The sequence below is a fragment of the Asaia lannensis NBRC 102526 genome, from assembly GCF_024054035.1.
Lineage (GTDB): Bacteria > Pseudomonadota > Alphaproteobacteria > Acetobacterales > Acetobacteraceae > Asaia > Asaia lannensis.
Window position 1 is genome coordinate 115,344 of the sequence record NZ_JAMXQU010000001.1, and the last position, 115,343, is coordinate 230,686.

Annotated in this window: 101 protein-coding genes, 5 tRNA genes, 1 pseudogene and 1 riboswitch (2 of these 108 cut by a window edge); of the genes and pseudogenes, 63 read left to right on the forward strand and 44 right to left on the reverse strand. The window is 59.5% G+C overall.

Annotated elements, in window-relative coordinates; all coding sequences use genetic code 11:
* A protein-coding gene (locus tag NF685_RS00480) for an AraC family transcriptional regulator (RefSeq protein WP_031240908.1) crosses the window boundary here: on the forward strand, window positions 1–777 show its 3' portion. It extends 72 nt beyond the left edge of the window; 777 of the gene's 849 nt are visible here — the last part of the coding sequence; its start codon lies off the left edge, out of view; it ends in the stop codon at window positions 775–777.
* A gap of 133 nt (window positions 778–910) precedes the next feature.
* Here NF685_RS00480 and NF685_RS00485 read toward each other — a convergent pair whose 3' ends face one another.
* The 3 genes from NF685_RS00485 to NF685_RS00495 form a co-directional block, all read right to left on the reverse strand.
* A complete protein-coding gene (locus NF685_RS00485; RefSeq protein ID WP_252848464.1) occupies window positions 911–1,993 on the reverse strand; it encodes an IS5 family transposase in 1,083 nt (360 codons plus the stop codon).
* A gap of 667 nt (window positions 1,994–2,660) precedes the next feature.
* The gene (locus NF685_RS00490; protein ID WP_031240907.1) at window positions 2,661–3,968 is read right to left on the reverse strand and encodes an aminotransferase class V-fold PLP-dependent enzyme; all 1,308 of its coding nucleotides are present in this window, start codon (window positions 3,966–3,968) and stop codon (window positions 2,661–2,663) included.
* Window positions 3,969–4,357: 389 nt separating this feature from the next.
* Window positions 4,358–5,170, reverse strand: a complete 813-nt coding sequence (locus NF685_RS00495; RefSeq protein ID WP_031240906.1) for a HoxN/HupN/NixA family nickel/cobalt transporter — start codon at window positions 5,168–5,170, stop codon at window positions 4,358–4,360.
* Window positions 5,171–5,705: 535 nt separating this feature from the next.
* Between NF685_RS00495 and NF685_RS00500 the strand changes: the two genes are divergently transcribed.
* Together NF685_RS00500 and NF685_RS00505 are read left to right on the forward strand one after the other, a co-directional pair.
* Window positions 5,706–7,787, forward strand: a complete 2,082-nt coding sequence (locus tag NF685_RS00500) for a TonB-dependent receptor (RefSeq protein ID WP_235075466.1) — start codon at window positions 5,706–5,708, stop codon at window positions 7,785–7,787.
* 1 nt (window position 7,788) lies between these two features.
* Window positions 7,789–9,375: a PepSY domain-containing protein gene (locus NF685_RS00505; RefSeq protein WP_023978896.1), complete on the forward strand. Its 1,587-nt coding sequence runs from the start codon at window positions 7,789–7,791 to the stop codon at window positions 9,373–9,375.
* Window positions 9,376–9,665: 290 nt separating this feature from the next.
* Here the strand turns inward: NF685_RS00505 and NF685_RS00510 are convergent.
* Together NF685_RS00510 and NF685_RS00515 are read right to left on the reverse strand one after the other, a co-directional pair.
* Window positions 9,666–9,779, reverse strand: a pseudogene (locus tag NF685_RS00510) (IS6 family transposase); the annotation flags it as partial.
* Window positions 9,780–10,056: 277 nt separating this feature from the next.
* Window positions 10,057–10,731, reverse strand: coding sequence for a TetR/AcrR family transcriptional regulator (locus tag NF685_RS00515; protein ID WP_023978895.1), 675 nt, complete (start codon window positions 10,729–10,731; stop codon window positions 10,057–10,059).
* Between the two features lie 72 nt (window positions 10,732–10,803).
* On the opposite strand from NF685_RS00515, the gene NF685_RS00520 reads away from it, so the two are divergent.
* Both NF685_RS00520 and NF685_RS00525 read left to right on the forward strand, forming a co-directional pair.
* Window positions 10,804–11,694 carry an NmrA family NAD(P)-binding protein gene (locus NF685_RS00520; protein ID WP_222546378.1) on the forward strand — a complete coding sequence of 297 codons (891 nt, stop codon included), beginning with the start codon at window positions 10,804–10,806 and terminating at the stop codon, window positions 11,692–11,694.
* A gap of 21 nt (window positions 11,695–11,715) precedes the next feature.
* Window positions 11,716–12,870, forward strand: a complete 1,155-nt coding sequence (locus NF685_RS00525) for an epoxide hydrolase family protein (protein ID WP_023978893.1) — start codon at window positions 11,716–11,718, stop codon at window positions 12,868–12,870.
* A 154-nt stretch (window positions 12,871–13,024) separates the two neighbouring features.
* Here NF685_RS00525 and NF685_RS00530 read toward each other — a convergent pair whose 3' ends face one another.
* The 7 genes from NF685_RS00530 to NF685_RS00560 form a co-directional block, all read right to left on the reverse strand.
* Entirely contained in the window at window positions 13,025–13,411 is a 387-nt protein-coding gene (locus tag NF685_RS00530; RefSeq protein WP_023978892.1) for a type II toxin-antitoxin system VapC family toxin, read from the reverse strand.
* Entirely contained in the window at window positions 13,408–13,671 is a 264-nt protein-coding gene (locus tag NF685_RS00535) for a type II toxin-antitoxin system Phd/YefM family antitoxin (protein WP_023978891.1), read from the reverse strand. The genes NF685_RS00530 and NF685_RS00535 overlap by 4 nt, the downstream gene beginning before the upstream one ends.
* 67 nt (window positions 13,672–13,738) lie before the next feature.
* Entirely contained in the window at window positions 13,739–14,515 is a 777-nt protein-coding gene (locus NF685_RS00540) for a tyrosine-type recombinase/integrase (protein WP_252848187.1), read from the reverse strand.
* A 425-nt stretch (window positions 14,516–14,940) separates the two neighbouring features.
* The gene (locus NF685_RS00545; RefSeq protein WP_023978889.1) at window positions 14,941–15,852 is read right to left on the reverse strand and encodes an alpha/beta hydrolase; all 912 of its coding nucleotides are present in this window, start codon (window positions 15,850–15,852) and stop codon (window positions 14,941–14,943) included.
* Entirely contained in the window at window positions 15,852–17,846 is a 1,995-nt protein-coding gene (locus tag NF685_RS00550; protein ID WP_161630843.1) for a TonB-dependent siderophore receptor, read from the reverse strand. Before NF685_RS00550 ends, NF685_RS00545 begins: the two co-directional genes overlap by 1 nt.
* A gap of 293 nt (window positions 17,847–18,139) precedes the next feature.
* The gene (locus NF685_RS00555; protein WP_023978887.1) at window positions 18,140–18,484 is read right to left on the reverse strand and encodes a DUF2946 family protein; all 345 of its coding nucleotides are present in this window, start codon (window positions 18,482–18,484) and stop codon (window positions 18,140–18,142) included.
* 467 nt (window positions 18,485–18,951) lie between these two features.
* Entirely contained in the window at window positions 18,952–19,797 is an 846-nt protein-coding gene (locus tag NF685_RS00560; RefSeq protein WP_035443861.1) for an NmrA/HSCARG family protein, read from the reverse strand.
* A gap of 98 nt (window positions 19,798–19,895) precedes the next feature.
* On the opposite strand from NF685_RS00560, the gene NF685_RS00565 reads away from it, so the two are divergent.
* The gene (locus tag NF685_RS00565) at window positions 19,896–20,777 is read left to right on the forward strand and encodes a LysR family transcriptional regulator (RefSeq protein WP_252848188.1); all 882 of its coding nucleotides are present in this window, start codon (window positions 19,896–19,898) and stop codon (window positions 20,775–20,777) included.
* Window positions 20,778–20,904: 127 nt separating this feature from the next.
* Entirely contained in the window at window positions 20,905–22,281 is a 1,377-nt protein-coding gene (locus NF685_RS00570) for a S41 family peptidase (RefSeq protein WP_252848189.1), read from the forward strand.
* Window positions 22,282–22,425: 144 nt separating this feature from the next.
* On the opposite strand, the gene NF685_RS00575 is transcribed toward NF685_RS00570, so the two are convergent.
* From NF685_RS00575 to NF685_RS00605, 7 genes are all read right to left on the reverse strand, one after another.
* A complete protein-coding gene (locus NF685_RS00575) occupies window positions 22,426–23,553 on the reverse strand; it encodes a tyrosine-type recombinase/integrase (RefSeq protein WP_051757680.1) in 1,128 nt (375 codons plus the stop codon).
* A 129-nt stretch (window positions 23,554–23,682) separates the two neighbouring features.
* Window positions 23,683–23,758: transfer RNA gene (locus NF685_RS00580), tRNA-Glu, on the reverse strand.
* Window positions 23,759–23,805: 47 nt separating this feature from the next.
* Window positions 23,806–25,614, reverse strand: coding sequence for a single-stranded-DNA-specific exonuclease RecJ (gene recJ / locus NF685_RS00585; protein ID WP_373317835.1), 1,809 nt, complete (start codon window positions 25,612–25,614; stop codon window positions 23,806–23,808).
* Between the two features lie 21 nt (window positions 25,615–25,635).
* Entirely contained in the window at window positions 25,636–26,628 is a 993-nt protein-coding gene (gene glpX, locus NF685_RS00590; protein WP_222546383.1) for a class II fructose-bisphosphatase, read from the reverse strand.
* A gap of 84 nt (window positions 26,629–26,712) precedes the next feature.
* Complete coding sequence (locus NF685_RS00595; RefSeq protein WP_252848190.1) at window positions 26,713–28,026, reverse strand: homoserine dehydrogenase; 1,314 nt, start codon at window positions 28,024–28,026, stop codon at window positions 26,713–26,715.
* Window positions 28,023–29,228 carry an LL-diaminopimelate aminotransferase gene (locus tag NF685_RS00600; protein ID WP_062163717.1) on the reverse strand — a complete coding sequence of 402 codons (1,206 nt, stop codon included), beginning with the start codon at window positions 29,226–29,228 and terminating at the stop codon, window positions 28,023–28,025. Before NF685_RS00600 ends, NF685_RS00595 begins: the two co-directional genes overlap by 4 nt.
* Before the next feature lie 98 nt (window positions 29,229–29,326).
* Window positions 29,327–30,286, reverse strand: coding sequence for a hypothetical protein (locus NF685_RS00605; RefSeq protein WP_252848191.1), 960 nt, complete (start codon window positions 30,284–30,286; stop codon window positions 29,327–29,329).
* Between the two features lie 219 nt (window positions 30,287–30,505).
* On the opposite strand from NF685_RS00605, the gene NF685_RS00610 reads away from it, so the two are divergent.
* The 3 genes from NF685_RS00610 to NF685_RS00620 are packed head-to-tail and all read left to right on the forward strand — an operon-like array spanning window position 30,506 to window position 33,048.
* A complete protein-coding gene (locus tag NF685_RS00610) occupies window positions 30,506–31,174 on the forward strand; it encodes an ATP-dependent Clp protease proteolytic subunit (protein ID WP_222546386.1) in 669 nt (222 codons plus the stop codon).
* Window positions 31,175–31,192: 18 nt separating this feature from the next.
* Window positions 31,193–32,200 (forward strand): ferritin family protein, encoded by a 1,008-nt coding sequence (locus NF685_RS00615; RefSeq protein ID WP_252848192.1) that lies wholly within the window; start codon window positions 31,193–31,195, stop codon window positions 32,198–32,200.
* Window positions 32,197–33,048, forward strand: coding sequence for a ferritin family protein (locus NF685_RS00620; RefSeq protein ID WP_252848193.1), 852 nt, complete (start codon window positions 32,197–32,199; stop codon window positions 33,046–33,048). Before NF685_RS00615 ends, NF685_RS00620 begins: the two co-directional genes overlap by 4 nt.
* Before the next feature lie 168 nt (window positions 33,049–33,216).
* Here the strand turns inward: NF685_RS00620 and NF685_RS00625 are convergent, their stop codons facing one another.
* The 3 genes from NF685_RS00625 to NF685_RS00635 all read right to left on the reverse strand — a co-directional run bounded on the left by NF685_RS00625 (window position 33,217) and on the right by NF685_RS00635 (window position 37,999).
* A complete protein-coding gene (locus NF685_RS00625) occupies window positions 33,217–34,254 on the reverse strand; it encodes an Ldh family oxidoreductase (protein ID WP_252848194.1) in 1,038 nt (345 codons plus the stop codon).
* Between the two features lie 12 nt (window positions 34,255–34,266).
* Window positions 34,267–35,556 carry a cation:dicarboxylate symporter family transporter gene (locus NF685_RS00630; protein ID WP_264813741.1) on the reverse strand — a complete coding sequence of 430 codons (1,290 nt, stop codon included), beginning with the start codon at window positions 35,554–35,556 and terminating at the stop codon, window positions 34,267–34,269.
* 67 nt (window positions 35,557–35,623) lie between these two features.
* A complete protein-coding gene (locus tag NF685_RS00635; RefSeq protein WP_252848195.1) occupies window positions 35,624–37,999 on the reverse strand; it encodes a TonB-dependent receptor in 2,376 nt (791 codons plus the stop codon).
* Between the two features lie 190 nt (window positions 38,000–38,189).
* Between NF685_RS00635 and NF685_RS00640 the strand changes: the two genes are divergently transcribed.
* From NF685_RS00640 to NF685_RS00670, 7 genes are all read left to right on the forward strand, one after another.
* Window positions 38,190–38,918, forward strand: coding sequence for a GntR family transcriptional regulator (locus NF685_RS00640; RefSeq protein WP_252848196.1), 729 nt, complete (start codon window positions 38,190–38,192; stop codon window positions 38,916–38,918).
* Window positions 38,919–39,171: 253 nt separating this feature from the next.
* Complete coding sequence (hemC, locus tag NF685_RS00645; RefSeq protein ID WP_252848197.1) at window positions 39,172–40,224, forward strand: hydroxymethylbilane synthase; 1,053 nt, start codon at window positions 39,172–39,174, stop codon at window positions 40,222–40,224.
* Window positions 40,225–40,517: 293 nt separating this feature from the next.
* Window positions 40,518–40,937, forward strand: a complete 420-nt coding sequence (locus NF685_RS00650; RefSeq protein ID WP_252848198.1) for a hypothetical protein — start codon at window positions 40,518–40,520, stop codon at window positions 40,935–40,937.
* A 536-nt stretch (window positions 40,938–41,473) separates the two neighbouring features.
* Window positions 41,474–43,669, forward strand: coding sequence for a catalase/peroxidase HPI (katG, locus tag NF685_RS00655; protein WP_252848467.1), 2,196 nt, complete (start codon window positions 41,474–41,476; stop codon window positions 43,667–43,669).
* Between the two features lie 81 nt (window positions 43,670–43,750).
* A complete protein-coding gene (locus NF685_RS00660) occupies window positions 43,751–44,236 on the forward strand; it encodes a pseudoazurin (protein WP_252848199.1) in 486 nt (161 codons plus the stop codon).
* 4 nt (window positions 44,237–44,240) lie between these two features.
* A complete protein-coding gene (locus NF685_RS00665; RefSeq protein ID WP_222546394.1) occupies window positions 44,241–44,825 on the forward strand; it encodes a cytochrome b in 585 nt (194 codons plus the stop codon).
* Between the two features lie 161 nt (window positions 44,826–44,986).
* Window positions 44,987–47,293 (forward strand): TonB-dependent receptor, encoded by a 2,307-nt coding sequence (locus tag NF685_RS00670; protein ID WP_252848200.1) that lies wholly within the window; start codon window positions 44,987–44,989, stop codon window positions 47,291–47,293.
* 87 nt (window positions 47,294–47,380) lie between these two features.
* Here the strand turns inward: NF685_RS00670 and NF685_RS00675 are convergent, their stop codons facing one another.
* Window positions 47,381–48,778 (reverse strand): alpha/beta hydrolase family protein, encoded by a 1,398-nt coding sequence (locus tag NF685_RS00675; protein WP_252848201.1) that lies wholly within the window; start codon window positions 48,776–48,778, stop codon window positions 47,381–47,383.
* A gap of 262 nt (window positions 48,779–49,040) precedes the next feature.
* Window positions 49,041–50,687 carry a phosphoglucomutase (alpha-D-glucose-1,6-bisphosphate-dependent) gene (pgm, locus tag NF685_RS00680; RefSeq protein ID WP_252848202.1) on the reverse strand — a complete coding sequence of 549 codons (1,647 nt, stop codon included), beginning with the start codon at window positions 50,685–50,687 and terminating at the stop codon, window positions 49,041–49,043.
* A gap of 260 nt (window positions 50,688–50,947) precedes the next feature.
* Between pgm and NF685_RS00685 the strand changes: the two genes are divergently transcribed.
* From NF685_RS00685 to NF685_RS00760, 16 genes are all read left to right on the forward strand, one after another.
* Window positions 50,948–52,123 (forward strand): SMP-30/gluconolactonase/LRE family protein, encoded by a 1,176-nt coding sequence (locus NF685_RS00685; protein ID WP_252848203.1) that lies wholly within the window; start codon window positions 50,948–50,950, stop codon window positions 52,121–52,123.
* 555 nt (window positions 52,124–52,678) lie between these two features.
* Window positions 52,679–53,374 (forward strand): Crp/Fnr family transcriptional regulator, encoded by a 696-nt coding sequence (locus NF685_RS00690; protein ID WP_252848204.1) that lies wholly within the window; start codon window positions 52,679–52,681, stop codon window positions 53,372–53,374.
* A 135-nt stretch (window positions 53,375–53,509) separates the two neighbouring features.
* Complete coding sequence (locus NF685_RS00695) at window positions 53,510–54,394, forward strand: aldo/keto reductase (protein ID WP_252848205.1); 885 nt, start codon at window positions 53,510–53,512, stop codon at window positions 54,392–54,394.
* Between the two features lie 155 nt (window positions 54,395–54,549).
* On the forward strand, window positions 54,550–57,192 hold the full coding sequence (locus tag NF685_RS00700; protein ID WP_252848468.1) for a penicillin-binding protein 1A: 2,643 nt from the start codon (window positions 54,550–54,552) through the stop codon (window positions 57,190–57,192).
* A 29-nt stretch (window positions 57,193–57,221) separates the two neighbouring features.
* A protein-coding gene (prfB, locus tag NF685_RS00705; RefSeq protein WP_222546401.1) for a peptide chain release factor 2 occupies window positions 57,222–58,353 on the forward strand; the annotation gives its coding sequence in 2 pieces (ribosomal slippage) (window positions 57,222–57,290 and window positions 57,292–58,353; 1,131 coding nt in all).
* Window positions 58,354–58,740: 387 nt separating this feature from the next.
* Window positions 58,741–59,397, forward strand: a complete 657-nt coding sequence (locus NF685_RS00710; RefSeq protein WP_222546402.1) for an energy transducer TonB — start codon at window positions 58,741–58,743, stop codon at window positions 59,395–59,397.
* 205 nt (window positions 59,398–59,602) lie between these two features.
* Window positions 59,603–60,640, forward strand: coding sequence for a MotA/TolQ/ExbB proton channel family protein (locus tag NF685_RS00715; RefSeq protein ID WP_222546403.1), 1,038 nt, complete (start codon window positions 59,603–59,605; stop codon window positions 60,638–60,640).
* 2 nt (window positions 60,641–60,642) lie between these two features.
* A complete protein-coding gene (locus NF685_RS00720) occupies window positions 60,643–61,065 on the forward strand; it encodes an ExbD/TolR family protein (RefSeq protein WP_222546404.1) in 423 nt (140 codons plus the stop codon).
* Between the two features lie 121 nt (window positions 61,066–61,186).
* On the forward strand, window positions 61,187–61,621 hold the full coding sequence (locus NF685_RS00725; RefSeq protein WP_127103116.1) for an ExbD/TolR family protein: 435 nt from the start codon (window positions 61,187–61,189) through the stop codon (window positions 61,619–61,621).
* Window positions 61,622–62,878 (forward strand): hypothetical protein, encoded by a 1,257-nt coding sequence (locus NF685_RS00730; RefSeq protein WP_252848206.1) that lies wholly within the window; start codon window positions 61,622–61,624, stop codon window positions 62,876–62,878.
* A gap of 99 nt (window positions 62,879–62,977) precedes the next feature.
* Window positions 62,978–63,754, forward strand: a complete 777-nt coding sequence (locus NF685_RS00735) for a response regulator (RefSeq protein ID WP_222546405.1) — start codon at window positions 62,978–62,980, stop codon at window positions 63,752–63,754.
* A 6-nt stretch (window positions 63,755–63,760) separates the two neighbouring features.
* On the forward strand, window positions 63,761–65,122 hold the full coding sequence (locus NF685_RS00740) for an ATP-binding protein (protein ID WP_222546406.1): 1,362 nt from the start codon (window positions 63,761–63,763) through the stop codon (window positions 65,120–65,122).
* 76 nt (window positions 65,123–65,198) lie between these two features.
* Window positions 65,199–65,762 (forward strand): NifU family protein, encoded by a 564-nt coding sequence (locus tag NF685_RS00745; RefSeq protein WP_252848207.1) that lies wholly within the window; start codon window positions 65,199–65,201, stop codon window positions 65,760–65,762.
* A 106-nt stretch (window positions 65,763–65,868) separates the two neighbouring features.
* Entirely contained in the window at window positions 65,869–66,501 is a 633-nt protein-coding gene (locus NF685_RS00750) for a malonic semialdehyde reductase (RefSeq protein WP_373317836.1), read from the forward strand.
* The gene (locus tag NF685_RS00755; RefSeq protein WP_252848470.1) at window positions 66,501–67,154 is read left to right on the forward strand and encodes a tRNA threonylcarbamoyladenosine biosynthesis protein TsaB; all 654 of its coding nucleotides are present in this window, start codon (window positions 66,501–66,503) and stop codon (window positions 67,152–67,154) included. Before NF685_RS00750 ends, NF685_RS00755 begins: the two co-directional genes overlap by 1 nt.
* Window positions 67,151–67,615: a GNAT family N-acetyltransferase gene (locus NF685_RS00760; protein ID WP_222546410.1), complete on the forward strand. Its 465-nt coding sequence runs from the start codon at window positions 67,151–67,153 to the stop codon at window positions 67,613–67,615. Before NF685_RS00755 ends, NF685_RS00760 begins: the two co-directional genes overlap by 4 nt.
* Here NF685_RS00760 and NF685_RS00765 read toward each other — a convergent pair.
* Window positions 67,588–67,824, reverse strand: coding sequence for a sulfurtransferase TusA family protein (locus tag NF685_RS00765; protein ID WP_261390221.1), 237 nt, complete (start codon window positions 67,822–67,824; stop codon window positions 67,588–67,590). The genes NF685_RS00760 and NF685_RS00765 overlap by 28 nt on opposite strands.
* A 95-nt stretch (window positions 67,825–67,919) precedes the next feature.
* On the opposite strand from NF685_RS00765, the gene NF685_RS00770 reads away from it, so the two are divergent.
* The 5 genes from NF685_RS00770 (at window position 67,920) to NF685_RS00790 (ending at window position 71,889) form a co-directional block, all read left to right on the forward strand.
* Complete coding sequence (locus NF685_RS00770) at window positions 67,920–68,318, forward strand: MucR family transcriptional regulator (RefSeq protein WP_222546412.1); 399 nt, start codon at window positions 67,920–67,922, stop codon at window positions 68,316–68,318.
* 66 nt (window positions 68,319–68,384) lie between these two features.
* Complete coding sequence (locus NF685_RS00775) at window positions 68,385–68,882, forward strand: Fur family transcriptional regulator (RefSeq protein ID WP_252848208.1); 498 nt, start codon at window positions 68,385–68,387, stop codon at window positions 68,880–68,882.
* The gene (locus tag NF685_RS00780; RefSeq protein ID WP_222546414.1) at window positions 68,879–69,778 is read left to right on the forward strand and encodes a GNAT family N-acetyltransferase; all 900 of its coding nucleotides are present in this window, start codon (window positions 68,879–68,881) and stop codon (window positions 69,776–69,778) included. Before NF685_RS00775 ends, NF685_RS00780 begins: the two co-directional genes overlap by 4 nt.
* Window positions 69,779–69,855: 77 nt before the next feature.
* The gene (lnt, locus tag NF685_RS00785; protein WP_252848209.1) at window positions 69,856–71,334 is read left to right on the forward strand and encodes an apolipoprotein N-acyltransferase; all 1,479 of its coding nucleotides are present in this window, start codon (window positions 69,856–69,858) and stop codon (window positions 71,332–71,334) included.
* A gap of 63 nt (window positions 71,335–71,397) precedes the next feature.
* Window positions 71,398–71,889, forward strand: a complete 492-nt coding sequence (locus tag NF685_RS00790; protein ID WP_222546416.1) for a helix-turn-helix domain-containing protein — start codon at window positions 71,398–71,400, stop codon at window positions 71,887–71,889.
* Between the two features lie 4 nt (window positions 71,890–71,893).
* Here the strand turns inward: NF685_RS00790 and NF685_RS00795 are convergent, their stop codons facing one another.
* Complete coding sequence (locus NF685_RS00795) at window positions 71,894–72,556, reverse strand: tyrosine-protein phosphatase (protein ID WP_252848210.1); 663 nt, start codon at window positions 72,554–72,556, stop codon at window positions 71,894–71,896.
* Window positions 72,557–72,647: 91 nt separating this feature from the next.
* Between NF685_RS00795 and NF685_RS00800 the strand changes: the two genes are divergently transcribed.
* Entirely contained in the window at window positions 72,648–72,959 is a 312-nt protein-coding gene (locus tag NF685_RS00800; RefSeq protein ID WP_222546418.1) for a hypothetical protein, read from the forward strand.
* Window positions 72,952–73,698 (forward strand): class I SAM-dependent methyltransferase, encoded by a 747-nt coding sequence (locus tag NF685_RS00805; RefSeq protein ID WP_252848211.1) that lies wholly within the window; start codon window positions 72,952–72,954, stop codon window positions 73,696–73,698. Before NF685_RS00800 ends, NF685_RS00805 begins: the two co-directional genes overlap by 8 nt.
* Window positions 73,699–73,759: 61 nt before the next feature.
* On the opposite strand, the gene NF685_RS00810 is transcribed toward NF685_RS00805, so the two are convergent.
* The gene (locus tag NF685_RS00810) at window positions 73,760–73,939 is read right to left on the reverse strand and encodes a Trm112 family protein (RefSeq protein WP_222546420.1); all 180 of its coding nucleotides are present in this window, start codon (window positions 73,937–73,939) and stop codon (window positions 73,760–73,762) included.
* 69 nt (window positions 73,940–74,008) lie between these two features.
* Complete coding sequence (locus NF685_RS00815) at window positions 74,009–74,977, reverse strand: tetratricopeptide repeat protein (protein ID WP_252848212.1); 969 nt, start codon at window positions 74,975–74,977, stop codon at window positions 74,009–74,011.
* Between the two features lie 217 nt (window positions 74,978–75,194).
* On the opposite strand from NF685_RS00815, the gene NF685_RS00820 reads away from it, so the two are divergent.
* From NF685_RS00820 to NF685_RS00830, 3 genes are all read left to right on the forward strand, one after another.
* A tRNA-Gly gene (locus tag NF685_RS00820) sits at window positions 75,195–75,269 on the forward strand.
* Between the two features lie 264 nt (window positions 75,270–75,533).
* On the forward strand, window positions 75,534–76,520 hold the full coding sequence (locus tag NF685_RS00825) for a hypothetical protein (RefSeq protein ID WP_252848213.1): 987 nt from the start codon (window positions 75,534–75,536) through the stop codon (window positions 76,518–76,520).
* 103 nt (window positions 76,521–76,623) lie between these two features.
* Window positions 76,624–78,063, forward strand: a complete 1,440-nt coding sequence (locus NF685_RS00830) for an APC family permease (protein WP_252848214.1) — start codon at window positions 76,624–76,626, stop codon at window positions 78,061–78,063.
* 104 nt (window positions 78,064–78,167) lie between these two features.
* Here NF685_RS00830 and NF685_RS00835 read toward each other — a convergent pair.
* Window positions 78,168–78,242: transfer RNA gene (locus NF685_RS00835), tRNA-Thr, on the reverse strand.
* A 92-nt stretch (window positions 78,243–78,334) separates the two neighbouring features.
* On the opposite strand from NF685_RS00835, the gene NF685_RS00840 reads away from it, so the two are divergent.
* The 3 genes from NF685_RS00840 to NF685_RS00850 are packed head-to-tail and all read left to right on the forward strand — an operon-like array spanning window position 78,335 to window position 82,129.
* Window positions 78,335–79,810 (forward strand): paraquat-inducible protein A, encoded by a 1,476-nt coding sequence (locus NF685_RS00840; protein ID WP_222546423.1) that lies wholly within the window; start codon window positions 78,335–78,337, stop codon window positions 79,808–79,810.
* The gene (locus NF685_RS00845) at window positions 79,807–81,492 is read left to right on the forward strand and encodes a PqiB family protein (RefSeq protein ID WP_252848215.1); all 1,686 of its coding nucleotides are present in this window, start codon (window positions 79,807–79,809) and stop codon (window positions 81,490–81,492) included. Before NF685_RS00840 ends, NF685_RS00845 begins: the two co-directional genes overlap by 4 nt.
* A gap of 7 nt (window positions 81,493–81,499) precedes the next feature.
* Window positions 81,500–82,129 carry a PqiC family protein gene (locus tag NF685_RS00850; RefSeq protein ID WP_252848471.1) on the forward strand — a complete coding sequence of 210 codons (630 nt, stop codon included), beginning with the start codon at window positions 81,500–81,502 and terminating at the stop codon, window positions 82,127–82,129.
* A gap of 202 nt (window positions 82,130–82,331) precedes the next feature.
* Here the strand turns inward: NF685_RS00850 and nusG are convergent, their stop codons facing one another.
* The 3 genes from nusG to NF685_RS00865 all read right to left on the reverse strand — a co-directional run bounded on the left by nusG (window position 82,332) and on the right by NF685_RS00865 (window position 83,332).
* Window positions 82,332–82,862 carry a transcription termination/antitermination protein NusG gene (nusG, locus tag NF685_RS00855; protein ID WP_023979810.1) on the reverse strand — a complete coding sequence of 177 codons (531 nt, stop codon included), beginning with the start codon at window positions 82,860–82,862 and terminating at the stop codon, window positions 82,332–82,334.
* A gap of 11 nt (window positions 82,863–82,873) precedes the next feature.
* Window positions 82,874–83,170: a preprotein translocase subunit SecE gene (gene secE, locus NF685_RS00860; protein ID WP_222546424.1), complete on the reverse strand. Its 297-nt coding sequence runs from the start codon at window positions 83,168–83,170 to the stop codon at window positions 82,874–82,876.
* Between the two features lie 85 nt (window positions 83,171–83,255).
* A tRNA-Trp gene (locus tag NF685_RS00865) sits at window positions 83,256–83,332 on the reverse strand.
* A gap of 184 nt (window positions 83,333–83,516) precedes the next feature.
* Here NF685_RS00865 and NF685_RS00870 point away from each other — a divergent pair.
* A tRNA-Gly gene (locus NF685_RS00870) sits at window positions 83,517–83,590 on the forward strand.
* Between the two features lie 221 nt (window positions 83,591–83,811).
* Here NF685_RS00870 and NF685_RS00875 read toward each other — a convergent pair.
* Complete coding sequence (locus tag NF685_RS00875; RefSeq protein WP_252848216.1) at window positions 83,812–84,438, reverse strand: cupin domain-containing protein; 627 nt, start codon at window positions 84,436–84,438, stop codon at window positions 83,812–83,814.
* A gap of 381 nt (window positions 84,439–84,819) precedes the next feature.
* Here NF685_RS00875 and atpH point away from each other — a divergent pair, with 381 nt between their 5' ends.
* Genes atpH through atpC form a run of 5 tightly spaced genes read left to right on the forward strand, consistent with a single transcriptional unit; the run spans window position 84,820 to window position 89,693 of the window.
* Window positions 84,820–85,368 (forward strand): ATP synthase F1 subunit delta, encoded by a 549-nt coding sequence (atpH, locus tag NF685_RS00880; protein WP_252848472.1) that lies wholly within the window; start codon window positions 84,820–84,822, stop codon window positions 85,366–85,368.
* On the forward strand, window positions 85,368–86,903 hold the full coding sequence (atpA, locus tag NF685_RS00885) for a F0F1 ATP synthase subunit alpha (RefSeq protein ID WP_222546426.1): 1,536 nt from the start codon (window positions 85,368–85,370) through the stop codon (window positions 86,901–86,903). Before atpH ends, atpA begins: the two co-directional genes overlap by 1 nt.
* Window positions 86,904–86,912: 9 nt before the next feature.
* Complete coding sequence (locus NF685_RS00890; RefSeq protein ID WP_222546427.1) at window positions 86,913–87,788, forward strand: F0F1 ATP synthase subunit gamma; 876 nt, start codon at window positions 86,913–86,915, stop codon at window positions 87,786–87,788.
* 26 nt (window positions 87,789–87,814) lie between these two features.
* On the forward strand, window positions 87,815–89,269 hold the full coding sequence (gene atpD / locus NF685_RS00895; protein ID WP_222546428.1) for a F0F1 ATP synthase subunit beta: 1,455 nt from the start codon (window positions 87,815–87,817) through the stop codon (window positions 89,267–89,269).
* A 4-nt stretch (window positions 89,270–89,273) separates the two neighbouring features.
* The gene (gene atpC, locus NF685_RS00900; protein ID WP_222546429.1) at window positions 89,274–89,693 is read left to right on the forward strand and encodes an ATP synthase F1 subunit epsilon; all 420 of its coding nucleotides are present in this window, start codon (window positions 89,274–89,276) and stop codon (window positions 89,691–89,693) included.
* 153 nt (window positions 89,694–89,846) lie between these two features.
* Here the strand turns inward: atpC and queF are convergent, their stop codons facing one another.
* Window positions 89,847–90,317: a preQ(1) synthase gene (gene queF / locus NF685_RS00905; protein ID WP_252848217.1), complete on the reverse strand. Its 471-nt coding sequence runs from the start codon at window positions 90,315–90,317 to the stop codon at window positions 89,847–89,849.
* A 29-nt stretch (window positions 90,318–90,346) separates the two neighbouring features.
* On the opposite strand from queF, the gene rnd reads away from it, so the two are divergent.
* Together rnd and NF685_RS00915 are read left to right on the forward strand one after the other, a co-directional pair.
* Window positions 90,347–91,531, forward strand: a complete 1,185-nt coding sequence (gene rnd, locus NF685_RS00910; protein ID WP_252848218.1) for a ribonuclease D — start codon at window positions 90,347–90,349, stop codon at window positions 91,529–91,531.
* A gap of 221 nt (window positions 91,532–91,752) precedes the next feature.
* Window positions 91,753–92,481: a GcrA family cell cycle regulator gene (locus NF685_RS00915; RefSeq protein ID WP_252848219.1), complete on the forward strand. Its 729-nt coding sequence runs from the start codon at window positions 91,753–91,755 to the stop codon at window positions 92,479–92,481.
* 92 nt (window positions 92,482–92,573) lie between these two features.
* Here NF685_RS00915 and NF685_RS00920 read toward each other — a convergent pair whose 3' ends face one another.
* Window positions 92,574–93,080, reverse strand: coding sequence for a bactofilin family protein (locus NF685_RS00920; protein WP_306414247.1), 507 nt, complete (start codon window positions 93,078–93,080; stop codon window positions 92,574–92,576).
* Between the two features lie 471 nt (window positions 93,081–93,551).
* Here NF685_RS00920 and NF685_RS00925 point away from each other — a divergent pair, with 471 nt between their 5' ends.
* From NF685_RS00925 to NF685_RS00935, 3 genes are all read left to right on the forward strand, one after another.
* A complete protein-coding gene (locus NF685_RS00925; protein WP_252848221.1) occupies window positions 93,552–94,529 on the forward strand; it encodes an adenosine kinase in 978 nt (325 codons plus the stop codon).
* Between the two features lie 199 nt (window positions 94,530–94,728).
* Complete coding sequence (gene typA, locus NF685_RS00930; RefSeq protein WP_222546435.1) at window positions 94,729–96,552, forward strand: translational GTPase TypA; 1,824 nt, start codon at window positions 94,729–94,731, stop codon at window positions 96,550–96,552.
* Window positions 96,553–96,861: 309 nt separating this feature from the next.
* Window positions 96,862–97,155 carry a hypothetical protein gene (locus NF685_RS00935; RefSeq protein ID WP_252848222.1) on the forward strand — a complete coding sequence of 98 codons (294 nt, stop codon included), beginning with the start codon at window positions 96,862–96,864 and terminating at the stop codon, window positions 97,153–97,155.
* Window positions 97,156–97,363: 208 nt separating this feature from the next.
* Here NF685_RS00935 and NF685_RS00940 read toward each other — a convergent pair whose 3' ends face one another.
* The 4 genes from NF685_RS00940 to NF685_RS00955 form a co-directional block, all read right to left on the reverse strand.
* Window positions 97,364–97,645: a hypothetical protein gene (locus NF685_RS00940; RefSeq protein ID WP_252848223.1), complete on the reverse strand. Its 282-nt coding sequence runs from the start codon at window positions 97,643–97,645 to the stop codon at window positions 97,364–97,366.
* Between the two features lie 65 nt (window positions 97,646–97,710).
* On the reverse strand, window positions 97,711–98,970 hold the full coding sequence (locus tag NF685_RS00945) for a D-amino acid dehydrogenase (RefSeq protein ID WP_252848224.1): 1,260 nt from the start codon (window positions 98,968–98,970) through the stop codon (window positions 97,711–97,713).
* Complete coding sequence (gene alr, locus NF685_RS00950) at window positions 98,967–100,136, reverse strand: alanine racemase (protein WP_252848225.1); 1,170 nt, start codon at window positions 100,134–100,136, stop codon at window positions 98,967–98,969. Before alr ends, NF685_RS00945 begins: the two co-directional genes overlap by 4 nt.
* A gap of 35 nt (window positions 100,137–100,171) precedes the next feature.
* Window positions 100,172–101,194: an NAD(P)/FAD-dependent oxidoreductase gene (locus NF685_RS00955; protein ID WP_252848226.1), complete on the reverse strand. Its 1,023-nt coding sequence runs from the start codon at window positions 101,192–101,194 to the stop codon at window positions 100,172–100,174.
* Between the two features lie 174 nt (window positions 101,195–101,368).
* Window positions 101,369–101,480: riboswitch (SAM-I-IV-variant riboswitch) on the forward strand.
* Here NF685_RS00955 and NF685_RS00960 point away from each other — a divergent pair.
* The 5 genes from NF685_RS00960 (at window position 101,476) to addA (ending at window position 110,234) form a co-directional block, all read left to right on the forward strand.
* The gene (locus tag NF685_RS00960; RefSeq protein WP_373317830.1) at window positions 101,476–102,564 is read left to right on the forward strand and encodes a threonine aldolase family protein; all 1,089 of its coding nucleotides are present in this window, start codon (window positions 101,476–101,478) and stop codon (window positions 102,562–102,564) included. It overlaps the preceding riboswitch by 5 nt.
* On the forward strand, window positions 102,561–103,199 hold the full coding sequence (locus tag NF685_RS00965; protein WP_252848227.1) for a trimeric intracellular cation channel family protein: 639 nt from the start codon (window positions 102,561–102,563) through the stop codon (window positions 103,197–103,199). Before NF685_RS00960 ends, NF685_RS00965 begins: the two co-directional genes overlap by 4 nt.
* 74 nt (window positions 103,200–103,273) lie before the next feature.
* Complete coding sequence (gene tsaE / locus NF685_RS00970) at window positions 103,274–103,708, forward strand: tRNA (adenosine(37)-N6)-threonylcarbamoyltransferase complex ATPase subunit type 1 TsaE (RefSeq protein WP_252848228.1); 435 nt, start codon at window positions 103,274–103,276, stop codon at window positions 103,706–103,708.
* Window positions 103,705–106,686 (forward strand): double-strand break repair protein AddB, encoded by a 2,982-nt coding sequence (gene addB / locus NF685_RS00975; protein WP_252848229.1) that lies wholly within the window; start codon window positions 103,705–103,707, stop codon window positions 106,684–106,686. Before tsaE ends, addB begins: the two co-directional genes overlap by 4 nt.
* Window positions 106,683–110,234 carry a double-strand break repair helicase AddA gene (gene addA / locus NF685_RS00980; protein WP_252848230.1) on the forward strand — a complete coding sequence of 1,184 codons (3,552 nt, stop codon included), beginning with the start codon at window positions 106,683–106,685 and terminating at the stop codon, window positions 110,232–110,234. The genes addB and addA overlap by 4 nt, the downstream gene beginning before the upstream one ends.
* A 108-nt stretch (window positions 110,235–110,342) precedes the next feature.
* Here the strand turns inward: addA and NF685_RS00985 are convergent, their stop codons facing one another.
* Both NF685_RS00985 and NF685_RS00990 read right to left on the reverse strand, forming a co-directional pair.
* Window positions 110,343–110,639 (reverse strand): hypothetical protein, encoded by a 297-nt coding sequence (locus tag NF685_RS00985; protein ID WP_222546443.1) that lies wholly within the window; start codon window positions 110,637–110,639, stop codon window positions 110,343–110,345.
* The gene (locus NF685_RS00990) at window positions 110,636–111,568 is read right to left on the reverse strand and encodes a VOC family protein (RefSeq protein ID WP_252848231.1); all 933 of its coding nucleotides are present in this window, start codon (window positions 111,566–111,568) and stop codon (window positions 110,636–110,638) included. Before NF685_RS00990 ends, NF685_RS00985 begins: the two co-directional genes overlap by 4 nt.
* A gap of 190 nt (window positions 111,569–111,758) precedes the next feature.
* Here NF685_RS00990 and trxA point away from each other — a divergent pair, with 190 nt between their 5' ends.
* A complete protein-coding gene (gene trxA / locus NF685_RS00995; protein WP_222546445.1) occupies window positions 111,759–112,085 on the forward strand; it encodes a thioredoxin TrxA in 327 nt (108 codons plus the stop codon).
* A 135-nt stretch (window positions 112,086–112,220) separates the two neighbouring features.
* Here the strand turns inward: trxA and hpnK are convergent, their stop codons facing one another.
* The 3 genes from hpnK to hpnI form a co-directional block, all read right to left on the reverse strand.
* Complete coding sequence (gene hpnK / locus NF685_RS01000) at window positions 112,221–113,078, reverse strand: hopanoid biosynthesis-associated protein HpnK (protein WP_252848232.1); 858 nt, start codon at window positions 113,076–113,078, stop codon at window positions 112,221–112,223.
* A 23-nt stretch (window positions 113,079–113,101) separates the two neighbouring features.
* Window positions 113,102–114,526: a hopanoid biosynthesis associated radical SAM protein HpnJ gene (gene hpnJ / locus NF685_RS01005; RefSeq protein WP_222546447.1), complete on the reverse strand. Its 1,425-nt coding sequence runs from the start codon at window positions 114,524–114,526 to the stop codon at window positions 113,102–113,104.
* Window positions 114,527–114,638: 112 nt separating this feature from the next.
* Window positions 114,639–115,343, reverse strand: partial view of a bacteriohopanetetrol glucosamine biosynthesis glycosyltransferase HpnI gene (hpnI, locus tag NF685_RS01010; protein WP_252848233.1) — the 3' portion only. It continues 483 nt past the right edge of the window; the window shows 705 of its 1,188 coding nt (coding positions 484–1,188); its start codon lies beyond the right edge, outside the window; its stop codon occupies window positions 114,639–114,641.

The following is a 115,343-nucleotide window of genomic DNA, read 5'->3' on the forward strand; positions in this document are numbered from 1 at the left end:
CTAGACTTTACTGATCAGGCGTCCGAAGTCCCGACGCATAGGCATAGCAAGGGGCAACTGATTGTAGCCTCCTACGGCGCGGTTACCTGCACCGCTGCTGGTGATGTGTGGATCGTTCCACCAAATTGCGGGATCTGGATTCCAAGCGGGGTGATGCACAGCGCGAGAGCAACCGAGAACGCTCGGGTCGATTATCTGTTTGTTGCAAGGGATGCCAGCCGTCTTCCTGACCATTGCTGCGCATTAGAGATAACGCCGATGATCCGAACGATGATCGATCGTTTGGCCGCCGAACGGGACGAGTATTCCCCTGACAGCCACGCCGCACGAATAGCGCGAGTGATGCTTGACGAACTCGCTACGATGCCACAACAGCGGCTCAATTTGCCCGTTTCAGACCACATAAAAATCCGCGCGATCGCCGACGCTTTGACGGCGAACCCGGCAGATCGGAGTACTTTGGCCGAATGGGCTGGGCGTATCGCGATGAGCGAACGATCGCTGGCAAGGCTGATGATCCGTGAGACCGGACTAACATTCGGTCGGTGGCGTCAACAACTGCACTTGGTTGTCGCACTCCGTGAATTGGTGAGCGGCACAAGTGTGCAGCGCGTATCTATCGCGCTTGGCTATGAGTCAGTAAATGCTTTCATCACAATGTTCCGCAAATCGGTCGGCTACACGCCCTCCCGTTACCTGCCCAACCTGCAGGATCGATCACGACCGGACACATGCAAAGTCTCCGGAACGTCGGACAAGCGTATGCGCATGGAATAGGTGGAGGGATCGAAGAACCGTTGGTTGATGGAGCTGGCTGGTGATTTAGGGCTTTGTCATTCTGACTGACGGTTTCCGGGGTGACTTTTGGTCTGCGCTTTGGGCAGATCGGGCGCTGTTTCCTCCGGGATGGCTACGCGCTCGCGTTCAGTCTTTCGAGGAAGAGGAAGCGGCGCATGTTGTAGACGATATTGGCCAGACCGATCCTCATGGTGGCCCGGGTGATGCCCATGGTCCGGACGAACAGACCCGTCTGCGATTTCTGATCGGCAAAGACATGCTCGACACGCGACCGGATCACCGACTTCCCTGCGTTGGACCGCTGGATGTGGCGGGGCATGGGCTTGAGATGCGGCTTTTTCCTGTGAACCTTCGAGACGAAGCCCTCCTTGTCCATGAAGGCCTCATTGGCTTTGGAGCGATACGTCGTGTCTGCCCAGACGCCTGAGGCCGTATTGGTTTTATCCAACAGCCCCTCTCTTAATCGCGCGCCATCACTGGCGGCGGCATCCGTCGCTTTCCATTTTCGGATGAACCGGAACTTCCGGTCGATGGAGACGTGGGATTTGTAGCCAAAGAATGGGATGGCGAGATCACTCGACGGCATGGTTCCATCGTCCTGCCGCTTCGCTTTCGTGAACTTCAGCGTCCAGCGCGCATGCCTGTCCTTATGGGACAGCTTTGCCGGCTTGTCTTCCCAGCCTTCGGGGATCCGCCCTGCCCGAAAATCGGCCTTCTCCGCATTGGTATTGCGCTGCCTGAGCGCTGCCGCCAGCGTGGCATCCAGGATCTGGCCGGACATCGGCAAATACCCAGCGTTGCGCAGGGTAGCATCAAACCGGTCAAACAGTGTTTGGATGGCGCCCGCCTCGGTCAGATGCTCGCGAAACAGCCAGATTGTTTTGGCATCGGGTACCCGATCCGATAACGCCAGACCCAGGAAACGCATGAAGGACAGACGGTCGTTGATCAGATACTTCGTCCGTTCATCGGAGAGATTGTTCAGTGTCTGGATAACCAGTATTTTGAACATCAGCACCGGATCGAACGGCGGACGCCCGCCCTTGCTCCCGTCCGAGTAAGCCAGAGCCTTCTTCAGATCAGGGCGGAACGCCTCGAAATCCACAGTCCGGGAAAGCGCTTCGAGCTGGTCACCAAGCCCGCTCAACCGCGCAAGCCGCTCCTCAACATCAAAGAAACCCGGCTGCTTCATCAGCCACCCCCCCAACATCACAGCTGGGATAGAATCACACCAGCAGCCCCAGACCACAGGGGTTTTTCGAACCCTCCACTGGGTTTCTTCTGCCGCCTAAACGCAGGCATTGGGCCGAACAACGTACGTGACATGTCCTGCTGAGAACCCTGGTAGAAACAGGGCCGACCGACCACTGGCAGCATCGCAATCCTGATATTCGCGGGGCACGGGGGCAAACAGGAAGGCTCACAGGACAGATTTTTGCTAAAACCTGATTTGGGTTTACTAAAAATGTCATTCCAAATACGTAATCTGGGGTCGTCCTTTCGGCTTTGTACCTGCTGGCGGGTATGTCTCGGACTATAAAGCCGTGAGTGCCCCAGTGTTCCCTTTAGATCTCAACTCGTAGTGTATGCGGGCTGGCAGATGCTATGGGAGCCACAGCGTCTGCCTGAACCTACTGATCCAGGGGATACCCCCGGTCACTCCATAACGCAAAGGCCGTAGAAGCGCTTCTGCAAACAGGCTTGCAACGCTACGGGACCGAAATCGTATTGGGCGGATGTACGTGGGTCCCAAGCAACTGCCCCGTATCGCGATTTGCTACGACATGTCCGCCTAGTCCTTGAAACGTTTCCGCAATATCGCCGCCGTAAGGCTTTGGATCAACTCTTTCTATGAGCAAGGCCTAGACAAATAGAGAGTGTTCAGCCTGTAGCGCTTTTACCAACGCGTCTATGTCAGACGGGCTGCTATAAAGCCCGGGAGTCACGCGAATCACGGGTCCCTTGGCAATGCCGCCGCGCCAGACTGTATGAACGTTGTGTTTCTGCAGCAGTACGCGCTGCAAATGTAGTGCATCGGCCTCTGTCGTCATGCCTTTGAGACGAAAGCTAGTGATTGTGCAATAGCGGGCGGGATCTGCGGGTACACATATTTCGACATTTCGAAGGTCTGCCACAGCATCGACCCATCCATCACGTAGTGCTCGCAAATGTGCTTCCTTCGCCGCAGCTCCTACAGCAAAATGGAAATCAACTGCCTTGGGGATCGTCAGTATGGCCGCAAAATTGATCGTCCCTGCAGGCACACGTGCCTGTATTTTGCTAACTGGAATATGATGGTTGTCGTAAGCAACGTCTATGTCCTCAAGTCGGCTAGAACGGATATACATCGCTCCTGTCCCTAAGGGCGCTGACGTCCATTTGTGCACGGACCATCCAGCAAAATCGGCGCCAATATCCTCAATCTTGAAATCAAGGCAGGCGATGCCGTGCGCTACGTCCACCACGGTATCCACGCCACGTTCCCGTGCCATGGCTACAATTTCCTTGACCGGCGTCACCAAGCCTGTCCGGTTAGAAACCTGTGTCACAAGCAGAAGCTTCGCATTGGGTGTGCGTTCTAGCACATCATGATAAGCTTGCAGTATATTGGCTGTCGTCGCGGGTTCCGGCATTGCAAAGCGCACGACCTTTGCACCACGATGCGTACCGAGCCAGTTCATCGCATCGATCATCGCATCGTAATCCAGGTCACAATAGATCACAGCTTCACCAGCTTTTAGCAGGCGATAATTAACTATGAGCAATTGTAAAGCGTCTGACCCACTGCGTGTGACGGCGATTTCTTCGGGTGAGCAGCCAACCTGTCTCGCGATTGCCGCCTGAGCTTCCTGTCCGCCTCCTGCCAGGCACGAGCCGCTTGGAAGCACGTTGCGTGCCCATATAGAGTTATCGCGGTTCACCATAGTGATCTGTCGTGAGTATTCCGCAGCTATCGTACGCGGCATAACTCCCCAATAGCCATTCTCCAGATTATGGATGTCCCGGTTCACGTCGTAATGAAACGGAAGCTGCGAAACAGGGATCGAGCCAGGCACAAGGGCGGCCTCTTGCGGATGGTACGGAGCTGCAACGGAGCTTGATGCCAGCAACGCTGGAGCACCTGTAGCGAAGGATTTAAGCAGGAAACGACGGTTGGGAGAGGTAGTCATGACGTTGTCCCTAGGTAAAATTAAAGAGTAAAAAAGAAACTAGTGCTGATTTTATAAATATAACTTATGATCTATCTATCTATAATATTACGATTTTCCATTCGAAGATTTGATATATTCAATTATAAATATGATACGGGTATCAAAAACAGAATATGGTTCTTTCTCATGTCTTGTATCTCAGCTGCTGGGCCGGCGGTCTGCATTCGCTCACATTTGTATAGGTCAGATCATCATCCAAATCCGGGTTTGAGCACTTATAATCCGAGTTCTCAACAGAAGCATCCGAATGGATTTGAAGGTAAGAGGCGAAACCTTTTTCGCAAGTTATATCCTCGACTGTATCAGAAATAACTCCCACCTACGATTACTTTTGATGTGATATTAGTTCATTTTTTATTTTCGGACAGGCTTATCCTTCGACTGACCCAGCGCGCCCAGATGAGCATTAGGACGACTGACAGCGCAGCAGTCAAACCAACTGCCGTGAAGCCAATATCTCCAATCTCTATCTGAACGCCAAGGGCTTCTAGTAACGCGAATAGTGCCATCCCGTATGATAAAGTCACAATAAGCCAACCTACAATCTGACGGTAGCGTTGGACTCCGGCTCCCCCATCGCGTGTCGTCCTGAGTAATTGGCTGACGATTTGACTATCGCATGTATCGGCGAGCAACATACCAAACGTAAATGCGAGGGTGATTGAAGCCGTTGCGAGGATTCCTCCATGTGTAGTCGCGGCTGCACCCCATGCAGCAGCTTGGGTTGCCGTGTCGAAGACCAATCCAAAGATAACTCCAATCAACATTACGGCGGCCGGATGGGTGCTGCTACGCAGCGGAGCTGGTAACAACCGTGAGCGCCAGCCGACTGGAACGTACTCTCTGCGACGCAGGAGCGCGACAACATTGAGTGTGCCGACCAAAGTCAGAAGCGCGATCACCATGGCGTCGATGACGCCCCCTATCCAGCTTGGTAACGCGATCCAAACCGACAGGACCGAAACACCCAATACGACGGCTGCAACGGCGAGGCCGTGCCCGAACGCAAACAGAGTTCCAGCCCATCCGGACAGGCGCGGACGTATCTCGACCATGCGAAACACTATATTATCGATCACGGCGACATGATCAGGGTCGAGCCCATGCCGTACACCTAGCACGAACATCAGGCTCAGTGCTGGCAGCGTGGTGTCGATCAAAGAGCGATCTCCGGCACGAGGTTGCATTGCGCTCGGGAGATGAGACAAAGCTGCATGTTCATTTGTATCGGCATCGCCCCTGCGATCACCGGTGAAACGACGACTAAGATCGCACCGGTAGCGGGCACTTGAACCCATAATCGTTATGTTATAACGTAACATTAGTTCCTTCCATCGCTAAGGTCAATCGCCTGGCAGGCCAGCCGGCTGACGCTGTGATTGCGCATCACGAAAGACCAAAATCTTGTATCGACGAGGCAATGAAGCAGCAGTGCTGATTAAGCCCAAATTCCCCCACTTGTTTGTAAGGTATGGCGTGAAAGCGAGGAGATTGATTGCCAGTACCGGTCTTTCTCTGGCATCGCTGAGCATCGCGACAGCAGCGGCGCAGCCTTTGCGACCTGCAAACATGTCACTATCTCACAGACGACCTGCCACCGCTCGCCCGGTTTCTGTAGCACGGGATGCGCAATCGTTAGCTCCCCCTTCGCCTGCTCAGGACGAGACAATCGAGACAGTGGGGCGTCATCAGCGTTTGCGCGCCACGGTGGCTGTAGGTGGTCGCCTCGGGCTGTCGCTGCAGCACAGCCCGGCAACGATAGACATCATCCAGCGCTCGGTGATGCTCGAGCGCGGCTACACCCACGCGGAAGATGCGGCAGACAGCGCGCCTGGCGTCAGTTCGGGAGGATCTCCAGGTAATCCGGCGCAGCTTCTGATGCGCGGCTTCACCGGCGATCAGATCCTGATGCTGCGCGACGGCATCTACTACGGCCCGACGACGACGGTGAACCGCCCCCAGAACACGTTCAACCTTGAGAGCCTTCAGATCATCAAGGGGCCATCCTCGGTCATCTACGGCCAGGGGGCGGTCGGCGGCACGGTGGACATGACGACGCGCGATCCAGCGCTGGATGCAGCGCACGCAAACGCCCTGGTGTCCTACGGCAGCTTCAACACCTGGAACGCCGGCATCGGTGGCTCGCTGCCGCTGACGAAGACGCTGGCGATCCGCGCCGATTTCAGCCGCACGTCGTCGGACGGTTACGTCAAGGGTGCCGACCCCCATAGCAACGACCTGACGGTTGCCCTGCTCTGGAAGCCGAGCAATACATTCACCGCGCGCCTAGGCATGGACTACCTGACCGATCAGCTCTCAACCTATTACGGCACGCCGCTGGTGCCGACGGCACAGACGGGGCCCCCGGCGCACGGATTGCTGCAGTCCACGCAGGGGCTGGGAGTCGCAAGAGCCTCTCTGTGGCGTTACTACAACGTGCGCGATCCGCGCGCGGCCAGCACCAATGCGACACCGACACTGCGCCTGTCCTGGCAGCCGCGTTCCGATATGGCGTTCACCAACAAATCCTATTTCGTTTACGCCAAGCGGCGCTGGGACAACGCGGAAGCCTACACCTACATAGGCGGGCCGGGTAGCGCGGATGCATCTGGCAATCCGATCGCGCCGGGCAGGATCGGCCGCGATCGGTTCTATGTCTATCAAAACCAGCATCAGGTGGGCGACACGCTCTACGGCCAGTTCGACCAGCATCTGGGATCAATCCGAAACCGTGTTGTAGTGGGCGGAGATGCGTATTATATCCGCTTCATCCGCAACCGAGGCTTTCCGGATGCGAGCTATGCCGACAGCGTTTCGCTCGTCAGCCCCGAGGGTGGGGCGCTGGGCGCCTTTTCTGGTGAGTTACCGTATCGCAAATCGCCTACGACACTGCGGGACGCTGCCGTCTTCTTCGAAGACGTGTTGACGTTTCACGACAATCTGCGCCTTGTCAGCGGCTATCGCTACGACTGGCTCTATCTGGACCGGCAGAATTATGCGCAGAACGGCGCCTTCCTGCCCGGTAGTAGTTTCACGGGGCACTATAACCCGAGCAACTTTCGTATCGGCCCTGTCTGGGATCTGGCGCCCAATCTGAGCCTTTACGGCACATTCACCACGGCCGAAGACCCACCAGGCTCCAGCCTGTTTCTGGCCAATCGCGGTCAGTTCACGCGGCTCGCTCGCACACGCCAAGGCGAGATCGGTCTCAAAGGCAGCTTCTGGCAGGACCGAGTGACAACGACGCTCGCACTGTATGAAATCCGCCGCAGCCACATCCTGGTGGCTACCGGCCCTGACACGGTTGCTCAAGGCGGCGCACAGGTCTCGCGCGGCATCGAATTGCAAAGCGACCTGACTCCCATGCACAACTTCAGGATTTCTGGTAACGTCGCCTACACCTATTCGCGCTATCGCAACTTCTTTCCCTATGCGGGCGTGAACGCGTCAAACAATCAGGTGCCGGACGTCCCGTCCGTCACGACCAATCTATGGGGGACCTGGAGCCACGTCGCGGGGCTGCCCGCTGACCTTGGTGCAGGCCTGCGCTATGTCTCGCAGCGAAAGGGGGACTATGCCAATACCCTGACGCTGGATCGCTATGCGCTGGCCAACGTCTTCGCGGCCTGGCACTTTCAGAAGCACGTCACTGTCTATGGTCGGATCGATAATCTGGCGAACAAACATTACATTCAGTGGGCCGATGTCAGCTATCCGAGCGAAGTGCTCCTCGGCGCGCCGCGATCCTTCTCCATCAGCGTGCAGGCCGGCTTCTGACATGAGCGCCTCCATTCCTCGCGAGGAGGCGCTTGCCGCAGCGAGGAAGGCTCCAACCACCGGTCGGACGGCGCGATCATGCCCCCGTGTACCACGCTGGTTCGCGCTGCTGCATCGCTGGCTCGGGATCGGCATGTGCCTGTTCTTCGCCATGTGGTTCACGAGCGGCATCGTCATGATGTTTGTGCCCTATCCATCGCTGGATCCGGCGGCGCGTTATCGTGGTGTCCCTGCGCTCGACATGCGGATGGTCCGACTGGCGCCCGGGGATGCATTGACACGGTTGGGACTGCACAATCAGACAATAGAGCGTTTGATATTGCTTCCAAGACCTGTTGGTGAAGCATCCCGTCACACAGCTATGGATCACCCGACCTATGTCATCTGGTCGTTACATAACAGAGCGCGAGTGATCGACGCCGCGACCGGCGCCATATTGCCTCTACTTGAGGCCGATGGGGCGCGGTTTCAGGCGGAACGGTTTGCGGGCGGTATGGCGCGCACTGTGAACGGCCCGTGTGGGGACGATCAATGGACTGTCGCCCAAGGCTACGACCCCTATCGCCCGCTTTGGCGCGTCGATCTCGCGGACAGCGCGGGCAGCGAAGTTTACGTCTCGGCCATCTCTGGCGAGATCGTTCTGGCCACGACCCGGATGGAACGTATTGCCAATTATGCTGGCTCTGTCGCGCACTGGATCTATCCAACGTTACTGCGACGTTATCCAGGCTTTTGGGCGAATACTGTATGGTGCCTATCAGGGATCGGCGTCGTGCTCGCGCTCAGCGGCATGGTCCTCGGTATTCTGCGCAGCATGATCTCGTTGCGCAACATGCGTCGGCCACGGCTCAGCCCGTTTCTTAGGACCCACCGACTGCACCATCTGCTTGGTCTGTCCGCTGGCCTGTTCCTGACCACCTGGATCGTCAGCGGATGGCTATCAGTGGATCACGGACTGATTTTCCCAACCGGGCAACCGGATGCGGATCAGAGCAAGGCTTATCAGGGAAGATCCTTGGAAGCGGCGGTTGGCGAGATTGCGATCTCGGCGCTGAACCGGATAGCCGGTCCTTCAGCACTTCGCTTTACCTCGGTTGGCGGGATGACCATTGTAGAAGGGAGCGATGCGAGCGGCATACGTACTACATGGAATGCGCATGGAGATCGTCTCGCATTTGTACCTGACGTAACACTTCTTCATGCCGCCGCCGCAGCCTGGCCATTAGCACGTCCAACGCGTGTAGATGCAATCAGCCCAGACGACCTTTATGGACATCTGATCTATCAGGGCCTACCGGAGGGTGCCGTGCGGATGCGCTTGGGCAACATCCATGGACTGCCTGGCAGCACGTGGGTCGACGTGGACCGCACAAGTGGTGCGTTGCTGGATGTGATGGACTGGCGGCGTCGGCTGTATCGTTGGCTGTTCAACGGGTTGCATACGTTCGATGTGCCGGGACTGAGCCATCACGGCGTTCTTCGCCGACTCATCATGGCGCCTATTCTGCTGGCCGGGCTGGCTTTGAGCGTTACGGGTATAATTATTGGCATGAAGCGACTACGCGTCCAGCCCCGTAGGCTGCGCTGATAGACGAGCTACTGGGTTTACCTGAGGCCTGGTTCGTGTGATGCCGGTTGGACGAGAAGCGAATCGACAAGATATGGCATGAGGTTATCTGACGGATTGGGAATCTCACACGATTCAATCTGCGCGGAAAACGCTCTAACACTACTTTGGCAGAAAACATTGGGAAGGGATTCCCTTGACGCCCGATCGCTGATTGATAGGAAACCGGATATGATGAGGGCTGGCGATGGACGGGGATTGGCGAGCGGATCTGGATGCATGGCTTGACCCCAGTTAACGTGACATCACCGCATCTCTTCCACAAGGCGAAAGCTCAAAGGGAAGCGGAAATATAGCCTTACCGCATGAGCGATCAGCTCAAGAGAAAATCGGTGCCGTTTGTAGCTCAAACTGGACGCGCTCATCGACCGCTTTTACCATGCCGCAGTTAATGTGACAGTGCCCCTGCCGTTTCGCGCCCATTTCACCTACTTCCGATAATAAAGATTATTGGCGGTACGTCGACATATTGGGAGGCGATTCCAAGGATCTCTGTCTGGAATGGGGGGGGCGAGCCGTCGGTCCGCTTTCAGGAGGCAATGGGTCGTAGCTGCCGTCCCGATTGGAATCGTTCATCGGGGAAGTCGAAGCTTTCCTGAAACTCATTCGCAGCGCCCTTGCGGGAACGCTGCTCGCCTGACGTTACTGCCAGTCCTGCAACCATCCCGCACCGGCAAGAAGGTGTATGGCCTCCCTAATCCGATCCGGAGCAGCGGTTTCGAGCGCTGCTACGTCCTCACCCATCAGGGCGCGCATCTGGTGCGGCGCGAACACAAGGTCGATTAACTTCGCCGCCAGCGGAAGCGCACGCGCCAAGGTGTCGGGTAATACGTCTTGCTGGCCGATAATGGCAGCGGCGACCCGAAGCATTCCGCCTTCGCGTCCGATCCTGTCGGCGAGGCGGGCCAGTTCGGGCATCCTGTGCGCCGTCGACATTACGACGCGCATCAGGGCGATTACCTCGGGCCGAAGCGAGTGCGACAGGATCGATTGCCCCGCCACCATCAGCCGCGCCTCCAGCGGAAGATGCCATGGCACGTCGGTCGCCGGGGCGAGGCCGCGATCGACATTATCCCGGATGACGGCGGCGAACAGTTCCTCCTTATTGGCATAGCGCGCATAGATGCTTGCCTTGCCCGCTCCAGCCAGCGCCGCGACCTGATCGCAACTGGTCGCGTCAAACCCACGATCGAGGAACAGGCTCGTTGCAGCGTTAAGGATGCGGCGGTCGACCTCTCCGGCCTGCGTGGCCGGTGGACGCCCACCATAACGGCGTGGCCTCTTGCCTGAGGTCGAAGGGAGGATCGTTGACGTCATTCCCATCAGATAGAGCCAACTGCTGTCAATGTGAACTAGACGGACACGTTCAGTTTATATAGATGGTTGGATATGACCAACATCCTCATAGCCGGTGCGGCCGGCGACCTGGGCTATCGCATCAGCACCGCGCTCGTCCGACGCGGTGCGGCGGTATCAGCGCTTATCCGGAAAGGATCGCCACCAGACCGGCTGGCGAAGATCCGCTCGATCGGTGCTACGCCGGTCGAGATCGATTTCGAGGACGCCACGGCGCTGCGCGAGGTCTGCCATGGGGCTGGCTGCGTCGTCTCGGCGCTGAATGGACTGGAACCCACCATCATCGGTGCGCAGGGACGACTGCTGGATGCGGCGGTAGCGGCGGGCGTGCCTCGCTTCATGCCGTCCGATTTCTCGCTAGATTTCACGAAGACGCGCCCTGGCGACAACCGCAACATGGACCTGCGCCGCACCTTCATGGCGCGCGTGGATGCGGCGCCGATCCGCGCCACATCGATCCTGAATGGCGCGTTCGGCGAGCTGCTGACCGGTGAGGCCCCGATCGTCCTGCACAAGCTGCGCCGTATCCTATGCTGGGGTGATCCCGACCAGCTACTCGACTTCACCACCAAAGACGACGTGGCGGACTATGCCGCCGATGCGGCACTCGACGGGCAAGCGCCTCGCTTCCTGCGGATCGCGGGCGACGTGGTGTCGCCCAATGACCTCGCCGCGCTGATGTCCAGACTCAACGGGCGGCGCTGGCGAACATTGCGACCAGGCGGCCTTGGCCTGCTTGGGGGCCTGATCCGCATCACACGCGCGTTGTCGCCAGCGACCGACGTGCCATTTCCGGCCTGGCAGGGGATGCAATACATCCGCGATATGTCGAGCGGGCGCGGCAAGCTGACGCCGCTTGACAACGATCGCTACGGCAAGGCCGCCTGGACGCGCGTCGCCGACATTCTTGCGCTCACCATCTGACAGGCCGTTCGGAGCCACGCCATGACCGATGCCGTCGAGCCGTTCCACCTCGCCGTTCCGCAAGCCGATCTGGATGACCTGGCGCAGCGCCTAACCGACATTCGTTGGCCGGATCCGGGGACGATAGACGATACCAGCCAGGGGCCGCCGCTCATCAAGGTCCGTACGATGGTCGAGCGCTGGCGCGACGGCTATGATTGGCGGGCGTGCGAGGCGCTGCTGAACGGCTGGGGCCAGTACCGCACCACCATCGACGGCCTCGGCATTCATTTCCTGCATATTCGCTCGCCCGAACCCGACGCGCTGCCATTGCTGGTGACGCATGGCTGGCCGGGATCGGTGCTGGAGTTCCGCGATGTGATCGCCCCGCTGACCGATCCTGTGGCGCACGGCGGTGAGGCGTCCGACGCCTTCCACCTCGTCATCCCGACGCTGCCGGGCTTCGGCTTCTCAGACAAGCCGACCGCACCTGGCTGGAATATCGGCCGGATCGCGGGCGCCTGGGTGACGCTGATGAGGCGGCTCGGCTACAATCGCTGGGCGGCGCAGGGTGGCGATTGGGGCGCGGGCGTCACCACGACGCTCGGTTACATGATGCCTCCTGGACTTATCGGCATTCACCTTAACATGGTGTTGTTCCAGCCGACCGACGATGAACGCGCCGGTGCTGATGACGCAGAGCAACGCATGCTCGCGGACGCTCAGCGTTACGATCAGGAATATGCCGGCTATTACAAGCTTCAGAACACGCGACCACAATCCGTCGCCTTCGCGCTCGCGGATTCGCCCGTGGGCCTTGCAGCCTGGGTCTACGCGCTGTTTCAGGACGTGTCGGATAGTGGCGGCGATCCAGAAAAGGTTTTCTCGCTCGACGCCATGCTGGACGACATCATGATGTATTGGCTTCCCAACGCCGGGCCGAGTTCGGCGCGCCTCTATTGGGAGACGGCACAGGCCATGCGAAAGGGCGGATTTTCGACTTCGCCGATGGCGACGCCGGCCGGTATCAGCATGTTCCCCGGCGAACAGGTCCGCTTGTCACGGCGTTGGGCGGAGTCCCGCTTCGCCAACCTGGTCCACTTCGGCGAGCCGGACCGCGGTGGGCACTTCGCCGCGCTGGAGCAGCCGGTACTATTCGTGGGCGAGGTACGCCAGACGTTCCGCTCCCTGCGCTGATCCCCCGTCCCCCAGGCGATTGTTGATCGGGAAAGCGAACCGCACCGGAATCGACAGAGATCAGTTCTCACAGAAGCATGTTGCCACGTCCGCTTTTCGGAGAGGTCATACCACGCTTTGGCGTCTGTGAGGCAGGCGATAGCGGGATAACCGTTCAGATTGAGCAGTGTCGCTGCCGAACCGGATAAGCCGCCATTTGACCATCTTCGGACATGAACAGGGCATCCTCGGCGATGGCCTGCGCGATAAGGAGATGATCGAACGGGTCGCGATGATGCTGCGGGAGCGCCATCAGACCCTGAAGATGGGCGGAATTGATCGCGAGCCAAGTAAACCCGTCCCGTTCAACGGCTTTCAGTATTTGATCCAGATTCCCCTCCAGCTTGCCGATGCGTATTTTTACCGCGATCTCCCACAGCGAAACGACGCTAACAAGGATATCGTGCGCCGGGTCGGCAATCAGATCCCGCGCTTCTGGCCCCAGGCGGTCACTGTCCACCAGCCACCAAAGTAGGGCGTGGGTATCAAGGAGGATCTTCATAGAGGCTGATCGACGCTTTCGAGCATGTCGGTCGGCGTCTGGTCAAAATCGTCGGCCACGCGCAGATGGGCGCGCAGGGAGCCCGGAACCCGCCGAGCCCGCAGGGCCGGGCCCGGCGGCCGCAATTCGGCAACAACCTCGTCATGGGACGTGACGAGGATGACCTGTCCCTGACGGACCTGACGCAGATACGTCGTTAGATTGCCACGGAACTCCCGTACGCCGATTTTCTGCGGTTCGTGACTGACAGCATGGACCATGGATACTCTCCTTTGTGTTATCATATCCTGTACACAAATGGAGCGCATCCATTATCTCGGCATCCCCCTACAGGTCGGTCGCCTCGGAAAGTGCAAGTGCGTCCTCCACGTCGACGCCGAGATAACGTACCGTGCTGTCGAGTTTGGTGTGGCAGAGCAAAATCTGGATTGCCCGGATATTCCCGGTACGCTTGTAAATCAGCGCCACCTTGGTCCGCCGCAGCGAATGCGTGCCATACTCGCCCGCCGACAAGCCAACCGCGGTGACCCATTCGTCGAGCAGGCGTGCGTATTGGCGTGTGCTGAGATGCGCCGAAGCACCCAGGCGGCTGGGAAAGACGAAATCGGTCAGCGTCCCACCGTGATGGTCGAGCGAAATCTTGATGCTTTCTCGGGTTGTCTGGGTGATCTCGAACTGCACCGGGCGCCCCGTCTTTTTCTGAACGCTCAAGGCACGATGACGAACCTGACCGCTGGCGACGATATCGTTGATTTTAAGGGCGACCAGATCGTAGTCGCGCAGTTTACTGTCTATTGCCAGATCGAACAGGGCACGGTCACGGATCCGTTCTTCACGGGCGAGATGAAAGCGGATTGCCCAGACATGCTTCTCTTTAAGCGGACGCTTGGCGCCGACAAAGCGCCCTGCATTCCATGGAAGTGCGGCGCGGAGCGTAGGATGGGGGAAGGACGTGGGCTGTGGCCTGACAGATCTCCAGACGCTGCGGATTGCAGCATCAGGATCAAGCGAGATTAGCGATCGGCTACATCCGGTTTCGGAAACGACGGAAAGCGCTTTCTGCGTCTGCGAAGAGGCGGAAGCTGCCAGCCGGTTGGAGCACATTGGATAAGAGCGACGAGCCTCCGAGGCACGCTTTCCAGCCCGTCCTCCGCCCATCACACCTACTTCCGACAATAAGAAAAACCGGAAGTAGAAAAAGTGGCGGAAGACCGGCAATTTTTGGCGTTCTAGAATCTTATCTCGCTATGCCTTATCGCCTGATCCGAAACATCAGGCTCGAGAAGTTTTCCATGAAGGCCGCAGGCCGCAAAACCGTAGCGGGCAAGCCTGGTAAGGCACTGTGCCGCTCGATGATCAGTTTTCTCTGGAAACGGAGCACGCCGCACCGCCACTCCACCCCACCCGAAGAGCACTGAAGGACAGAGGTAATAAGCTGGTGAGGCTCCACCGTCACGATCTGGCGAGTGACAGAACGGCAAGCCCTCTGCTGGCAGCTTCATTTTGAGGCATATGCAGCGTGCCACCGCTCACTCGAGCTTTCGCGCCTTTAGCCACCAGATAAATTCATCAAGCCAGTAATCGCTTGTCGTCCCCTGCGGGGCAAGGCTAAAGCCATGTCCCCCATGCCCGTAGATATGAAGCTCCGCATCGACCCCGGCCCGACGCCACGCCGTATAGATCTGCACGGCGTCCATTGGCAGCAGTGGGTCGTCGCTGGCCGCGGCGATGAAAGCCGGGGAGGCGTCTGAGGGGATTGGTCCACGAAGTCCGCCATACAGGATGCCAACGAATGCAGGACGCGTTTCTTTGGCACCTATCGACAGATCGACAGCAAGAAACGCCCCTGTCGAGAAACCCAGGAAGCCAATCCGTACAGGATCGATCCCCCAGTCCCTGGCATGCGCTTTCACGAGGAATATTGCTCGTCGCGCATCCTCCAGAGCGTGCGCCTCCCCCGCAAAGGGAGGAACGGGTTCCGTCGAAGCCTCCTTGGCGCGCTTCGTGATCGCCTGCATCTCCCGCAGATGAGTAGCGGGCATGTGCATGCCGGTATCAGGGCTCCTTATCGTGCGATATTTAAGAACCAGTGCGGTATAGCCCCGTTCGGCCAGGGCACGTGCAATGTCGACGCCTCCCTGCTGGTAATCGATCCCGACAAATCCCCCACCTGGAGCGACAATCACTGCCGTTCCGTTCGCGTGATTTTTGCCAGGTCTGAACAGCTCGAGAGTGGGCTCACTGACGTTGAAGACGATCGAGTCTGCCATGCCGTCAACCCGGGCAACAGTTTCCGGCACGCCAAGCGTCGGCAATTCGCCTTTACTGTAGAGAGAATATACCTGGCGATCCCCGGCTGCGGGCGTATGGGCAACGCCCAGGGCACAAGGCGAGAAGATTGAGAGTAATGCTGCAGAAACGAGAAAACGGATCTTCCTCATCACAGCCGGACCTTAAGCGTAACATATGCCGATAGCGGCTGGAGCGGGGCGATGACAGGATTGCCCATGTAAGAATAGGGATCCCACGCTTTGCGATTGCCTAGATTTACGATCGAGATACCAAGAGTATATCGATCGAAGGAATAGGCTGCTTGCGCATCGAACACCGCATAGCCGGGAACAGCGATCGTATTGGGCAGTGTCAGCTGGCGGGAGGTATAGGCCGTCATACCTGCGCCGAAGGACAGACCTTTGGCCCATCCGTGGAGGAGGCGGTACCGGGCAGCAACACGGCCGCTGTTCTTGGGAACGCGGGCAATCCGGTCCCCAGGAGAGACGCCGTTGTCACGTGTGTCGGTAAAGGCGTAGTTCGCAAGAACCGAAAAGGCCGGGCTTGGCTCCCAGATAAGGTCGGCCTCGAAACCACGCGCGCGTTGACTCCCGCTTTGCACGTAGTAGCCGACATTGGTCATGTCCGGCACGGCCACGTTGTCATGTGTCTGATGAAACAGGGCCAGAGTGCCTGAAAGACCCGTGCCGGGTAAGGCAAGCTTGAGACCAGCTTCTACGTTACGGGATTTTTCCGGTTTGGGAGGTTGCAATCCAAGAAAACCGAACGCTGCGCGAAATGCAGTCGAGTAGCCGGCATAAAGAGCAAGGCCATGCACAATGTCAAAGGTACCCCCGATGCGGGGCGAAACATGGTAATAAGTCTTGTTGTTTGAGACACCAAAGTCGGTTGCCTCCTGGAACTTCAGCGTCGTGAAGCGCAATCCGCCCGTGATATGCAGGCGCCCGTAGCTCGCCTGGTCCTGAACATAGACTGCGTAGGTCTTGTAATGATCATCCGTATAGGAATTGACCGGTAGCTGCGCCACGTAATGCAGGTCATAAACCGGGTGGGCAAGATCAATCGTGCCCAATGGAGTATCGCTCACACCAAATCCCATGGCACTGTAAAAGCTGGTCCAATCGTAATTAAGGCCGCCGAGAAGCTGATGTGTCCCACCCAGCATGTGCAGCTTCGCCGACAGATTGGCATCCAGCGTCGCTTCCTTGACCCGGTTATGCATGAGGATAGGGGAGACGTCATATACGGTCGGTGCGGAGGGGTCTGTGGGAAAGATGTCCGGATCAACGAAGCTCCCATATTCATGGACTGTGTTGCTGTAATAGCGCCCCGTGACTGTGAGTTTGACTGTGTCCGAAAACGCATGGTGCAGCGCCACGAAAGCAGAACGATTGATGTTCTTGGTTAGGGGCTGACCGAGGGGAGAGCCGGGGAAGGCATAGCGATCCAGCTTGCCGGCCAAGGCCATATCCGCTGGGAGACCTGAATATTCGAGGTTGCGTCTGTCGTTATACTGACCGCGCAGCACCAGGTCGGTTTTTGAGTCGATCCGATAGAGGAGGCTGGGCTGCAATGAAAAACGCGCGCCATGAACGCGATCGATATAGCTCTTGTCGCTGAGATACTCGCCCGCGAGACGAAACGACACTCTGGAAGAAAGCCTGAGATTGATATCTCCAGATGGGTTGAGTGTAGTGTAGCTTCCCCCGCGCATCGCGACGTATCCGCCAGTCTTGTCACTTGGCAGCTCGGACTCAATGTTGATGACGCCACCAAGAGGCGTCCCCAGGCCACCACCATACAACGTGGCATTGGGCCCTTTCAGGACATCGATACGGTCGACGCCGACCAGCGCCGTTGGGGCGAAAGCCTGCTGATTGCCTGCAAACAGGGGCAGCCCGTCGAGATAGACCTCCGCGGGGAAGCCGCGAATGATCGGCGGGATGAACAGAATGCCATCTGTCCGTGTGGGGGTTATGCCAGAGACATTCACGAGTGCCGCGCTCAGGGAGTGACTGTCCTGCTCCTGTATCAGCGTACGCGTAATGACCTGAACGGACTGAGGCACCTGTATGAGCGGCGTATTGGTACGCGTCGCCGCTGATGATATCGGCGCGGCATAGGTTTGACGCTGTCCGGTCACAGTTATTGTTTCGCCAGACCAGTTCGAGGTCGGCGTTTGTTCGGCCGTGTTATCCTGTTTCTTGCGGAGAACAGTTTTGGCCGGCTGATTTATGGCCTGATCGGATGCGAAGGCGGATGGGTAACATGTAAGAGCGGCAAATGCGCAGCCGCAAGCAAGCTTCCATGCATTGGCTGCACGGATAGATGATATGTCCACGGGGGGAATTCCGGATCCAGGATACTGGGCACGACAACACGGTGACTCAGCGCATCGGAGGCACTGAATTCAAAGTGTCGTAGCTGAAGGCAGGATCAGAAGCCCAGGGGCGGGCCGGTAGGCGGCGGTAATCCGGCAAGGCGCAGGACGGGCGGTGCACGCGACGGAGGCAGAACATAGGCCGCCTGATAGAGCAATGCGACAATCAGCAGAACAATGATAACCGGGCCAAGGATAACGCTTGCCAGATGAAGCAGGGGGCATAATGCACAATAGCCCCCGTCATGGTGATGATGACGGTCGGGGGATCCTGATGGCGCGTCGGTCATGCCCAACATGTCCATGCCCGGCATATCGTCACAGGCTGACATGGCTTGCCCGTCGTCCGGATGGAAGCCAATGTCGAGACCGGTCAGACGCTCAAGGGTTTGACGGGGCATCTCGCCCTGCCGAGCCTGGCTCTGTATCGTCAGTTGCCCAAGCAAACCGACAAGTATGAGCAGGACAAGGAATCCTCTCAGCCATATACTCGGCGACCTGTCAGTCCGGTGGGTACTGCGATATGCCAAATGCCTGCTTCGTCGGGCTGAGGTTTGAGACGCCAAAAAACACCGCTCTGGGCATCTTGTAAAGAAAAGGATTGCTCCGCTTGCATTCGAGCGTTGCTAGTGTCTGCTGCGTGCGTCAGCGGACAAAAGCAGTTCACATTGCGGCAGTCCTTTGAAAAGGGTTCTTTCGATCTCATTCAGTGCCGTTTTCGGCGCATCCACCCTACTTCCGATAATCAAAAGAATCGGAAGTAGGAAAATGGCGCAAAACCGCTAATTTCCGCCTATCGGCAATCTTATCTCGCTATGCCTCATCGCTCGATCCGATCAGCAGACTACCACAGGCGTTCGCGGCTATCCTACGCGCGTTGCAGCGCCCAGTCCTCGAGCGTCAGCAATACCGGGTACTCGTGCCGCAGAGCAGGGATATCAGCCTTGAAGCCGTCTCGGGCGATCCACTCGAACATTAGGCGAAAGTCCTCGGGCAGGCGCTTTCGCATGACAGAGGGGATCGTAAAGCTGTGGCAAGGCCGTATCCCGGCATCCTTCAAAATTGATGCAGCGGAGCGGCCCGTCACGCTGTCGCCTGCAAGCTCAATGGCCCGACCAAGGTACTGATCAGGTTTCTCGAACGCCTCTGCAGCGAACCAGGCGACGTCCTGCACCGAGACAAGCTGCATGGCCTGATTCCGCCTCAGATAGGTCTTCATCATGGAGAGCATGGTGATCCGAAAGATCATGCTCGAAAAGTTTTCCATGAATGCCGCCGGACGCAAAATTGTAGAGGGTAAGTCAAGGGACGCTATGTGCTGCTCGATCGCCCATTTGCTCTCGAAATGCGGCACGCCGCTCCGTCGCTCTACCCCGCCTGCGGAGCATTGCACGAAGTGCCTCACACCACTCTCCTTGGCAACCCTGGCAAGCGTCTTCCCCTGTCGCTCTTCGCCGACTGGACCGATCTTCATGGGCGACTGGACAGATAAAACGCCCTCAGCCCCATCAAGCGCCAATCGAAGGGAGTGATCGTCGTCTAGATCGCCGAGAACGAGCTCAACTCCATATTTTGCGAGAGCGACTGCTTTTGGCGCCTTCAGATCCCGAACAAGCGCGCGAATGTGCCAAAGCCCTCGACGTTGCATCTCGCGGATCGTGGCCCCGCCTTGCTGTTCGGTTGCGCCCGTAATCAGAATCACTGGTTTTGACATCTCGGCCCCCTTACTGAAGAGGCACGATAAGCCGTTCCCGTTGGACAGGGCAGATGCGGCATCGTAGACGTCTTGTTCCATATCTGGAACACGAGCCCATGAACTCAGATGATCTCGGCAGCTTTCTGCGCATCGCAGAGACCATGAGCCTCAGCGCGGCCTCGCGCGCCACGGGAACGCCTAAATCATCGCTCAGCCGGGCATTGTTCCGTCTGGAGAGGGAAATCGGGGCAAAGCTGTTCGAGCGCGGCCCGCATGCCCTCAGACTGACCGAGGCCGGGCGCATACTCCTGATCCACGCAAGACACGTCATGGACGATCTGAATGAGGCTACCGCGGCCCTCGATGGGGTGACGGGGCAACCTCGAGGCGTCCTAAAAATCTGCGCAGCAACGACATTCGCAATCGGGCTGGTGGCGCCGATGCTGCCGCATTTTCTGCGAGACTACCCTGATCTGCGCGTTCATCTTGAGGCCGAGAACCGGATCGTCGATCTGGCGAGGGAGGATGTCGACGTGGCAATCCGGATAGGGGCAATGGCTGACTCTGACCTGCTCGCCAGCAAGCTGGGCAGGATCGAATTATGGCCCTGCGCCAGCCCGTCCTATCTCATGGAAAGAGGTACGCCCCAAACGCCGCAGGACCTGGCCAATCATGAGTTGCTTGGGTGGACCGATCAACCGTCGATCTGGCGTTTTAAAGATAGCTCGAACCGCGAGCATTGCGTGCCCGTCGCTGTTCGATCCGTCATCCCGGAGCCCGCCGTCCTGCAGGTCGTCCTCGAGAACCGGGGAGGGGTCGGACGTTTGCCTGCCTTCTTGGCAAGCCCCTCAATCGAGGAGGGGCGGCTTGTGAGACTGCTCCCCGATTATGAAGCGGAGACGGTGGAGGTACATGCGGTCTACGCAGCGCATCGGAGCTTATCTTCAAAGGTTCGGGTATTTATTGATGCTTTGCGCGCGCACCTGGGCGCGATTTGAGTCCCACGCCAGGGCAACAGCATGATGACTGTCGGCCCTTGGTGAAGGTTATTTTCATAGATTTCAGGCTGCGTTGCTCTCACTCTCGCCGCATAATCGTCGTCTACTGGGGAGAAGTCTGACGCCCATGATTTCCAGACGGAAGGCTCTTGCCGGCACGATTGCAGCACTGGCTTCAGCCAGCGGAGGGGCTAGCGCGCGAGGCGGTTATACACGTCTTTCCTCAGAGAACCTGCGCGAAGATCTTGATGCAATCTGGCTCACTCTGCACGAGATCTCTCCCAATCCATTTCAATCGTCCGAGGCTGGGACAGTTGAAAATCTATACCGTCAGATACGCGCGCGAATAACATCACCCACGTATGTCCGGGATGCATGGATGACAATCGCCCCCTTATTGGGAGCGCTGAATGATGGTCATGTGGCCCTCGGCTTCCCGGGTCTGATGAATAAAGCGCCGCACTATTTTCCTGTAACTTTCACCGTGGACGAACTATCCGGCAACCTCATTGTGGAGCACGACCGATCTGGCATCCTGCCTCCCGGCACCCATGTGCTTTACATCGAGAACATCTCCGCAGCCGAGTATCTGGATACGACGACCCGCGCTTTTGGTGGGCAAACTTCTGCACTGATACGGTCACGAGTTTCGCGCACAGGGGCATGGACATCAGCCGCCCTGTTCGGCGTCAAGGCTGCATACCTTTTACGGTGGCGGGATAGAGCTGGTATCGAACATGAGTCTCTGGTTCCCGCGCCAAGCACCGCGCAGTCTCTTCCCCACACACCCCCTTACAGTTTTCGATGGGCTGCTAACGACGTGGGCCTGATCGAATATCGCCGGTGCGAGGATCTCAGTAGATTTCGTGCCTTTCTCGATGAAAGCTTCACGACCCTTCAATTAAAATCAGCTAAAGCACTCATCATCGATATACGCCGGAATTCCGGGGGTGATAGCGAACTCGCGAACTGGCTCTGGTGCTACGCCCAATCACGTCCCTTCAAGCAATTCGGTGGGAAGATTGTACGATCAAACGCGATAATAAAAGCGGATTATGGTCAGGGTAAATATACTAGGTATTATGGCCCCAAAGCGTGGTCAGCGCCAATTGGCGAAGTCATTTCATTTACCGAAGGTCCGTCAGATGGACTGGTATCACCGAAACCTCTCCCCTGCCGGTTCAGCGGCCCAGTCTACCTTCTCATATCGCCTGCAACATTTTCTTCAGGAATGGCCTGTGCGTTAGCAGCTAAAGATTATGGCCTCGCCACCATTATAGGACAGGAAACTGGTGAGCCGGCGACGGGGTCAGGCCTGTTGTATAAATTTCACATACCAAACATTGGCTTCCCGGTCTATCTCACCACGGCACGCTTTCTCGCTCCAAAATTACGTCCATCCCACCAGGGTGTGGTGCCCGACATCATTGTTCCATCCAATACGGTATATGATCTGTTTGCCAATCGAGATACGGCCCTCGAAAAAGCGCTGACACTTATTTGAAGACTAGCGAAGCGAGCTGACCCATGCGGTGACATGTCAGATTCCGGACGCAGCTCTGCAAAGTAAACCCGTATACGTCCGTTTCGCGCCCACTGAACCTACTTCCGATAATATAATTTATCGGAAGTAGGTATAGGGTAGAGGTCATGTCTGTTCGACAGACATTAGTTCATTCGCCTCAATCTTATCTGCAAGTTCCTGCATGATAGGCTGGTAGTATCGGTCGAGCGATTTCATATCGCGATGTCCGGTGACACGCATCAGATCCAGCGGGTTCGCGAGATAGCGCGCGAGACGCGATGTCGCCTCATGACGCAGATCATGAAAGGTAAGGTTGGTCAGGCCTGCCCGTTTTGTCATCCGACCAAAGCGGACAGAGAACGCCTTCTCATTGCCGATATCGAAGATCTTCTCGTGCGGCTCGGGCCTGTGCGGCATCTGCTCGAGTTTCTCAACGAGAAGGCGCCGTGCGCCAGGCGTAAGAGGACGCTTCTCGGGGCCAAGTTCCTCCCGGTGTCGCTCGCTCTTCACTCGGGCAAGCGACAGCGTACGACTACGGAAATCGATGTCTTTCCAGCAGAGAGAAACGGATTCCGATAAACGGCAGGCTTGTTCGATCGACCATTTGACGAGCCACACATCATCGGCATGCTCGGATGTCGAAACGACCTCTATAAGGCGGTCATATTCACTCTGAAGATTGTGCTCATTGTCGAGAATGGCCAACCGCCTGTTACGCTTCCTGTCAGCACCTTGCGGCCGTTTCACAACCCTGCCCGAAGCATGATTGACCGTGTGGATATCCCACTCGCTGATCGCATGTTGGACGACGCTGGCGAGGAGATTGAGCCGCTTGACTACGGTCGCTGGCGCATAACCGTCGGACAGCATGCGATCGCGAAAGGCCCGAACGTCAGCGGGCTGCCATTTGCTCACCATAACATTCACAATAGGGTCATCGAGCAGGGCAGGGATGTGGCCAGTGCGGTCCGCTTGGCGATGGGCCATGCACTCGTCGCGATAGCGTTCCACCAATCGTCTGAGAGGCGTCTTGTCGAGGGACGATGTGTCCTTGAACTGGCGAAGATCGACCTCGGCACGTTTTTCAGTGAGCCAGCGACGAGCCAGAGCTGAAGATGCGAAGGTCTTTCTCAGGCGTTTACCGTCGACCATCTTGCGCGCCTGATACTGACCCGCGCCTCGGTACCATACGCCCTTGGGGAGCTGTTTACCTGTGGCCGGATCGATGCCTGATCTTTCTGATTCGCTCATGCGAAGCCCCTGATACCAAAGAGCCATAATTTCCTGATTGGCTCAGGAATGGCTCAAAATCAACACTCTGGTAAATCAGGATTATGCTTGTAACCGGCTGCACCCCGCAGAGAACTGCGGTAAATGCCGTGGTGTCCCGTACGGGATTCGAACCCGTGTTACCGCCGTGAAAGGGCGGTGTCCTAGGCCTCTAGACGAACGGGACTTGAGGCGTGAGCGGCTGATTATCCCAGCACCGGGTGGGGGTCAACCCTAAATCGTGGCAGCATCCAAAATAAAAAAGCTCAGCATATCCTGACCTTGCCACTGCTCGCAGCGTAGCTGGCCCGCGACATGCAGCACAGGCATGGTCCGATCTTCCAGAAGGGCGGCAAAAGCCTTGTCTGCAGCGCGAAACACCAGACCGCGCAATCTGCCGCCATCTTCGCCCTGCAGAATGACACGAAGCGTGTTGCCATCGCGACCGATACGTTCGGTTTTGACCGCACGAACACGGCTCAGGGCAATGACAGGCTCTTCATGACCTGTGCCGAAAGGCCCGAGGCGAGCGAGTTGAGCCGCGATTTCGGTGGTTGCACCGCGAAGCGTCAGAATGCCGTCGATACAGAGCGCGTCGTAGCGTGGGCGTAACCGCGCATCGGAAAGAGCGTCATCCAGAAAAGCATGGAATGCCCCAGCTTTGTCTGCGTCGAGAGAAAAGCCTGCCGCCATGGCATGGCCGCCTCCCGTCAGCAACAGGCCGGACTGGCAGGCACTGATGACGGCTGCACCGATATCCATACCCTGGACTGAGCGTGCCGACCCCTTGATCTTTCCGTCCTGAAGCGCGCCCACAAGAACCGGTCTGTTGCAGCGCTCACGCACGCGGCTGGCGACGATACCCACAACGCCCGGATGCCAGTCCTCTCCATGCAGGAAAAGAACGGCATGGCCCGAATCGAGCTGCGTTTCTGCCTGACGATAGGCCTCGGTTAGGATATCGGCCTCGACCGTCTGACGCTGACGGTTGATCTCGTCGAGCTTCTCGGCCAGAGCGCGTGCCTCGAAAGCGTCGTCGCTCAGGAGAAGCTTTACCCCCAGCTCCGCTTGGGCAATGCGTCCGCCCGCATTGATGCGTGGGCCTATGGCAAAGCCGCAGGCCATGGCGCTGGCTGTTTCCTTGACGCCTGCCACAGAGGCAAGCGTTGCAAGTCCCAGCCGCTCACCTCGCCCCATGACGCGCAGACCTTGCGCGACAAAGGCACGATTGAGGTCACGCAGGGGCATGACGTCGCAAATCGTGGCCAGGGCGACCAGATCGAGCTTGCGCAGCAGCGCGGGTTCCTCATGTGTATCGAACCACCCTGCAACACGCAGGGCACGGCATGTGGCGACGAGCGTCAGAAAGGCAACGCTCGTTGCACAAAGATGACCGAGGCCGGAGTCGCAGTCGAGCCGGTTGGGGTTGACCACAAGGCATGCGGGCAGAATGGCTCCATCGGGCTTGTGATGATCGAGCACGATAATATCGCCGCCCACGGCCAGTCCGCTGAGCAGATCGACCGCAGCAGTCCCGCAATCGACACAGACAAGCAGCGTGGCACCCTTCTCACGAAGCGCCTCCAATGCGGGTCCATTCGGGCCGTAGCCCTCTTTCTGTCGGTCCGGAATATGGAAGAAGACCGGACAGCCCAGTTCACGCAGGGTTTCGGTCAGGATGGTGGTGCCGCAGGCGCCATCCACATCGTAATCGCCGAACACACCGACCGTTTCGCCGCTCCTCACAGCTTCAGCCAGTCTTGCCGCAGCATCGTTCATGCCCTGAAGGCAGGAAGGATCGGGCAACCAGTCGCGCAATCTGGGGTCGAGAAAGGCCGGGATACGTGCTGCATCGACATCACGGCTATGCAGAATGCGGGCCAGCAACTCCGGTATGGCGGCACGCTGGGCAATGGCCATGGCAATACGGCCATCGCCGCTGGCCAGTCTTTCGTCGCGCCAGACCCAGGAACGACCGCTGCCACTTTCATGGACGGAAAGAACCGGTTCTGGCGAGGCGATGGTCAAGGGGGCGTCAGACATACGCCCCTTTATAGGGTGGGATCAGTGACCTGCCCACGTCTTGGTGGTGAAATTGTGCCTTCCTTCGATGAAGCGCACCGTCGCCGATTTCGACCGCATCACGATGGAATGGGTGCGTGCGATGGTCGGACCATAGAAGCGTACGCCACGCAGGAGCGTGCCGGTGGTTACGCCCGTTGCCGAGAACAGCACGTCGCCACGTGCCATGTCATGCAGGCCAAGCTTGCGTGTCGGGTCGTTGCCGGGGTCCATCGAGCGTGCGCGCTCGACCTGGCTTTCATCCTCGAACATCAGACGGCCCTGCATCTGGCCACCTACGCAGCGTACGGCAGCAGCAGCGAGAACACCCTCAGGCGCACCGCCCGAACCTGCATAGATATCCACGCGGCTCTCATCCATACAGGCGGCGATGGCCGCTGCCACGTCGCCATCGGTCAGCAGCATGACGCGTGCACCGGCCTCGCGGGCACGGGCAATCAGTTCCTCATGGCGTTCACGGTCGAGCGCACACATGGTGATCGAGGAGATATCCTTGCCCTTGGCCTTGGCGAGATCGCGCAGCGTGGTCTCGATGGGCGCATCGATATCAATCAGATCGTCGGGAAGGTTGGGGCCGACCACGAGCTTCTGCATGTAGATATCGGGGGCGTGAAGGAAATTGCCGCTTTCTGCCAGCGCCACCATGGTCATGGCATTCGGCATGTCCTTGGCGCAGAGATTGGTGCCTTCGAGCGGATCGACGGCAATGTCCATCTTGGGGCCGCCAGCACCGACTTTCTCGCCGATATAGAGCATCGGCGCTTCATCCATCTCGCCTTCGCCGATCACGACCGTTCCCTCGATCGCGACCGTGTCGAATGCGGCCCGCATGGCCTGAACGGCTGCACCGTCAGCCTCGTTCTTTTCCCCACGGCCGGTCCAGGCCGATGACGAGATGGCCGCAGCTTCCGTCACGCGCACGAGTTCGAGCGCGAGGTTGCGATCCGTCACTTTATACTTCGGAGAGAAAGGCATCCGGTAAATCCTATCTGTACTCTATCCGGCCAAGCCGGAATTGCGACACATCCTGTTATGCCGGGATGTGCCGCCTTTGCCACATCACACAGTCTCGATTTTCATGAGCAGCGGTGTTCCGATGACGGTTTCAAGCGGCTTGAGTGCCGTGAGGACGGAAAGCATGGCCGCTTCGCTGGTTTCATGTGTGACAAGCGCAAGGGGAACAACCGTCTGTGAAGATGATTGCTGACCGGCCTCGTCAGCGGCATGCTGCGACAGGGCGCGCAGGGAGACGCCATAGTCGCGCAGGGCCGCTGTGATATCTGCCACAACGCCGGGACGATCCTGCACGAAGAGCCTGAGATAATACTGACCGCGCAGTGTTTCGCGAGGCGCGCAGGCGATTTCGGGCTTGGGGTCCATACCCCAGACCGGAAGCGCCGTACCACGCGCCAGATCGATCACATCGGCCACGACTGCACTGGCAGTGGGGCCCGCACCTGCACCGCGGCCTTCGATCAGCATGGGGCCGCTGAAGGCGCCTTCGGTCAGGACCGCATTGAAAACGCCATCGACATTTGCAATGGGGGCGGATTGCGGAACCATACAGGGGCGCATGGATGCCTCGATCATGCCCTCGCCATTGCTTCGCGCGCTGCCGAGCAGCTTGATGCGATAGCCCATTTCGCGTGCAAAAGCCTGATCGCAGGCAGCAATGTTGCGGATACCTTCGACATGAAGACTGTCGAAACGGACCGGCTGACCGAAAGCCAGACCTGCCAGAATTGCCAGTTTATGGGCAGCATCCCACCCGTCGACATCGGTCGATGGGTCGGCTTCGGCATAGCCAAGTGCCTGCGCCTCGGCCAGGATATCGGCAAAATCGCGACCGGATTCGCGCATGGCAGTCAGGATATAGTTGCAGGTGCCGTTCAGAATGCCGCCTACACGCAGCAGATGATCGGCGGCCAGGCCCTCACGCACCAGTTTGATGGCCGGAATACCACCAGCCACCGAGGCCTCGAACAGCAGCGAGGTCTCGTTCTCGCGCGCCAGCGTGGCCAGGGAGGCACCATGAATCGCCAGAAGGGCTTTGTTGGCGGTCACGACGGGCTTGCCCGCCTTCAGGGCGGCTTCGACCAGCGTGCGGGCAGACCCTTCGGCGCCGCCTATCAGTTCGAGCACCACATCGACCTTGGGGTCGGTCGCCAGATCGACGGGGTTGTCATACCAGGTGAGCCCCGTCAGATCGACGCCACGATCGCGCGTGCGATCGCGCGCCGAGACGGCGACAACCTCGATGCGCCGCCCGGCACGGGCGGTGATGGCCTGGGCATTCTCGCGCAGCAGTCGCACCACGCCAGCCCCGACTGTGCCAAGACCTGCAATACCAAGATGGAGTGTTTGACCGTTCACGAAACTGCCTCTGCCTGTTTGACGCCATGTTTGTTGAGGAAGGTCTTGATGGCACGTGTGGCCTGACGCAGGCGCTGCGTGTTCTCGACAAGACCGATACGAACGAAGCCTTCGCCATATTCGCCAAAGCCCAGACCCGGCGCCACGGCCACGCCGGCTTCTTTCAGCAGCAGCTTGCTGAAATCCACGCTGCCCATTTCGGCAAACCGCTCGGGGATGGGAGCCCAGGCGAACATCGAGCCCTGCGGTGAGGGAACATCCCATCCGGCAGCATGCAGCCCGCGTATCAGCACGTCGCGTCGTTCGCGATACATGTCGCGAATTTCGGCCACGCAATCCTGTGGGCCGCTCAGCGCGGCCACAGCCGCCACCTGAATGGGGGTGAACGCACCGTAATCGAGATAGGATTTGATGCGAGTGAGCGCCTGGATCAGATGCGGGTTGCCTGCGGCAAAACCCATGCGCCAGCCCGCCATGGAGTAGGTCTTGGAGAGCGAGGTGAACTCGACGGCAATGTCTTTCGCGCCGGGCACCTGAAGGATCGACGGCGGCGGCTCATCGCCGAAATAGATTTCGCAATAGGCCAGATCGGACAGGATCCAGATCTGCTCGCGACGGGCGAAAGCCACCAGCTCCTTGTAGAAATCGAGAGAGGCCGTAAACGCCGTCGGGTTGGATGGAAAGTTCACGATCAGCGCGGTGGGTTTCGGCACGGAATGGCGCACGGCGCGTTCGAGCGCACGCAGCATGTCCTCATCCGGCGTGGCCGGGATCGAGCGCACCGAGGCACCCGCGATGATGAAGCCGAACTGATGGATGGGATAGGAGGGGTTCGGCACCAGAATCGTATCGCCTGGGCTGGTGATGGCCGAGGACAGATTGGCCAGACCCTCTTTCGAGCCCAGAGTCGCGATGACTTCTGTCTCGGGGTTCAGATCGACGCCAAAGCGGCGTTCGTAATACCCCGCCAGTGCGCGGCGCAGGCCGGGAATGCCACGGCTGACCGAATAGCGATGGCTGCGCGGGTCCGCCACGGTCTCGACCAGCTTCTTGACGATATGCGGCGGGGTGGGGCTGTCGGGATTGCCCATGCCCAGATCGATAATGTCTTCACCATGCGCTCGGGCCGCGGCCTTGGCCTTGTTTACCTCGGCAAAGACATAGGGCGGCAGGCGACGGATGCGGTGAAACTCTTCGGTCATTTTTCGGCTCGGGGGCACAGGGTTGAAATAAAATTGCCGAAGTCAGGGCGACTCCGACAATCTTCACTAACCTGTTTCCAGAACCGGGTGAACCTTCCTCAGTAAGGCGTGGTGTCAATTCTCACACCGCGGCCCAGCGCACCGGCGCTGATCCTGATATCCGAAGCGGGCACACCATGCAGAATAAGCGTCTGGGCGACCACGCGCGCGCGCAGAAGGCCGAGCTTGATCCCCATGACCTGTTCTTCGGGACGGAACGATGTGATCTCGCCGAATCCCTTGACGTAGATCGGCGCGTGAGCGCCACGCGATCCGACAACCTTGCCGATTGCGCCGTCCTGACCGTTCGCCATCTGGTCCGAGGCCTGATTGAAACGGATCAGCGTGCCATGCGGCTCTGTCAGATCGTAGGCAGGCGGCACGATATCGGGCAGCGATGCATCGCGCGGGATGGCGAAACCGGGAAAGCTGGGTGCCGCAGGGGGCAGATCGCCGATCTGCGGCAATTCGCCCGGTTTGATGGGCGGCGGAGCGAAGCGCGTGACCTCAGGCAGGGCCGCCTCGGGTGCCGCAGGCGTTGCAGCGCTTTCCTGCGATGTCGGTTTCGCATGCGCAGGCTGGGCCTGCTTGCCGGGCATCGCGCCCGATGCAACGGGAGAGGATGCCTGGGCTGCTGTCTGTGTCGACGTGGCTGCTGGGGCAGGGGTCTGGCCCGGGGCCACCACGCTCATGGAGGAGCCGCTTTCGGTACTGGCAGGGCGTGGTTTGGGCGGTGGCGGAGGGGCAGCAATGATCAGAGGGCCATCGGCGACAGCCAGATGCTGGCTCAGATTGCGCTGGAGTGTCAGCTTGTCGGTCAGGGCCTGTCTGGCTTGCGCACTCGGCAGGTCGACCGTGGTGGTCGGTGTCAGGCCGACGCGTGGATAAGTGCCGTGGGCGCCGGGTGCGGGCGGTCGCTGCTTGGCGATCTCGCCCCCCTGATACTGGTGATACCAGTTATCGACCGTATCCACGGCGTCCCTGTGTCCGCAGGCGGCCAGTGTCATCATCCCTGTCATGACAAGGCCTGTTCGCAGCCAGCCTGTATTGTGCATCTCTTCCGATCGACCTTTGCATTTCTTGTGCGGTTTCACTGTGCTGGCGCCACCCTAACCGCTCCCGCCCGTTGTGGCGAGATGCTTGATCTGGAGCAAAAAGCGGGGGACCTCTTGTGAGGGCCGCCCATCAAGCGCAACATAGAAGAGATGAACAGGCTGTATGGACATAGGAACACCAGCATGCGCGGCATGACGCCCCAGGATATTTCCCGTATCGCCCCACGTCTCGACGATGAAGATCCCGACCAGACGCCCGACACCCCCGAAGAGCCCAAGGAACCGGCCGAGAAGGCACCCGGGGCCGAGCTTGAAGGCAAGCTGTTCGAGCAGCGCAAGGTCCTGATTTTCGGTGGTATCAACGACAAGGTCGCCCGTGACGTGACCGGCCGCCTGCTGGCCCTGGCTGGCGCGTCCGACAAGCCGATCGATATCTATGTCAACTCACCGGGCGGTCACGTCGAGAGCGGCGATACCATTCACGACATGATCCGCTTTGTGGATTCCATCGCCCCCGTGAACATGATCGGTACGGGCTGGGTGGCCTCTGCCGGCGCGCTGATCTTCGCAGCCGGTCGCCCGGAGCGTCGTCTCTGCCTGCCCAACACGCGCTTCCTGCTGCATCAGCCGATGGGCGGCGTGCGCGGCCCGGCAACCGATATCGATATCGAGGCCCGCGAGATCATCAAGATGCGCGAGCGTCTGAACCGTCTTTTCGCCCGTGAAACCGGCCAGTCCTACGAGAAGATCGCCAAGGACACCGACCGCAATCACTGGATGTCGGCAGAGGAAGCCATTGCCTATGGCCTCGTCGCGCGCGTCATCACCAAAATGAGCGATATCAAGGAATAAGAAGAGGATACCTCTCTCATGTCACGTCTTGAAAAACTCTATAGCCATCTCCCGGATGCGCCGTCAGACAAGACTCTGGCCAAGGCCGATTTCGAAGCCCGCCACTGGAGCAGCGCCATTCCCGGCCCGCTCAAGCCGGGCACCGAGGAACACAAGCGCGCTGTGGCCGACATGTTCAGGGAGACGTTCAACCCTTACAAGCCTTCGGTCATCGAGTGGCCCAAGCTCGATCCGCAGACCCTGCATCGCATCACCTCCCTGCCGATCTGGGATATTGCGGTGCAGACCGAAGGCAAGGCCCGCCTGCGCATGGCGGCCTATGCCGACATGATCGACGATCCCGAGATGAAAGACGCTCTGCGTCGCAATGCCTGGGAGGAGAACCGCCACAAGGAAGTGCTCTCCAAGCTCGTCGAGGCCTACAACATCCCGATGGCACCCGAGCCGCCCTATATCGAGCCGAAAGACACGGAATGGGCCTATCTGGTGACCGGTTTCTCGGAATGTGTGGACAGCTTTTTCGCGTTCGGCCTCTTTGCTCTGGCAGAGCGCGCCGGTCTGTTCCCTATGGAGCTGATCGAGACGTTCGAGCCCGTCATGCAGGAAGAATGCCGCCATATCCTGCTTTTTGCCAACTGGCTGGCCTGGCATCGTGCCACCATGCCGTGGTGGAAGCGCCCGCTGTTCGAGGCACGCGTGCTGGGTGTCTGGGCGTTCCTTGCATATGAGCGCATGGATCTGGCGCGTTCGATCGATGCCGACGGCAACGAGCACACGCAGGACAATAATTTCACGGTGACCGGCGCTAAGGACATGACGGATATGGACATCAAGGTGCCTGAGCTGATGCAGCTCTGCCTAGATGAAAATGATCGTCGCTTCTCGGGTTATGACCACCGCCTGCTGCGCCCCACCACCACGCCGACACTCGTCAGGACCGGGTTGGCGGCCTACCGCCTGTGGGGCAAGGCCTCCGGGGCAGTGCGTTCGCGCTTTGGCCACAAATCCCGGCACGCTCCTGCATGAGTGCGATCGAGCCGGGATCGGAAGCCCATAAACACTATTTCTGTCAGCAGTTCATCGACACCCATCAGGTTTTCGACCCCGAAACCCTGCCATGGCCCGAGCTGACGGAAGAGGAACTGACCCGGCTCCGTGCTGTCCCGTTCTGGCAGGAGGTGTATCACACCGAGCGCCGGGCCGGGGCCATCGTCGATGCCTTCACCCCGCAGATCATCGATCCGGAAGTGAAGGAAGCCGTTCGGCTACAGGGGTATGAAGAAGCCCGTCATGCCGAACTGATACGCGTCATGATCGAGCGTTACGGTCTCGACGCACAGAAACAGCCCATCGAGAAATTTCCAGCCGATCTCGAAAAGGCTTTCATCGATTTCGGGTTCGGCGAATGTCTCGATGCCTTTCTCGGTTTCGGGGCCTTCAAGAGCGCGCGCCAGTCGCAGTTTCTGCCTGAGAAGATGTTCGAGATTTTCGACATCCTGATGTTCGAGGAAACGCGCCATATCGTTTTCTTCATCAACTACATGGCCTGGCGCGAGAAACGCCGGGGTCTTGGCCGGGCAAGACGCTCCTTCAAATCACTGCATTTCTATCTTCGCGCGCTCAGCCGTCTGCTTGGCATGGTGCGTCGCGGGCAGGAACCCAATGACGGGCGCGATTTTGCCGTGACCCAGACCAATCTTTTTCTCGATGGCTTCTCGTTCCGCGGTTTCGTTGAAGATTGCTACCGTGAAAACGCCAGACGCATGACAGCTTTCGATCCCGGCCTGATGCAGCCACGCCTGCTGCCCGGCATTGCCGATCTGGCCCTGCGCGGCCTGCGCCTGTGGGACAAGGGACGTCGTCTCAAAGGGTAAGCAGGCTTTCTGTCAAAAACCTGTGGGGCGCTCCCCCATATTCCGCCAAAGACCAGCCGTTCCCCGGACACCTGACCGGGTTATAAAGCGGGGATCGAAAAGGTTTGTCTCTTCGCGGGGGCAGGGCTGAGCCCTGCTGGTCCGTTATGGTGGGAAAGCCGTGGCACCTCAGTCAGTCAGGCCGAGCAGACGTTCTGTATCGGGGTCAACGGGAATGCCATTTTCCGCACGCAAGGCAGCTTCTTCCCACTCCTTGTCGCCAGGCGCGTAGACAGCCAGGTCGGGCTCTGCGGGAGGGGCGTTGCGCAACAGGTCGAGGTAGCGCGCCATTTCAGCCTCGAAGGCGTCCTGTCCAATGAAACGCGCTGGATCGAAGGCCACCATGATGTGGCCGACATTCTGCGGTTTGTGGCCCTGCTGGGCCTGAGCCGTGCTGGTCATGACCGGATCGGGATCCGCGCCTGAGAGAATGGCGGAGAGGATCGTCACCAGACCGGCCAGGGCAGCGCCTTTGTGACCATAGGCCATGCCACCGAGCGGCTGGAGAAAGCGGGCCTGACTGGCGTCCAGAGTGGGGTGGCCCTGTTCGTCAAGGGCGACTTCCGGCGGCAGGGGAAGGCCGAGACTGCGATAGAGCTTTACCCTGTTGAAGGGAATGGAGGAGGTGGCCATGTCGAGCAGCCAGGGTGCGCGGTCGCGTACGGGTGCTGCCATGGCGATGGGATTGGTGCCGTGAAAAGGCGTCCGGCCGCCCGACAGGGCGACAGCGGGGTCGGAATTACTGAGGACGAGCGAGACGAAGCCTTTTTCGGCGGCGGCTAGCGCATAGGCACCACCGGCACCGTAATGGGTCGAATGATGCACGGTGACAGCACCGATACCGGCATGACGTGCCAGAGCGATGGCCTCGTCCATGGCCTCATAGGAAGCGGCATGAGCCAGGCCGAAATCTGCATCCAGTCGTCCGGTGGCAGGTGCCGTTTGGGTGAAGACCCGCTGGGGTCGAGGATTGACGCCGCCTTTTTCGAGCATATCGACGTAATAGCCAATCAGGCGCACACCGTGGCTGTCGGTGCCAAGGCGCGAGGCATGCATCATGGCGCGTACGGTCTGCGCGGCATCTTCGGGCCGTGCTCCGGCGGCAACGAGCCTTGCCTGACAGGCCTCGGCAAGGCGTGTGGCCGGATAGCGATTGGCAGTGTCCATGAAAGTCCCGTTTTATCGGTGATGTGAGCCGAGCATCGTACGTGCCCGTTCGCGATCCAGCGCGCCTTGCCATGCTGCAAGAACCACCGGTGCAACGCAATTGCCTGCCAGGTTCCCCACCGCGCGGGCAATACCGCTGAACCAGTCAACGGCGATCAGAAGCACGAGGCTGGAAAGCGGAATCGACGGGGCAGCAGACATGGTCGCGGCCAGGACGACGATGGCGATTCCGGGTACGCCATGCGCACCTTTCGAGGTGATGAGAGCCGTGGCGAGCATGGAAAGAATCTGGGTGAGGGTAAGCGGCGTATGCGTGACTTCGGCCAAAAAGACGACAGCAAAGCCGAGATAGATCGAGAGCGCATCGAGATTGAGAGAATAGCCTGCTGGTACGACGAGCCCCACGACCTGCCGCGAAATCCCCATGGCTTCGAGCTTGGTCATGATGCTGGGCAACACGGAATCCGAACTGGTCGTTGCAGTGACGATCAGGATTTCCTCACGGAAATAGCGGGCGAAATGCAACGGGTTGATTTTGCAAAGCGCCAGAAGCCCACCCAGAATGACCACGATGAAAACGGCAATGGCGCTGAAATAGAGAATGACGAACAGCGCCAGATGATCGATGGCGTCCAGCCCGTATTCCGCAACGGTGGTTGAGACGGCGCCGAACACGCCCAGAGGCGCGGTGGCGATGATCACGCGCATCATGCGCGAGAACAGGGAAGAGAAATTCTCGATCAGCTTCGTGATGGGGGCGCCAGCCTCGCCGAGGCGAGACAGGCAACAGCCCAGAAGCACGGCGAAGAACAGGATCTGGAGAATATTCCCTTCCGCAAAGGCGGCGATAGGGGATCGGGGAATGAGGTTGAGAATAAATCCGGTCACGCCCTGGCCATGCAGGGCATGGGCATTGGCAGCGTAGCTGGCCACAGCATGGGCATCTTCAGGGCTGGGCGTATAGCTCATGCCGCGCCCTGGATGGAGAAGCAGCGCCGCCCCGACCGAGAGCAGCAGGACCAGTGTGGTCATGGCCTCGAAATAGATCAGCGCCCGGCTGCCGAGTTTACCGACAGCGCCAAGAGATCCCGCGCCGGTAATGCCGCTGACGACAATACAGAACAGGAGCGGCCCCACGATCATCAGGATAAGACGCAGGAAAAGATCGGTCAGCCAGCGGCATTGATGCGCGAGGTGAGGGGCAAACAGACCGAGCATAATACCGCCTATGGTGGCGATAATGACCTGAACGAAAATACCGGGGCGATAGCGAGCGGCTCTCTTCAGGTCAGGGGGGCTCAAATCGGTTCTCCGGTCAGCAGGGCGGGGCCGGGTGAGGCCCCGGCATGGGGATGGTCGCATCGTGCGATCAGTAGGTTACGTTGATCTTCGCGCCGACGAAACGGGGTAGACCGGGAATGACGCCATAGAAGGTTGCCTGCGTACCGCCGGATAGCCAGTAGCGGCGGTCTGCAAGGTTCTGCCCGTAAACCGTAAGCGACCAATGCTGCTTTGGGGCGGCGAAGGTCAGGAATGAGTTGAGCAGGAAGTAGGCCGGCGCACGGTAGATGCCGCCATCGCCGATATGCTGCGGCTGTGTCTGTGCACCGCGATAGTTGTAATCGACATCGAAGCTCATGCGATAATCGCGGAATACGTTCCAGCTATAGACGGCAGCGCCCGAGAGGGTGAGGTTCGCAAGCCCCATATTGTAGCCGTTATAATTGGTATAGACGGGCGACCAGACGCCGGTGGAGGCAAATTGCGCCGTTGTGGCGCTGCGGTTCAGGCTCTGGAACTGGGTATAGACACCGTTCTGGTAACCGAAATTCTGGGTCAGCACGAGCCCGCGTACAGGATGCGCTTCCATGTCGAATTCGGCACCGTAGATATATGAGCGCGGTGCGTTCACATAGCCGCCGAGCACGCCATAAGGCGGCACGAGAATACTGCCCAGGATCTGCTGGTCGCGATAATCGTAATAGAATCCGGCTGCATTGAAGCGCAGACGGCGGTTGAACAGCATGGATTTGAACCCGCCTTCATAAGTCAGCACGGATTCAGGCTTGAAGGGTTTGAGCTGGTTGGCGTTCTGCGTGATGTTGGCCGAGAAGCCGCCCGGCTTGAAGCCTTTGGAAAAAATTGCATAACCCATGATGCTGGGCGTGATCTGGTATTGTGCACCGACACGCCCGGCAAACTGGTTCGTCAGGGCTCCGGCACTGCCGAAATTGGTTTGCGATGTGGCGAGACCGGTATTGAGATTGACGTTGGTGCTCGTGAGGTTGAGCATTTGACGGTCGTCAGATTCATGATTGATGGCGCCAATCAGCGTCAGCTTGGGCAGGATGCGATAGCTGAGCTGGACATACTGATTGAAATTCTGCTGGTTCTGCCGGTAGCTGGTCTCGTTCAGTGGCGTGGTACCGGGACGGTCGGAGCTGTCGTACCAGAAGCTCTGCGCCATACGGGCGCGGCTGTAATACAGACCCGTCTCCCAGTGGAAACGTGCTTTCGGATCGCGCGATTCCAGCTTCACTTCCTGAGAAAAGACGTTGGTCTGGTTATTGCGGAACATGTTGCCGTAGGACGCGACCGAATTGGTCTGGTTCGTCAGCTCGTGCTCATCCACCATTTCATAGGCGCTTTGCGACCACAGACGTCCCCAGCTGAATTCCTTGGTGTAGCGGACATTCGCACCCCAGAAGAGATTGTTCTCGCGCGGCTTTGTATTGTCCGGGTTGATGCCGATGATTTTTGCAAAACGCGGATCCAGACCCCAGGCGGTCTGGTAGATGTCGCCTGTAATGGGTACGCCATAGGAATTGTAGAGATTATGGCCTGAAGACGATTCAGACTGATCGGTCGTCCAGTGACCGCCGATATCGAGACGTGAGGTCTCGTCGATCTGCCAGCGCAGCTTGCCACGTAACGCACCGATATTGCTGTTTCCATAACCGGTGCCCTGAGCATTGTGCTGAAAGCCGCCGCCTGTGAGGGATTGTCCGGCAATACGATAGGAGACGCTTTTGGACAGCGGTCCCGAAACGAAACCCTCAACACGGTTGCGACCGTAACTGGCGATGTCTTCCGTAAGACCGGCATGGAACTGCTGGGTGGGGTCACCGGTATGAAAATTGATTTCACCGCCCGTGGTCGATTGCCCATGCGTAAAACCGGACGCGCCCGGCGCGACGGAAACATCGTCCATATCGAACAGAATGCCTGTGGTCATGATGCTGACCGGATAGGCGATGCCATCGACATAGGGCATGACCGAGGGGGTGTTATTCTGGGTGAAGTCCATCAGACCGACACCGCGCAGCGCAAAATTGAGCGCGGCGCTGCCAAAGCTCGGCTGAATGGTCAGGTTGGGTGCCACGCGCACGATATCGGTCAACTGCCGAACGTTCCGGTTCTGCAACTCCTGGCGCGAGAGGATGGTCTCGGAATGCGCATCGTGCTGTCCGGCGCTGGTGACACCACGGCGCGCTGAGACATGAACGGTCTCGCTGCTTCCCGCGAGAGGTGCTGCGTGGCGATGTGCTGCGGACGCGCCGGTTGTTCTGTGTCTGACCGCATGACCCTGACCCGTGCCGGTAGTGGTCACGACCTGACCGGATGCCGCCACGGCCTGTCCGGTCCAGCCGGAACCCACACCCGAAGAAACGGCAACGGTGGTAACCAGCAATGCTGCACGACAGGAAAGGGATCGGGCGAGGCGCGATGTCGGAAAATAAGGCATCTGGGGCTCCGTGGCATCCTGTAAGGGGCCGCATTCCGGGAATAATCTTGTATACCAAATAGAATACAACTCGCATCAATTCAATATCGGAATGAAAGATTCGTTACGATGCCGTTTGGCTGTGTCTTTCGGGTTTCTTCCCGTTCGGGCGGTGCTTGCCGAAGGTCGAGGAGACGGGCATAGATTCATCATGCCCTACGAATACAGGTCCTCCGGTACCCCTCTGGACGAGAGAAGCGAACCCGAACGCGCGAGTGGCCTCGTGATCGAGGAGAAAATCATCCGTGCCGTTCTTTCCGGACGCATCGCGCCCGGCGAGCGCTTTGGCGAGAAAGAGGTGGGTGAGATTTTTGGCGTATCGCGCACAATGGTGCGTGAAGCCATGATCAGGCTCAGCTCACGCGGGCTGGTCGATGTGACGCCGCGTCGTGGCTGGTTCGTGATCGAGCCGAGCGTGGCCGAAGCGCGGGAAGTGATCGAGGCGCGTCGTGCTGTCGAGTCCGGGCTTATACTCGACCATGATTCGGTCGGACCGGAAGCGATTGCCCGTTTGCGTAGCCATCTCTTCGCACAGGAAGAGGCTCTTGCCGGGCAGGATCTGGCCCGTCGTTCATATCTGCTCGGCCATTTTCATGTGCATATCGCCAACGTGCTCGGGAATTCCGTTATCGCAACGATTCTGGAAAACCTGACAGCGCGTACCGTGCTGATTGCAGCACTCTACCAGTCCGATGAAGACGCCCAGCATTCCTGCCACGATCATGCAGCCCTGATTGCAGCCATGGAACGAGGTGATCGCGACGAAGCGTTGCGTATTACGCGCGATCATCTGATCCATCTTGAAAAGGCTCTGCGTAACCGGGCAAGGAGCAATCGCCATGACAGGCTGCATGACGCTTTTTCCGAAATCGGAGAATAAACGGGGCAATAATGAAACTCCGCCTCTCAATGGCGGGCTCTTACATCGTGCTGACCGGTTGAGCTTGTTCGCGTTTGCGAACCTGACGAAACGCCTCTGCCATCGAGGGGCCGGATAAGGGCGTTCCGAGGTCTGTTAATGAAGTCACCCTGAACAATCCCTGCAGCACAATGAATGGTTAGAAGCAGAACCGGTCACTGATCGCGGAATAATCAGTTACACCATGATCCATGGGCAGGTTATGCCCCTGCGCATGACAATATCGCCCGCTCGCTCCCCGATGCTCACCCCGCATTTTGCGGCAGATCTGTCATCCGATGTGCTTGGCCACCCTGTTTTCGGGCGGGATCTGCGCGTAGGCACACGGGCGTCGCCTCTGGCTCTGGTCCAGACACGCAGCTTTATGGCGCGCCTTGGCGAGGCATTTCCGTTTCTCGAGCTCTTCGGCACGCTGCGTGAGCAGGAAATATCGACCAGAGGCGATCGCGATCAGGTCAGGCGTCTGGCCGAGATCGGTGGCAAGGGGCTTTTTTCGAAAGAAATTCACCAGGCACTTCGCGCGGGCGATATCGATTTTGCCGTTCACAGTCTCAAGGACCTTGAAACGTTCCTGCCTGACGACCTGGTGCTCGGGTGCACCCTGACTCGTGAAGATCCACGTGACGCGCTGGTTCTGCGTGACCGGGACAGGGTGGGTATCGGGAGCGATCCGCTCGATGCGTTGCCTTATGGTGCCCTGATCGGCTGTGCCTCGGTGCGTCGTCAGGCCCAGCTTCTGGCGCGTCGTCCCGACCTGCGTTTCTGCCTGATCAGGGGCAATGTCCAGACGCGCCTTGCCAAGCTGGATGCGGGGGCCTGCGATGCGACTTTCCTCGCGCTGGCAGGGCTTAACCGCCTCGGATTGGGCGCGAGGGCGGATGTCATTTTCGAGCCAGAGGAGATGCTCCCAGCCTGTGGACAGGGGATTGTGGGCATTACCCTGCGTCGTCGTGACGCCCATCTGCTTTCCCTGATGCCCGCTATCGAAGACAAATCGAGCCGTTTTGCCGCTACGGCCGAACGCGCCCTGCTCGAAGGGCTCGATGGTTCGTGTCGGACACCCATCGGTGGGTTTGCGCGTATCGATAACGGGCAGCTGGTTCTGCACGGCCTGATTGCCAGTGAAGACGGTGCGTTTGTTTTACGTCGTTCCCTTGCCGGTGCCCCAGCAGAGGGTGCTCGCATGGGGGGCGAGCTAGCCCGGATGCTCAAACGCGACACGCCTTTGGCCATATTCGAACGTCTGATCGGCCAGCCCGGCTGGTAGTCCCGGCAGGTAGTAAGGTCTGGAATTGTCTGTGTTCTCACAAGCTGAACCTGTGGAGACCACAAACGAAAACGGCATTACTGGAGTATGGCAGCTCCTGTCTTGTTGCAGACACTTATACGGTGCAGTGAGGATCCGACGTTCTGGCATGGAAACCTGATGTTCCCGAACTGGTGCTGGATGAAAAACTCAAATGTCGAATAATTAAGATATTTCCAAGGAGCAGGATACTTGGCTGTTATCTGTACAAGGCGTTACTGTGACTGGCAGTTTATGCCCTGACTCCATTTGGGATGTTTTTCATGTTGTACCGTTCATATCTTTCCGCTGCCCTCGTTCTTGTGGCCGGGCTAGCCCAAATTCCCGCTGCCCATGCTGAAAACGCGGGTGACAAGCCCTGCGAAACCGATTTGTGCCGCTCGGTTCGTCAATCCTGGTCCAAAGTGCGTCAGGATACATCTGATGCAGCACGATGGACGAAAGACGAGAGCGTGAAGGGCTGGGACGCTACGAAGAAGGGAACGGACCGGGCTGCCAACTGGACCAGAAAAGAAGGCACGAAAGGTTGGGACAAGACGCGGAATGGAGCAAAAGACGTTGCTCACGACACAAAAGATGCTGCGCACGATGCGGCTGACTGGACAAAAAAGAAAGCGCACGACGCCGCCGAATGGAGCGCGGATAAGACAAAAGACAAGTCTGCCGGTAATTGATGCGGAGTTCCGGTCTGGCCGGATGCCGTAATGCCGAGCGTTTGCGCCTGTCGGGCGCAAACGATTGACCGGATCTGTCGCGACGGATCCGGTACGCGTCGTACCAGCATTATGCTCTGGGCAGCGCAGTTGAAAAAGAGCGCTTTGCGCGACCTCAGAAAGAGACATTTCTTCGACGACTGAGCAGCCGAACATTGTTCCAGCGGTTGGTGCGAGCTGGCTCGAACGGGACCTCGACCGTAACGACATTCTCAGAATTCCGTATCGCAGGTAAGCGGAAAGACTGGCTACACGCTTTACGCCCGGATTTTCTGTCGATGTGATCCGGTATCTGTCAGGGGCGGGGCGTGAGTGTGGCTCTGCCTGTCAGAGATATAAATACAAACGGTTGGATAGATAAGGGAAGGATCAATAGGACAGGACCAGCAGTCTTAACCAATAGAAATATCTGGTTATTTCCTCTATTGCGGAGTCCTGTAATGAAGTTGTTGAAATTCGGTATGGCGGCGCTGATCGCAACCACGACCCTGACGACAATGCCCCACGCTGCTCATGCAGACGGCATCGAAAACCCCAATGAGTTTTACTGGCCGACAAGGCTGAGCCTTGCACCTTTGCGTCTGCATGGGGTCGAATCAAATCCCTACGGACCGGATTTCAATTACACACATGATTTCCGCAAGCTCGATCTGGATGCCGTCAAGGCGGATATCCGCAAGACCCTGACGCAGTCCCAGCCCTGGTGGCCTGCCGATTACGGCACCTATGCACCGTTTTTCGTGCGCATGGCCTGGCACGCAGCAGGCACCTATCGCGCCATGGACGGTCGTGGCGGTGAGGAAGGCGGTGAGCAGCGTTTCGAGCAGCTGAACAGCTGGCCCGATAATGCCAGCCTCGACAAGGCGCGTCGCCTGCTCTGGCCAGTGAAGAAGAAATATGGTCGCGACCTTTCATGGGGCGATCTGATGGTGCTGACCGGCAATGTCGCGCTGGAATCCATGGGATTCAAGACCATCGGTTTTGCCGGTGGACGCGCCGATGACTGGGAAAGCGAGCTGGTCTATTGGGGCCCCGGCACCCAGTTCATGAGCTCGAACGTCGACTCACAGATCAAGAAGTCGAGCCTCGAGCCGGGCGGCCATCTGCCCAAACCGCTGGCTTCGACCACAAAGGGGCTGATCTATGTGAACCCCGAAGGCCCGAATGGCGTGCCTGACCCGGCTGCCTCGGCCAGAATGATCCGTCTGGCTTTCGGTCGCATGGCCATGAATGATGAAGAGACTGTGGCACTGATCGCTGGCGGCCACACCTTCGGCAAGGCGCATGGTGCGGCCTCTCCCGCCAAATGCGTGGGACCGGCGCCTGCAGCGGCACCTGTCGAACAGCAGGGGCTTGGCTGGGCCAATCACTGCGTGCAGGGCAAGCTGAAGGCAACCGATGCCATCACCAGTGGGCTCGAAGGGGCATGGTCGGCCGATCCGATCCATTTCACTTCGCAATATCTGGATAATCTTCTGGGTCACGAATGGGTGCAGACCAAGAGCCCGGCCGGTGCCACACAGTGGATCCCCAAGGACGCGGAAAATATCGTGCCCGATGCCAGCGACCCGAACAAGCTGCATCCGCTCATGATGTTCACGACCGATATCGCGCTGCGTACCGATCCGTCCTATCGCGCCATTATCACGCGCTGGGCCGCTCATCCCGAGCAGTTTGCCGATGCCTTCGCTCATGCCTGGTTCAAGCTGACCCATCGCGATATGGGGCCGAAATCGCGTTATTTCGGTAACGAGGTTCCTGCAGCCGATTTCCTGTGGCAGGACCCGCTTCCCGCGGCTCAGGGCGCCATGATCAATGCGGCCGATATCCGCGACCTCAAGAAGGCGATTGCCGCTTCAGGCCTGACCGAACGTGAGATGATCAAGACGGCCTGGGCTTCTGCGGCATCGTTCCGTGACTCCGATCATCGTGGTGGTGCGAATGGGGCCCGTATCCGTCTTGCTCCCGAGAATGACTGGGCTGTGAACGATCCGGCCGAACTGCGCACTGTGCTCCCGAAGCTCGAAGCCGTGCAGCAGCGCTTCAACAGTGCCAATCATCATGGACGCAAGGTCTCGCTGGCCGATGTGATCGTGCTGGCGGGTAATGTAGGTGTCGAGCAGGCGGCCAGAAAGGCGGGTACGACGCTCGATCTGCCCTTCGCGCCGGGACGTGTGGATGCCGGTCCGGAACAGACGGACAAGCAGAGTTTTGCCCTTCTGGACCTGAGTGCGGATGCATTCCGCAATTACTACCGCACCGAGCCGGACCAGAAATCACCCACGCAGATGCTTGTCGATCGTGCCAGCAATCTGGATCTGACGATCCCGGAAATGACAGTTCTGCTGGGCGGCCTGCGTGTGCTGGATGTCAACACGGCACATTCTGCACAGGGTGTGCTGACCGCCCGTCCGGGTACGTTGAGCAATGACTTCTTCGTCAATCTGCTCGACATGTCGACACGTTGGGAAAAATCGTCTCAGCCGGGCGTGTATGACGGGTTTGATCGCGAAACGAACCAGCAGCGCTGGACGGCCTCTGCTGTCGATCTGATTTTCGGCGCAAATGCCGAGCTGCGTGCCGTGGTCGAGGTTTATGCCTCTGACGATGCCAAGGCGAAATTCGTTCATGATTTTGCCAATGCATGGACCAAGGTCATGACGCTCGACCGGTTCGATCTGCGTCGCAACTGAGGCGCGCGTAACGGGCCTGTCTGCTCCCCGCGACAGGCAGGTCCGTGATTTTACACCTCCGATATCAGGGAGACCGATGTCATGATTCCAATATTTCCCGCTTTAGCGATACGCATGCGTCCGATCGTCTCAGCCCTGTCTTTAGGGGTGATGGGCGTTGTTGCGCCCTGTCTGGCAGTCCATGCCGAGGCGGCGACTGTCGAGGTCAGAATGCTCAGCCACGCACCATCCGGCGGTCGTGGCTTCGATCCTGCAATCGTGCATGTTCATGCAGGCGATACGGTGCATTTCGTGGCGGCAGACCCCGGCCATAATGTGCAGTCCATTGCCGGTATGGAGCCTGAAGGCGCAGCGCCGTTCAGTGGTCCCATGGGGCACGATCTGAGCGTCACGTTCAGCAAGCCAGGTCTGTACGGGTATAAGTGCCTGCCTCATTACTGGATGGGAATGGTGGGACTTGTGGTAGTCGACAAGCCTGTCAATGAGCAGGCAGCGAAGGCTGTGTCGCAGCCCGGTGCGGCTGGCATACGGTTCAAACAGCTTTTCGAAACGCTCGACCACGGCTGAGCCGATGCCCGTCAGCTCCAATAAAAATGTGGGATCGCCCCTGGTCACGGGACAAGGGCGTTATACATCAGTGGCAATCGTGCTGCACTGGTGCCTCGCCCTTGTGCTGATCGCCCAGATCGGGCTCGGTTTTGCCATGGACCGGGCAGGGTTGCCCGACGCACTTGCTTTCACTGTTTTCCAGATCCATCGCGCGCTGGGTGTTCTGATCCTGCTTCTGGTGATGATGCGTATTGGCTGGCGTTTCACTCATCGCCCACCGGCTTTTCCTGTTGTCGGAAACGCTTTCGAAATGCGTCTCGCCCATGGGGTGCATGGACTTTTATATGGTTTGCAGGTGCTTGCACCGCTTTCTGGCTGGGCACTCGCTTCTGCCTCGACCCTGGAAATTCCCCTCTCGTTTTTCGGGTGGTTCGATTGGCCCCTGTTGCCAATTGCGCCGACCGACAATCACGAAGCCCTGTTTCGCTCACTGCACCACATAATCGTCTGGAGTTTTGCCGGGCTCATCGTTCTTCATAGTGCAGCGGCGGTCTACCACGCGCTTGTCAGGCATGATGGTGTCTTAAGGCGTATGCTTCTTTCCTGATGGTATCTTCGTGCGCTGGATCTATTTGTATTTGTAAAATGACATTTTGTTGTAAATGGTGAATATTTATGGAGTGATACGGTGAAATTTTTATAAACGGATATTTCTCATATCTGTTTTTTTATATCCAGAACCATCCTTTCTGATTTCTGGATGGCACGATGAAACGTTCGTTTCTGTTCGCTGCGGCGCTGATCATGTGCGGTAGCCCCCATGCGCAGGCTGATTCACATAGAAAAAAAACTGCGCCTCGCGCAGTCATGGCCTCGCAGGAGGAGCAGGTGAAAGTTTCTGGCCGTCATCGTGAAGGCGGTGGTGGAATGATGGTCAAACACCTCACGCCAAAAACAATCAGCACACTGACTGCCGATTACATCGAAAAACAGTCGCCCATGTCCACGCCAACGGGTCTGATTGCCAATCTGCCGGGGGTGGTCGGGTCGAGTCAGGGGCCGCTGACAGCGTCTTTCGAATCCTTCCACATACGCGGTCTGGACCGGACGGAAATCGGGGTGACCTATGAGGGCATACCGGCCGCCAATCCGTTTACCTACAGTGTTTACACGCCATCGATGGTCGATACCGAAAACATGGGATCGATTTCGGTCATGCAGGGTTCGGCAGACGTCAACGCTCCCGTCTACAACGCGGTCGGGGCGCAACTCTCGATGACATTACGCAAGCCTGCCACCCATCAGAACCTGTTCGTACAGGCATCTGGCGGGACACATAGCCTGAACAAGGAATTCGTTCGTTACGACACCGGTGAGATCGGTCATAGCGGGGTTTATGGCTTTGCTTCCGGGTCCTATTCGAGCGGCAATCTCTGGCGCGGACCCGGATCGGTCAGCCGCTGGCACGTGGATGCCGCCCTGACCAAAAGCTGGAATACCCATAGCGATTCCGAAGCAATATTCGGCTACACCAAGTCCGATCAGACGGCATGGCTTTACCCGACCCTCGGCCAATGGCGCACTTATGGTGTGGGATACAATACCACGAAAGATCCGAGCTCGCCGGGCTTTTATGAAATCAACAAGCGCAATACCGGTACGGTTTTTGGCGCGCTCAAGAACCATTTCGGCTTCGATCATGGGCTGTCGCTCGATGCCACAGCCTATGGGGTCGAATTCAACGGCCCCTATTTCTGGGGCGCCAATGTACCGGTTTCGGGCGGCTATATCGGCACACAGCGCTACGATCACCTCGATGGCTACGCGCCGTCGAGTGCGTCGCTCAGAACGGCCGTACATCAGCCCTGGTTTACCCTGTCATCGGGGCTGAATCTGGTGGGAAGCTGGAAGCGCTCCTTCAATACGCTGAGCGTTTCCTACTGGTATTCCTACGCGAATGAATCCTCGAACCAGCGCTATTATCCGATCAATGCCCAGGGGCAGTGGACGCGCTCAACCGGCTATCTCACCGCGTTTGGCGGTATGCCGATCAATGAGGACCCTGAGAACGCCCTGCAACAGGCCAACACACTGGCGATCAATGACAAGGTGAGCCTCCTGAACGATCGTCTTGTGCTTGAGGCAGGGCTCAAAACGGCCATGTTCAACCGGCAGTACACCATGGATCTGCCCGGTGCCACGCCCTATAAATCCGTGCGCAATGCGTTCATACCGGCCCCGCAATTTCTGGCGAGCTACCGGTTCGATAATGCCAGTCAGATCTATGTCAATGGAACGACAGGTTATCGTATGCCGAGCAGCCTGAACTCACAGGTTTCGATGTACAGCCATCTGAATGGACAGCCCACTTCCACGCCGCTCGATCCCTATGAGCCGGAATACATGATCGGCGAGGAAATCGGTTACCGTTACAGCGGCGCGATGATGGCGAATATCGCCTATTTTCACTACAATATGACTCATCATCAGATCACGAGTGCAACCTATCAGCCTGGATCGACCAATATCGTGGCGCAGGTGATCGATGCTGGCGGCCAGGAAGCCAATGGCGTGCAGCTCGAACTTGCGACTCATCCCTGGCACCATCTGAGCGCCTACGCGTCGGGCCAGTACATGATGACGCGTATTAGCAATAATATCGCCTATCAGGGGGATTATCTGCCCACCAAAGGCAAGCAGGAACCCGGCGCCCCCAGATTCCTTGCGACGATGGGGCTGAGTTATGACGACGGGACCAATTTCGGGACCTTCAACCTGCGCTATTCGGATGCGCAATATGCCACGTTGATGAACGATCAGAGCATCCCGTCCTACATGACGGCCGATATTTCACTGGGTCGCACCTTGCCGAAATTCGGGCATGTCTCGCCTAAAATCATGCTGAATCTGATCAATATATCGGACCAGCATTATCTGTCCGGCATCTATGGCTACACTGCGGCTGCCGCCTCGCAACGTGGTGTGTATGGCGGGGCGCTGACAGGCTCGCAGCCGACCTACGATATCGGTTCGGGTTTTGCAGCAGTGGTCAGTCTGTCGGGCAACTACAACTGATCATCATCCAACTGACCCTATTAGGCAGATAAATCGTAGCGGGGTGGTGTCGGTGCCCCATCTGCTTCACGCTGCACGGTATCTGAGTCACCTATGGTCATGCGCCTCTATCCAGTCGGTCACAGCCTTAAGAGCGCTCGGGTCGATATCGTTCTCAATCAGGGCATATTCGCCCGGATCGCCCGACCCGGCTTTCTGAAGCAGATGGTTCAGATCCGGCAATTCGATAATGCGTGCCTGGCTGTTATGTGCCAGAGCCCTTTTCAGAGCGGGCAGGTTGAGTTCGGGCGGCACCTGCCGGTCCTTGCTCCCCATAGTCGCCAGAACAGGACAGTCTACCTTCGACAGGACCGAAGCCGGATCGTAGCGGTCGTAAAAGCGTATGGCGGGCAAGGTCAGGCCGTGCAGACTGTCCGGCAGGCCGGATTGTGTTCTGTTGAGGCGATTCCATGCAGCACTCGCGGCCTGCTCGGCTGCCTTCTGGGATTGCTGCGGTGTCATGGCATTGAGCACCGTCTCAACCAATAGGTCGCTCTGATGAGACACGGTTTCGGGAACATGCTGTCTGGCAGCGCTCCAGTGTCTTTGCGCCAGCATGGTCTGGCGTCCCGGTACCGCAGGGGCTTCGAGCAGCACAATAAAGCTGATCTGTCTGTCATGGGCTGCAATCATCGCAGCAATGACACCACCTTCGCTATGGCCCATCAATCCGATCCGTTTCGGATCGATATCCTGACGCTGGCGCATGAAGCGTAATGCAGCCTCGATATCAGTGGCAAAATCAGCGGTAGTGGCTTGAGCAACAGGACCGGTCGATCTGCCCCTCTGCCTGTCGTCCAGACGCAGGACGGCAATGCCCCGTCGTGTGAGCGTGTCGGCCCATAGCAGGAAAGGCCTGTGTCCTGCGATCGTCTCGTCACGGTCCTGCAATCCAGACCCGGTGATCAGAATGACGGCCGGGAAAGGCCCTTTGCCTTCGGGCACGGTCAGTGTGCCGGCGAGATGGGACGGGCCGGAAGGATTATCGAAAGCGACGTCTTCGCTGCGATAGGGGAAAGGGGGGTGCGGTGTCTGGGGCCGCGCCGGTGTCGCACGCACAGGAGCCATCGTCATAACGGTTGCTCTGGTCATGCGCAGGGGAAAGGAGGATGACCCCTGTGACCATGTCCCCGCAAGAACATTGCCCTGTTCGCTCAGGGTGCCAACATAGCGGGCGAAAAGTGCGGGCAGCTCAAGAGTGAGTGTTTGCCCTTTCAGCGTGGTACGTTGAACGGGCAGACCAAAAGCAGACTGCGCGGGGCTATCGAGTGTGGCGGACCATTCGCCCTGTGGAGCACCAGCCCGCGACGAGAGGTGCAGCACAAGCGGGAGGGACTGTCCCTGGGGTAAGGCAAGAATGCCCTGCCAGTCGCCAGTTGGCGTAGGGGCCGCCGCAAGGGCTGTGCCCATGCCGCAGAGCGTTAGAAGAAGTCTTGCCAGCACCATGACCTGCATACTCCGTGTCCAGACCCGGCCAATGGCGAAGCCCGCCGGTACAGGTCACATCATGGAGCGAGCGTGGCTCGATGTAACGCGTTTTACGACGGGGCTGAGGTGCGTCACGGGGTTATGAAGACAAAGCCATCGTGACAGCGGGACAGGAAGCGAGGGCAGGGGCAGAGGTGTACAGAGTCAGCACTTGATGCCTGATATCGAACGAGCTGAGTCCTCCCCGGTCAGAGGAGCATGACCGGGGAGGGAAAAGACTTCAGGCGTCGAACAGGGCCGAGATGGCACTCTGGGCGTCTTTCTGGATCTGCTTCAGGTGATCCTCGCTGACGAAGCTCTCTGCATAGATCTTGTAGACATCCTCCGTGCCGGAGGGGCGGGCAGCGAACCAGCCATTTTCTGTCGTGACCTTGAGACCGCCGATCGGCGCATCGTTACCGGGGGCGCGCGTCAGTTTGGCCAGAACCTCGTCACCGGCCAGATGAGTCACGGGCAGCTGTTCTGGCGTCAGCTTCGAAAGAATGGCCTTCTGGGCGGCGTTCGCTGCGGCATCGATGCGCTGATAGAACGGCGCACCCAGCTCTGCCGTCAGAGCCTTGTAATGCTCGGACGGCGTCTTGCCGGTAACCGCCGTGATTTCGGCTGCCAGCAGCCCGAGAATGAGCCCGTCCTTGTCGGTAGACCAGACGCTGCCATCGCGACGAAGGAACGACGCACCGGCGCTCTCCTCACCACCGAAACCGAGCGTGCCGTTATAGAGCCCGTCCACAAACCATTTGAAACCGACCGGAACCTCGACCACCTTGCGGCCGATCTTGGTGGCCACGCGGTCGATCAGAGCCGAGCTGACCAGCGTCTTGCCAATACCGGCATCCTGGCTCCAGCCGGGGCGGTTGTTGAACAGATACCAGATGGCGACGGCCAGATAATGGTTCGGGTTCATCAGCCCGTCAGGGCGCGAGACGATGCCATGACGATCGGCGTCCGTGTCGGTCGCAAACGCCACATCGAACTGTGAGCCCATGCCGATCAGACGGGCCATTGCGTAGGGGGATGAGCAGTCCATGCGGATCTGCCCATCCCAGTCAGCCGTCATGAAGCCGAAGGTCGGATCGAGTTCCGAACTGACGATCGTGGCCTTGAGGTCATAGCGCTTGATGATGGCCGGCCAGTAATCCAGTGCCGCCCCACCCAGCGGGTCGATGCCGATACGGATGGTGGAATTGCGGATGGCCTCCATGTCGATCACGGAACCCAGATCATCCACATAAGGCGTGATGAAATCATGGCCGCGCACACAATCGGCCTTGCGGGCCTCCTCATAGGGCAGGCGGTTCACATCCTTGAGCCCTGCGGTCAGGAAGGCATTGGCCTGATCCTGGATCACCTTGGTGATGTCGGTGTCGGCAGGGCCACCATGGGGAGGATTGTACTTGAAGCCACCATCGATGGGCGGATTATGCGAGGGCGTGATGACCACGCCATCGGCCAGACCTTCGGTGCGTCCCTGGTTGTACGTCAGAATGGCATGCGAGACGACAGGCGTGGGGGTAAAGCGGCTGTTGCAGTCGATGCGGACTTCCACACCGTGCGCGGCAAAGACCTCGATGGCAGAACGCTGCGCAGGGTCGGAAAGGGCATGAGAGTCGATGCCGATGAAAAGCGGCCCCGTAATGCCCTTCTCCTTGCGATAGCGGCAGATCGCTTCGGCAATGGCGAGAATATGGTTCTCGTTGAAACTGGTATGAAGCGATGACCCACGATGACCCGATGTGCCGAACGACACGCGCTGCGCGGCAATGGCCGGATCAGGCTTGCGGTTGTAGTAAGCCCCGATAAGCGCCGGAATATCGGCGAGGGCGGAGGGGTCCAGCGTCTTGCCGGCGAGAGGGCTGACAGCAGTCATGGGTATTCGGGTCCTTGATCTTGCGGGCGGTTTTCAACCTTTTGAGGTGACACTGCCCAATGGCACTGAGTCAATGCGGCGGAACACACGCATAGGCACATCACATGGCCGTTATGAGGCAGGAGCGACACGCAGCGGGCAACAAAACCTGCTGACAATAACTTGATACAAAACTGATCCTGTCCGGATTGCGATGCGAAACGTTCCTGCCCAGGCAACAGGAACGATAACGCTCACAGGACATTATGATGGAACTCAAGATGCCGCTCGCCCGCAGAGGGTTTCTGACCACGGCGCTGGGTGGCGCAGTCTGCGCCGCCCTTCCGGCCCGTGCCGCCTCGGATGCCACGGCAACCCCGCCAAGCGTGATCAGTCAGCCACCACGCCAATGGGGGGCAGCGGCAGGACCGGCCTATTTCCCTGACCCGGATGTGATCGCGCTCGATCCGTCTTTCGGCAATCTGACCTATTTTGCTGCCCCCATACGGCGCATCTATGACAAGGGCGACTGGACCGAAGGCCCTGCATGGAGCAGCGAAGGGCGCTATCTGGTTTTCAGCGATGTCGTTCAGTCCAGGGCGCTGCGCTATATCTGGGAGACGGGTGAGGTCACCGAGTTTCGGCCTGACAGCTATGCTGCCAACGGGAACTGTTTCGATTTCCAAGGTCGACTGATTACCTGCGAGGATTTCTTCCGTCGTGTCGTGCGCTTCGAACACGATGGCAGCGTGACCGTGCTTGCCGATAAATTCGAGGGCAAGGGGCTGAATTCGCCCAACGATGTCGTGCCGCATCCCGATGGCAGCATCTGGTTTACCGATCCGGGCTATGGCACCAATATTTCGGAAGGCCATGCCGATGAGCCGGGTGGTCCCACCAATCCCGATGGCAAGATCAAATGGAAAATCGGTCGTGAGCTGATCGGTGAGATCGGGGGCGTCCGACGTCAGCAGGATCACGTGTTCCGTCTTGCGCCTGACGGCACGCTCAAGGCCGTGCTGATGGAAAAAGATGTGACCTGCCCGAACGGTCTGGCTTTCTCTCCTGATTTCAAAAAGCTCTATATCGCCTCAACTCCTGCGGCTCCGGGACAGAAAAAGGGTGGCGATCAGGCTATCCATGTTTTCGATGTGCAAGGTGACAGCCTGACCAACGGGCGCGTCTTTGCCGATATGCGTTTCCATGGTGCGCAGATGAATCCCGATGGGTTCCGGGCGGACGTGTTCGGCAATCTGTGGTGCGGCGTCACGGGACCGCTCGGTCTGTGCGGCGTGTTCGTGTTCAGCCCGCAAGGTGTGCTGCTTGGGCGTATACGTCTGCCACAGGGATGTTCGAACCTGACCTTCGCTGGACCGAAGCGCGACCATATCGTCATGTGCGCCGGGAGTGCTCTGTATATGCTCCAGGTGGGCGTGCAGGGCGCTGCATCTTCCTGATATCTGTCGTTTTGCCCTGGTGATTGTTATAATCGTCAGGGCAAAATGTCCGCATGCATGGATGAGGCATTGAGGGTGATGGAATGTAGGTGAATGAAGGCCTCTTGCAGAAGAGTCTAATGGCTATCTTGATGGTTTATTTCAATTTTTTCATATGCAATATTAAATTAATACATCGCTCAGACTGCAAGACAAAAATATATACAATGTCTATATATTATATACACAAACAATACGGCGAATAAGTGCACCTAGCGTGACAAGTGCATTGTATCGTTATATAAAGACTTATTGCGTATAGTTTTGTGTTTGTTACAGGGCAAGCTGCTGTTTGTGTCTCGATAGTTCCCTTTGAGGAGACATGCGGGGCACCCGGATCGTGACGGATGTCACGGCTATTGCTGTATCGACAAACTTTCGTGCCTGTCAGGCGCTCACTCCTAATGGCTCATCGCGGGTGTTTGGATATCAAAAATAATGAGATCTCCTCTTGGATCGATTCATCTGTCTGACACAAAGCTATAACTCTCGAAGCGACAAATACAAGGAAGATAAATGTCGAGCATTATGGAGGAAATGTCTAACCTTAATCCGTGGTTTGCAAGTATAAATGAAGAGACGCGATCTTTTATTTGTGAAAATGCGCGACTGATTCATGTCGGTAAGGGAGAGGCTCTTTTCAGAAGCGGTGAGACGATACCCTATGTTGCCATGATCCGTACGGGTGCTTTATGGGCCGAACGCGCCTCTCCCGAGGGACGTAACTATGTTCAGGCCGTGATGGGGCCAGGGTTTTTCGGGCATTTCGAATGGGTGTTCGGCAATTCCAAGTCGCGTTACGACGTGAGAGCGGTGGTCGATACCGAGGTATTCGTTATTCCTGCGCCTGTCATAAAGGAAGCCCTGAACACCAGCCGGCAGTTTACCGACAAGTACATGGAGCTGATGGCGACATCGCATTCCTTGCTTGAGGAATATTCGTTTGTGATTTCGGTCTATGACAAGACGCAAAGGCTGGCGTGGATATTGAGCATGATAGCCGATGGGCATCGTGGGCTGAGCCATCGCATTATCAACATTCCGGTCACGCAGCTGCAGATTGCCGAAAACATGGGGCTGACCCGTCAGACGATCAACAAGAGTATGCAGTACCTTGCAGAACAGGGCATCGTGCAGATCGGAAAATCGAACGTTACCATTCTCGATGTCGAAAGACTGAAGGATATCTGCCATTTCGATACCCTGAACTAGGGCGGGTATCGCGGTCCTGCGGCGCAGGGAATGGCTGTACGGGTCGTTCCCTGCCGGGTGTCGGGGGGCATCGCCGGAAAACCTGCCGGGGCAGTTCGCGTTGGATCGGCATCCAGTCAATGCGGAGAGTTTTCGATGCCAGTTCTAGATGCAGCACAATCCGGCCACTTTGCGATCGGTGGCGATCTCAATGTTGTCCGTCTCGGCTTCGGTGCCATGCGCATTACGGGCAAGGGTATATGGGGTGAGCCGGAGAACCGCGAGCAGGCCCTGGCCACGCTGCGTCATACACGCGATCTGGGTATTACCCTGATCGATACGGCAGATTCCTACGGGCCATTTGTGTCCGAGGATCTGATACGCGAAGCCCTCTTTCCTTATGACGGGCAGGTAATTGCGACAAAAGGCGGCCTGACGCGCCATGGCCCCGATATCTGGCGTCCGGTCGGCAACCCTGACTATCTGCGTCAGTGTGTGCTCATGTCGTTGCGCCGTCTCGGTCTGGAGCGGATCGATCTGTGGCAGCTCCATCGTGTCGGTCCGGACTGCGTACCCGAAACGCAGTTCGAAGCCATTGCAGCCCTGCGCGAAGAAGGACTGATACGTCACGTTGGTCTGTCTGAAGTCGACGTTTCGATGATTGAGCGTGCAAGCGCGTTTTTCCCTGTTGCGACGGTGCAGAACCGCTTCAATCTGGTCGATCGCAAGTCGGAGGACGTGCTTGATTACTGTACCGCGCACAAGATCGGTTTCATGCCCTGGGCACCGCTCGCGGCAGGCTCTCTGGCGCGTCCCGGTACAGTGCTCGATGCCATCGCCAAGGATCGTGAAGCATCGCCCGGTCAGATCGCTCTCGCATGGCTGCTGCATCGCTCTCCGGTCATGTTGCCCATTCCCGGAACGGGCAGCCCGGCGCATCTGGATGACAACGTCCGGGCTGCGTCCATACGTCTGAGTGACGAAGAATTTGCAGCCCTCGATAAGCAGGGGCGTGAAGCGTGGAAAAGTTCCGAAAAATAAGGCCTTTCGTGCCATGATTGGAGGGGGCGACGAGGTCGCGGGAGAATGCTAGAACGCTTGCCATGATCCACGCTTCCACCGCCCTTTCCTCCCGAGAGTTCCCCCTGATCTGGTTCTCTACCGCCTTTGGCGGCGGGGGCGGTGGGCGCAGGCCGATGGGTGGCCAGCGTGGCCCCGAAGGGGGCGGTCAGCCACCGCGCGGGCCCCGTTATCGCCGCTGGCGTCAGGGACTGGCCGTTGCGGCCGGGATCGTTCTTGTGGGTACTGCGGGAGCCGGTCTTTTCGTCTGGCATCAATACGAGAAAATTGCTTCCGATTTACCCAGCGTCGATACGCTCAAGACCTATCAGCCTCCGACAGTCAGCCGTATCTATACGTCCGATGATCGTATCATGGCTGAACTTGCGGCCGAGCGTCGCATCTACATGCCGATCAACGCCATTCCCGATCGCGTGAAAAATGCCTTCATCGCGCCCGAGGATCAGAATTTCTATACCCATGCCGGTCTGGACCCGCTGGCGATCATACGCGCCGAGCTGACCAATCTGACCCACCGCAGCAAGCGTGCCCTCGGTGCCTCGACCATCACCCAGCAGGTGGCGCGCAACATGCTGCTTAACAGCAATGTGCGTACGCTCGAACGCAAGGAAAAAGAGGCCCTCCTTGCCTTGCGTATCGAGCAGACGCTGAGCAAGGACAAGATTCTCGAAATCTATCTGAACGGCATCTATCTGGGGAATGGCGCCTATGGCGTTGCCGCTGCCGCGCAGACCTATTTCAACAAGCCGCTGGACCAGCTGACCGATGCCGAGGCTGCTTTCCTCGGGGCGCTGCCGAAATCTCCGGCCAATTACAATCCCTACCGCCATCCCGAGCGCGCCATCGAGCGACGCAACTGGGTGCTGGATCGTATGGCCGATATCCACGCTATCACGCGTGAGGCGGCGGCTGAGGGGCAGAAAGAACCGCTGATCCCGCACGATGCCGTGCGTTTCGGCCCCCTGCCCAATGCGGAATGGTTCGGTAGCGAGGTGCGCCGTCAGCTGATCGAGCGTTACGGACCCGATCGCGCCATGCAAGGCGGTCTGGAAGTGCACACCAGTCTAGACCGCAAGTTGCAGGATGCTGCGACGCAAAGCCTGCGTCAGGGGCTTCTTGACTACGATCGTGCGCATAGCCGCTGGCGCGGTCCGGTGACGAAGTTGCACGATGCGGTGGCTGGCGGAACCTGGGCCGAGGCGCTCAAGGACGTTACGCCGCCTGCGGGGATGATCGACCAATGGCGTCTTGCGGTCGTGCTGTCGCCCGCTCAGGGGCGCGTGGGCTGGCTGTCGCATGGCACGCCGCAGGAAGGGCAGGTGCTTCCCAAGGATCTCGGCTGGATGCGCAGTGCGGGCGCATTGGCTGCGGGCGATGTCATCATGATCGAACCGCAGGCTGAATCGGGGCGTGTCGCCGTAAGGCAGGTGCCCAAGGTCGAGGGTGCGCTGGTCAGTCTCGATGCCCGTACCGGGCGGGTTCTGGCCATGGTCGGCGGCTGGTCGTTCAAGGAATCGCAATTCAACCGCGCGACGCAGGCCCTGCGTCAGCCCGGTTCGTCATTCAAGCCGTTCGTCTATCTCGATGCCATGGAGCAGGGCATACCGCCTTCCGAGAAGTTCGACGATGCTCCCGTTTCCTATGGAGACTGGCATCCGAAGAACTACGAGGAGGATAACTGGGGCCCGACAACGCTGCATGATGCGCTGCGTGAAAGCCGCAATCTCGTCACTATTCGTCTGGCTGCTCATCTGGGCATGAAATCCGTCGCGGATATGGCCATCTCCATAGGTCTGGTCGACCAGATGCCTCATGTGCTGCCGGCAGCACTGGGCGCTGTGGAAACCACCGTCCTGCGGGAGGCGGGGGCTTATGCCACGATTGCGTCGGGCGGGAAGCTCGTCACGCCTTCGCTGATCGATGCAGTTCTGGACCGTGATGGCAGTGTGCTGTGGAAGCCTGAAGGTATTGCGCTCAGCACAACAATGCAGGCTCCCAACCAGACGGCTGTTGTCGCACCGGCCATGCCGGCTCCTGCCAGTCCGGCCGATGCTTCAGCCTCTGCACAGTCTGCGGCCGCTCCTGCGCCCGCAAACCCCACAACGCCGGTGGCGGGTGGCGTCGAAGTGCCTGCTCTGCAGGATAACCGTCGTCAGGTCGCCAGTGCAGCCAGCGCCTATCAGATTACAGCCATGATGCAGGACGTGATCAAGCGTGGTACGGGTTCGATAGCAGGGCAGGGCATTACGCGCGAGATTGCCGGCAAGACCGGCACGAGCCAGGACTTCCGCGATGCATGGTTTGCCGGGTTCTCGCCCGATATCGTGACAGTGGTCTGGATCGGGTTCGATACGCCGCAATCGCTCGGCAAGAGCGAAACGGGCGGCCGTATTGCAGGCCCGATATGGAACCGCTTCATGAAGGTCGCGCTCGAAGGCCGACCCGAGCTGCATTTCCGCGTTCCTGAAGGCGTGACGCTCGCGCGCTACGACACGGGGCGCCTGATGGCGGTTGATGGGTTCAAGGCCGATCAGGTGCCGGGCATGAGTATTGCGCTGCATGGCTTCGGCGCTGGTACCGAAGCCCTGACAGCGGCCGATACCGGAACCGACCTGTATGATACAGAGACCGACATGGCGGGCGCCTCGGCACAGGCCGGGCTGAACGAGCCGGGAAGCGAGAATTCCGGCGCCCCGAAAAAACAGCAGGCCCCCAATGCCCAGCCACAGGGTGACATCGGCATGGGCGGCCTTTATTGAGACCTATCCATCTTTCAGGAGCATGAATCATGTCGGCCGAAACCGAGGCCCTTTCGGAGCAGATCAAGCAGTCGGTGGCACTGCTGAGGAGGCATCTTTGACTGGGATGCTGCACAGACACGTCTCGCCGAACTCAATCATCGCGTAGAAGACCCCGATCTCTGGAACGATGCCGATGCCGCGCAGAAGCTGATGCGCGAGCGTACGCTGCTGGCCACGCAGATCGAGGGAGTCGAGAAGATCGAGCAGGATACTGCCGATATGCTCGAACTTGTCGAACTGGCTGAGGACGAACAGGACCAGGATACGGTCGCCGAGGCAGTTGCCACGCTGCGCAAGCTGGCCGAACAGGCCAATGCACGCCAGATCGAGAGCCTGCTTTCGGGCGAAGCAGACAGCAATGACTGCTATATCGAGGTGAATGCAGGCGCTGGCGGTACGGAGGCTCAGGACTGGGCCGAAATGCTGCTGCGCATGTACACACGCTGGGCTGAGCAGCGCGGTTACAAGGTGACCGTGATGGAAGTCAGCGAAGGCGAGCAGGCCGGGATCAAATCCGCCACGCTTCAGGTCACCGGGGCCAATGCCTATGGGTGGCTCAAGACCGAGGCCGGGGTGCATCGCCTGGTGCGCATTTCGCCTTTCGATGCGGCTGCGCGTCGTCAGACGTCCTTCGCTTCCGTATGGGTTTATCCTGTCGTGGACGATACGATCGAGATCGAGGTCAATGACAGCGACCTGAAGGTCGATACGTTCCGTGCCTCGGGTGCGGGCGGGCAGCACGTCAACAAGACCGATTCGGCGATTCGCATCACGCATATCCCGACCGGTATCGTCGTGGCGTGTCAGACCGACCGGTCCCAGCATCGCAACCGCGCAACCGCCATGCAGATGCTGAAAGCGCGTATGTACGAGGCCGAGCTGCAGAAGCGCGAGGCCGCTGCGGCGCAGACGGAAGCAGCCAAGACCGATATCGGCTGGGGACACCAGATTCGTTCATACGTTCTGGCGCCGTATCAATTGGTCAAGGACCTGCGTACCGGGGTGGAAAAAGGCAATCCCGATGCAGTGCTCGACGGCGCGCTGGACGACTTCATGTCCGCCGCACTGGCGCAACGCGTTGGCGCAACGCGTTCGGAGGCGAGTGCCTCAGCTCAATAAGGCATAGGGCTGCAACGGGGCTGAATCTCTTGCGCAGCAAGACTTTCAGCCCCTTTTTGCGCGTTTCACAAATATTACTCTTGCAGTGAATTAATGTTCCGTTTCACTGTGTCTTAAAGTGCCGTACCCTTGGTATGCAAAACCACGCAGGCCGGAAAACGGTACGGACGCAACGAAACTGACTTGACAGCAGTGCCTTACCTTTGCCCAATTTGCACGGGTGCCATGCGCTGGGAGCATGGTAAACATTTCGGGATGTGTCGGCCAGACTGACGCCTGACCGAAACGCAAGTCGCATGGGGCGGTTGCGATAATATCAAGTCGGTCCGCCCCTCTCGCTGCGAGAGGTGTGGGGCACAGGACAGAGGGTTTGGAGTGACACAACCGATGAACTACGCCGAGCAGGAGCGACGCCCGACGAAGTACATCGTCGGCATCGCAATCGCTGTGCTTTTCCACATCGTTGTGATCTACGCCTTGATGAACGGGTTGGGTTCGAAAATCGTCGAACAGTTCCATCCCCCGATCAAGACAAAGATCATCACGGAGCCGAAGAAGCCGCCGCCGCCGCCGCCACCGCCGCCGCCGCCGCAGATGACGACGCCGCCGCCGCCGTACATACCGCCGCCGAAGATCCAGATTCAGCCGCCGCCACAGAAGCATGTGATCAAGCAGGTCACGCATGAGAAGCCGCCGGCACCTGTGCCGCCTGCGAATAATGCGCCGCCGGCACCTGCAGCTCCTGTCGGTCCGCCTGTGCCTGATCACTCGGCCGGCGCCTCGCCGATCAACGGTGCCCGTCCGGTCTTCCCTGAGGAGATGCTGGAAGAAAACCGTGAAGGCAGTGTCACTGTAGCCTGCGATATCGGTACCGACGGTCGTACATCGAACTGCCAGGTAACCAACTCGACGGGCGGACATGCCTTCGTCGAAGCGGCCATGGAGTTCCTCCGCAAGGCCCGTTACCAGCCTGCGGTCACGAACGGACAGCCGGTGGTGGAGCATCATCACACCCTGCACATCAACTTCACCCTGGGTGACTGAGTGCATGGCAGCCGGGCTCACACCCCCGGCTGCACAGGAGAATGACGGGGGAAGAGGTTCCGGGAACCTCGACCTCCGACGGGGCAGGGGGGCAGGCAGCCTCCGCGCCCCGGAAAAAGAGAAACCAAGCCGTGCCCGGCCGAGAACGGGACGGCACTGCCAGAGTCCTTCTAGGAGGGGCTCTTTTTCAGAGGATTTGGAGTTAATGACGAGACTGTTCCGCCTTCCCGCTCTCGCCGCCCCGGCCCTGGCAGTCACGCTTGCCGTGGCGCAAGGTGTGGTCGTGCCGGCTGTTGCTCTTGCCCAGGAAACGCCGGCCGCACAGCAGCCTGCCGCCCCTGCTCCCGACGCTGCTGCCCCGGCTCCCGCAGCGCCTGACGCTGCCGCTCCGGCTGCGCCCGCCCCCGATGCAGCCGCTCCTGGTGCAGCTGCTCCCGATGCTGCCGCTCCGGCCGCGCCTGCTCCCGATGCCGCTCCGGCTCCAGAGGCCCCCGCCGAAGCCACGGCCCCGAAGTCCCAGGAAAATCCGTACGGTCTGGGCGCTCTGTGGGCCAATGGTGACGCCATTGCCCGTGGCGTTCTGCTGATCATGGTCATCATGTCTGCAGGCACCTGGATCATCATGGTCACCAAGTTCCTGGAGCAGTCCAAGGTGTTCGCCGCTTCCAAGGAAGCTGCCCGTGAATTCTGGACCAAGCCGACCGTTCAGGAAGGTGCTGCTGCCCTGAAGCCGGCCTCGCCGTTCCGCTACATTGCCGAGACCGGTATTGTTGCTGCCGAGCATCATGAAGGCTCGATGCGCGACGCCATCGACCTGCACAGCTGGACCGCCATGTCCGTTCAGCGTTCCGTCGACACCATCAACACGCGTCTGCAGGGCGGCCTTGCCTTCCTCGGTACCGTGGGTTCGACCTCGCCGTTCGTCGGTCTGTTCGGTACCGTCTGGGGTATCTATCACGCCCTGACCGCCATCGGCATTGCAGGCCAGGCTTCGATCGACAAGGTTGCCGGCCCGGTTGGTGAATCGCTCATCATGACGGCTATCGGTCTCGCGACCGCTGTTCCGGCCGTGCTCGGCTACAACCTGCTCGTTCGTCGTAACAAGGGTGCCATGGATCGCGTGCGCAACTTCGCTGCTGACGTCCAGTCCGTCCTGCTGGGTGGCTTCCGTCATGGTGTTGCTCCGACGCCGAGCGCCGATCATAGCCCGACGACCACGACCACCAGCTCGCGAGTTGCCTGATCATGGCAATGAACGTCGGTGGGGGTGGTGAAGAAGACGAAGTCGTCTCGGCGATCAACACGACGCCGCTCGTCGACGTGATGCTTGTTCTTCTCATCATCTTCCTGATCACCATCCCGGTTGCGACGCATACCGTGAAGGTGCAGCTGCCGCGCGACGCCAACCAGCCGACCCAGACCAAGCCAGGCAATATCGTCCTGGCGGTCACGGCGAACGGTCAGGCGTACTGGAACGAAGTTCCTCTGCGTGGTCATCAGGATCTGCTCGATCGTCTCGAGAAGATCGCGGTCATCAAGCCTCAGCCCCAGATCCAGATCCGGGGTGACGGCAAGGCCCGTTACGAAGCTGTCGGCAAGATCGTTGCGACATGTCAGGAAGCTGGCATCTATCGCATCGATTTCATCACCGAGCAGCCTCACTCCTGATTTCGGTCAGGACACTGCTTCAGGAGTGCCCTGCTGATGCCGCAAGGCGGCAGGGCACTCCGGCTCCGTTTTTCCCGGATGCCGGTCTTGGCCGGCTTTCCGCCTGTTGGAGAGTTCTCTCATGGCCATGAGCGTCGGATCCGACAGCACGCATGAAGACGAGGGCATCGTCGATATCAACACGACGCCCCTGATCGACGTCATGCTCGTGCTGCTCATCATGCTGATCATCACTATTCCGCTTCAGACGCATTCGGTCGCGCTGGACCTGCCCCAGGGCAACCCGCCGCCGAGCACGGAAGAGCCCAAGGTTGTTACGGTCGCCGTCGATTTCGACAATTCCATCAGCTGGAATGGCGAGCCTGTTTCTTCCGAAGCCGATCTTCAGGCGCGCTTCATGAACGCGGCAAACATGCCCGATCAGCCCGAGATGCATATTCACCCCAATCGCCTGGCAGACTACAAGACTGTGGCCCATGTGCTTGCCGACGCCCAGCGTCTTGGCATCACCAAGCTCGGTATCGTCGGTCAAGACCAGTTCATGGAAGGACAGTAAGTGCGTTTTCCCCGTTGTTCTCGCGCCCTCCTGGTTGCCAGCTCGCTTCTGGCAGCTTCCTCTTTCGTTCCGGTCATCGGGTCGTCGTTCGTCTCGGCCGCTCACGCTGAAGACCAGCTGAGCGCCAAGGTCGGCAAACCCCTGCAGGAAGCGCAAACGGCTCTGGGCGCCAAAAACTACGCCAAGGCCATGAGCGCCGTGAACGCGGCCGATGCGATTCCGGGGAAAACCGATTACGAAAAATACACCATCGCCCAGATGCGTGCCGCCGTTGCGGCATCGTCTGGCGATGTGGCTGCGGCATCCAAGGCCTATGACGTGCTGATCGCCTCGCCGCGCACGCCTGCTGCCGCAAAGCAGCAGATGCTGATGGCCAACGCGACCATGGCGTATAACGCCAAGGATTACGCTCACGCCGTTCCAGCAATCGAACGCTATATGAAGATTGCCGGTCCTACCGCCCAGATGCAGACGCTTCTCGTGCAGTCCTACTATCTCCAGCAGGACTACAAGAATGCGGCGCGCGTCCAGCAGGACCAGATCAATGCAGAGATCAAGGCCAAGCGCGTTCCCGCAGAGAACCAGCTTCAGTTCCTTGCCACCTGCTATCACCAGATGAAGGATTCGGCGAACGAGACGCATGCCTATGTGCTGCTCGCCAAATACTATTCCAAGCCCGATTACTGGGCGATGCTGATCCATAATCTCGCGGCCGATCCGCAGATGCCTGACGCGCTTCAGTTCAATCTCGAGCGTTTGCGCATGACGACGGGCGTTCTGAAAGACCCGTCCGATTACATGGATATGGTCGAGCGCGCCGTTCAGTCGGGCCTGCCCCAGCTCGGGCTTAACCTGATGAACCAGGCCTATGCATCGGGTGCCCTCGGCAAGGATGCCGGCGCAGCCCGCGAAGCACGCCTGAAGGCGATGGTCGTCAAGCGCGCAGCCGAGACTAAGGCCACGCTGGCAGCGGATGCCGATGCCGCGCGCAAGATGCCGACCGCTGCCCCCTCCCTGACTGCAGGCTATAACCTTGTGCTCAACGGGCAGGTCGATGCGGGTCTGGCGCTGATGCGTGAAGGGCTGGCCAAGCACCCGACCGCGCCTGAGGGAGCGAAGCTGCAATACGGCATGGCCCAGATGGATGGCGGACGTACGGCCGACGCCATCAAGACCTTTGCCGACGTTCATGGTGATCATGGTTCGCAGGACCTGGCCCAGCTATGGACCCTTTTGCTGACGAAACCATCAAAGTAAGGTAATAAAGCGTCTTATCCCGTTGAGGTAGTTGTTCTTGCGCGAACCGAGACATAAATTGTATCAAATCTCGTTTACCACAGAATGATCGATGGGATAATGACGACAGCCACTACTGCTCCTTCACCCGCTCCCGACCTGCCGGCTCGTATCCTGATCGTAGAAGATGATCCCGGCATGCGTACGCTCATTCAGCGCGCCCTGCAGGGCGACGGCTTCAGGGTCCGCAGCGTCGCCTCGGGTGATGAAATGTGGGACGCCCTGGCCGTCGGTCCGGTCGACCTCTTTGTCATGGACGTCATGTTGCCCAAGACCAGCGGTATCGAGCTGTGTCGCGCGATCCGTGCCGGTCAGGGCACCAACCACCCTGGTGAAGCACCGCTGTCCCAGACCCCGATCATTATGGTTTCCGCACGTGGTGAAGAGCGTGATCGCGTTCTCGGTCTCGAAATCGGCGCCGACGATTATGTGGCAAAACCCTTCGGTCAGCGCGAGCTTCTTGCACGCGTTCGCGCCGTTCTCCGTCGTGGCCATAGCGCAGCCCCTGCCGAAATCTCGCGCAAGGAAACCATTCTGTTTGCTGGCTGGAAGCTCGACCTGCGTCGTCGTGAACTGACCGATCCTTCCGGCGCCGTTGTCGATATCTCCGGTGCAGAACACGATCTGCTGACCAGCTTCCTCGACAATCCCCAGCGCGTGATCGCACGTGACCGTCTTCTGGAACTGTCCCGTACGCGCCTTGGCGACGTATCCGATCGCAGCATCGACGTGCTGGTCAGCCGCCTGCGTCGCAAGCTGGGTGCCGATGCGGATTCCCTGATCCGCACCGTGCGCGGTCTCGGTTATATTTTTGTTGCGGAAGTCGAGCGCGTCTAAATCCCGATGCCTTTCACTCTAGTAGGGGGGCACACGCCCCGGATCATCCGTCTTTGGCCGGTCGGTCTGGTCGGGCGTGTCAGTGTTGTGCTGCTGGCGGCGGTCATTCTCGTTTTTGTCGCCAGTGCCTTCTTCTATGAGGAAGCCGAAACCTATATCGACGACGACAGTCGTATCACCCAGCTTGCCGAAGAACTGAGTACGGATCTCCGTGTTCTTCGGACCACTCCCATCAGTCAGCGTGGCCTTCTTGGCGCACTCCTTTCCGATAACGGTATCAGCGTCAGTTGGCGCTCGGCCAACCAGCCGATCGATCTGGAGCAGCCGCATCGGCTGCGTCAGGTCGAAGAGAGCCTGATCAGCAATGATCGGGACCTCGAAAAGGCGGATATCCGGGTCTGGGCAGACAGAGCCGATTCATCAAGCATTCATGGCAGCCTGCAGCTGGCAGACGGTAGCCGTCTCGCTTTCAACGTTCCAGGCATTCTCAAGCACAGGCACATGACGGGGGGACTTGCATCTGCGGCAATTACCGCAGGTGCCGTTGCTCTGGCTGCGGCCATGATCGTGCGCGCCCTGAGTACCCCGTTGCGGGCCCTTTCCGAGGTGGCCGACAGCATCGCCAAATCCGACGATCTGCAATGGTCGATGGTCGATGAGCGTGGCCCGCGCGAGGTGCGTGGGCTGGCCAGAGCCATCAACAAGATGCAGCACCGTATCCGTCGTCTGATCAACGATCGCACGGAGATTCTGGCAGCCGTATCGCACGATTTGCGCACGCCGCTGGCGCGCCTGCGTCTGCGGGCCGGGTTCATGGATGACGAGGAAACCCAGATGGCCATCGAGGCCGACATCGACGAGATGGAGGCTATGGTGACGGGCGTTCTCGCCTATCTTGCAGGCGATCTCGATCCTGAACCCGTCAAGCAGGTGGATCTTGTCGCGATCCTCAACACGCTGCTCGACTCACAGAGCGATCGTGGGCGCGAAACCAGCTATACCGGACCGGACCGTTGTCAGGCGATTATCCGCCCACTAGCCATCAAACGCGTTTTTGCCAATCTTATCGATAACGCCTGCAATTATGGCGGCGATGCGCATGTGACGCTCGATACGGACGGTCAGACGGCGACTATTTCGGTGGTGGATGACGGTCCCGGCATTCCGGAAGACGAGCTGGAAAACGTCCTTTCGGCTTTCTATCGCGTTGAAGGGTCACGTTCGCGTGCCACCGGCGGTATGGGCCTCGGTCTTGCCATTGTGACGCGCGAAGTGGGACGGGCAGGTGGCAAGGTCGATCTGTTCAACGTGAAGGGACGCGGTCTGTGTGTCCGGATTACGTTGCCGCTTGGAGCCGTTCCGGTCTGATTCCGGCCCAAAAGGGACTTGCGTAGTCGCGATTGATGGCACATGTCACAGCAGCAACTGATATCTGAGAGCTGTGATGTTTATCGAGACTGAGGATACTCCCAATCCCGCTACCCTGAAGTTTCTTCCTGGCCGCGCCGTCACCGGCCATCGTGGCACCGCCGATTTCGCCGATGCCAAGGCTGCTGAGGGGCGCTCGCCTCTCGCCATGACCCTGTTCGGTGTCGAGGGTGTCTGTGGTGTTTTCCTTGGAGGCGATTTCATTTCGGTCACAAAGACCGACGAATTCAGCTGGAACACGCTGAAGCCTCTTCTGCTTGCGGCTATTACGGCGCATTTCGAGTCAGGCGCTCCCAGCCTTGAATCCGCTGCCGAGACGCAGGAAGAGGAAATCGCTCCTGAAGACGAGGCGGTCGTCGCCCAGATACGCGAGCTGCTCGATACACGCGTTCGCCCCGCCGTTGCAGGGGATGGGGGCGATATCGTATTCAGGGGATATCGCGACGGTGTCGTGCGCCTTACGATGCAGGGAGCCTGTGCAGGTTGTCCGTCGTCGCGCGCAACGCTGAAGCACGGTGTGGAAAACATGCTGCGACACTACGTTCCCGAAGTTGTCGCGGTCGAACAGGTCGAGGACTGATCCCGTGAGTGAAAGCCATCCGGAAACTCCAGATACGGTGTCCCTGGATGGCACGTCCTCGCAAGAGGCCCCGATGGCCCCTCCGTCGCCTTCCGATCCTTCCGTCGTGAACGGCTCTACAAGGCAGGATGCCGCTGGGGGAAAAGGCGCGGCTGAGCCGCTGGGCGATGAAGCCCTGGACAGGCTTTTTCGTGAGGCACGCACGCCGCTCGGCTGGTCCTCGCTCCCGGTCGGCCGGGAGCAGCTGGTCGCACTTTACGATCTGATGAAGCTTGCGCCGACATCGGGTAACTGTAGCCCTGCGCGTCTCGTGTTCCTGACATCGGACGATATGAAGGCGCGTATTCGCCCCGCGCTCTCCAATGGCAATGTCGAGAAATGTCTGACGGCGCCAGTGATTGTGCTTGTGTGTCACGATCCGCTGTTTTTCGAGCATCTGCCGCGCCTGAGTAGTGAAACAGACCTGCGCAACTGGTTTGCTGCAGATGTCGGTCTGTCGGAAGAAACTGCATTCCGGAACGGTTCGCTCCAGGGGGGCTATCTGATCATGGCTGCCCGTGCGCTCGGGCTGTCGGTCGCACCGTTCTCGGGGTTCGATGCCTACACGGTTGAAGACAGTTTTCTTTCCGATACCGGCTGGCGCGTGAATTTCATTGCGGGGCTCGGCTATCCGGATGACAGGCCGGTTCCGGCAAGAGCCATGCGGCTGGCGTTCGATGAAGCCTGCCTCGTTCTGTGATGCGATCGCATGACGAAACGCGCTGTCTGGTCCTGAATGGTGCAACGCTCGGTGCAACGAGTACCGGGGATCTTGCGGCATTCAGAGGCAATGACTGTCTGGTTCGTATTGAGTTGGAGGGGCTGAGTGCAACAGCCTCTCTTGCCGCGCAATGCAGGACCCTCTTCACGAATCTGGACTGGGCCGACGGACCGGAGCTGATCGTTGCGGTGGTCGGGCCGGGCTCCTTCACGGGGCTACGCGCAACACTTTCTCTGGCGAATGCGCTTGCTCTCGGTTATGGCGCCTCCTTGCGTGGGGTGACGACCGGCGCCTGTTTTCGTACGCATCCCGATTACGCAAAAGCCATATGTCTCACGAAAGCCAGACGTGACCGGCTTTATGTGGAGCGGGAGGATGGGCAGTTCTGGGCCGGACCGCCGGGCGACTTTCATCCTTTGCCCGGTGATGTGCTCATTGGCGGTGGTGTCGGAATGCTGAACCGTGTCCTGCCCGAAGGATGTCGTACGATCGAGGCAGACAAACCGGACCCCTTTCATATCATGCAGGCTGGCCTGCGTGCTCGGGCCTGCACGGCTCTTGAGCCGCTCTATATCGATGCGCCTGAAGCAAAACTTCCCGCTCGCGGGTTGAGGCCGATGCCACAGTCGTGAGCGACCAATTATCTATGGTCGCGCTTGGTACGCCCCATGCGTCGCTCTGTGCGATCATTCATGGCGAGTGTTTCCCCGCTGAAGAGCGATGGGGAAACGACGCTTTCCTATCCCTGTTGCAAAGCCCCGGTATTATGGGGTGGATGGCCATGAGAGGGGCCGAGCCCGCCGGGTTTATGCTGGCGCGGCTCTGCCTCGATGAGGCCGAAATACTGACCCTTGCCGTGAGACCCAGCCAGCAGCGAAACGGTGTAGGGCGGTTACTTGTGCATCAGACAGCCGTATCGTTGCGCGATATGGGGGCCGGGACGGTATTCCTCGAAGTATCCGTTCGGAATGCACCGGCTCTCTCGCTGTACCGGCGATCCGGTTATATCTCATGTGGCACGAGACGCAGATATTATCCCGACGGAAGCGATGCTTCGGTTCTGCGTCAGGATTTACGCAGGGAAATACAGTAATCGGCGCTGGAATGACGATCGGCAGGTGCGGATTCCGGCGCCTGTCCGAGCGTCTTCAGAAGTGACATGACATTGCGATGGGTCTCCTCTCCTTTGAGGAGAATGCGCATATCCTCGCCCGATTGCGCCCTGTCGAAAGATAATCTGACATAAACTGTCGTCATTGGGCATATCTTGTCTGTGATATCAATAATTTGCAATATTGTCACACCTATTATCGATGGTTATTTGATATATTTTCTTGGACGTTGTGCGGTAACTGGTATATTTTATGTAAAAGATATATTCATTAGGGAGGATTTATATGTCGACGGATCCGGATAATACGACTTTGCAGAAGTTGACCACTCAAATTATCTCTGCCTACGTGTCACATAATGAAATTTCTGGTCAGGATTTACCAAATCTTATCCGGACTGTGCATCAGACATTGTCGACTGTTGCCAATACCAAGCCCGAAATTGTCAAACCCGTGCCAGCCGTGCCGCCCAAGAAGTCTGTATTTCCAGACTATATCATCTGTCTTGAAGACGGCAAGAAACTCAAATTGCTGCGTCGTCATCTCCAGACTGTTTACGATATGACGCCCCAGCAATACCGCGAGCGTTGGGACCTGCCGCCGGAATATCCCATGGTAGCCCCCAACTATGCCAGTCACAGGTCGAATCTGGCACGCAAGATAGGACTCGGCCACCGGCGATGAGAAAGCCGCCCTTTGTCCGCTACTTAACGTTGGCAAAGGGCCGGATTTTCGGCTACGCCGTATTCCATGGTATCTGAAGCGAAAGCTGACGCAAAGCGAAGCGGGCGGGCTCAGGAAGAGTCGCGCATCGGGCAATTATGTATCGACCGGGGCCTCAAGATGACAGGGCAACGCCGTGTCATCGCGCGGGTTCTGTCCGAGGCAGAGGATCATCCGGATGTCGAGGAGCTGTACAGGCGTGCCTCGCAGATGGATGCCCGTATCTCGATCGCAACGGTCTATCGCACCGTCAGGCTTCTCGAAGAAAAAGGTATCCTGGAGCGGCGTGACTTCGGTGGCGGTCGCGCCCGTTATGAGGCAAGCGAGCCCGGGCATCAGCATCATTACCACCTGATCGACGTCGAAACGGGGCATGTCGTCGAATTCGAAGACGAGGACCATGCCGCGCTGATGGAGACTCTCGCCCGTCGCCTCGGCTTCGACCTGGTTTCCCACCGGCTCGAGCTTTTCGGCCGCCGGATGACTGCCAAGTCAGGTGACGAGACGACAGGTCAGGACGGATGAACGCCAAACCTTCTCACGCCGAGATTTTGCGCCTTCTGGTCACGGATGGCGAAAAGACGACGCCTTCGGGTCAGTCCCTTTCAAGTCTCGATCTTGCTCGCGATTCCTTTCCCGAACTCCGGGGCGGCCAGCTCGGTGTGCGTATTGCCACGACAGATGCCGAACGCGAGGCCGCGCAGGCCCTGCGCTATCGCGTCTTTTTTGAGGAAATGGGCGCCCGTCCCGATACGCGTACAGCCAGACTCAAGCGCGATATCGATGATTTCGATGAGGTTGCCGACCATCTTCTGGTGATCGATCACGCTGTCTCTTCGGGGGCAGAAGGCGTCGTCGGGACCTACCGTCTGCTCACAAGCGACAAGGCCGCACAGATCGGACGTTTCTATACCTCGAGCGAATACGATATTTCCCCTCTGACCGAGTTCCCCGGGCGTCTGCTCGAAGTCGGACGGTCCTGTGTGGATCAGAGATATCGCGGGCGCTCAGCCATGCAGCTTCTGTGGCGGGGTATTGCCTCTTACATCTTCCTGCATCGCATCGATGTGCTGTTCGGTTGTGCAAGTCTGCCCGGTACAAATCCCGAGCTCATGGCCGATGAACTGACCTATCTGTATCATAATCACTTGGCCCCTCCGGCTCTGCGCATCCGCGCGCTTCCCGACCGTTATGTCGATATGCAGCGCAGCGACCCGCATCTGCTCGACCATCGCAAATGCCTCTCGAGACTCCCGCCCCTCATCAAGGGATATCTTCGTCTGGGCGGATTTATTGGTGATGGCGCTGTGGTTGACGAACAATTCAACACCACAGATGTTGCCGTGCTGGTAAAAAGCGAGCTTCTGGCAGATAAATATTACCGTCATTACGAACGTCGCCTGAGGGATGCACTCGAATAGGTCAGGATTTAATATTAATGCTCCGGCTCTGGAATAAATCTTCCCAGTCGAGCCGGCTTCCATTTTCGACAGGGAAAATGATACTGGCTGATCTTGTCGTCGGAGCGCTTTCTGCTCTGGCGCTTCCGCCTGTTTATTGCCTTCCTGCGCTGGCTCTGGGGCTGCTTTATCTCTACCGCTGCACCCAGGATGCTTCCAGTAACCGGCAACTTGCCGTTCATGCTTTCTTCTTCGGGCTTGGATACCATACCGCTGCCCTGTCGTGGCTGACCAATGCCATTCTCACACGCGCCCACGATTTCTGGTGGGCCGTGCCGATTGCCGCTCCAGGGTGCGCGCTGATCCTTGCGCCCTTCATCATGGTACCCGTCCTTCTCTGCCGCCTTGTGCCAGCGGGCCCATGGCGGATGGTTCTGCTGGCATCGCTATGGACCCTGGCAGATATGGCGCGGGTCTTCATTTTCACCGGTTTTCCGTGGAACCCGACCGGGAGCATCGTGGAGATTCCGGGTCTCGTCGGCGATCTTCTGAGCCAGCCTGCATCGATCATCGGTGTGGATGGGCTGACCTTCGTGGTTGTGCTGCTGGGCCTGCTGGTCTGGGAAGGTAGAAAGCACCGTCTGGGTCTTGGCTGTTTCCTGCTCGTCTGGCTTGCGGGCGGAGCATACGCTCTTACTCATCGTCATGACCTGCCCGTGACGAATCCTGTGGTGGTTCTGGTTCAGGGCAACGTACAGGAACGCGATATTCTCTCCCGTGACGGCGCCATGGAGGCCTTCAGGCTCTATTTGCGTCTCACCAATGAAGGTGTCGCAAAAGCGCGCGATCTCGCCGGTGACAGCAGCGCGGGCGACAGAAGCATTGTCTATCTCTGGCCTGAGTCGGGCTTTCCTGGTCTGCTGGATGAGGATGAGGGCGCACGCCGCATGATTGCCCGCGCGGCTGACGGTACCTGGGGTATGATCGGCTCCGACAGACGCGATGAGGCCAACCGGTATTATAACAGCATCATGGCGCTGGATGAGAGCGGACAGGTGAGGGCTGTTTATGACAAGTCGACGCTTGTTCCTTTTGGTGAATACCAGCCGCGTTTTATCCCTTTCAATCTTCTTCCTGGCCAGTTGACGCCAGGGAGCGGTGTCACGACCTGGGATCTGCCCGGTCTCGGTGCCGTCGATCCACTTGTCTGCTACGAAGTTATTTTTTCCGGGCGCGTTGTCGGTGCCAGGCGTCCGGACTGGATCGCCAATGTCACCAACGATGCCTGGTTCGGAAACAGCGCTGGCCCGCGTCAGCATCTTGCCACGGCCAGAATACGCGCAGTCGAAGAGGGGCTTCCCGTTGTTCAGGCAGCCAATATGGGCATAACTGCTGCGTTCGATGCCTCGGGGCACGAGCTGGGCCGCCTGCCGTGGGGTCATGCAGGAACGCTCGTTCTGGCGCTTCCCTCGCCTCATCGGGCAACGCTCTTCTCCCGTTACGGAAGAACGATTCCACTGGCGCTGTGTCTGCTCAGCGGTGCCATGGCTGTTTTTCTTGGGTATCGTCGTAAATAGATAATAAAAAGTTAATCAGCGTCGTTTGGCGTCGAAGATTAACCTTAGTATGAGTCCTGATTTATGAGTAATACCGTGAAAAGCGCCTCGGCAGCCGGGCCGGTCGATGCCCTAGTGGGAGCGCGGATCAGGTTGCGCCGAACCCTGCTGGGTATGTCCCAGGAGAAGCTCGGTGCGGCATTGGGGCTGACTTTTCAGCAGGTGCAGAAATATGAGCGCGGCGCCAACAAGGTCGGTGCAAGCCGTCTTTACGAGATGTCCAAAGTGCTCGATGTGCCGATAGGGTTCTTCTTCGACGATCTGGTGAGCGATGGACGTGACGGGCGCGGTCTCGGAATGGCATCTCCCGGTTTTTCCGAAGCGCCCTCCGGTTTCGGTGAAGGCAAGGAGACCGGGAGCGGTTTCGGAAAAGCGAGGACGCACGCTTATCCTCCGCTGGACGAGATGTCTGTGGAGCTTTTGCGCGCTTTCAGGAATATCTCCGACGTACGCGTGCGTCGCCAGCTTGTGAATCTGGTCAAGAGCATGGCCACGACAGTCGATACTTCGGACTGATCGCTTATTCCCGACGCAGTACCCGGTCTGTCAGAAACGAGGCCAGTTTTCCTGCCACGAAATCCTGTTTCAGCTTCACCTCGTCATAATCCCGCTCGACCCACTCCAGAAAGGGAACGCGCCCTTCTGCCACGGATTGGTAGTGCAGGATGAATGCGTCGAGAATTCCTGTGCGCGACCGGTTGAAATGACCGAAACGCCAGTGAAGCTGTCGCAGGGCCTGTGCTGCGGTGCCCCCTTCGAACAGGATGACCAGAGCAGAGGCAAGTCCGGCACGGTCAGCGCCGGATTTGCAATGCATGAGCATCGGTCTGTCGAGTTCCTTGTACAGCCCGGCGAAACGCAAAATGCGGTCGCGATGCGGGGCGCCCCTGCTCTCGAACGCCATGTCGATATGGGTCAGGCCGAGTTGTTCTGCCGCATTGCGTGAAAGAGCGTCGGACCCGCAACGCCGATGTCCGCGCAGATTGACCAGCGTACGCAGGCCAAGGCGGCGTTTCAGTCGTGCCAGCCGTGCAGGCGTGGGATGATTGCAACGATAGACCTTGCCCGGCACGACAGTAGCCAGATTGGTCCAGGGAAGCCTGAAAATGGCGTGATCGACAAAAAGACTGTCGATCCATGCCTTGCGGCGTCCCGCAGATGTTGCAAGCGTTCCATCGAACACGATGTCTCTCCTAGAATTGGTGTGCGGTGCCTGCCGCACCCATCATCATCCGTCAATTGCCGCCCATGATCGAGGTTGATACAAGATTATCATGCGCTCAGCCTCGTTCCTTTTTCTCATGATCATGCTGGCGGGCTGCGCTGACAACGCGTTCGGGCCGCCCAAGCCCGATCTGGCGGTCAACGGTCCTCCCGGTCATCCGCCCGGGCAATCGCCGCATCATGACCGGATGGCGCGTGCCTACGCCTCTCTTCCTGTTGCGATACCGGGCATGGACGGCCAGTCGGGGCCGCCCATGCTGCCTGGCCTTGCGACCGAGACGGTCACAACCAGCGAGGTCAAACCCCAATATGCGGTGCCGGATGCTGAGGTTTCCTATGGAAAGAGGGATAGTCATGAGTGATTTCGTCACCGGGCATTACAGCACGCGCGCCGATGACTATGTGCGCAGCGCCACACATGCAAAGGGGGAAGATCTCGATCATCTGGCGCGTCTTCTCGCCGAGGAGCAACCCGCCTCCCTGCTCGATCTCGGTTGCGGCGGCGGTCATGTGGCTTATGCAGCCGCACCGTTTGTGCCATTGATTCTTGCCTGCGATCCGACGGCTACCATGGCGCGGGCAGTGCAGAGCGAAGCCGGTAAAAGGGAGATCGGGCATATTCTGCCCGTCTGCGGATTTGCCGAGATGATTCCCTTTGCCGATCGTGCGGTCGATGCCCTGGCGAGCCGGTATAGCGCGCATCACTGGCGCGATCTGGAAACGGGTCTGGTCGAAGCACGTCGTGTCCTCCGACCGGGCGGACTGGGTGTATTCATCGACACGGTGGCGCCTGAGGATGCAATGGCCGATTCGGTGCTACAGACGATAGAGACGCTCCGTGACCCGTCGCACACACGCAATTATCGCCCTTCCGAATGGCGTCAGAATCTCGAGACGGCAGGTTTTGCGATTCAGGATCACATTCCCCTGCGTCTGAGGCTCGATTTCAGTTCATGGGTCGCCAGAACGGCCACCTCCGAACTGCATTGCAAGGCCATTCTGTCGCTACAGGCGGCAGCAAGCCCGCATATACGTCAACGCTTCGCTTTCGAAGCCGATGGCAGTTTCACGCTCGATACGGCACTTTTTATCGTACGCTGAGCGCGCGAGCACGGATTGGGGCAGGCATTTGCCCCAATCCCGACCCATTACGGATACTTGGTCAGGAAGAAAGCGCGCGGGCCTCTTCCGGCAACATGATCGGTATGCCATCGCGCACGGGATAGGCGAGTCCTGCGCTCTTGCTGATCAGTTCCTGTGCATCGCGATCGTAGATAAGCGCCTCTTTCGTGACAGGGCACACGAGCATGGAGAGAAGACGCGGGTCGAGATCTTGGGTCATGAGACGATATCCGAAAAAGGGAGGACGCTCTCGATTGGGCAACCTGAAAGCGTCTCACGGGGTCGAATTTCAGGAAAAGAGAATGGCAGAGAGCTTGCGACGGGCAGGCAGCGTTGCCGGGTCGCTATTTCCCCAGGCTTCGAAAAACCGCAGCAGCTCGGCTTTTGCCGCGCCATCGTTCCAGTCGCGATCCTCACGGATGATCGATAGCAGCGTGTCGGCGGCCTCCTGTTTCATGCCGGCGCCGTTGAAGGCCCCTGCAAGACGAAAACGCAGGGCGAGATCGTCCGGCGCGGCTTCACATTCCGCCCGTAGCCCGTCCAGCGCTGCGGCTGCCTGTCGGCTCTCCTTGTGCAGGGCCAGGGCGGAGCGGGCACCGGAGATGGCAGGATGTTCTGCGAGCTTGGCGGGAACCTGGCTCAGTGCTTCGTCAGCACCTTCGTCGTCATCCAGCGCAATGAGTGCCCGGATCATGCCGCCCCATCCTTCGGGGTTTTCCGGCTCGATTTCGAGAAGCGAGGCGAAAAGGCTCGCCGCCTCAGCGGCTTCACCCCCCTGAAGAGCTGCCGTGGCAGCCGCCAGCAGGTCGGCGCTGGGGAGCGTAGCCCCTGTCGCCTTGACGATCTGTTCGATAAAGCGACGCACTTCGCTCTCGGGCTGCGCGCCCTGGAGAATGTCGACAATCTGTCCTTTATAGAACGCAGCGACGAGCGGAATGGACTGTATGGGCAATCCGACCTGACCCAGCTGGGCTGCCAGAGCGGCATTGGCCTCGATATCGACCTTGACCAGCTTGACCCGACCGCCGGCGGCCGTCACGGCGCGCTCGAGGATGGGAGTCAGCTGCTTGCAGGGGCCGCACCAGGGGGCCCAGAAATCGACCAGCACGGGCAGCTGACGGCTGGCCTCAAGCACTTCGGGCATGAAGCTGCGCTGATCGGCATTGACAATCAAAGTCCCCGCCGGAGCACCGGTGGCTGCTCCTGTGCCTGTCTCGCTTCCGGTCTGGGGACGATTCTGCCCTATAATATAGTCCATGAATTCTCTCTGTTCCGAAGCGCTGTGGCCGTAGCCCTCAGACGCCTTGATAGGTTTGCCCTGTAGATTGCCCTCTGGACATACGGAAGCAAGTCCAGAGAGAGATCCCGGTGAACTCCACACCGGAAAGAGAGAGAAAAGTGAAAAAAAACGACTTTTTCGAAAAAACCCTCTTGCACGGTAGGGCTGTAGGCAGTATTCACCCGTCCAACGGAACGCGGGCGTAGCTCAGGGGTAGAGCACAACCTTGCCAAGGTTGGGGTCGTGGGTTCGAATCCCATCGCCCGCTCCAGATAATCGAATGAATTATCTGGAGCGGCGCTTCCGAAATCTACAAAATCAAAATGAATATTACGCTTTCCGGAAAGTTAACTTTCTGAAATTTGCGTGATTATTTCGCTATCAAATCCTTGCATACCAACGAACCTGACCCGTCGATCAACTAAAACTTGCTCTGATCCGGTTGCGTCGTGCACAGAACGTTTTAAACCGTCGCAAGGTAACAAAAAAATAATGCGGCGAGATTTTGAGACACTTTCCCACGATAAGAAGGTATTTGCGCTCAGTTCCTGTCATGGCAGGAATCGGGGTTGTTCTGACTGCATCCTGGCTCATGGGGGGCAAGGCCCATGCGTCGGATGCCGAACCCCAGCCGAAACATGATCAATGGTACACGGGGTCGCTTATTTCCCCCTCCGGGCCGCAGTTCAAGGCGGGCGTTCTCGGGCTCGAGCCTTACCTGACATATAATCAGCCTGTGGATTATCTGGGCTCCAATGGCCGCAGCATGCCTTTCGGTCCAGGTCAGAGAACCATCACTAGCTCCACCATGGTCAAATACGGCCTGACCGATCATATCAGTATCCAGATTTTCCCGGCCATAAGCTACGGTTGGAAGCGTGGCGACGGCACGACCAGCAGCCTGAAATTCGGCGATATGCCTGTCGATTTCCTGTGGCGCTTCGTCGACCCGAACCCGAAACGCTACATTCCGGCCCTGAGCCTTTTTGCCGGTATGCTCATGCCGACGGGCGATTACACCAATCTCGGTCGCAGCCAGGACGGTGTCGGTAACGGCGCCTATGTATTCCGTACGGCACTGGTCGAGCAATCCACCTATGATCTGCCTCACGATCATACGCTGCGTCTGCGCATGTGGGCGACGTTCCGCCGTGCAGTGACCTCTGCCCGCCTCGACAATCTGACGAGCTACGGTACCACGAAGGGCTTCGTCGGGCGCGGCCGACCCGGCATGAGCGGTCAGACGGGTTTTTCGCTTGAATACGGTATCAACCAGCGCTGGGTTCTGGCCGTGGATATGGTGCGCGACTGGGCCAATGGTGCACGCGTCTGGGGTTCGGACGCATTGGGGCGCCGTATCGATCGTATCGGTGGATCGAGAGGCGACTGGATGGTGGCGCCTGCCGTCGAATATAGCTGGTCGCCGCGTTTCGGCGTCATTATCGGCGCATCGACCTTCTTCGCCGGACACAACACCAATCTGAATGTCGCGCCCCAGATGGCCGTCAATATGGTGTTCTGACAGCCTCAAGGCGTCATGATGTCTCTGCCGGTATCCTTGCGGGCTTGCCTCGCCGGTAAGAGAGCGTCACCCTCGATCGTTTGCAGGTTGAGGAAACTTCATCATGGCGGTCGAGGACCAGTCGCATAGCCTTCATCGTCAGCTTGGTCCGTTCAGCCTGCTGATGATGGGGATCGGCAGCGTGGTCGGGGCTGGTATCTATGTGCTGCCGGGGATCGCCGCAGCGCAATATGCCGGACCCGCTGTTTTGCTCTCCTTTGTTCTGGCAGCCCTGAGCTGCGGCTTCATAGGCCTGTGCTATGCCGAGCTGGCCTCTGCCCTGCCGCAAGCCATGGGGGGCGCCTACGGCTATTCACGCGCCATACTGGGGGTCAGGCCTGCCTGGTGGGTCGCATGGATGCTCGTGCTGGAATATGCCCTGGCCGGGTCTGCGGTTTCTGTCGGACTGACAGGATATCTCTCGAAACTTCTTCAGTCGCTTGGCGTGGTTCTGCCGTCATCACTGACCGAATCGATGGTCGTATGGCGCGACGGCAGTTTTCACATTGCCTCACAGATCAATGCCGTAGCTCTTTTCCTCGTTCTGGTTCTGGGGCTGATCCTGTCGCGCGGCATCCGTCAGGCCAGCTGGGCCAATGGGTGTTTCGTTCTGCTCAAGCTCTGCGTGCTGGTTGTGTTCGTCAGCGTCGGGTTTTTCCATGTCAGGCCCGATCTCTGGCATCCGTTTCTGCCTCCATCGGAAGGCGGATTTCATTTCGGGCTGATGGGGCTGCTGCGTGCCGTCGCTGTCGTTTCTTTTGCCTATCTGGGCTTCGATTCGATCTCCATCGCTGCATCGGAGGCGCGTAACCCGGGGCGGGATGTTCCGTTCGGGTTGATTGGCGCGCTTGCGATCAGTGCCGTGCTTTACGTCATGGTGTCTCTCGTCATGACAGGGCTTGTCCCGTTTCGTCAGCTCGGGGTTGCCAGCCCTATCGCCCTTGCGGTGCAGGCTCTGGCCATGCCCGCTCTCGGGCTCGTTCTGCAGTTCGGATCGGTGATCGGTCTCGGGTCGGTGCTGTTCGTCAGCCTCTACGGACAGTCGCGGCTATGCCATATTCTGGCTCATGACCGTCTGGTAAGCCCGAAGCTGAGCCTGACCGATCCTGCAAGCGGGGCACCTGTTCTGGCCATCGCGCTCACGACTGGGCTGACGGCGCTCACTGCGGCCCTGTTACCGATCGTCCTGCTGGCCGATCTGGTCAGTATCGGCACCATGATCGGATTTCTCGTCATTGCCGTTGCCGTGATGAAACTGCGTGGCGACGATGAAAGTCCCCGTGCCCGCTTTCGTGTACCGCTTGGTGGCATACGCGTCGGCACGCTCTGGCTGGGAGTGGTGCCGGTTCTCGCCATCGTGGCCTGCCTGATCAATCTGGCAACAGTCCTGAGCGATCTGATGGTCCAGAGCCTGCATGGCGACTGGATACCGCTGGTTTTCCTCGTACTTTACTGCATGGTGGGCTTTCTGCTCGGCAGACGCGCCGTGGTGCGCAACGCGTGAAACGCGTGCTGCGGCAACCTTTCACACCGTGAAAGGTTGAGGTCCATACCTGTTGCGCACGCAAGGGTTCGGCGCGCAGTATGATTTTCGACAGATTGGGGAGATGGTGCCGACACTCGGAATTGAACCGAGGACCTACTGATTACGAATCAGTTGCTCTACCCCTGAGCTATGTCGGCGTCCTTGGCGCGGTGCTATAGCCGAGACCGCATCGGACTGCAACAGGGCAAACACCTATCTCTCATCGGAATCGTCCGCTACACTATGATTCATGTCTGATCGCTTCCACAAGCGTCTTTGGCGCAACGCTGTCACCATGACCACCGTGGCGCCGCCCACCCCAACCCTCAAGGTTGTGGAAGGGCTGCGCGAGTGTCCATGCTGTGGCCTGTTCCAGACGGTACCCCGCCTCAAGCGTGGACAGGTGGCTTATTGCACGCGTTGCGATGCCCAACTGGCGCGCCGCCGTCGCACGGCACCGATTGCCGCTCCGACGGCGTTCTGTATCGCTTCCGCAGCGCTTTATCTGGCGCTGCTCATGACACAACTCCTGACGATCAATGTGCATGGCCGCGTCAATACCGTCACGATCCTTACGGGCCCCATAGAGCTGGGGCGCGAGGGATATGGTGAAATCGGTCTGATTGTCGGCCTGACGACTCTCGTCATGCCGGGTGTGGTGATCGCGCTTATGTGCGCCATACTTTATGGTGCTAGCAAGCGACAGATGCCCGACTGGGCGCCCATCCTCATGTCCTGGTACGAGCGGCTACGCGAATGGTCGATGATCGAGGTCTATATCCTCGGTGTTTTCGTCGCCTATACCAAGCTGATCGACCTTGCGATCGTGGATCTCCAGGCAGGCGTCTTCCTGATCGCGGCACTCATGATCACCATGGCGGCGACCGATTCGACCCTCGATGTCGAACGCGTATGGGACAATCGCGACATCCATGACGAAATGGCGGATGGAGAGGGGCGTATCCTGCCGGTCGAGCATATACGCGCGACCGATGAGTCGATGCCGCCCCTGCAGCATATGCTTTCCTGCCATTCCTGCGGGCTGGTCATGGCATTCGACCATAAGGTGTCCAATGAGGGCGATATGGGCGATTGCCCGCGCTGTCACCAGATACTGCGTCGTCGCAAGGCGAATGGCATGAGCAATGCAGCAGCGCTGCTTCTGACAGGGATCATCTGCTACATTCCTGCCAATCTGCTGCCTGTCATGACCTATACGAAAATGGGCCAGCCAGATACCAGCACCATTATCCATGGTGTGATCGAGCTCTGGCAGTCGAACCTCATTCCGCTTGCCCTGCTTGTGCTGTTTGCCTCCATTACCGTGCCGGTGCTCAAGATCGTGTCTCTGGCCTGGATGGTGCTCGGCACATGGCGCAAGCAGAAGCGCGGTTTGCGCCAGCTGACAAAGCTTTATCGTCTTATCGATCTTATCGGTCGCTGGTCGATGATCGACGTGTTCATGATCTCAATTCTGGTTGCGATCGTACATTTTAATTTTCTCGCCAATGTTCTCGCCGATCCCGGTGTGGTTTTCTTCACCATCGTCGTCATCGTGACGATCTTTGCGGTACATAGCTTCGATCCACGCAGCATGTGGGACGCCGCTGGCGAAAACGGGCCTGTCCCTGTTCCCGACGAAGCACAAGATAATTCCGACCGAGGAGGGATCTCCGAGGGCGGTTCTTCATTTCCTCCTCACGATATGGAGCCTGAGCGCGCGTGAGCGACCAAAACGATCAATCCCGGCAGCAGACCCCGGCCCCTAAAAAGGCCGGGATCAGAAAGACACGTTTCTCGATCGTCTGGCTGATTCCGATCATCGCCATCGTCATTGCAGGCTGGCTTGCATGGCGCAGTCTGGCCAATCGCGGTCCGGATATCACCATCACATTCGACACGGCATCCGGCCTGACCGCCGGACAGACACAGGTCAAGAACAAGGCCGTGACGCTGGGAACGGTGCAGGATATCAGCCTGACGCCAGACATGCGTCGCGTCATTGTGCATGTCCGTATGAATGGCGGTACCGAGGACATCCTGACAGATCATACGCGCTTCTGGGTTGTGCGGCCGCGTATCAACGGAGCCAGTATCACAGGCCTCGAAACGCTTCTTTCCGGCGCCTATATCGCAATCGATCCGGGCGAAAAGGGTGGGCGTTACGAGAGCAACTTCACCGGTCTCGAAGCGGCGCCCGGTGTGCGCTCCGATCAGCCGGGTTCGACCTTCATGCTGGTAACGCCCACGCTCGGTTCGATCGGTGAGGGGGCTCCGGTCTTCTTCCGTGACATGTCAGTCGGTGAGGTGCTCGGCTATACCATGCCGCCGGGTGGTGAGGGGCCGATCATGGTCCAGGTGTTCATCAAGGCACCCTTCGATCATTACCTGCGCACCGATTCCCGGTTCTGGAACGTGTCCGGCGTTCAGGTCGGTCTGGGTGCTGGCGGTCTCAAGGTTCAGCTGACGTCGCTTCAGGCTCTGCTTTCCGGTGGTGTCGCCTTCGGTCTGCCGACGCGTCGCCTCAAGGTCGATGCCCCCGAGGCCCCGGCCAATTCGGTATTCCGCCTTTATGCCAGTCAGGCAGAGGCGGATAACGCGCGCTATCATCAGCGTGTCAAGGTGGCCACCTATCTCGACAGCTCGGTCAAGGGGCTCACATCGGGCGCTACGGTCAGCATGTTCGGCATTCAGGTGGGCAGCGTGACGGATGTGTCGCTCAAGGTGAACGAGAAGGACGCCTCGGCCCGCGTGCGCGTCGAAATGGAGCTGGAGCCGGAACGTGTTCTGAACTCCGACGAGACATCGCGCGATGCGCAGCACAAGCTTCTTGAAGCCTTTGTGGCCAAGGGTATGCGCGCCTCGGTGGAAAGTGCGAGCTTCCTGACCGGCGAATCCATGATCGGCCTGCAGTTCATCAAGAATGCCAAGCCGGCTTCGCTGACCTATGAAGACGATGTCGCCATTATTCCGAGCCAGCCGGGCGGTCTCGATGGCATCATGGCATCGGCTGCAACGACCATGGACAAGGTGGCTGCCATGCCCCTTACCCAGATCGGTGAGCATCTGAACGATCTTCTGGCACATGCCGATCAGCGTCTGGCCAGCCCCGAGGTCAAGCAGTCGATCGTCGCCCTGCGTGACTCCCTGCGTCATGTTTCCGAGCTGACCCAGAACACGAATGAGGGCATGCAGCCGTTGCTCAAGAAGCTGCCCGCCATGAGCGATGCGCTTCAGGGAACGCTCAAGAACGCACAGACCGTGCTGGCGAGCTACGGTGGGGATACGGATTTCCATCGCGACCTTCAGGCCATGATCACGCAGCTCGGCCAGGCCGCGCGCTCGATCCGTTTCCTGACGGATTACCTGAACCATCATCCTTCGGCACTGATTACGGGACGCCACTGACGTGAAGATGCTTTCTTTCTCCTCCCCACGCCACGCCATGCGTCGATCCGCCCGGGTTCTGGCTCTGTCCGTCATGATGGCTACAGGTCTGACAGCCTGCGGCAGCGATCCGGTGCTCTATGCCATTGCACCGGTTCCGGGTGTCGCCCAGCAGGGCGGCCCGGTCACGGTCGAGGTCAGAACGCCGGTTGTGACCGCGAGCCTCGACCGCGATGAAATCGTGCGTCAGGACAAGGACTACAAACTCGCTATCGCCAAAGGAAATGCCTGGAGCGAGCCGATCGGTGACATGATCGGCCGCGTGCTCACCCGCGATCTGGCGCAACGCCTGCCCGGCACGACGGTCTTCGCCCAGAACGACGCCGTGTCGACGAAGCCTCTGGCTTTCGTCGAGGTGACGATCACTGCATTCAATGCCGATCAGCAGGGCAATGCCTCGCTTATCGGCACGCTTTCCGTCCACAGCGACAGGCCGGCCATCGGTCCCAATCTGACGGTGCCCGTCCAGCTTCAGGCCCGCTTGCAGAACAAGCGTGCCGATACGCTGGTTGCCGGTCTCAGCACGCTGACAGGACAACTGGCCGATATGGCGGCTCAGAAAGTCCGGTCCCTTCCTGTTCTGCCCATCACACCCTGAGACACGTCAGGGCTTTGCCCTGACCCCCAGCGGAAGCGTTCGCCGGTCAGGCGCCATCTACCGATGCTGTCATCGTGCATCGCTTCCGCGTCGGGCTCAGGCAAAGGGTTCGCAGGCAGGATATAAAAAAACCCGCCTCCTTTCAGGGGCGGGTTTTTCGATTCTTACGCCTGTTGCGAGACGATGAGAGCTTTTCGGCCTGTCAGAGCTTTTCGACCTGGGTGTAATCCAGCTCGACCGGTGTGGAGCGACCGAAGATCGACACGCTGACCTTGAGGCGCGAACGTTCTTCGTCCACTTCCTCGATCACACCGTTGAACGACGTGAAAGGACCGTCTGCCACGCGGATCTGCTCGCCGATCTCGAAGGTGAGTGCCGAACGCGGACGCTCGACACCTTCTTCGGCCTGCTTGAGCATACGCTCGGCTTCGGCCTCGGTAATGGGGGAGGGGCGATTACGCGTGCCCAGAAAGCCGGTAACCTTGGGTGTGTCCTTGACCAGATGCCATGCATCGTCGGTCAGTTCCATTTTCACCAGAACATAGCCAGGGAAGAACTTGCGCTCGGCATTGATCTTGCGACCGCGGCGGACTTCGGTGACGTCCTCTGAAGGAACCAGAACTTCCTCGAACTGGTCGCTCAGACCCTTCTGGGCAGCCTGTTCCTTGATGTGGGTCGCAATCTTCTTCTCGAACCCGGAATAGACATGCACGACGTACCAACGCTTAGCCATGGTTGTTCGTCTTAGCCTCCAACGCCAAAGAGTTCGCGTACGCCAAGCCCGATGACCTGGTCGACGACGAAAAAGAAAACTGAGGTAAGGGCAGCCATGGCAAGAACGGCGCCCGTCGTGATCAGCGTGTTACGGCGTGTCGGCCAGGTGATTCTGGTCGCCTCCGTACGCACGTCCTTCAGGTATTGCACCAGATTGAAACGTGCTGCTGGTTTGGAAGAGGGTTTCGGGGCGTCTTTTGAAGCGCCTCCCTTGGAGGGCGAAGACTGTTGCGACCCGTGTTTGGGGGTAGTGACCGACACCGTCATCCTCATATTCTTCAGAAAGCCGCGCGTGGCGGAATACCGCGCCCGACTCCGCTCGTTGGCTTGAAAGCCAGCGGCTGCGGCGTGGTGGCAGGGGCGGAGGGTCTCGAACTCTCAACCTCCGGTTTTGGAGACCGGCGCTCTAGCCAATTGAGCTACACCCCTATCGTCGTCCGCCTGGTCAGCTTTCCTGGATGAAACATCCGGTCCGGCTGGGTCATGACGAGACCACTTGCGGCGTAATGCGGCGCTCGGGCTTTTAAGTCAAGAGATCATTTGAAGTTTTTCGGCTAAAACTGTCTCTTGCTTCGCGTCGGGATCGGCGTTAGGGAAAGCCATCGACTGAAGCGCGGGCGTAGCATAGTGGTAATGCAGTAGCCTTCCAAGCTTCTGAGGAGGGTTCGATTCCCTTCGCCCGCTCCAGTCGTTTCCCATAAAATCGCTCAGTTGGCGTGACCGCCCGGTCGCAGTAAGCTTCCGGCAGTGCTTGTCGGTCTCGGCGGTCGGCCGTAGCCCTGCCGATTCCTGATACCCCCCGCATTTGCTGCCCGGCCCTCTGGCATGTCGTGCCAGAGGGCCGCAGGGCTTGCGGAGCCCATCACGACGAGGCTCCGGGTCTCATGCCGACCTGCTGGGGAGGGAGGTTACTCCGTCTCGCAGGGTTTGTGGCTGGGTTTTGCCGATGCGAATTGCGTGATCATGAGTGCGACGGGCGCATCGCCCACATTGCCGGACAGGTGTCCTGTATGTCCGTGGCTGTCGCGTTTGGCCCCGACATCCTCGCTCAGAAGCGCATCGCCCGGGTTCAGTTCCACGCGGGTGCCATCCATACTCTCCACGAACCAGACACCCTGAAGCGGGACGATCCACTGTACGCTTTCGGGGGCCTGCCACCCACCTTTCCAGTTTGCAGGCTGGATGCTGGTGATCATGCGTGCCTGACCCTGCTGGGCATGGTTTACCCATTGCGGGTCCGCATGAGCGGCCAGCTGGCTCAGTTTGAAGTTCTTGAGCTTGCACTTCGTCAGATGGCTGATGCCCGCCTGATCGACCCAGTTGTCCCAGTAAGGCACGCCAGCCGGTTGCGCGTTGGCGTCCTGCGTGCCGGACGGTGCGACGGGGTCCGGTCCGTCCCGCAGGATTTCGGCCTGCGCCTCGAACGAGGCGAAGGCAACGATCAGTGGAAGCGCGCGCAGAACAGATCGCCGGGGAAAAGAGAGGCAGGAAAAAGAGAGATGGGAGAGAAGGCGAGCGGGTGAAACAAAAGGCATAAAAAGAAAGCGCTTTCCTGTTTTTGCTTGAAAGAGAGGCCCTTTTGGCAAAAACCGACCTGCATGGGCAAATCTGCAACAATTCACGCCTCCCGAAGCGCAGGCGGATAAACCCCTCGTGTTTTAGGGGAGTCGCGCCGCAGAGTGTCAGTTGCACTTGGCGCGGCCCGCGTGCTAGACGCCCCGCGAGGCCTGATCCGTTATTGCGGAATCGGGACGAACAGTCTCGTTACCTGAGTCATGATCGATCGGTTCCATGAACGATGCGTTGGGCACCACGCCCTGCACTGTGGTCGCGACGGTCATCAGGATGTTTGTGTAATTGGGGTGGGAACGCCGGACGTGACAGTGGTCGAAACAGCCGAGGCACCGCAGATCAGCATGAATGCGTCGGGGGGCATGGCGCAGCGCTACGCTCTCGCGCTGTATGAATATGCTGAAGAGAAATCGGTGCTTCCGGAAGTGCTGAATCAGGTACGCGCTCTGCGCAAGCTGATCGCGGAGAGCGCTGCGCTGCGCGAATTCCTGTCTGACCAGACACTCGATTTCCGTCAGGAAGCCAAGGGGCTTGAGGCCGTTCTCAATGCCCAGGGCTTCAGCGATACGCTCAAGCGCTTTATCGGTGTGATCGCCCGCAACCGACGCGCCTCACGTCTTGACGATATTCTCGGTGCCGTTATCGCCCTCGACGCAAAACGTCGTGGCGAGACGGTTGCCGAAGTGCGCAGCGCCCAGCCTCTCACGGCCGGTCAGCGCAGCGCCTTGCAGACCCGCCTGGCCGAAGCGGGCTATGCCCGCGTCTCCATGATCGAACGCGTCGAGCCCGAGCTGATCGGTGGTCTTGTCGTGCAGATCGGCGCCAAGCTATTTGACACTTCCATTCGCGGGCGTCTGACCCGCATCCAGAATGCCATGAAGGGAGCCGCGTGATGGATATCCGTCCCGCAGAGATTTCGGACATCCTCAAGCAGCAGATCGCGTCCTTCAATGACGAAGCGCAGGTCTCCGAGACGGGCACCGTCCTGTCCATCGGCGACGGTATTGCGCGCGTTTATGGCCTGTCCAATGCCATGTCCGGTGAAATGGTCGATTTCCAGGCCACTGGCGATCGCGGCATGGTGCTGAACCTTGAAGAAAACAGCGTCGGTATCGTTGTGTTCGGCGATGGTGATGGCATCCGTGAAGGTGATATCGTCACCCGCACCGGCGCCGTGGTCGAAGTGCCGGTCGGCAAGGGCCTTCTTGGCCGCGTTGTCGATGCGCTCGGCAACCCGATCGACGGCAAGGGTCCTCTGACCGACGTCGTGATGAAGCGCGCCGAAGTGATGGCTCCTGGCATCATGCCGCGCCAGTCAGTGTGCGAGCCGATGCAGACCGGTATCAAGGCGATCGACGCGCTGGTGCCGATCGGCCGCGGCCAGCGTGAGCTTGTGATCGGTGACCGTCAGACCGGCAAGACCGCCATTCTGGTTGACACCATCGTGGCCCAGAAGCCCGTCAATGCCACAGGTGACGAGAAGCAGAAGCTTTACTGCATCTATGTCGCGATCGGCCAGAAGCGCTCGACCGTTGCCAATCTCGTTCGCACGCTGACGGAAGAAGGCTCGATGGAATACTCCATCGTCGTTGCCGCCACCGCGTCCGATCCGGCACCGATGCAGTATCTCGCTCCTTATTCGGCTTGTTCGATGGGTGAGTTCTTCCGTGACAACGGCATGCATGCCCTGATCTGCTATGACGATCTGTCCAAGCAGGCTGTTGCCTATCGCCAGATGTCGCTTCTGCTGCGTCGTCCGCCGGGCCGCGAAGCTTATCCGGGTGACGTGTTCTATCTGCATTCGCGTCTGCTCGAGCGCGCTGCCAAGATGTCCGATGCGTTCGGCGCTGGCTCGCTGACAGCCCTGCCGGTCATCGAGACGCAGGCTGGTGACGTTGCTGCCTACATCCCGACCAACGTGATTTCGATCACAGACGGTCAGATCTTCCTTGAGACCGACCTGTTCTACAAGGGTATCCGTCCTGCTGTGAACGTCGGTGGCTCGGTGTCGCGCGTCGGTTCGGCAGCCCAGATCAAGGCGATGAAGCAGGTTGCGGGCAAGATCAAGCTGGATCTCGCCCAGTATCGTGAAATGGCTGCCTTCGCGCAGTTCGCCTCCGATCTCGATCCTGCAACCCGCAAGCAGCTCGAGCGCGGTGCCCGTCTGACGGAGCTGCTGAAGCAGCCGCAGACGTCGCCGCTGCCGGTTGAAGAGCAGGTTGTGGTGCTGTTTGCCGGTACGCGTGGCTTCGTCGATGCGATCAAGGTCGATCAGGTTGTGCGTTACGAGGCTGCACTGCTCGCCGAGATGCGCGGTCCGGGCAAGGACATCCTCGATGCCATCCGCAATGATCGCCAGATCAAGCCGGAAACCGAAGCCAAGCTCACCGAACTGCTGACGGCGTTCAACAAGCGCTTTGCAGCCTAAGGACGGACCATGCCCTCGCTGAAGGAACTGCGCGCCCGGATCGTGGGCGTAAAATCGCAGCGCAAGATCACGAGTGCCATGAAAATGGTCGCAGCTTCCAAGCTGCGCCGTTTTCAGAAGCACGCTGAAGCTTCGCGCCCCTACGCTGCCGCCATGCGTCGCATGCTCTCCGAGCTTGCAACCGCAACAGCCGGTCAGGGCGAGCTGCCCGCTCTTCTCGAGGGCGGCAAGGGATCGACCCATCTCGTCGTTGTGCTGACCAGCGATTTCGGTCTGGCCGGTGGCTTCAACGCCAATCTGGTGCGCAGCACACGACAGATCGTCTCGCGTCTGGAATCCCAGGGCGAGCGCGTTCGTATCCTTCCTGTCGGGCGCAAGGGTGGCGAAGCCATGACGCGCCTTTATCCGGACAAGCTGATCGAGCTGATTGCCGGAACGGCAGGCCGCGAGGTCCAGTTCCAGAAGGCCGCAGATCTCGGTCAGCGCGTTACCGAGCTCCTGATGAACGGTGAGGTCGATCGCGTGACGGTGGTGTTCAACCGCTTCGTCAACGCCATGACACAGATCCCGACCGAGGAGGTTCTCGTACCGCTGACGGTGGCAGAGAACGACAACGCGACCGAATATACCGCTCAATACGATTTTGAGCCCAATGAAGGTGAGCTGCTCGCTCAGCTTCTGCCGCGTAATATCCAGATCCAGTTCTACGCAGCACTTCTCGAAAGTGCGGCCGGTGAGCAGGGTGCGCGCATGACGGCGATGGATAACGCGACACGGAATGCAGGCAAGGCGATCGACTCTCTGTCGCAGCGCTACAACCGCACCCGCCAGAGCAACATCACCAAAGAACTTATCGAGATCATCTCCGGCGCTGAAGCCGTCTGAGACTTTTACGCAGGAGCCGAAATACGATGTCCGAAACTCTGTCGTCTGCCAGCAGCAACGTCGTGGGTCGCGTGACGCAGGTCCGCGGTCCCGTGGTCGATGTCCAGTTCGAAGGCACGCTGCCGCATATCCTCAATGCGCTGCACGTCCAGATTGGCGACAAGACCCTTGTGCTCGAAGTGGCACAGGAAATCGGTGAGCGCGAAGTGCGCTGCATCGCCATGGAAAGCACCGACGGGCTGGTCCGTGGAAGCGCAGTGAAAGATACCGGCGCGCAGATCACCGTGCCGGTCGGCCCGGCAACGCTCGGCCGCATCCTGAACGTCATCGGCGAGCCCGTCGACGAGCGCGGCCCGGTCGTGTCCGACAAGCATTACCCGATCCACCGCAAGGCTCCGTCCTTCGAAGATCAGGCTGCTGCGTCCGAAATTCTCGTGACCGGCATCAAGGTCGTCGATCTGCTCTGCCCCTACCTCAAGGGCGGCAAGATCGGTCTGTTCGGTGGTGCCGGCGTCGGCAAGACCGTCATCATCCAGGAACTGATCAACAACATCGCCAAGGCTCATGGCGGCGTGTCCGTCTTCGCCGGTGTCGGTGAGCGTACGCGTGAAGGTAACGACCTGTATTTCGAAATGCAGGATGCCGGCGTGATCAAGATCGGTGAAGACGGCTCGACGGCTGGCTCCAAGGTGGCCCTGGTCTATGGCCAGATGAACGAGCCGCCGGGTGCCCGCGCACGTGTCGCTCTCTCCGCCCTGTCTCTCGCAGAATATTTCCGCGACGAGGAAGGTCAGGACGTGCTGTTCTTCGTGGACAACATCTTCCGCTTCACACAGGCCGGTTCTGAAGTTTCGGCTCTGCTGGGTCGTATTCCTTCGGCCGTGGGCTATCAGCCGACGCTGGCCACCGAGATGGGTGCCCTCCAGGAGCGTATTACCTCCACCAAGAAGGGCTCGATCACCTCGGTTCAGGCCGTTTACGTGCCTGCCGACGATCTGACCGATCCGGCGCCCGCCGCGACCTTCGCCCATCTCGACGCCACGACCGTGCTTAACCGCTCGATCGCTGAAATGGGCATCTATCCGGCCGTCGATCCGCTGGACTCCACCTCGCGTTCGCTCGATCCGAAGATTGTCGGTGACGAGCACTACCAGGTTGCCCGTGACGTGCAGCGTATCCTTCAGACCTATAAGGGCCTGCAGGACATCATCGCGATCCTGGGCATGGATGAGCTGTCGGAAGAGGACAAGCAGGTCGTGGCGCGTGCGCGTCGCATCCAGCGCTTCCTGTCGCAGCCCTTCCACGTGGCCGAAGTGTTCACGGGTTCGCCTGGCAAGCTGGTCTCGCTGGACGACACGGTACGCAGCTTCAAGGCTATCGTGGCCGGTGAATACGATCACCTGCCGGAAAGCGCTTTCTACATGGTCGGGCCGATCGAAGAAGCGATCGCCAAGGCCGAAAAGATGAAGGAGTCGGCGTAAGCCCATGCCGGTTCAGGTCGAAATCATCAGCCCGGAGAAGCTGCTCTTCCGTAAGGAAGTCGAAATGGCAGTCATTCCGGGCGAGGAAGGCGATATCGCGGCCATGCCGGATCATGCGCCGATCATGCTCCTGCTGCGCGGTGGCGTCGTTTCCCTCTATGAGGGAAATGTCGTGACCGAGCGCTTCTTCGTCTCCGGTGGTTTCGCCGATATCACGGCCGATCGCTGCACGATCCTGGCTGACGAGGCCCTGCCGATCAAGGACATCGTCCTGACCGAAGCGCAGTCGCGTCTTCAGACCCTTGAGCTTCAGCTGACCAATGTCACGGCTGATGATCTCACGGGCATGGATCAGATCTCCCGCAAGATCCAGGCCGCGCGCGCCGAGATCGAGGCGGCAGAGGCGTCTCACCCGATCTACTGATCGCGCTCTGACGCAATCGGTTCATCGAACAAAAAAGGCCGGTTGCCTCAGGGCACCGGTCTTTTTTGTATCTCTACAGGCACTGCGGCCACCCCCGGCAGACATGTGCATACATATGCGACATCCGAGAGGGGGAGGCCGGGGATCCGGTTCTTAGCCGCGACCGCGATAGCCCGGAACATCCTGCGCAGGAACCCAGACGCCCTCGGGCGGCAGGCCGGTCTGCCAGAAAACGTCGATCGGAATGCCGCCGCGCGGATACCAGTAGGCACCGATACGCAGCCATTTGGGGTTCAGAACCTCGACGAGCTTCGTCGCGATGCTGACTGAACAGTCTTCGTGAAACGCGCCGTGATTGCGAAAGCTGGTCAGATAGAGTTTGAGCGACTTGCTCTCGACGATCCATTCGTCGGGAATGTAGTCGATGACGATATGGGCGAAATCGGGCTGCCCGGTGACCGGACAAAGCGATGTGAATTCCGGTGCGGTGAAACGAACGACATAATCGCGCCCCTTGTGCGGGCTGGGTACGCGTTCGAGCGTCGCGGTTTCCGGGCTGTCGGGTTGTACGGTCTGACGTCCGAGCTGGCTGAGTGCCGAGAGATCGTTCTCTGATGTGGTCATGAGGGTCTGCCCTGATGTAAGGAAGGAAAATGCAAGTGTCTCAAGCCGGTTTCCCAGCCCCAGTCATCGTGTCTTCTACAGACGATTTGGCCCAACTCTGTGCTCGACTCAAGCATGAGCCGTTCGTGACGATCGATACGGAGTTCGTGCGCGAGCATACATACTGGCCTGAGCTCTGCGTCGTGCAGCTTGGCGGCGTGAACGATGTGGCAGTGATCGACACGCTGGCGCCGGGGATGGACCTTGCCCCTCTGGCCGATTTGCTGGCAACCGAGAGCTGCGTGAAAGTCTTCCATGCAGCGCGTCAGGACCTTGAGATTTTCCTGCATCTTTTCGACGTTCTGCCACGGTCGATTTTCGATACCCAGGTTGCGGCCATGGTGGGCGGCTATGGCGATCAGGTGGGATATGACACGCTGGTCAACGCTATTACGGGCGCAAGCATCGACAAGACCCATCGCTTCAGCGACTGGGCCGCGCGCCCTCTGTCGAAGGCACAGATTGCCTATGCGGCGGCGGACGTCACGCATCTGCGTACGGTCTATCTCGCCCTGCATGACGAGCTGGAAAAGCAGAACCGTCTGCACTGGGCCGATGCCGAGCTGGCCGTTCTCAACGATCCGGCAACCTTCCGGCCCGATCCACGCCGTCAGTGGGAGCGCCTGAAGGCACGCACCAATAACCGACGTATGCTCGGTGTGCTGCGCGAGGTAGCGGCCTGGCGCGAGATGGAAGCGCAGGCGCTCAATATTCCGCGCCAGCGTCTGATACGCGACGAGAGCCTGCTGGAGATCGCCGCCGTGCGTCCGCAGGATGCCGAGGCTCTGTCGCGTGTTCGCGGCGTTTCGCGTGGCTTTGCCGAAGGCAAGGCAGCGCCCGGTCTGCTCGCTGCAATCCAGACCGGTCTGGACCTGCCTGAGAAAGATCTGCCCCGTCCACCGCGCAAGCAGGAGGGTGCCAAACCTTCCGCCGCACTTGTGGCTCTGCTCAAGGTGGTTCTTGCTGCCGGCTGCGAAGCCAATCGCGTGGCTCCCAAACTTGTGGCGACGAGCGATGATCTGGACAGCCTCGCGCTGGGCGAAACGGACAGTCCTGTTCTGAAGGGCTGGCGTCGCGCCGTCTTCGGTGAAGATGCTCTGGCACTGCTCAATGGCGAAATCCGCCTTGCCGTCGAGGGGCGTTCGGTGCGGCTCATCCGCAACAAGAACGACTGAGCATACGGATCGTACAGGGCAATTGTCAGGCGGTCCCGGTCGGGACCGCGCCTATGATTTATACCTCATTCTTTGGTAATTCGGTCGGGTTCAGATTGACTTGGGCAAGAGCTCTGTGTTTATCCGCCAGTCTCACTATAGAAAAATCCGGTTTTGCGGATTGAGCAGATCGTATCGACACCCTAGTTTTACGTCACAGGACTGAATGAGGAGCACGGGCGATGGAATGGACTGACGAAATAATCTCCCGTCTTCAGACGTTATGGCAGGAAGGACTGTCGACAGCCGAGATTGGCAGGCAGCTGTCGATCACCAAGAACGCTGTCGTTGGCAAAGCGCATCGTCTTGGGCTGCCGCCTCGCCCGTCTCCCATTCGTGCCGCAGCCAAATCCCGCAAGGATGCGACTGCCGAGACTGCTGCAGCTGCCCAGCCAGCCGGTTCTGGCGAAGCCCTGTCTGAAACGCCGGTCGCACCCGTTTCCGGACCTGTCGCCGATACCCGGACGAAGCCCGTTATGGCTGAAGCCGCAGCGCGCAGCGCGCAGTCCGAAACGACCGCTGCCAAGGCAACGCCGGCTGCCAGACCAGAGACCGTCTCCGCTCCACCGACCGCTCCCAAGGCCGAGCCCGTCAAGCACGTCGCCGAGACCCCTGCCGCTGCAGCCGAGACGGCGCAGGAAGCTCCGGTGTCCAGCAAGGCTGCTCCGCCCCGTAAACCTGCAGAGGCCAAGACCATGGCACCAGATCTGATGCTCCGTCCGCTCCTGCGTCCGTTGACGGCCGATACGTCGCCCCGTCGCGGTCCGTCCTGCTGCTGGCCGAATGGCGATCCCGGCACCCCGGGCTTTCATTTCTGCGGTGCCAAGCCTGTGCCCGGTAAGCCCTATTGTGCCGAACATTGCGCAATTGCCTATGTGAAGCTGCGCGACCGTCGCGAAAGCGCCGGCTGAGCCGACCCGGTCTTATGTCCGGTCTCATGCAAGAATAAAAAAAGCCCGATCCATGCGGACCGGGCTTTTTTCTTGCGCATCACGCGGCCTTGTCAGGCAGCAGGTGTTGCGTCTTCGGTCTTTTCGGAGGCCGGAGCAGGCGTTTCGACCGGAGCCGGGCGAGACGGCATGTCGCCTGTGATCATTTCGAGATGACCCGTGATCTGGCCGCCATCTTCCACCTGCAGGCGACGCGTGCGCGTCTTGCCGATCAGACGTCCGGTTGCACGCACGGTCAGATTGCCGCGCACAGTAAGCGTTCCGTCGATCGTACCCGCCAGATCGGCGTCTTCAACCTCGATTTCGCCACGGAAAACGCCGCCCTGTGCCACGGAAAGTTCCGTTGCCTGAAGCAGGGTCGCTTCGACCGTGCCTTCAACGACCAGACGCTCTGCGTCCTGGATCGAGCCCTGAACCGAAATGCCGCGGCCTACGACCAGCGTACGGCGGTCGGATGCTTCACGACGGCCACCCGCTGCGGAGGGCGCTGCGGCAGCTGGGCGCGCAGGAGCTGCCGGTGTTGCGGGAGAGGGCGGGGCAGGGAAAGGCGAACGACCCATCGCGGCAGAATCCTTCTGTTGTGAGGCTGGTATGGCGTCTGCCGCTGGGGCCGGACGCTCGGGAAAGAGCGAAGAGCTGCCCGAGGCAGGAGCAGCCGGTTTTTGGCCAGGATTGGCCGAAGCACCTGAAGATGAAGTTGTCTCTTCTGGTTTGCGTCGTTTGAACAAGAGAACCCCGCTGCGCGTTCTGGAAGGTGGCGGTTCGGGTGCCGCGAACGGCTGGTAACAGACAAAAAACCATCCCGGGGATGATTTGCGTCCTGACCCGGCTTACACGTTTAGTTGCGCAAGCGACAAGCGGATATAAGGCAGGTTTTCGCGGTTTTTGACCCTGACCCGGTCTTGTGTCATGGCCTGTCGGAAAGAATGCCGAACCTGTCGTTCACGCACCATAACGATCACGCCCGATCGTGTTGATTTCATGGCGCGATCCCGGTTTATTCCGGCAAAATTCATCGTATCGGAGACTTCATGACTGCCCCCACACTCGATCTGCTCTGCATCGGTAATGCCATCGTCGATATTCTGGCGCCCGTCTCGCACGAGACACTCGCCACGCTGGGATCGCCTTTGGGCAGCATGACGCTGATCGATGCCGACCAGGCCGCTGCGATCGAGGCTGAAATCACGCCTGAACAGGTCATGGGCGGCGGTTCGGCAGCCAATACGGCTGTCGTGGCAGCGCGCCTCGGTGCGCGTGTGGGCTATCTCGGCAAGGTGGCGTCCGACGAGGCCGGTCAGGGCTACGCGCGCGATCTTGCTGCGCAAAAGCTGTTCTATCCTTCCGCGCCCGTTCAGAACGCCGATCGCCCTACGGCACGCTGCATCATTCTGGTTACGCCTGATGGGCAGCGCACCATGCATACCTATCTTGGCATCTGCACCGAGTTCGGGCCGGAAGATGTCGATCAGGCTGCCGTTGCTGCGGCCGGCGTGACCTATATGGAAGGGTATCTGTTCGACAAGGATCGCGCCCAGTCGGCCTTCATCCTCGCCGCTGAAACCGCTCACAAGGCCGGTCGTCGCGTCGCTCTTACATTGTCCGACACCTTCTGCGTTGCCCGTCATCACGCCGCATTCCGCGCCCTCGTCGCCGGGCATATCGACATCCTGTTCGCCAACGAGGCCGAAATCTGCGCCCTGTACGAAACCGAGGATTTCGACTCTGCTGCCGAGCAGGCCGGTCGCGATGCCGCTCTTGTGGTCCTGACCCGCAGTGAAAAGGGCGCTGTTATTCTGTCCGACGGCCAGAAGCTTGTCGTCCCGACAGAGGCGGTCAAGGTGGTCGATACGACTGGCGCTGGCGATGCGTTTGCAGCGGGCTTCCTGGCCGGGCTGGCCAAGGGACGCAGCCTTGAAGACTGTGCCCGTCTCGGCAATGCCTCTGCCGGTGCCATCATCACCCGCATGGGGGCACGTCCTGCCGCCGATTTCGCACTCAAGGCCTGAAGGGTATTGCGGGGCAGCGCCCCGCAAGGACCCGGAGAAAGACCCGGAAACGCTAAAAAACCGGCTCTTTCCGATCCTTTCATTGCACTCTGACGCGAAATTGTGCAGAACACGGCCAATCCGTCAGTCCCGGCTTTGTGTCGTTCCAAGGGAGCGATCCGGCAGGGCATGACCCTGCAAGCCCGATCAGGACCGCTTCATGGAAATCCGTAACATCGCCATTATCGCGCACGTCGATCATGGCAAGACTACCCTTGTCGATCAGCTTCTCAAGCAATCCGGCTCGTTCCGCGAGAACCAGCATGTTGCCGAACGCGCGATGGACAGCAACGACCTTGAGCGTGAGCGTGGCATCACCATTCTTGCCAAGTGCACCTCGGTCGTCTGGAACGACACGCGCATCAACATCATCGACACCCCGGGCCACGCCGATTTCGGCGGCGAGGTCGAGCGTATCCTGAGCATGGTGGATGGCGCGATCATCCTGGTCGACTCGGCTGAAGGCGCTCTGCCGCAGACCAAGTTCGTTCTGGGCAAGGCGCTGGCCCGCGGCCTGCGTCCGATCGTTGTCGTGAACAAGATCGACCGTGGCGATGCCCGCCCCGACGAAGTTCATGAAGAAATCTTCGACCTGTTCGCAGCACTCGGCGCTGACGAGCATCAGCTCGACTTCCCGATGCTGTACGCTTCGGGCCGTCAGGGCTGGGCCGATCTGGAAATGAACGGCCCCCGCAAGGATCTGTCCCCGCTGTTCGATCTGGTGCTGCGCCATGTGCCCACGCCGGGCCTCGACAAGGAAGCGCCTTTCGGCATGGTTGCGACCATTCTCGAAAGCGACAACTTCCTGGGTCGTATCCTGACAGGTCGTATCGAGCAGGGCCGCGCCCGCCTGAACATGCCGGTTCGCGTGCTGCGCCCCGATGGCTCGATCGTGGAAACGGGTCGTCTGACCAAGCTGCTGTCGTTCCGCGGTCTCGATCGTGTGCCGGTGGAAGAAGCCGAAGCCGGTGACATCGTGGCCGTGGCCGGTCTGTCCGATGCGACGATCCCTGACACCATTGCCGACCCGTCGCTCGATGCGCCTCTGCCCTCGACCCCGGTCGATCCGCCGACCCTGTCGATGACCTTCCGCATCAATGACGGTCCTCTGGGCGGTCGTGAAGGCAAGAAGGTGACGTCGCGTCAGATCCGTGACCGTCTGTTCAAGGAAACCGAAGGCAACGTGGCCATCAAGGTGACCGAGAGCGCCGAGAGCGAGGCTTTCGAGGTTGCGGGTCGCGGCGAACTCCAGCTCGGCGTGCTGATCGAGACCATGCGTCGCGAAGGCTTCGAGCTGACCATCGGTCGCCCGCGTGTTCTCTTCCGTAACAACGAAGAAACCGGCGAGCGTGAAGAGCCGTACGAAGAGGTTCTGGTTGACGTGGACGAGCCCTATTCGGGCGTGGTCGTCGAAAAGATGTCGATGCGTAAGGGCGTGATGCAGGACATGCGTCCGTCGGGTGGTGACAAGGTTCGTCTGACCTTCCTCATCCCGTCGCGTGGCCTGATCGGCTATCACGGCGAGTTCCTGACCGACACGCGCGGCACGGGCATCATGAACCGTCTGTTTGCAGGCTATAAGCCCTATGCAGGCACGATCGATGGCCGTCGCAACGGTTCGCTGATCTCGGCAGAAGACGGTGCGACCACGCAGTACGCCCTGTTCTCGCTGCAGGATCGCGGTACGCTGTTCGTCGAAGCCGGTGAGAAGATCTACACGGGCATGATCCTCGGCGAGCATTCGCGCGAGAACGATCTCGATGTGAACGCCGTACGTGAAAAGAAGCTGACCAACATCCGCGCTGCCGGCAAGGACGATGCGCTGCTTCTGACGCCGCCGCGCAAGATGAGCCTTGAGCAGGCCATCGCTTATATCGAGGACGATGAGCTGGTCGAAGTGACGCCGTCTGCGGTTCGTATCCGCAAGCGCTACCTGGACCCGAACGAGCGCAAGCGTATGTCGAAGGTCAAGTCTGACGTCTGATCCGGGCATCTCCTGACCGCTTGACACAGGCAGGTCAGGGGATACCTGGACAGGTGGACAAGATGCGTTCCCGGGTAGAACGGACTTTCAGAAAAAGGCCACCGGCAACGGTGGCCTTTTTCATGATCGTGTCTTGATTAAGGCGGATATGTGCCTTTACGGTGCGATTACAGTCATTTTATCTAATTTCTCCCGAGACGATTTGAGAAAAGGCTGATAGCGTCCACAAGGTCATGAGTTCAGGTGGGTGAATTCTTCATCCCGACTGACGCCTGTGATTATGTGAATTCGTTTTCTGGAGCTCGTTTCATGCTCGTTTTCAATCGTCGCCTTCTCACCGGTGTTGCCGCTCTTGCCATGACGCTGAGCGCTCCTGCTTTCGCTCAGACCGCACAGGAAGCAGCTCCCGCAGCCCCTGCCGCTGCGGCACCGGCAGCCCCCGCTGCACCGGAAGCCACGGCACCCGCTCCCACCTCTGAAGCGGCTCCGACGGCCACGACGGAAGACAAGGCCGCCAAGCACAAGGGCAAGCACAAGCATAAGCACAAGCACCACAAGAAGGGTGCAGAAGCCGCCGCCGAGAAGGATGCTTCCGGCAACTGATCGATCTTCAGATCGACATGAAAACGGGGCCCGAAACGGCCCCGTTTTTTATTGTCCATATCCCGCCCCCTGAGTCGTCCCGGGCATTGCGTATTCCCGGAGCACTCCGTCATGAGCGCTTCGTTTCATGGCGCCGGAAGAGTTCGGGTCGATCTGCCCGAAAGCGCTCAGGGACAGGCAAAGATAGCGTGCATCACTGAATGGTTGCTCAGGTCAGCGTCGGGACAATGACTGCTTTGCGTGGCCGTGCACGATTGGCCGTTGCGAAACTGACCATTCGACTTTCCGTTTCGTCCCAGAGCGTATGGCTGAAAAGCTCTTTCAGTGCTTCACCCAGCCCAAATGTTTTGACGTTTGCAAAAACGCTATGAGCTTCATGACAGGCGGCCAGGCGATAATTCGGAATGCCCGGAGCCGCATGGTGAATGTGGCGCAGGCCAATACTGCCGGAGAACCAGTTCAGCCGGCGTGGCAGGCGCAGACACCTCATTCGAAAACTGGGTCCGTGGCATAACCGGGCAGAACCCGATTATGCCTGCTGAAAACCGGGCGGCTTCAGGATGTATAGCGATCCAGCGACAGATCGAGTGAGGGAATATCCGTGCGCTTGCCGCTGATACGATCGGCCAGAATACGTCCCGAGCCACAGGCCATGGTCCAGCCCAGCGTGCCGTGGCCCGTGTTCAGCCACAGATTGCTGTAGCGCCCTGACGGCCCGATGACGGGTGTGCCATCCGGCGTGCAGGGGCGTAGCCCGGTCCAGTAGCGGGCGCGGCTCAGATCGGCACCGCCGAACATGTCGTTGAAAGACAGTTCGAGCGTTTCGCGACGATCCTGGCTCAGCTTGAGACGCCAGCCGGTCAGCTCTGCCGTGCCGCCGATGCGAATACGATCGCCCAGCCGCGTCATGGCGACCTTGTAGGTTTCGTCATTGACGGTCGAGGTCGGTACGCGGCTCTCATCGACGATCGGGGCCGTGAGCGAGTAGCCCTTGACCGGATAGACCGGTAAATTGAGTTCGATCGGCTTGAGCAGGCGTGGTGAGTAGCTGCCGAGTGCCAGCACATAGGCATCGGCCGTCAGGCGACCGGCGCTGGTGCGAATGCCGTAAATTGCGTCGCTTGCAGCCTCGATGGCCTCGATCTCGGTGCGGAAACGAAAGCTTACGCCCTTTTCCGCCGCCATCGCAGCAAGACGCTGCGTGAAGAGATAGGCATCGCCCGTCTCATCGCCCGGCAGGCGCAAACCGCCCTTGAGTATCTGGCGCGCGCCGGACAGGCCGGGCTCGTATTTCAGAACCTCTTCCGTACCCAGCAGCTCATGAGCCACGCCGCTTTCAGAAAGCAGGCGCATGTCCTCATGCGCATGCTCAACCTGCTTGTCCGTGCGGAAAAGCTGGATCAGGCCTTTCTGGGCATCATCATAGGTAATGCCGGTGCTGCGTCGCAGCTCGGCCTGACAGTCGCGGCTGTATTCCGCAATACGCAGCATACGGCTCTTGTTGATGTCATAGGCATGATGCGTGCAGTTGCTCAGAAGCTGCGTCATGAAACGCAGCATCGGCATGTTGATGGCAGCAGCGCGCACAACCAGTGGCGCGTGCTTCTCGAACATCCAGCGGGCAGCCTTGAGCGGCAGACCCGGCATGGCCCAGGGGGTGGAATAGCCCGGTGAGACCTGTCCCGCATTGGCAAAGGAGGTTTCGAGCCCGACGCCCGGCTGACGGTCGATCACCTCGACCTCATGACCCTGTTCGGCAAGATACCAGGCAGTGGTGACGCCGATGACACCGGCGCCCATGACGATGATCTTCATTGTGAACTCTCGATATATTCACGATGGAAGCGCTTACCGAGTCCGGTCAGCAGCTCATATCCGATCGTATCCAGTGCCGCGGCCAGCTCGTCCAGCGGACGATGGGGGCCAATCAGCTCGAAACCGGTGCCGGGGGGCAGGGATATGTCTCCCAGTGCGGTCAGATCCAGTGCCATACAGTCCATCGATATCCGGCCCACGACAGGAAGAAGGATATCGGGTCTGTCAGGCAATACCGCGCTGACGAGTCCGCCACCGCGTCTGTGAAATCCATCGGCATAGCCGACGGAAAGGGTTGCAATGCGCGTCGGACAGGATGCCACGAAACGCGCACTATAGCCGACTGCCACGTCAGGCTCGATCCAGCGATCCTGCACCATACCGGCCAGCAGGGTGACCACCGGGTGCATCGGGTTGGGGCGATCGGGGGTCGGGTTGCCGCCATAAAGCGCATAGCCCGGGCGCACCAGATCATGATGGAACGACTCACCCAGAAAAATACCGCTCGATGCTGCAAGGCTGGCCGGCCGGGCAGGCAGTTTGCGTCTGAGCGTTTCGAAGCGTCGCCGCTGGCCTTCGTTACGCGGGGATGTCGCATCGTCCGCGCAGGCCAGATGGCTCATCACATGGCTGATCGCGAGCGTATCGAGCCAGTTTTCGGCGATAAGCGTGTCGATATCGTCCTCTGACAGGCCAAAACGCGACATGCCGCTATCGAGCTGAAGCAGACAGGACGGCTGTATCTGTTTGTTGCGGCAGAGCGCGCCCCACCGACGTATCTGATCGAGACTGTTGAGAACGGGCGTCAGCCGGTTCTGCACCAGCAGGGGCTCGCTGCCCGGTGTCGGCCCGTTGAGGATACAGATGGCAGCATCGTCAGGGAGCAGGGGACGCAGCTCCAGTCCTTCCTGCACGGTGGCCACAAAGAAGCGCCGGCATCCAGCCCGGTAAAGGGCGGGGGCGATCTTCCCGACGCCCAACCCATAGGCATCGGCCTTGACCGCTGCGCCGACTGCCACATCGGGGCCGACCATGGTGTTCAGCTGGCGGTAATTCTGTTTGAGCGCATCGAGATCGATACGCAGCCAGCCGCCAGCACATTCCCTTGCATCGGTTTCTGTCTCTGGCGGCTGTCCTGTCATCAGGGTCTCGTGTCTCTCGATCATTTCGGGATCATACTAAACTGGCGCCCCGTTTCGGCTCAAGAGCCTGAAGGCACACCCTTACTTGTGGAATATTCAAAGTGAAGGGCTTGGTCGGGGTGAACGATGGGATGAATGGCGTGGGCCGCCATGGCGCCCTCGCTGAATCCCTGCAGGATCAGCTTGAGCTTGCCGGGATAGGTCGCGACATCGCCGATGGCGAACACCCCTGAAAGGCTTGTTTCCATGGTTGAAGGCGTGACCGGTACGGTGCTGCGGATCGTGTCGATATTCCAGGTGGCGATGGGGCCGAGATCGGTCGACAGACCGTAAAAGGGAAGAAGCGTATCGGCTTCGATGCGGCGTATCTGGCCTTCGAGGTCGATCACATCCACCGCAGAAAGCGTACCGCCTTCGCCCTGCAGGGCATGGAGCTGATAGGGCACCACTTTCTCGATACGCCCTTCTGCAACGCGTGCCTCGATCTGGGAAAGAGTCTCCGGCGCGCCACGGAATCGGTCGCGACGGTGCAGCAGGTAGATCTTGTCGGCAATGTCGGAAAGGGAAAGCGCCCAGTCGAGCGCAGAATCGCCACCCCCCGCCACGATGATGCGCTTGCCCGCAAAATCGGCACGCTTGCGCACGTAATATTGCACGGCACCGCTTTCCTCATACACATCGAGGCCATCGAGCGGCGGGCGATTCGGCCCGAAAGCCCCTGCGCCTGCGGCGATGATCACGGCGCGCGCCGTAACGACATTGCCCTTGTCGGTTTCCAGCGTGAACGCGCCGCGTTGGCCGGAGAGTTTCTCCACGCGCTGGCCCAGAAGGCGCGGCACATCGAAAGGCGCGATCTGGGCATCGAGAGCCGCAATCAGGGCACCGCCTTCGATCGAGGGATGCGCCGGAATGTCATAGATCGGCTTTTCAGGATAAAGCGCCGCACATTGGCCACCAATCTCGTTCAGCGCATCGATCAGCACGCAGGAGAGTTTGAGCATGCTGCATTCGAACGCGGCAAAAAGCGCGGTCGGCCCTGCACCGATAATGGCGACATCGATGTCGAGAGGGGTCTGGCCCATGTCAGCGTCTATCCGTTTCTGTTCAGTCTTGCTTTGCAATGAGGGCGATAGAAAACACATTCCGTCAATCGATGCACCCCCTCCCTTGGTGCACGTCCGGCGCGCGCTCTGGATGCAGGCTCTGCTCCTGCGCACAAGCGCATTGCACCGTTCCTGCGGCTTTGATACGAGGGTGACCAGCATCAAGAGCCGGTACGGTCGTACCGGCGCCAACCTGCTCCCGGGCAAGGTGGTATCTCCGGGCAGCCGGAGAGATGTGGCCGCTCCGGCAATCTCGGGACATGCCACGCCTGCCTTGTCCGGAGCTTTTAGAGAACTCCGCAGCGATCAAGGACCCAACGCCCGTGGCCCAGCAATTTGCCAGTGACAATTATGCCGGTATCTGTCCCGAAGTGTGGGACATCATGCATCAGGCCAATACGGGCTCGGTCCCTGCCTATGGCGAAGATGAGTGGACCAGCCGCGCGGCAGACAGTTTCCGTACCCTGTTCGAAACGCGCTGCGAGGTTTTTTTTGCCTTCAACGGTACGGCGGCCAATTCGCTCGCGCTCGCTTCGCTCTGTCAGTCCTATAACAGCGTGATCTGTTCGTCTTTCGCGCATGTCGAAACCGATGAATGCGGCGCGCCGGAGTTCTTCTCCAACGGGTCCAAGCTGCTGGTCGCGCGCACCGATCACGCAAAGCTCTTCCCTGAGGATATCCGTGCGCTCGCGACCTGCCGCAGCGATATCCATTACCCCAAGCCCAAGGTCGTCACGATCACCCAGCCGACCGAAACGGGAGAAGTCTATTCACTGGACGAGATACGCGCCATTTCAGCCACGTGTCGTGAGCTCGGGCTGCGCCTGCATATGGATGGCGCACGTTTTGCCAATGCCTGCGCCACGCTGGGCTGCACGCCCGCCGAAATGACATGGCAGGCCGGTGTCGATGTATTGTGTTTCGGCGGAACCAAGAACGGTATGGGCGTAGGCGAGGCCATACTGTTTTTCGACTCTGCCCTTGCGGAAGGATTCGACTATCGCTGCAAGCAGGCCGGTCAGCTGGCTTCGAAAATGCGCTTTATTTCCGCCCCCTGGATCGGCCTGCTTGAAAGCGGAGCCTGGCTGCGCAACGGCGCGCATGGCAATCGCTGCGCCCGGACCCTGGCCGCACGTATCGAGGCACTGCCCGGATTGTCGCTCATGTTTCCCGCTCAGGCCAATGCAGTGTTTCTCAAGGCACCCGAGAGTGTCCTTGAGGGGCTGAGGACGAAGGGATGGCGCTTTTACACGTTCATCGGTGGTGGCGCGCGTTTCATGTTCGCCTGGGATGCCGATCCTGCACGCGTGACGCAGCTGGCCGATGATATCGAGGCGCTGGCAGCGTGAGTCCTGCGACACTTTCTTCCATCCATGCGCTTTCGGCTTCGACTCTCTCCGATCTCGACATGGCGGGTACGGCAGTTTTTGCCATATCCGGTGCGCTCGTAGCGGCCAGAGCGCGTCAGAACCTTGTGACTTTTGCCTTTTTTGCCGCCATGACCGGTGTCGGAGGCGGCACATTGCGCGATCTGCTTATCGGCGCACCGGTTTTCTGGATGCACGCTACAGCCCCGCTTGCTGTCTGTCTGGGCATTGCCCTGCTCGTGTGGTTCACACCGCATCGCTGCTGGCCTGAAGGCGCCATCGACTGGTTCGACGGGCTGGGTCTGGCATCCTACGCGGTTTATGGCGCAGCGAAGGCCACCGCCTACGGCATTCCATGGCTTCCTGCCGCCGTCATGGGCGTGGTGACAGCCTGTATGGGCGGTATCATACGGGACGTTCTGGCCGATCTGCCCTCGATCGTGATCCGCCCCGAGCTTTATGTCACCGCCGCTGCCCTGTCCGCCGGGCTGTATGTCGGGCTGAACGGTATCGGGGTAACACCGGTTCTCGCTGGCGCCGTGGCTGTGACACTGGGCTTTGCCCTGCGTGGCTATGCGATTGTGCGCAAGATCGATCTGCCCGCCTACAAGCGATAGGACAGGGCACTCCCGCGCGGTCTTCCCGGTGCTTTCCACTACCCATCGGACGGGTGCGTCACTAGATTGAGCGCATGACCGAACTCGACCTTCCCGACCAGCCCGCTACTGAAGCTCTTGCTGCCCGGCTGGCAGCGTTGTCCGGTGCGGGCGATGTGATTGCGCTGCATGGCGAGATGGGAATGGGCAAGAGCGTGTTTGCCCGGGCATTCCTGCGGGCGCTGGCGGGAGATCCTTCGCTGGAGGTGCCGAGCCCTACTTTTTCGCTGGTGCAGATCTACGACCTTCCCAAGGCGACGGTAGCGCATTTCGATCTGTGGCGTCTGGATGGACCCGATGCCCTGTTCGAGCTGGGCTGGGATGAGGTGCAGGAAGGCATCATGCTGGTCGAGTGGCCAGAGCGAGCCGGGGACGAGCTGCCGCGCCATGCCCTGCATCTCACCCTCATGCCGGGTGAGGGAGAAGAAGGCAGGCGGGTCATACTGGAAGGCTGGAGCGACCGGCTGTGACGCTCGCCACGATCCCGCCCGACCGTTCGTTTCTCGATGACGTGGCCCGACGCTGGCTTGCGGGTCCGGCTCATCAGGGGGCGGAAAACGCGCTGATTCTCGTGCCGAGCCGACGCGCTGCGCGTAATCTGACCGAGGCTTTTCTGCGCTGTCTCGACGGCCGGGCAGCTCTTCTGCCGCGTATCGTCCCGGTTGGTGACGTGAGCGAGGACGATCTGGCGCTCTCGGGTGTCGAGGCATTTTCCTTTCCGCCTGCCGTGGACAAGCTGCGTCGCCTTTCCGTTCTGGCAGCCCTCGTGCTGAAAGCGAAAGGCGTGTTCAGCGCCGATCTGACCCTTGAGCAGGCGTGGCCGCTGGCTTCGGCTCTTGCCGAACTGATGGACGATGCCGAGCGTGTGGGCGTCGATCTGCGCGAGCGCCTGCCCGATGCGGCTGAGCCGCGCTTTGCCGATCACTGGCACAAGACCCTGCAATTCCTGCACATCGTGACCGAAGCCTGGCCGCAATGGTTGCAGGAGACGGGCGTGATGAACCCTGTTGCGCGTCAGGTCGCGGTGCTCAGGGCGCAGGCTGCACGCTGGCGCGATGTCCCGCCTCAGGGGCCACTCTGGGCCGTGGGCTTCACCGATGGCATGTTTGCCGTTTGCGCCATTTTGCGTGCCGTGCTCGATGCGCCTCAGGGCTGTGTCATTCTGCCTGGCGTCGATCTCGATCTTCCCGAAGAATTGTGGAGCACCCTGCCGGAGAGCCATCCGCAATCCGGTTTTCGTCGTCTGCTCAGTGACTTGTCTGTTTCCCGTGAAACCATGGCACTCTGGGACGATCTCCCGCCAGGCAGCAGCGAAAGCCGACGTGAGGCACTCAAGGCGCGCGCAGCGCTCACCAGTCTGTTCATGCGGCCCATGGAAGGATTATCTGCCTGGGGCGAAAGCCGTGAGGCCCTGCCTCTGGAGGGCATGACGCGCGTCGATGCTGCAGACCAGCAGCAGGAGGCCGCAAGTATCGCCATGATCCTGCGTGCGGCAGTGGAGGAACCCGGCAAAACGGCCTCACTCGTGACGCCTGACAGGGCCCTAGCGCGCCGCGTAGCGACCGAATTGCTGCGCTATGGCATTGTTGCCGATGACAGTGCGGGCGAGGCGCTTGCTCTGACACCTGCAGCCATATTGTTGCGTCTCGTTGCCGAGGCGGCTTCGGAAGATCTGGCGCCTGTGGCGTTGCTGGCCCTGCTCAAGCATCCTCTGGTGGCGCTGGGCAGCACACCGGGAAATTGTCGTGCTACGGCACGTCGACTTGAGCGTCTGGTCCTGCGTGGTCCTGCACCGCCGCCCGGCATGGCCGGTCTGCGTCTGGCTCTGCAAAAGCAGGATCAGAGCGCCAATGACACGGCAGACAGTCCCGATCAGGCCGAACCGCTCTCCCTGTTTCTCGACCGTCTGTCGGAGGCAGTGTCGCCTTTGCTCGATTGCGGGGCTCTGCCCCTGCCAGAGCTTCTCGCTCTTCTGGTGCGTGCCGCAGAAGCACTGGCGACCACGGTGGATCAGCCCGGTGAGGAACGTCTCTGGCTCGGGGCTGAAGGACATGCGCTGTCACGTCATATTGCCAGCCTGATGACCCATGGCGCTGTGCTTCCCCCTCAGACACTGGCGGGCATGCCAGCTTTTCTTCTGGCTTCCATGGCGGGACAGATGGTGTTCGGCCAGCGCGTATTGCAGGGGCGCGATGGCGAGGCCCTGCATCCGCGCGTTTCCATTCTCGGTGTGCTCGAAGCCCGTCTGCAATTTGCCGATCTGGTCGTACTTGGGGGCCTGAATGAGGGCATATGGCCGCCTGCGACCGATCCGGGCCCCTGGCTGAGCCGCCCCATGCGCACACGTGCTGGTCTGCCTTCTCCTGAGCGGCTCATCGGCACGGCAGCGCATGATTTCACCACAGCGTTCCTTTCAGGGAAGGAAATCGTGCTGTCGAGTGCCGCCCGCCGCGATGGAGCCCCTGCTGTTCCGGCGCGCTGGCTCGTGCGTCTTGACGCGCTTCTTGAGGGGCGTGGGCAGAAACTGCCTATTCATCCTGCCTTGTTCTGGCAGGCGCGTATGGACCAGCCACAAGGACCCGCCCGCCCGGTGCCCCCACCCGAGCCGCGGCCGCCCGTTTCACGCAGGCCGAGGCGTCTTTCCGTTACCGAGATCGATCTGTGGCTGCGCGATCCCTACGCCATTTATGCGCGTCATGTTCTGGGCCTGCGCGCGCTGCCCGCTCTGGAAGAAGCCGCCGACCGGTCGGATATCGGTGTGGTGGTGCATGAGGGAATCGACCGGTGGCTGGCCGATGGCCAGAAAGGGGGGAGGGCCCTGCACAAGGCCTTGCTCGACTCCCTGAATTCGCATGATCTGCGCCCTGCCTTGACTGCCTGGTGGCGACCGCGCGTGCTGCGCATTGCCGACTGGGTATGCGAACGTGAGGCCGGGCGTGAAAAGCCGCTCCAGATCAGGACGGAGCAGAAGGGAACGCTGACCCTGACACCCCCCTATGCGCCTTTTCGTCTCAGTGCGCGCGCCGATCGTATCGAGATCGGGCAGGACGGTCGGGCGACCATCATCGATTACAAGACAGGCAGTCTGCCCAAGGTGACCGATGTCGAAGCAGGCTGGAGCTCGCAGCTGGTGCTGGAAGCCGCCATGTTGCGCCTGGGCGGTTTTCCCGGCCTGCCGGAAGCTGAAACGGCATCGCTGCTCTATTGGCGTCTGACAGGCGATCGCCATCGCGGCGAAGAACTGTCGGTTCCCCGCAAACCGGACGATCTGGCCGGACTGGTCGAGAGCGCACTCGACCGGCTGCGCCGTCGTGTCGAGGCTTTCGACAATCCCGACACGGCCTATCGCTCTCATCCTCACCCCGATTACGTGCCGCGCTATAGCGATTATGCCCATCTCGCGCGTGTGTCGGAATGGAGTGCCGCACGCGAGGAGGGAGGAGAATGACCGACATGGCGCCCACAAAATCCCGAGGTGCAAAAACGCCTCTGAACGCGCAGGTCATTGCTTCTGCAAACGACATCCAGCGTCAGGCGTCCGATCCTCTGGCATCGGTGTTCGTCTCGGCCTCGGCAGGCAGTGGCAAGACCAAATTGCTCATTGACCGTTTGCTGCGTCTGATGTCGCCGGTGCTGGTGCCCGATCCGGAAACGGGGGCGCCTGTCCTTCTGCCGGGATCCGATCCGGCGCGTATCCAGTGCCTGACCTTTACCCGTGCCGCGGCCGCCGAAATGGCCAATCGACTGCAATCGCGTCTGGGGCGGTGGGTCTCCCTGTCCGACGAGGCGCTGGATCGCGAACTCCATGCACTGAGCGTGCCGGTTTCTGCTGAGACGCGTCAGGCTGCGCGTGCCTTGTTCGTACGTGTGCTCGATCTGCCGGGTGGCATGAAAATCGGGACGATCCATGCCTTCTGCCAGTCGCTTTTGCGACGTTTCCCGCTCGAGGCCGCCATCAATCCGCATTTCACCCTGATGGAGGAAACGGATTCGGGTCTCGCTTTGGCCAATGCCATCGAACAGACCCTCTCACGCGTCGCCCGTGATCCCGCAATGGAAGAAAAGCTGTCCCTGCTGGCCGGGCAGGTGGGGCTGGAAGATTATCTGGATCGTATAAGAGCGCTTCAGGGCCGGGCTGCACGCCTGCGTCAAAGCTTTATCCGCTGGCAGGTCGATCCGGGGCGCATCGAGCAGGCGTATCGACGGGCTTTCGGCGCCGGTAGCGAAACACTGGCCGATCTTGAAGCGACACGTCTGGTTTCGCCGCAGGAAGACAGGCTGAGACAATGTGCGCAGGAGGCCCTCGAACTCGGCACGGCACCCATGCAGAAAACGCTGCACAGGCTGCTCGATATGTTGTCTCGCCCTGTCGCTCAGCGCGACGCCGCGATGTGGCGTGAGATTTTCCTGACGAATGCCGGAACGCCCCGCGCTGCAAAAGCCTTCGTTCAGGCTGCCATTGCGCGCGATCGCCCTCACCTGATGGAGGCGTTCACTGCTGAGGCGGAACGTCTGATGACGGTCGAACGCGCGATAGCGGTCGAACGCCTGATTGCGCTCAATCTGGCCCTGTTCGCGCTCGCTGCGCCCACGCTTGAACGCTACGCACAGGACAAGACACTGCGCGGTCTTGTGGATTACGACGACCTGATTGCCAGCACGCGCGATCTGCTGCGCGATCCGGGGGCATCCTGGGTGCTGTACAAGCTCGATGGCGGTCTCGATCATCTGTTGCTCGACGAGGTGCAGGATACGTCTGCCGCACAATGGGAGATCGCGACGGCGCTGATCGAGGAATTCTTCGTGGGCGATGGCGCGCGCGAAATGGAAGGTCGTCCGCGCACGGTGTTTGCCGTGGGTGATTTCAAGCAGTCGATCTATGCGTTTCAGGGGGCGGACCCGCAGGGCCTGTTCGGCGCACGCGAAAAATTCCAGGAGATGGTTCTGGGTGCTGAGCAGGAGTGGCGCGTGCCGGAAATCGGCGTGTCTTTCCGCTCTGTCGCCCCTGTGCTCGATCTGGTCGATTCGGTGTTTTCCAGTCCGCTGGCCGCCGACGGTCTGCGTGAGCCGGGACGTGACATTCTGCCGCCTCATCGCTCGGCGCGCCCGGGTCAGGGCGGGCGCGTGGAGCTATGGCCTCTGGTCCCCAAGGACGAGAAGGATGGCATAGACGATCCCTGGGCCGCGCCGACGGGCAATGCGGGGCAGAGCCGTGCCCCTCAGAAACTGGCCGATCATCTGGCACAATGGATTGCCGACCAGATCGGCAAACCGCCCCAGCCCGGTCAGGCGCCGCTTCGGGCTGGAGATGTGCTGGTTCTGGTGCCGAGGCGCTCGCCTTTTCTGCGCGCACTCATAAGGGCGCTGAAGGGGCATGGTGTCGAGGTTGCGACGCTCGTCGGTGTCGGGCTGACCGACTCCCTTGCCGTTCAGGATCTGATGGCGCTGTGCCATGCGCTGCTTCTGCCTCAGGACAATCTCACTCTTGCCTCTGTGCTTACCTCGCCTTTCGGCGGGGTGAGCGATGGCTCCCTGATGGATCTGGCCATGGAGCGGGGCGAGACACCGCTCTGGACGACCCTGCGCGAACGCCATCGCGAGCGGCCTGACTGGAAAAGTGCGTGGGAGCGTCTTTCGGCCCTCCAGACGCGTATCGACTTTGCCACGCCCTACCAGATTCTGGCCGATGCCCTGGGCCGCCATGAAGGGCGTGCCCGTGCGCTGGCCCGTCTCGGTCCGGAAGCGGCCGAACCGCTGGACGATCTGCTTTCTGCCGCTTTGCGCTACGAGGCGCTTCATGCGCCTTCCATGCAGGGGTTTCTGCACTGGCTGGAGTCAAGCAGTCTGACGGTCAAGCGCGAGGCCGAGGCAGAGATCGATGCCGTGCGTATCATGACCGTGCATGGATCCAAGGGATTGCAGGCGCGTCTTGTGGTGCTTCCCGATATGACAGGCGATGTGCAGGGCGAGAAAAAACTGCTCTGGACCCGTCAGGGCGGTCTCGACCTTCCGGTCTGGATGCCCGGCAAGGAGTTGCCCTCAGATCTGGGAGACAGGCTCAAGGCCGAGGAAAAGGCCGCTGCCCAGGCAGAGCGCAACCGGCTGCTTTATGTGGCTCTGACACGCGCCAGCGACTGGCTGGTGGTATGCGGCTGGGAGCCAAGGAAAAAACCCGCCGAAACATCATGGTATGCGCTGTGTCAGGCTGGCTTCGAGGCCCTTGGCGCAACATCTGCGCCATTCGATGGAAGCTGGGAGGGAGAGGTACGCGTCATCGAGGCGGTTCCGGCAGAGCCGCCCCGCAAACCGGACGCGTTGCCAAAGCTCATATCTGTCGATCTGCCAGCTATTTTCGGTCACGCACCGGACTGGAAGGTAAGCGCCGCACCCCATGAGAACCCGCTGACACGTCCTCTTGCCCCAAGCCGTCCAGATAACGCGCGATATGGCGCGACACCGCCAGCCCTTTCTCCTCTGGTGCTTGCGGCAGGGCAGGTCAGCAAACGGGCGCGTGCGATCGATCGTGGCACGCTGGTGCATCGTCTTCTGCAGTGGCTGCCAGACCGTGAAAGAGCCTCATGGCGCGATCTTGCGCTTTCATGGCTTTCTCACCCTTCTCATGGCCTTTCCCGTGAAGAAGTGGGGAAACTGGCCGATCAGGTTATTGCCGTTCTGACGCACGAGGCGCTGTTGCCGCTCTTTGAGCCCGGCAGTCTGTCGGAACAGCCTGTAACGGGCATTGCATTCGGTCAGGTCGTGCTCGGTCAGGTCGACCGCCTGCGTATCACCGACCGACAGGTCATGCTGTGCGATTACAAGACCGGTCAGCATCCGCCACGTGCGGGTCAGACCGTACCTGCAGCCTACAGACGTCAGATGACAGCCTATGGATCGGTGCTGTCACAACTCTATCCCGATCATGAAATCGTTCTTGCCCTGGTCTGGACCGAAGGGCCTGTAATCAGTTTCATTCCGTTCGAGCCCTCCACGCTCTGAGGTCGGCGAGCAGAAGAAACGGTCGGATCGCTATGCCAGAACAGGTCGGGCATAGCGGGTTTTACCTCTGGCCAGGAAAAGCGAGAACCGGATGCGAGTGAGGTGCCGTCAGCGACGCTGATAACCGCCGGGGCCTCTGCCGCGATCGTCATGCCTGTGGTTGTCCCGCCCCCGGTCATCGCGGCGGGGAGGATTGAACCTGTTGCGATAGCCCGGACCGCCGAAGCCGCGTCCGGTATAATGCGGCCCGACCGAATAACCGCTGCCCCAGCCCTGGCGCCCCCAGCCACCGCCGGGATAGCCATAATAGCCTCCCCCATAGCCGTCATTGTAGCCGCAGCCTGTCAGGCCGATCAGACAGAGCGCGAAAAGTGCCGGAATCTTACCTGCTGAAAATCTTTTCATCGGACTGCTCCCCCTTCCAGCACATCGCCCTGCGGCTCGATCACGCCGAATACTGCGCCTGCAGGATCCGAGAGAATCGCGACCTGCGCACCGTCACGATCGATATGGGTCGGTACGATCACATGCCCTCCAAGAGCCTGCGCCCGCTCTGCAACGGTTGCGCTGTTGCCGACCTGAACGAACTGTATCCAGCGCGCCTTGTCTTTCTGGTCGATGCCTGAAGGAAGCGTATTGATACTGGCGCGTTCCCTGTCTTGCGATGTGACGATGAAATGTGTCGTGCTGTCCTGTTGGGACGCTGCCGCAATCCGGTAGCCGAAGAGCTGCTGGTAGTAGCCGGCAGACGCCATGGGGTACGGCGTCAGAAGCGATGCCCAGGCCCAGCTGCCGGGCTGAGGATCGATCGGCTGATCGACAGGGTCGCCAGAATCGGAGCTGAGGGCGCCGAAAATACCGTGTTGGGGGTCCGAGACGATGACCGTCTGCCCCAGCCCGGCAATGCGGTGCGGGCCGAACAGCACCTTGCCACCCTGTTTTCTGGTCGTTCGCGCAACTGTCGCCGTGTCGGAGGTCGAAAGGAAGGGCATCCAGAACGGCACGTCCTGCCCGGCGCGACGCACCGCATGGGACACCATCGTGCCGACAGGCCGGGAATCGAGCAGGATCTCGACACGCTGCGTCCGGTCGTCGCCTACCGGCCGGAAAGTCCAGCCGAAGAGCTGGCCGTAGAAGCTCTGGGCATTGGCGAGATCGGGCGTGACAAGCATCGAAAACACGATCTTGCCCGGCAGGATCCGGTGCGTAGGCGGTGAGGTCAGGGGAATTAACGGGCGGTCTGTCGCCTTGATGGCGGGTTGCGCCCGAACCATGGGCGCTGCTGCGAGAAGGGTCGAGGCGCAAAGCGTCCCGAGACAGAAAAAGCGAAACATGGACCGCGTCTTCACAAGGAGACCTCCGTAGATTCTTCCATAAACTCCGGGAGTTAAACGCCCGCCATTCCCCTGTGTTGCGCCTTGCGGGACAATTCACGGTTCACTAGCTCTTGAAGCGTCTGGCGGAACTGCTGATATGTCTTTCTGAAGCAGACCCCAGCGGTCGGTATTCCCAAGGGAGAAGATAATGAGCGAGAACACCGTAGCTGTCAGCGACAGCGGTTTTGACAAGGACGTGCTGCAGGCTGAAGGCCCTGTTCTGGTCGATTTCTGGGCGGAGTGGTGCGGCCCCTGCAAAATGATCGCGCCCGCGCTCGACGAGATCGGTGGCGAGTACAAGGGCCGTCTGACGGTCGCAAAGATCAATATCGACGAGAATCCCGAAGCACCGACGCGCTTTGGCGTGCGCAGCATTCCGACGCTCATGGTGTTCAAGAACGGTGAAGTCGTTGCCCAGAAGACCGGCGCCCTGCCCAAGAGCGCCCTGAAGGCCTGGGTCGAAACGGCTCTCTGATGTTTGCCTCTGCCGGGATTGCTGAAAGATCCCGGCAGATCATGCAGAATTCCATCACCCGGCTACACGGGTGATGGCACCCGATATCCGGGCGCATCGTAGGCCGGTTGAAGGCCTGGCGATTTACCGAGGCATTCAGGCCTGAGGCAGCGTCGCACCCGCCCAGTCGGTCAGTGCGATCCCCGAGCGGCGTACGGCGTCGCGCAATTCAGGGCTTATCAGGGCATCGAACTCGCCGCGCTGATCGTAATCCGGCATCAGGCTTTGCAGCAGGGCATTCTGCTCCAGCGCCGGGTGGAAATAGAGTTCGGACAGACCTTCGGGAAGATGAGGCACCAGCCCGGCCACGCGACCGGCACGCATCTGCCCGCTCCAAGCCACTCCGAAGCAGGAATCGTTGGTCGTCATGCCCGCGCGTGCGATCTGATGACGCAGCACACCGCACCAGCGACGCAGGGCTGACGCCCCGAGCGAATCGAAATGGGTTTCTGCCGCAGCAAGCGGCGCCGGGGGCTCACAAGGCGTACGCACGTGCCGCAGCCCGTAATGTAGCCCCGTTTCGATCAGCAGGCGCCCCACTGTCGGATGCAGGTGCATGTGTTTATGGGCATTGGCATGATCGAGCCTGAGCCCCGACGCCACGAAGGCCCGGAACTGTGCCTCGATCTCGCGTGCCAGCGCACGACGTGCCGATGGACGAAAGAAGTAATCGATACCCAGACCGAGCTGGCTTGTGCCGAAGCGGTCATCGGGTGTTGCAATCGCCGGTATGGTTGCACCGGGTAAAGCCGTATCGCCTTCGATCACCACCAGATGCAGGCCGACACGCAGGCCGGGCAGCCGCTTTGCGCGGCGCACGGCATCCACGCTGGCGGGACCTGCCACCATGAGGCTGGCCGTCGAGAGCAGCCCGTCACGATGGGCGATCTCGATGGCCTCGTTGACTTCTTCGCTCAGGCCGAAATCATCGGCCGAGACTATAAGACGACGCATGGGAGTAAACGACGCCTGAGTGATCAGGCGGCGTTGCGGCCCTTGAGGAACTGGAAGAACTCCACGCCCTCGCGCAGACGGCGCTTCATCATCTGCGGGCTACGGACCATCTCGTTGACGATGGAGGCGATCTTCGGCGCGCGGAAGTAGAACTTGCGATAGAATTCCTCAACCGAGTTGAAGATTTCGGTGTGCGACAGATGCGGGTAGTGCAGCGGGGCAATCTGCACGCCGTTCTCGTCGATCAGCTCGGCCTCGGCCTCGTTGAACCAGCCATTCTCGGTGGCCTGCTTGTGCAGGGCCGTGCCGGGATAGGGGGCGGCCAGCGAAACCTGCAGCGTATGCGGGTTGATCTCGCGGGCAAACTGGATGGTTTCCTGAATGGTCTCCTTCGTTTCGCCGGGCAGGCCGACGATGAAGGTGCCGTGGATCTTGATGCCCAGCTTGTGGCAGTTCTTGGTGAACTCGCGTGCCACTTCGACGCGCATACCCTTCTTGATGTTGTGAAGGATCTGCTGGTTGCCGCTCTCATAGCCGACCAGAAGCAGGCGGAGCCCGTTTTCCTTCATGATCTTGAGCGTTTCATAGGGCACGTTGGCCTTGGCGTTGCACGACCAGGTGACACCCAGCTTGCCCATTTCACGCGCGATGGCCTCAGCACGGGGCAGATCATCGGTGAAGGTGTCGTCATCGAACATGAACTCCTTCACCTGCGGGAAATACTGCTTGGCAAGACGGATTTCAGCAGCCACGTGCTCGGGGCTGCGGGTGCGGTAGCGATGGCCACCGACCGTCTGCGGCCACAGGCAGAATGTGCAGCGCGACTTGCAGCCACGGCCCGTATAGATCGAGATATACGGGTGCATCAGATACCCGATGAAGTAATCCTCGATCTTCAGGTCGCGCTTGTAGACTTCCGTCACGAAGGGCAGGGAGTCCATGTCCTCGATCATGGCACGGTCGCGGTTGGCGATGATCTCGCCATCCTTGTTGCGCCAGGTGATGCCGTCCACGTCCTTCAGGTCGCGGCCTTCGGCAATTTCCTTGATCGTGAAATCGAATTCGTTGCGTGCCACGAAGTCGATCGGGCTACCCTTGGCCATCGACTCGTCAGGCTGTACGGCAACCTTGGCCCCCACCATGCCGATCATCAGATTGGGGTTGGCGTCCTTGAGCATCTGCGCCACGCGCACATCGGAGGCGAAGGACGGCGTCGAGGTATGCATCACCACGAGGTCGCGATTCATCACATCCTTCAGGATCGGCTCCATGCCCATACCTGCCGGCGGTGCATCGATCAGGCGGGAGCCTTCGACCATGGCAGCGGGCTGGGCCAGCCAGGTGGGAAACCAGAAGGAACGGATTTCGCGCTTGGCCTGATAGCGCGACCCCGCACCACCATCGAAACCGTCGAAGGAGGGGGGCTGAAGGAATAGCGTGCGCATCATGATGAAGGGCTTCCTCGGAAAAATACAGCCGGATCGTGAGAGCCGGGTAGAATAGGGAGATCAGAACTTTCTGACGAATGCCCCAGCATATGGGGTGGAAACGCCAAAAAGTCTAATCGCCGGGTTCGACGGGTTGGACGGGCGGTGTGATCGGTGCCGTACGGCGTATATGGAGCGTCTGTCCGCGCCATTCCACTTTCTGACCCCGGGCACTCCCCACCATGATGGCTGCCGAGAGCCACTCACGCAGGGGGAAAAGCAGATAAATGGCCGGGCTGAACTGCCCGACCAGACGATCAACGGTCAGGGCGGCAAGACTGCGTATGGCCCAGACGGCGATGAAAAACAGCAGTGCCCAGCGGGCAGGCCAGCAGCATGCAAGCGTGACGCTTGCCCAGAACAGCGGGAGCTGGATGGCGGACAGGCCATATCCTACCGGCTCGACATTCTTGACCGTACGGCCCCAGCGCAGCTCATGATCGATCATGTCGTGTGCCGAAGGCTCGGCAACGGTGGTCCATGTCATGCACGGTGCAAGCACAATGGTCTGGCCGTGGGCACGCACGAGCTGCCCCAGAATGGCATCGTCGGCCACATGATCGGCCAGCGCGGCGAGGCCGCCGATCCTTTCGAGTGTTGCGCGTGTCAGGGCCATGGTCGCCCCGAGACAGTCCTGGCGTCCCAAAAGGCGCGACATCATGACGCCGGGCATGAAGGTATGATTGATCTGGCAGGCTGCGAACTGACGAACCCAGCTGGATGAGGCCGCAAGCCCGGCGTAAAGCGTGGTCACCAGACCGACATTTTTGCCGGAAAG

Excerpts from the sequence above, each read along its gene's own strand:
- NF685_RS00560 (WP_035443861.1), bottom strand. The coding sequence starts at position 19,797 with ATGTCAAAACCAGTGATTCTGATTACGGGCGCAACCGAACAGCAAGGC.
- NF685_RS00695 (WP_252848205.1), top strand. The coding sequence starts at position 53,510 with ATGCCAGTTCTAGATGCAGCACAATCCGGCCACTTTGCGATCGGTGGC.
- hpnK (WP_252848232.1), bottom strand. The coding sequence starts at position 113,078 with ATGCGTCGTCTTATAGTCTCGGCCGATGATTTCGGCCTGAGCGAAGAA.
- lnt (WP_252848209.1), top strand. The coding sequence starts at position 69,856 with ATGATACTGGCTGATCTTGTCGTCGGAGCGCTTTCTGCTCTGGCGCTT.
- NF685_RS00540 (WP_252848187.1), bottom strand. The coding sequence starts at position 14,515 with ATGTGCTCCAACCGGCTGGCAGCTTCCGCCTCTTCGCAGACGCAGAAA.
- NF685_RS00665 (WP_222546394.1), top strand. The coding sequence starts at position 44,241 with ATGCCCGTCAGCTCCAATAAAAATGTGGGATCGCCCCTGGTCACGGGA.
- NF685_RS00555 (WP_023978887.1), bottom strand. The coding sequence starts at position 18,484 with ATGCCCCGTCAAACCCTTGAGCGTCTGACCGGTCTCGACATTGGCTTC.
- NF685_RS00920 (WP_306414247.1), bottom strand. The coding sequence starts at position 93,080 with ATGGGTCGTTCGCCTTTCCCTGCCCCGCCCTCTCCCGCAACACCGGCA.
- secE (WP_222546424.1), bottom strand. The coding sequence starts at position 83,170 with ATGACGGTGTCGGTCACTACCCCCAAACACGGGTCGCAACAGTCTTCG.
- NF685_RS00505 (WP_023978896.1), top strand. The coding sequence starts at position 7,789 with ATGAGCGCCTCCATTCCTCGCGAGGAGGCGCTTGCCGCAGCGAGGAAG.
- NF685_RS00610 (WP_222546386.1), top strand. The coding sequence starts at position 30,506 with ATGCGCGGCATGACGCCCCAGGATATTTCCCGTATCGCCCCACGTCTC.
- pgm (WP_252848202.1), bottom strand. The coding sequence starts at position 50,687 with ATGACTGCTGTCAGCCCTCTCGCCGGCAAGACGCTGGACCCCTCCGCC.
- NF685_RS00620 (WP_252848193.1), top strand. The coding sequence starts at position 32,197 with ATGAGTGCGATCGAGCCGGGATCGGAAGCCCATAAACACTATTTCTGT.
- NF685_RS00690 (WP_252848204.1), top strand. The coding sequence starts at position 52,679 with ATGTCGAGCATTATGGAGGAAATGTCTAACCTTAATCCGTGGTTTGCA.
- NF685_RS00650 (WP_252848198.1), top strand. The coding sequence starts at position 40,518 with ATGTTTTTCATGTTGTACCGTTCATATCTTTCCGCTGCCCTCGTTCTT.
- NF685_RS00775 (WP_252848208.1), top strand. The coding sequence starts at position 68,385 with ATGGTATCTGAAGCGAAAGCTGACGCAAAGCGAAGCGGGCGGGCTCAG.
- NF685_RS00570 (WP_252848189.1), top strand. The coding sequence starts at position 20,905 with ATGATTTCCAGACGGAAGGCTCTTGCCGGCACGATTGCAGCACTGGCT.
- NF685_RS00600 (WP_062163717.1), bottom strand. The coding sequence starts at position 29,228 with ATGACCGAAGAGTTTCACCGCATCCGTCGCCTGCCGCCCTATGTCTTT.
- NF685_RS00940 (WP_252848223.1), bottom strand. The coding sequence starts at position 97,645 with ATGAGGTGTCTGCGCCTGCCACGCCGGCTGAACTGGTTCTCCGGCAGT.
- NF685_RS00925 (WP_252848221.1), top strand. The coding sequence starts at position 93,552 with ATGACTGCCCCCACACTCGATCTGCTCTGCATCGGTAATGCCATCGTC.
- NF685_RS00770 (WP_222546412.1), top strand. The coding sequence starts at position 67,920 with ATGTCGACGGATCCGGATAATACGACTTTGCAGAAGTTGACCACTCAA.
- NF685_RS00915 (WP_252848219.1), top strand. The coding sequence starts at position 91,753 with ATGGAATGGACTGACGAAATAATCTCCCGTCTTCAGACGTTATGGCAG.
- NF685_RS00535 (WP_023978891.1), bottom strand. The coding sequence starts at position 13,671 with ATGGTCCATGCTGTCAGTCACGAACCGCAGAAAATCGGCGTACGGGAG.
- NF685_RS00810 (WP_222546420.1), bottom strand. The coding sequence starts at position 73,939 with ATGACCCAAGATCTCGACCCGCGTCTTCTCTCCATGCTCGTGTGCCCT.
- NF685_RS00530 (WP_023978892.1), bottom strand. The coding sequence starts at position 13,411 with ATGAAGATCCTCCTTGATACCCACGCCCTACTTTGGTGGCTGGTGGAC.
- NF685_RS00605 (WP_252848191.1), bottom strand. The coding sequence starts at position 30,286 with ATGACAGGGATGATGACACTGGCCGCCTGCGGACACAGGGACGCCGTG.
- NF685_RS00945 (WP_252848224.1), bottom strand. The coding sequence starts at position 98,970 with ATGAAGATCATCGTCATGGGCGCCGGTGTCATCGGCGTCACCACTGCC.
- NF685_RS00575 (WP_051757680.1), bottom strand. The coding sequence starts at position 23,553 with ATGAGCGAATCAGAAAGATCAGGCATCGATCCGGCCACAGGTAAACAG.
- NF685_RS00515 (WP_023978895.1), bottom strand. The coding sequence starts at position 10,731 with ATGACGTCAACGATCCTCCCTTCGACCTCAGGCAAGAGGCCACGCCGT.
- rnd (WP_252848218.1), top strand. The coding sequence starts at position 90,347 with ATGCAAGTGTCTCAAGCCGGTTTCCCAGCCCCAGTCATCGTGTCTTCT.
- hemC (WP_252848197.1), top strand. The coding sequence starts at position 39,172 with ATGACAATATCGCCCGCTCGCTCCCCGATGCTCACCCCGCATTTTGCG.
- NF685_RS00890 (WP_222546427.1), top strand. The coding sequence starts at position 86,913 with ATGCCCTCGCTGAAGGAACTGCGCGCCCGGATCGTGGGCGTAAAATCG.
- NF685_RS00625 (WP_252848194.1), bottom strand. The coding sequence starts at position 34,254 with ATGGACACTGCCAATCGCTATCCGGCCACACGCCTTGCCGAGGCCTGT.
- katG (WP_252848467.1), top strand. The coding sequence starts at position 41,474 with ATGCCCCACGCTGCTCATGCAGACGGCATCGAAAACCCCAATGAGTTT.
- NF685_RS00990 (WP_252848231.1), bottom strand. The coding sequence starts at position 111,568 with ATGTTTCGCTTTTTCTGTCTCGGGACGCTTTGCGCCTCGACCCTTCTC.
- NF685_RS00565 (WP_252848188.1), top strand. The coding sequence starts at position 19,896 with ATGAACTCAGATGATCTCGGCAGCTTTCTGCGCATCGCAGAGACCATG.
- atpC (WP_222546429.1), top strand. The coding sequence starts at position 89,274 with ATGCCGGTTCAGGTCGAAATCATCAGCCCGGAGAAGCTGCTCTTCCGT.
- NF685_RS00800 (WP_222546418.1), top strand. The coding sequence starts at position 72,648 with ATGCGCTCAGCCTCGTTCCTTTTTCTCATGATCATGCTGGCGGGCTGC.
- glpX (WP_222546383.1), bottom strand. The coding sequence starts at position 26,628 with ATGCCTTTCTCTCCGAAGTATAAAGTGACGGATCGCAACCTCGCGCTC.
- NF685_RS00660 (WP_252848199.1), top strand. The coding sequence starts at position 43,751 with ATGATTCCAATATTTCCCGCTTTAGCGATACGCATGCGTCCGATCGTC.
- NF685_RS00735 (WP_222546405.1), top strand. The coding sequence starts at position 62,978 with ATGACGACAGCCACTACTGCTCCTTCACCCGCTCCCGACCTGCCGGCT.
- NF685_RS00525 (WP_023978893.1), top strand. The coding sequence starts at position 11,716 with ATGACCGATGCCGTCGAGCCGTTCCACCTCGCCGTTCCGCAAGCCGAT.
- NF685_RS00670 (WP_252848200.1), top strand. The coding sequence starts at position 44,987 with ATGAAACGTTCGTTTCTGTTCGCTGCGGCGCTGATCATGTGCGGTAGC.
- NF685_RS00520 (WP_222546378.1), top strand. The coding sequence starts at position 10,804 with ATGACCAACATCCTCATAGCCGGTGCGGCCGGCGACCTGGGCTATCGC.
- NF685_RS00490 (WP_031240907.1), bottom strand. The coding sequence starts at position 3,968 with ATGACTACCTCTCCCAACCGTCGTTTCCTGCTTAAATCCTTCGCTACA.
- tsaE (WP_252848228.1), top strand. The coding sequence starts at position 103,274 with ATGACCGAACTCGACCTTCCCGACCAGCCCGCTACTGAAGCTCTTGCT.
- queF (WP_252848217.1), bottom strand. The coding sequence starts at position 90,317 with ATGACCACATCAGAGAACGATCTCTCGGCACTCAGCCAGCTCGGACGT.
- atpA (WP_222546426.1), top strand. The coding sequence starts at position 85,368 with ATGGATATCCGTCCCGCAGAGATTTCGGACATCCTCAAGCAGCAGATC.
- nusG (WP_023979810.1), bottom strand. The coding sequence starts at position 82,862 with ATGGCTAAGCGTTGGTACGTCGTGCATGTCTATTCCGGGTTCGAGAAG.
- NF685_RS00720 (WP_222546404.1), top strand. The coding sequence starts at position 60,643 with ATGGCAATGAACGTCGGTGGGGGTGGTGAAGAAGACGAAGTCGTCTCG.
- NF685_RS00725 (WP_127103116.1), top strand. The coding sequence starts at position 61,187 with ATGGCCATGAGCGTCGGATCCGACAGCACGCATGAAGACGAGGGCATC.
- NF685_RS00710 (WP_222546402.1), top strand. The coding sequence starts at position 58,741 with ATGAACTACGCCGAGCAGGAGCGACGCCCGACGAAGTACATCGTCGGC.
- addA (WP_252848230.1), top strand. The coding sequence starts at position 106,683 with ATGACCGACATGGCGCCCACAAAATCCCGAGGTGCAAAAACGCCTCTG.
- NF685_RS00615 (WP_252848192.1), top strand. The coding sequence starts at position 31,193 with ATGTCACGTCTTGAAAAACTCTATAGCCATCTCCCGGATGCGCCGTCA.
- NF685_RS00780 (WP_222546414.1), top strand. The coding sequence starts at position 68,879 with ATGAACGCCAAACCTTCTCACGCCGAGATTTTGCGCCTTCTGGTCACG.
- NF685_RS00960 (WP_373317830.1), top strand. The coding sequence starts at position 101,476 with ATGCCACGCCTGCCTTGTCCGGAGCTTTTAGAGAACTCCGCAGCGATC.
- NF685_RS00700 (WP_252848468.1), top strand. The coding sequence starts at position 54,550 with ATGGGTGGCCAGCGTGGCCCCGAAGGGGGCGGTCAGCCACCGCGCGGG.
- NF685_RS00715 (WP_222546403.1), top strand. The coding sequence starts at position 59,603 with ATGACGAGACTGTTCCGCCTTCCCGCTCTCGCCGCCCCGGCCCTGGCA.
- NF685_RS00755 (WP_252848470.1), top strand. The coding sequence starts at position 66,501 with ATGCGATCGCATGACGAAACGCGCTGTCTGGTCCTGAATGGTGCAACG.
- NF685_RS00805 (WP_252848211.1), top strand. The coding sequence starts at position 72,952 with ATGAGTGATTTCGTCACCGGGCATTACAGCACGCGCGCCGATGACTAT.
- NF685_RS00790 (WP_222546416.1), top strand. The coding sequence starts at position 71,398 with ATGAGTAATACCGTGAAAAGCGCCTCGGCAGCCGGGCCGGTCGATGCC.
- NF685_RS00935 (WP_252848222.1), top strand. The coding sequence starts at position 96,862 with ATGCTCGTTTTCAATCGTCGCCTTCTCACCGGTGTTGCCGCTCTTGCC.
- NF685_RS00815 (WP_252848212.1), bottom strand. The coding sequence starts at position 74,977 with ATGGACTATATTATAGGGCAGAATCGTCCCCAGACCGGAAGCGAGACA.
- NF685_RS00545 (WP_023978889.1), bottom strand. The coding sequence starts at position 15,852 with ATGAGGAAGATCCGTTTTCTCGTTTCTGCAGCATTACTCTCAATCTTC.
- NF685_RS00745 (WP_252848207.1), top strand. The coding sequence starts at position 65,199 with ATGTTTATCGAGACTGAGGATACTCCCAATCCCGCTACCCTGAAGTTT.
- typA (WP_222546435.1), top strand. The coding sequence starts at position 94,729 with ATGGAAATCCGTAACATCGCCATTATCGCGCACGTCGATCATGGCAAG.
- NF685_RS00875 (WP_252848216.1), bottom strand. The coding sequence starts at position 84,438 with ATGCCTTTTGTTTCACCCGCTCGCCTTCTCTCCCATCTCTCTTTTTCC.
- atpD (WP_222546428.1), top strand. The coding sequence starts at position 87,815 with ATGTCCGAAACTCTGTCGTCTGCCAGCAGCAACGTCGTGGGTCGCGTG.
- NF685_RS00675 (WP_252848201.1), bottom strand. The coding sequence starts at position 48,778 with ATGGTGCTGGCAAGACTTCTTCTAACGCTCTGCGGCATGGGCACAGCC.
- NF685_RS00985 (WP_222546443.1), bottom strand. The coding sequence starts at position 110,639 with ATGAAAAGATTTTCAGCAGGTAAGATTCCGGCACTTTTCGCGCTCTGT.
- atpH (WP_252848472.1), top strand. The coding sequence starts at position 84,820 with ATGAATGCGTCGGGGGGCATGGCGCAGCGCTACGCTCTCGCGCTGTAT.
- NF685_RS00640 (WP_252848196.1), top strand. The coding sequence starts at position 38,190 with ATGCCCTACGAATACAGGTCCTCCGGTACCCCTCTGGACGAGAGAAGC.
- trxA (WP_222546445.1), top strand. The coding sequence starts at position 111,759 with ATGAGCGAGAACACCGTAGCTGTCAGCGACAGCGGTTTTGACAAGGAC.
- alr (WP_252848225.1), bottom strand. The coding sequence starts at position 100,136 with ATGATCGAGAGACACGAGACCCTGATGACAGGACAGCCGCCAGAGACA.
- NF685_RS00850 (WP_252848471.1), top strand. The coding sequence starts at position 81,500 with ATGCTTTCTTTCTCCTCCCCACGCCACGCCATGCGTCGATCCGCCCGG.
- hpnJ (WP_222546447.1), bottom strand. The coding sequence starts at position 114,526 with ATGATGCGCACGCTATTCCTTCAGCCCCCCTCCTTCGACGGTTTCGAT.
- NF685_RS00635 (WP_252848195.1), bottom strand. The coding sequence starts at position 37,999 with ATGCCTTATTTTCCGACATCGCGCCTCGCCCGATCCCTTTCCTGTCGT.
- NF685_RS00685 (WP_252848203.1), top strand. The coding sequence starts at position 50,948 with ATGCCGCTCGCCCGCAGAGGGTTTCTGACCACGGCGCTGGGTGGCGCA.
- NF685_RS00955 (WP_252848226.1), bottom strand. The coding sequence starts at position 101,194 with ATGGGCCAGACCCCTCTCGACATCGATGTCGCCATTATCGGTGCAGGG.
- NF685_RS00830 (WP_252848214.1), top strand. The coding sequence starts at position 76,624 with ATGGCGGTCGAGGACCAGTCGCATAGCCTTCATCGTCAGCTTGGTCCG.
- NF685_RS00840 (WP_222546423.1), top strand. The coding sequence starts at position 78,335 with ATGTCTGATCGCTTCCACAAGCGTCTTTGGCGCAACGCTGTCACCATG.
- NF685_RS00740 (WP_222546406.1), top strand. The coding sequence starts at position 63,761 with ATGCCTTTCACTCTAGTAGGGGGGCACACGCCCCGGATCATCCGTCTT.
- recJ (WP_373317835.1), bottom strand. The coding sequence starts at position 25,614 with ATGTCTGACGCCCCCTTGACCATCGCCTCGCCAGAACCGGTTCTTTCC.